The 115,343-nt window shown below is 46.6% G+C and carries 97 protein-coding genes and 2 pseudogenes (2 of these 99 running past the window's edge); 78 read left to right on the top strand and 21 right to left on the bottom strand.

Annotation, left to right across the window (positions count from 1 at the left end; translation table 11 throughout):
- From Q0V21_RS00975 to Q0V21_RS00920, 12 genes are all read left to right on the top strand, one after another.
- Positions 1 to 388 carry the 3' end of an ABC transporter permease gene (locus Q0V21_RS00975; RefSeq protein WP_024633298.1) on the top strand. It extends 437 nt beyond the left edge of the window, so the window shows 388 of its 825 coding nt (coding positions 438–825); its start codon lies beyond the left edge, outside the window; the stop codon is at positions 386 to 388.
- A gap of 42 nt (positions 389 to 430) precedes the next feature.
- Positions 431 to 1,471 (top strand): ABC transporter ATP-binding protein, encoded by a 1,041-nt coding sequence (locus Q0V21_RS00970; protein WP_301877148.1) that lies wholly within the window; start codon positions 431 to 433, stop codon positions 1,469 to 1,471.
- Between the two features lie 14 nt (positions 1,472 to 1,485).
- Positions 1,486 to 2,649, top strand: coding sequence for an extracellular solute-binding protein (locus Q0V21_RS00965; RefSeq protein ID WP_079349068.1), 1,164 nt, complete (start codon positions 1,486 to 1,488; stop codon positions 2,647 to 2,649).
- On the top strand, positions 2,646 to 3,485 hold the full coding sequence (locus tag Q0V21_RS00960; protein WP_024633301.1) for an ABC transporter permease: 840 nt from the start codon (positions 2,646 to 2,648) through the stop codon (positions 3,483 to 3,485). The genes Q0V21_RS00965 and Q0V21_RS00960 overlap by 4 nt, the downstream gene beginning before the upstream one ends.
- Before the next feature lie 248 nt (positions 3,486 to 3,733).
- Entirely contained in the window at positions 3,734 to 4,273 is a 540-nt protein-coding gene (locus tag Q0V21_RS00955) for a glycerol-3-phosphate responsive antiterminator (RefSeq protein ID WP_024633302.1), read from the top strand.
- Between the two features lie 140 nt (positions 4,274 to 4,413).
- Complete coding sequence (locus Q0V21_RS00950) at positions 4,414 to 5,127, top strand: glycerophosphodiester phosphodiesterase (RefSeq protein ID WP_079349067.1); 714 nt, start codon at positions 4,414 to 4,416, stop codon at positions 5,125 to 5,127.
- 18 nt (positions 5,128 to 5,145) lie between these two features.
- Complete coding sequence (locus tag Q0V21_RS00945) at positions 5,146 to 5,979, top strand: HAD-IIA family hydrolase (RefSeq protein WP_079349735.1); 834 nt, start codon at positions 5,146 to 5,148, stop codon at positions 5,977 to 5,979.
- Between the two features lie 37 nt (positions 5,980 to 6,016).
- Positions 6,017 to 6,853 (top strand): metallophosphoesterase family protein, encoded by an 837-nt coding sequence (locus Q0V21_RS00940; RefSeq protein ID WP_179132786.1) that lies wholly within the window; start codon positions 6,017 to 6,019, stop codon positions 6,851 to 6,853.
- 24 nt (positions 6,854 to 6,877) lie between these two features.
- A complete protein-coding gene (locus Q0V21_RS00935; RefSeq protein WP_079349065.1) occupies positions 6,878 to 7,966 on the top strand; it encodes an ABC transporter ATP-binding protein in 1,089 nt (362 codons plus the stop codon).
- A complete protein-coding gene (locus Q0V21_RS00930; protein ID WP_024633307.1) occupies positions 7,963 to 8,835 on the top strand; it encodes a carbohydrate ABC transporter permease in 873 nt (290 codons plus the stop codon). Before Q0V21_RS00935 ends, Q0V21_RS00930 begins: the two co-directional genes overlap by 4 nt.
- Positions 8,836 to 8,854: 19 nt before the next feature.
- On the top strand, positions 8,855 to 9,679 hold the full coding sequence (locus Q0V21_RS00925) for a carbohydrate ABC transporter permease (protein WP_053779416.1): 825 nt from the start codon (positions 8,855 to 8,857) through the stop codon (positions 9,677 to 9,679).
- Between the two features lie 24 nt (positions 9,680 to 9,703).
- On the top strand, positions 9,704 to 11,014 hold the full coding sequence (locus Q0V21_RS00920; protein ID WP_079349064.1) for an ABC transporter substrate-binding protein: 1,311 nt from the start codon (positions 9,704 to 9,706) through the stop codon (positions 11,012 to 11,014).
- Between the two features lie 84 nt (positions 11,015 to 11,098).
- Here the strand turns inward: Q0V21_RS00920 and Q0V21_RS00915 are convergent, their stop codons facing one another.
- Positions 11,099 to 11,956: an SDR family oxidoreductase gene (locus Q0V21_RS00915; RefSeq protein ID WP_079349063.1), complete on the bottom strand. Its 858-nt coding sequence runs from the start codon at positions 11,954 to 11,956 to the stop codon at positions 11,099 to 11,101.
- Positions 11,957 to 12,177: 221 nt separating this feature from the next.
- Between Q0V21_RS00915 and Q0V21_RS00910 the strand changes: the two genes are divergently transcribed.
- From Q0V21_RS00910 to Q0V21_RS00890, 5 genes are all read left to right on the top strand, one after another.
- Complete coding sequence (locus Q0V21_RS00910) at positions 12,178 to 12,771, top strand: TetR family transcriptional regulator (protein ID WP_079349062.1); 594 nt, start codon at positions 12,178 to 12,180, stop codon at positions 12,769 to 12,771.
- A gap of 132 nt (positions 12,772 to 12,903) precedes the next feature.
- Entirely contained in the window at positions 12,904 to 13,644 is a 741-nt protein-coding gene (gene map, locus Q0V21_RS00905; protein ID WP_024633312.1) for a type I methionyl aminopeptidase, read from the top strand.
- Positions 13,645 to 13,807: 163 nt separating this feature from the next.
- A complete protein-coding gene (locus tag Q0V21_RS00900; protein ID WP_285075407.1) occupies positions 13,808 to 15,007 on the top strand; it encodes a phosphoenolpyruvate hydrolase family protein in 1,200 nt (399 codons plus the stop codon).
- Between the two features lie 142 nt (positions 15,008 to 15,149).
- Positions 15,150 to 16,397 carry a Tm-1-like ATP-binding domain-containing protein gene (locus Q0V21_RS00895; RefSeq protein ID WP_079349060.1) on the top strand — a complete coding sequence of 416 codons (1,248 nt, stop codon included), beginning with the start codon at positions 15,150 to 15,152 and terminating at the stop codon, positions 16,395 to 16,397.
- Positions 16,390 to 17,220: a phosphoenolpyruvate hydrolase family protein gene (locus tag Q0V21_RS00890; protein WP_079349059.1), complete on the top strand. Its 831-nt coding sequence runs from the start codon at positions 16,390 to 16,392 to the stop codon at positions 17,218 to 17,220. Before Q0V21_RS00895 ends, Q0V21_RS00890 begins: the two co-directional genes overlap by 8 nt.
- Before the next feature lie 404 nt (positions 17,221 to 17,624).
- Here Q0V21_RS00890 and Q0V21_RS00885 read toward each other — a convergent pair whose 3' ends face one another.
- Complete coding sequence (locus Q0V21_RS00885; RefSeq protein ID WP_301877140.1) at positions 17,625 to 18,644, bottom strand: alpha/beta fold hydrolase; 1,020 nt, start codon at positions 18,642 to 18,644, stop codon at positions 17,625 to 17,627.
- 142 nt (positions 18,645 to 18,786) lie between these two features.
- Here Q0V21_RS00885 and Q0V21_RS00880 point away from each other — a divergent pair, with 142 nt between their 5' ends.
- The 9 genes from Q0V21_RS00880 (at position 18,787) to Q0V21_RS00840 (ending at position 26,069) form a co-directional block, all read left to right on the top strand.
- The gene (locus Q0V21_RS00880; RefSeq protein WP_301877139.1) at positions 18,787 to 19,677 is read left to right on the top strand and encodes a LysR family transcriptional regulator; all 891 of its coding nucleotides are present in this window, start codon (positions 18,787 to 18,789) and stop codon (positions 19,675 to 19,677) included.
- Positions 19,678 to 19,994: 317 nt separating this feature from the next.
- Entirely contained in the window at positions 19,995 to 20,435 is a 441-nt protein-coding gene (locus Q0V21_RS00875; RefSeq protein ID WP_301877138.1) for a DM13 domain-containing protein, read from the top strand.
- A 79-nt stretch (positions 20,436 to 20,514) separates the two neighbouring features.
- Positions 20,515 to 21,009 carry a DoxX family membrane protein gene (locus Q0V21_RS00870; protein ID WP_301877137.1) on the top strand — a complete coding sequence of 165 codons (495 nt, stop codon included), beginning with the start codon at positions 20,515 to 20,517 and terminating at the stop codon, positions 21,007 to 21,009.
- Positions 21,010 to 21,014: 5 nt separating this feature from the next.
- Entirely contained in the window at positions 21,015 to 21,701 is a 687-nt protein-coding gene (locus tag Q0V21_RS00865) for a response regulator transcription factor (RefSeq protein ID WP_367620512.1), read from the top strand.
- Between the two features lie 13 nt (positions 21,702 to 21,714).
- Positions 21,715 to 22,749, top strand: coding sequence for a sensor histidine kinase (locus Q0V21_RS00860; RefSeq protein ID WP_301877135.1), 1,035 nt, complete (start codon positions 21,715 to 21,717; stop codon positions 22,747 to 22,749).
- 48 nt (positions 22,750 to 22,797) lie between these two features.
- On the top strand, positions 22,798 to 23,484 hold the full coding sequence (locus Q0V21_RS00855; protein WP_301878386.1) for a cytochrome c biogenesis CcdA family protein: 687 nt from the start codon (positions 22,798 to 22,800) through the stop codon (positions 23,482 to 23,484).
- A gap of 37 nt (positions 23,485 to 23,521) precedes the next feature.
- On the top strand, positions 23,522 to 24,097 hold the full coding sequence (locus Q0V21_RS00850) for a TlpA family protein disulfide reductase (RefSeq protein WP_301877134.1): 576 nt from the start codon (positions 23,522 to 23,524) through the stop codon (positions 24,095 to 24,097).
- Between the two features lie 54 nt (positions 24,098 to 24,151).
- Positions 24,152 to 25,351 (top strand): peptide-methionine (R)-S-oxide reductase MsrB, encoded by a 1,200-nt coding sequence (msrB, locus tag Q0V21_RS00845; protein WP_301877133.1) that lies wholly within the window; start codon positions 24,152 to 24,154, stop codon positions 25,349 to 25,351.
- A 61-nt stretch (positions 25,352 to 25,412) separates the two neighbouring features.
- The gene (locus Q0V21_RS00840; protein WP_079349051.1) at positions 25,413 to 26,069 is read left to right on the top strand and encodes a peroxiredoxin-like family protein; all 657 of its coding nucleotides are present in this window, start codon (positions 25,413 to 25,415) and stop codon (positions 26,067 to 26,069) included.
- A 191-nt stretch (positions 26,070 to 26,260) separates the two neighbouring features.
- On the opposite strand, the gene Q0V21_RS00835 is transcribed toward Q0V21_RS00840, so the two are convergent.
- Positions 26,261 to 27,016 carry a class I SAM-dependent methyltransferase gene (locus Q0V21_RS00835; RefSeq protein WP_179132784.1) on the bottom strand — a complete coding sequence of 252 codons (756 nt, stop codon included), beginning with the start codon at positions 27,014 to 27,016 and terminating at the stop codon, positions 26,261 to 26,263.
- 150 nt (positions 27,017 to 27,166) lie between these two features.
- On the opposite strand from Q0V21_RS00835, the gene Q0V21_RS00830 reads away from it, so the two are divergent.
- The 5 genes from Q0V21_RS00830 to Q0V21_RS00810 are packed head-to-tail and all read left to right on the top strand — an operon-like array spanning position 27,167 to position 32,076.
- Positions 27,167 to 28,762, top strand: a complete 1,596-nt coding sequence (locus Q0V21_RS00830) for an ABC transporter substrate-binding protein (protein ID WP_079349049.1) — start codon at positions 27,167 to 27,169, stop codon at positions 28,760 to 28,762.
- Positions 28,732 to 29,709: an ABC transporter permease gene (locus tag Q0V21_RS00825; RefSeq protein WP_143805492.1), complete on the top strand. Its 978-nt coding sequence runs from the start codon at positions 28,732 to 28,734 to the stop codon at positions 29,707 to 29,709. Before Q0V21_RS00830 ends, Q0V21_RS00825 begins: the two co-directional genes overlap by 31 nt.
- Positions 29,706 to 30,509, top strand: a complete 804-nt coding sequence (locus Q0V21_RS00820; RefSeq protein ID WP_179132783.1) for an ABC transporter permease — start codon at positions 29,706 to 29,708, stop codon at positions 30,507 to 30,509. The genes Q0V21_RS00825 and Q0V21_RS00820 overlap by 4 nt, the downstream gene beginning before the upstream one ends.
- Entirely contained in the window at positions 30,510 to 31,313 is an 804-nt protein-coding gene (locus Q0V21_RS00815) for an ABC transporter ATP-binding protein (protein WP_301877127.1), read from the top strand.
- Positions 31,306 to 32,076: an ABC transporter ATP-binding protein gene (locus Q0V21_RS00810; protein WP_301877126.1), complete on the top strand. Its 771-nt coding sequence runs from the start codon at positions 31,306 to 31,308 to the stop codon at positions 32,074 to 32,076. Before Q0V21_RS00815 ends, Q0V21_RS00810 begins: the two co-directional genes overlap by 8 nt.
- An 83-nt stretch (positions 32,077 to 32,159) precedes the next feature.
- On the opposite strand, the gene Q0V21_RS00805 is transcribed toward Q0V21_RS00810, so the two are convergent.
- Together Q0V21_RS00805 and Q0V21_RS00800 are read right to left on the bottom strand one after the other, a co-directional pair.
- The gene (locus Q0V21_RS00805) at positions 32,160 to 32,783 is read right to left on the bottom strand and encodes a DUF2306 domain-containing protein (protein ID WP_301877125.1); all 624 of its coding nucleotides are present in this window, start codon (positions 32,781 to 32,783) and stop codon (positions 32,160 to 32,162) included.
- Positions 32,784 to 32,833: 50 nt separating this feature from the next.
- Positions 32,834 to 33,871: a DJ-1/PfpI family protein gene (locus Q0V21_RS00800; RefSeq protein ID WP_301877124.1), complete on the bottom strand. Its 1,038-nt coding sequence runs from the start codon at positions 33,869 to 33,871 to the stop codon at positions 32,834 to 32,836.
- 168 nt (positions 33,872 to 34,039) lie between these two features.
- On the opposite strand from Q0V21_RS00800, the gene Q0V21_RS00795 reads away from it, so the two are divergent.
- Entirely contained in the window at positions 34,040 to 34,726 is a 687-nt protein-coding gene (locus Q0V21_RS00795) for a response regulator transcription factor (RefSeq protein WP_079349042.1), read from the top strand.
- 1 nt (position 34,727) lies between these two features.
- Complete coding sequence (locus Q0V21_RS00790) at positions 34,728 to 36,059, top strand: sensor histidine kinase (protein WP_301877123.1); 1,332 nt, start codon at positions 34,728 to 34,730, stop codon at positions 36,057 to 36,059.
- Positions 36,060 to 36,236: 177 nt separating this feature from the next.
- On the opposite strand, the pseudogene Q0V21_RS00785 reads toward Q0V21_RS00790, so the two are convergent.
- A pseudogene (locus tag Q0V21_RS00785) lies at positions 36,237 to 36,386 on the bottom strand (ArsR/SmtB family transcription factor); the annotation flags it as partial.
- A 64-nt stretch (positions 36,387 to 36,450) separates the two neighbouring features.
- Here Q0V21_RS00785 and Q0V21_RS00780 point away from each other — a divergent pair.
- Positions 36,451 to 37,257: pseudogene (locus tag Q0V21_RS00780) on the top strand (NADP-dependent oxidoreductase); the annotation flags it as partial.
- Between the two features lie 263 nt (positions 37,258 to 37,520).
- On the opposite strand, the gene Q0V21_RS00775 reads toward Q0V21_RS00780, so the two are convergent.
- On the bottom strand, positions 37,521 to 38,396 hold the full coding sequence (locus tag Q0V21_RS00775; protein ID WP_024633337.1) for an AraC family transcriptional regulator: 876 nt from the start codon (positions 38,394 to 38,396) through the stop codon (positions 37,521 to 37,523).
- A 203-nt stretch (positions 38,397 to 38,599) separates the two neighbouring features.
- Here Q0V21_RS00775 and Q0V21_RS00770 point away from each other — a divergent pair, with 203 nt between their 5' ends.
- Positions 38,600 to 40,126 (top strand): glycoside hydrolase family 43 protein, encoded by a 1,527-nt coding sequence (locus Q0V21_RS00770; RefSeq protein WP_301877120.1) that lies wholly within the window; start codon positions 38,600 to 38,602, stop codon positions 40,124 to 40,126.
- Positions 40,127 to 40,199: 73 nt separating this feature from the next.
- On the opposite strand, the gene Q0V21_RS00765 is transcribed toward Q0V21_RS00770, so the two are convergent.
- Positions 40,200 to 40,973 carry a helix-turn-helix transcriptional regulator gene (locus Q0V21_RS00765; protein ID WP_079349039.1) on the bottom strand — a complete coding sequence of 258 codons (774 nt, stop codon included), beginning with the start codon at positions 40,971 to 40,973 and terminating at the stop codon, positions 40,200 to 40,202.
- A 181-nt stretch (positions 40,974 to 41,154) separates the two neighbouring features.
- Here Q0V21_RS00765 and Q0V21_RS00760 point away from each other — a divergent pair, with 181 nt between their 5' ends.
- From Q0V21_RS00760 to Q0V21_RS00745, 4 genes are all read left to right on the top strand, one after another.
- Complete coding sequence (locus Q0V21_RS00760; RefSeq protein WP_301877119.1) at positions 41,155 to 42,708, top strand: glycoside hydrolase family 43 protein; 1,554 nt, start codon at positions 41,155 to 41,157, stop codon at positions 42,706 to 42,708.
- 109 nt (positions 42,709 to 42,817) lie between these two features.
- Positions 42,818 to 44,497, top strand: a complete 1,680-nt coding sequence (locus tag Q0V21_RS00755; protein WP_301877118.1) for an extracellular solute-binding protein — start codon at positions 42,818 to 42,820, stop codon at positions 44,495 to 44,497.
- Positions 44,498 to 44,555: 58 nt separating this feature from the next.
- The gene (locus Q0V21_RS00750) at positions 44,556 to 46,313 is read left to right on the top strand and encodes a sensor histidine kinase (protein ID WP_301877117.1); all 1,758 of its coding nucleotides are present in this window, start codon (positions 44,556 to 44,558) and stop codon (positions 46,311 to 46,313) included.
- Positions 46,298 to 47,926 (top strand): response regulator, encoded by a 1,629-nt coding sequence (locus Q0V21_RS00745; protein ID WP_301877116.1) that lies wholly within the window; start codon positions 46,298 to 46,300, stop codon positions 47,924 to 47,926. Before Q0V21_RS00750 ends, Q0V21_RS00745 begins: the two co-directional genes overlap by 16 nt.
- A 90-nt stretch (positions 47,927 to 48,016) precedes the next feature.
- Here Q0V21_RS00745 and Q0V21_RS00740 read toward each other — a convergent pair whose 3' ends face one another.
- On the bottom strand, positions 48,017 to 48,784 hold the full coding sequence (locus tag Q0V21_RS00740; protein WP_301877115.1) for a helix-turn-helix domain-containing protein: 768 nt from the start codon (positions 48,782 to 48,784) through the stop codon (positions 48,017 to 48,019).
- A 304-nt stretch (positions 48,785 to 49,088) separates the two neighbouring features.
- On the opposite strand from Q0V21_RS00740, the gene Q0V21_RS00735 reads away from it, so the two are divergent.
- The 17 genes from Q0V21_RS00735 (at position 49,089) to Q0V21_RS00655 (ending at position 71,792) form a co-directional block, all read left to right on the top strand.
- On the top strand, positions 49,089 to 50,444 hold the full coding sequence (locus Q0V21_RS00735; RefSeq protein ID WP_079349034.1) for an extracellular solute-binding protein: 1,356 nt from the start codon (positions 49,089 to 49,091) through the stop codon (positions 50,442 to 50,444).
- Positions 50,445 to 50,503: 59 nt separating this feature from the next.
- Entirely contained in the window at positions 50,504 to 53,401 is a 2,898-nt protein-coding gene (locus tag Q0V21_RS00730; protein ID WP_301877112.1) for an extracellular solute-binding protein, read from the top strand.
- Positions 53,402 to 53,458: 57 nt separating this feature from the next.
- On the top strand, positions 53,459 to 54,376 hold the full coding sequence (locus Q0V21_RS00725; RefSeq protein ID WP_443146386.1) for a carbohydrate ABC transporter permease: 918 nt from the start codon (positions 53,459 to 53,461) through the stop codon (positions 54,374 to 54,376).
- A gap of 2 nt (positions 54,377 to 54,378) precedes the next feature.
- Positions 54,379 to 55,254, top strand: coding sequence for a carbohydrate ABC transporter permease (locus tag Q0V21_RS00720; protein WP_024633348.1), 876 nt, complete (start codon positions 54,379 to 54,381; stop codon positions 55,252 to 55,254).
- 15 nt (positions 55,255 to 55,269) lie between these two features.
- On the top strand, positions 55,270 to 56,733 hold the full coding sequence (locus tag Q0V21_RS00715) for a hypothetical protein (protein WP_079349031.1): 1,464 nt from the start codon (positions 55,270 to 55,272) through the stop codon (positions 56,731 to 56,733).
- On the top strand, positions 56,717 to 57,352 hold the full coding sequence (locus Q0V21_RS00710; RefSeq protein WP_079349030.1) for a Yip1 family protein: 636 nt from the start codon (positions 56,717 to 56,719) through the stop codon (positions 57,350 to 57,352). The genes Q0V21_RS00715 and Q0V21_RS00710 overlap by 17 nt, the downstream gene beginning before the upstream one ends.
- Positions 57,353 to 57,367: 15 nt before the next feature.
- Positions 57,368 to 59,938, top strand: a complete 2,571-nt coding sequence (locus Q0V21_RS00705) for a DUF5696 domain-containing protein (protein WP_301877110.1) — start codon at positions 57,368 to 57,370, stop codon at positions 59,936 to 59,938.
- Positions 59,935 to 60,837, top strand: coding sequence for a carbohydrate ABC transporter permease (locus Q0V21_RS00700; RefSeq protein ID WP_301878385.1), 903 nt, complete (start codon positions 59,935 to 59,937; stop codon positions 60,835 to 60,837). Before Q0V21_RS00705 ends, Q0V21_RS00700 begins: the two co-directional genes overlap by 4 nt.
- 17 nt (positions 60,838 to 60,854) lie before the next feature.
- On the top strand, positions 60,855 to 61,799 hold the full coding sequence (locus tag Q0V21_RS00695; protein WP_143805491.1) for a carbohydrate ABC transporter permease: 945 nt from the start codon (positions 60,855 to 60,857) through the stop codon (positions 61,797 to 61,799).
- Between the two features lie 104 nt (positions 61,800 to 61,903).
- Entirely contained in the window at positions 61,904 to 63,598 is a 1,695-nt protein-coding gene (locus Q0V21_RS00690) for an RICIN domain-containing protein (RefSeq protein ID WP_301877109.1), read from the top strand.
- 213 nt (positions 63,599 to 63,811) lie between these two features.
- Positions 63,812 to 64,336: a hypothetical protein gene (locus Q0V21_RS00685; protein ID WP_301877108.1), complete on the top strand. Its 525-nt coding sequence runs from the start codon at positions 63,812 to 63,814 to the stop codon at positions 64,334 to 64,336.
- Entirely contained in the window at positions 64,290 to 65,078 is a 789-nt protein-coding gene (locus tag Q0V21_RS00680; protein ID WP_301877107.1) for a hypothetical protein, read from the top strand. Before Q0V21_RS00685 ends, Q0V21_RS00680 begins: the two co-directional genes overlap by 47 nt.
- Positions 65,075 to 66,133 carry a helix-turn-helix domain-containing protein gene (locus tag Q0V21_RS00675; protein ID WP_301877106.1) on the top strand — a complete coding sequence of 353 codons (1,059 nt, stop codon included), beginning with the start codon at positions 65,075 to 65,077 and terminating at the stop codon, positions 66,131 to 66,133. Before Q0V21_RS00680 ends, Q0V21_RS00675 begins: the two co-directional genes overlap by 4 nt.
- A 152-nt stretch (positions 66,134 to 66,285) precedes the next feature.
- Positions 66,286 to 67,257 (top strand): ABC transporter permease, encoded by a 972-nt coding sequence (locus Q0V21_RS00670; protein WP_179132781.1) that lies wholly within the window; start codon positions 66,286 to 66,288, stop codon positions 67,255 to 67,257.
- 33 nt (positions 67,258 to 67,290) lie between these two features.
- On the top strand, positions 67,291 to 68,220 hold the full coding sequence (locus Q0V21_RS00665; protein ID WP_301877104.1) for a carbohydrate ABC transporter permease: 930 nt from the start codon (positions 67,291 to 67,293) through the stop codon (positions 68,218 to 68,220).
- 34 nt (positions 68,221 to 68,254) lie between these two features.
- Entirely contained in the window at positions 68,255 to 69,901 is a 1,647-nt protein-coding gene (locus tag Q0V21_RS00660; protein ID WP_301877103.1) for an ABC transporter substrate-binding protein, read from the top strand.
- A gap of 55 nt (positions 69,902 to 69,956) precedes the next feature.
- Positions 69,957 to 71,792 carry a beta-L-arabinofuranosidase domain-containing protein gene (locus Q0V21_RS00655; protein WP_301878383.1) on the top strand — a complete coding sequence of 612 codons (1,836 nt, stop codon included), beginning with the start codon at positions 69,957 to 69,959 and terminating at the stop codon, positions 71,790 to 71,792.
- Between the two features lie 140 nt (positions 71,793 to 71,932).
- On the opposite strand, the gene Q0V21_RS00650 is transcribed toward Q0V21_RS00655, so the two are convergent.
- Both Q0V21_RS00650 and Q0V21_RS00645 read right to left on the bottom strand, forming a co-directional pair.
- Positions 71,933 to 72,421: a phenolic acid decarboxylase gene (locus Q0V21_RS00650; protein WP_301878381.1), complete on the bottom strand. Its 489-nt coding sequence runs from the start codon at positions 72,419 to 72,421 to the stop codon at positions 71,933 to 71,935.
- Positions 72,422 to 72,478: 57 nt separating this feature from the next.
- A complete protein-coding gene (locus tag Q0V21_RS00645; protein WP_301877102.1) occupies positions 72,479 to 73,438 on the bottom strand; it encodes an NmrA family NAD(P)-binding protein in 960 nt (319 codons plus the stop codon).
- Between the two features lie 120 nt (positions 73,439 to 73,558).
- On the opposite strand from Q0V21_RS00645, the gene Q0V21_RS00640 reads away from it, so the two are divergent.
- Positions 73,559 to 74,440, top strand: a complete 882-nt coding sequence (locus Q0V21_RS00640; protein ID WP_301877101.1) for a LysR family transcriptional regulator — start codon at positions 73,559 to 73,561, stop codon at positions 74,438 to 74,440.
- Positions 74,441 to 74,612: 172 nt separating this feature from the next.
- On the opposite strand, the gene Q0V21_RS00635 is transcribed toward Q0V21_RS00640, so the two are convergent.
- Positions 74,613 to 75,707 carry a family 8 glycosyl hydrolase gene (locus Q0V21_RS00635; RefSeq protein WP_443146388.1) on the bottom strand — a complete coding sequence of 365 codons (1,095 nt, stop codon included), beginning with the start codon at positions 75,705 to 75,707 and terminating at the stop codon, positions 74,613 to 74,615.
- Positions 75,708 to 75,997: 290 nt separating this feature from the next.
- Here Q0V21_RS00635 and Q0V21_RS00630 point away from each other — a divergent pair, with 290 nt between their 5' ends.
- From Q0V21_RS00630 to xynC, 6 genes are all read left to right on the top strand, one after another.
- Positions 75,998 to 78,244: a glycoside hydrolase family 95 protein gene (locus Q0V21_RS00630; RefSeq protein ID WP_301877097.1), complete on the top strand. Its 2,247-nt coding sequence runs from the start codon at positions 75,998 to 76,000 to the stop codon at positions 78,242 to 78,244.
- Between the two features lie 191 nt (positions 78,245 to 78,435).
- A complete protein-coding gene (locus tag Q0V21_RS00625; RefSeq protein WP_301877096.1) occupies positions 78,436 to 79,650 on the top strand; it encodes an SGNH/GDSL hydrolase family protein in 1,215 nt (404 codons plus the stop codon).
- Between the two features lie 57 nt (positions 79,651 to 79,707).
- Positions 79,708 to 80,475 (top strand): alpha/beta hydrolase, encoded by a 768-nt coding sequence (locus Q0V21_RS00620; protein ID WP_367620500.1) that lies wholly within the window; start codon positions 79,708 to 79,710, stop codon positions 80,473 to 80,475.
- Positions 80,476 to 80,664: 189 nt separating this feature from the next.
- Positions 80,665 to 80,979 (top strand): ArsR/SmtB family transcription factor, encoded by a 315-nt coding sequence (locus tag Q0V21_RS00615; protein WP_024633364.1) that lies wholly within the window; start codon positions 80,665 to 80,667, stop codon positions 80,977 to 80,979.
- Positions 80,976 to 83,477 (top strand): FAD-dependent oxidoreductase, encoded by a 2,502-nt coding sequence (locus tag Q0V21_RS00610; protein ID WP_301877094.1) that lies wholly within the window; start codon positions 80,976 to 80,978, stop codon positions 83,475 to 83,477. The genes Q0V21_RS00615 and Q0V21_RS00610 overlap by 4 nt, the downstream gene beginning before the upstream one ends.
- A gap of 334 nt (positions 83,478 to 83,811) precedes the next feature.
- The gene (gene xynC, locus Q0V21_RS00605) at positions 83,812 to 85,158 is read left to right on the top strand and encodes a glucuronoarabinoxylan endo-1,4-beta-xylanase XynC (protein ID WP_301877093.1); all 1,347 of its coding nucleotides are present in this window, start codon (positions 83,812 to 83,814) and stop codon (positions 85,156 to 85,158) included.
- A 113-nt stretch (positions 85,159 to 85,271) separates the two neighbouring features.
- On the opposite strand, the gene Q0V21_RS00600 is transcribed toward xynC, so the two are convergent.
- The 8 genes from Q0V21_RS00600 to Q0V21_RS00565 form a co-directional block, all read right to left on the bottom strand.
- The gene (locus Q0V21_RS00600; RefSeq protein WP_301877092.1) at positions 85,272 to 86,156 is read right to left on the bottom strand and encodes an IS3 family transposase; all 885 of its coding nucleotides are present in this window, start codon (positions 86,154 to 86,156) and stop codon (positions 85,272 to 85,274) included.
- Complete coding sequence (locus Q0V21_RS00595) at positions 86,105 to 86,422, bottom strand: helix-turn-helix domain-containing protein (RefSeq protein ID WP_079350485.1); 318 nt, start codon at positions 86,420 to 86,422, stop codon at positions 86,105 to 86,107. Before Q0V21_RS00595 ends, Q0V21_RS00600 begins: the two co-directional genes overlap by 52 nt.
- A gap of 142 nt (positions 86,423 to 86,564) precedes the next feature.
- Positions 86,565 to 87,341 (bottom strand): Cof-type HAD-IIB family hydrolase, encoded by a 777-nt coding sequence (locus Q0V21_RS00590; protein WP_301878380.1) that lies wholly within the window; start codon positions 87,339 to 87,341, stop codon positions 86,565 to 86,567.
- A gap of 7 nt (positions 87,342 to 87,348) precedes the next feature.
- Positions 87,349 to 88,398, bottom strand: a complete 1,050-nt coding sequence (locus Q0V21_RS00585) for an ABC transporter ATP-binding protein (RefSeq protein ID WP_079349014.1) — start codon at positions 88,396 to 88,398, stop codon at positions 87,349 to 87,351.
- Entirely contained in the window at positions 88,395 to 90,149 is a 1,755-nt protein-coding gene (locus tag Q0V21_RS00580) for an ABC transporter permease (protein ID WP_301877091.1), read from the bottom strand. Before Q0V21_RS00580 ends, Q0V21_RS00585 begins: the two co-directional genes overlap by 4 nt.
- 17 nt (positions 90,150 to 90,166) lie before the next feature.
- On the bottom strand, positions 90,167 to 91,162 hold the full coding sequence (locus Q0V21_RS00575; RefSeq protein ID WP_443146390.1) for an ABC transporter substrate-binding protein: 996 nt from the start codon (positions 91,160 to 91,162) through the stop codon (positions 90,167 to 90,169).
- A 114-nt stretch (positions 91,163 to 91,276) separates the two neighbouring features.
- The gene (locus tag Q0V21_RS00570) at positions 91,277 to 92,134 is read right to left on the bottom strand and encodes an HAD family hydrolase (protein WP_301877089.1); all 858 of its coding nucleotides are present in this window, start codon (positions 92,132 to 92,134) and stop codon (positions 91,277 to 91,279) included.
- Positions 92,135 to 92,159: 25 nt separating this feature from the next.
- The gene (locus Q0V21_RS00565) at positions 92,160 to 92,894 is read right to left on the bottom strand and encodes an MBL fold metallo-hydrolase (RefSeq protein WP_301877088.1); all 735 of its coding nucleotides are present in this window, start codon (positions 92,892 to 92,894) and stop codon (positions 92,160 to 92,162) included.
- A 215-nt stretch (positions 92,895 to 93,109) separates the two neighbouring features.
- Here Q0V21_RS00565 and Q0V21_RS00560 point away from each other — a divergent pair, with 215 nt between their 5' ends.
- The 10 genes from Q0V21_RS00560 (at position 93,110) to Q0V21_RS00515 (ending at position 106,849) form a co-directional block, all read left to right on the top strand.
- Positions 93,110 to 94,066, top strand: coding sequence for a sugar-binding transcriptional regulator (locus Q0V21_RS00560; RefSeq protein WP_301247592.1), 957 nt, complete (start codon positions 93,110 to 93,112; stop codon positions 94,064 to 94,066).
- 297 nt (positions 94,067 to 94,363) lie between these two features.
- Positions 94,364 to 96,073, top strand: a complete 1,710-nt coding sequence (locus tag Q0V21_RS00555) for a cache domain-containing sensor histidine kinase (protein ID WP_301877085.1) — start codon at positions 94,364 to 94,366, stop codon at positions 96,071 to 96,073.
- Complete coding sequence (locus Q0V21_RS00550; RefSeq protein WP_079349009.1) at positions 96,051 to 96,818, top strand: response regulator transcription factor; 768 nt, start codon at positions 96,051 to 96,053, stop codon at positions 96,816 to 96,818. The genes Q0V21_RS00555 and Q0V21_RS00550 overlap by 23 nt, the downstream gene beginning before the upstream one ends.
- A 94-nt stretch (positions 96,819 to 96,912) precedes the next feature.
- The gene (locus tag Q0V21_RS00545) at positions 96,913 to 98,223 is read left to right on the top strand and encodes an ABC transporter substrate-binding protein (protein ID WP_301877083.1); all 1,311 of its coding nucleotides are present in this window, start codon (positions 96,913 to 96,915) and stop codon (positions 98,221 to 98,223) included.
- A gap of 106 nt (positions 98,224 to 98,329) precedes the next feature.
- Positions 98,330 to 99,214, top strand: a complete 885-nt coding sequence (locus Q0V21_RS00540; protein ID WP_301877081.1) for a carbohydrate ABC transporter permease — start codon at positions 98,330 to 98,332, stop codon at positions 99,212 to 99,214.
- Positions 99,215 to 99,229: 15 nt separating this feature from the next.
- Positions 99,230 to 100,057 carry a carbohydrate ABC transporter permease gene (locus Q0V21_RS00535; protein WP_285075471.1) on the top strand — a complete coding sequence of 276 codons (828 nt, stop codon included), beginning with the start codon at positions 99,230 to 99,232 and terminating at the stop codon, positions 100,055 to 100,057.
- A 19-nt stretch (positions 100,058 to 100,076) separates the two neighbouring features.
- Complete coding sequence (locus tag Q0V21_RS00530; RefSeq protein ID WP_301878379.1) at positions 100,077 to 102,338, top strand: FAD-dependent oxidoreductase; 2,262 nt, start codon at positions 100,077 to 100,079, stop codon at positions 102,336 to 102,338.
- A 388-nt stretch (positions 102,339 to 102,726) separates the two neighbouring features.
- Complete coding sequence (gene codB / locus Q0V21_RS00525) at positions 102,727 to 104,007, top strand: cytosine permease (RefSeq protein ID WP_079349005.1); 1,281 nt, start codon at positions 102,727 to 102,729, stop codon at positions 104,005 to 104,007.
- Positions 103,976 to 105,244 carry a cytosine deaminase gene (locus tag Q0V21_RS00520; protein WP_301877079.1) on the top strand — a complete coding sequence of 423 codons (1,269 nt, stop codon included), beginning with the start codon at positions 103,976 to 103,978 and terminating at the stop codon, positions 105,242 to 105,244. The genes codB and Q0V21_RS00520 overlap by 32 nt, the downstream gene beginning before the upstream one ends.
- 372 nt (positions 105,245 to 105,616) lie before the next feature.
- Positions 105,617 to 106,849, top strand: coding sequence for a multidrug effflux MFS transporter (locus tag Q0V21_RS00515; protein WP_301877077.1), 1,233 nt, complete (start codon positions 105,617 to 105,619; stop codon positions 106,847 to 106,849).
- Between the two features lie 106 nt (positions 106,850 to 106,955).
- Here Q0V21_RS00515 and Q0V21_RS00510 read toward each other — a convergent pair whose 3' ends face one another.
- Positions 106,956 to 107,852: an AraC family transcriptional regulator gene (locus Q0V21_RS00510; RefSeq protein WP_301877076.1), complete on the bottom strand. Its 897-nt coding sequence runs from the start codon at positions 107,850 to 107,852 to the stop codon at positions 106,956 to 106,958.
- A 127-nt stretch (positions 107,853 to 107,979) separates the two neighbouring features.
- Between Q0V21_RS00510 and Q0V21_RS00505 the strand changes: the two genes are divergently transcribed.
- The 5 genes from Q0V21_RS00505 to Q0V21_RS00485 form a co-directional block, all read left to right on the top strand.
- On the top strand, positions 107,980 to 111,369 hold the full coding sequence (locus Q0V21_RS00505) for a tetratricopeptide repeat protein (RefSeq protein ID WP_301877075.1): 3,390 nt from the start codon (positions 107,980 to 107,982) through the stop codon (positions 111,367 to 111,369).
- Positions 111,370 to 111,465: 96 nt separating this feature from the next.
- Entirely contained in the window at positions 111,466 to 112,752 is a 1,287-nt protein-coding gene (locus tag Q0V21_RS00500) for a cellulase-like family protein (RefSeq protein ID WP_301877074.1), read from the top strand.
- Between the two features lie 280 nt (positions 112,753 to 113,032).
- Positions 113,033 to 113,386, top strand: coding sequence for a VOC family protein (locus tag Q0V21_RS00495; RefSeq protein WP_079349000.1), 354 nt, complete (start codon positions 113,033 to 113,035; stop codon positions 113,384 to 113,386).
- A gap of 280 nt (positions 113,387 to 113,666) precedes the next feature.
- Complete coding sequence (locus Q0V21_RS00490) at positions 113,667 to 115,193, top strand: response regulator transcription factor (RefSeq protein ID WP_301877072.1); 1,527 nt, start codon at positions 113,667 to 113,669, stop codon at positions 115,191 to 115,193.
- Positions 115,194 to 115,235: 42 nt separating this feature from the next.
- Positions 115,236 to 115,343: the start of a sensor histidine kinase gene (locus Q0V21_RS00485; RefSeq protein ID WP_079348999.1), read on the top strand. Its footprint extends 1,716 nt past the window's final position; 108 of the gene's 1,824 nt are visible here — the first part of the coding sequence; it begins with the start codon at positions 115,236 to 115,238; its stop codon lies off the right edge, out of view.

Below are 115,343 nucleotides of genomic sequence, written 5' to 3'. Positions count from 1 at the left end.
GATCAATGTGTTGATGTTCATGACCTGGATTCCAACTTCCGCTTTTCGCAACGTGCACCGTGCACAGGAGGAATCGGCACGAGACGTTGGGGCCAGCCCGTTCAAAGTTTTTCGCAGCATCACACTGCCAATGGCAATGCCGGGCATCGTGGTCGCTTCGATCTTCACGTTCCTGAATTCGCTCGACGAAGCGCAGGGTACCTTCCTGGTCGGCATTCCCGATTACAAAACGATGCCAATCGTCATGTACTCCATCATTTCCGACTTTCCGAGCAGTGCCGGGGCCGTATTCTCGATCATCTTGACGCTACCAACCATTATCTTGCTGGTAGCAGCCCAGCGGCTGGTGAGCGCGGACGTGCTGGCGAGCGGTTTTCAAATGAAATAGAAATGCTTCGGTCACTATACCGGGGCAAAGGGAGGCAGAAGCATGCAGTTGTCTGTACAAGAGTTAGCCAAACGCTACAAAACCGGTGACGGGGTCAGCGGCATCAACATTGATATCGAAAAAGGCGAGCTGGTCACCCTTCTGGGTCCTTCGGGGTGCGGCAAAACCACCGTGCTACGGAGCATCGGGGGGTTTCTGGAACCGGACTCCGGAGACATCTTGATCGAGGGCAAGAGTGTCATTCAGCTTCCACCGGAGAAACGGCCAACCTCGATGGTGTTCCAGAGCTATAATCTGTGGTCGCATATGTCGGTATACGACAATCTGGCGTTCGGCCTGAAGATCCGCAAAATGCCGAAGGCAGAGATCCGCACCGCGGTCGAGGATGCGCTCAAGCTGGTCCGGCTGTCGGGCTTCGGGAAGAAGTATCCGGCCGAGCTTTCGGGCGGACAGCAGCAGCGGGTTGCGCTGGCTCGATCCCTGCTGCTCAACCCGGCGGTACTCCTGTTGGACGAGCCTTTCTCGGCACTGGACGCCAAGCTGCGGCACGAAATGCGCGAAGAACTGCGCGAGATCCAAATGAAGACGGGTCTCACGATGGTCTTTGTCACGCATGATCAGGAAGAAGCATTGTCGTTATCTGACCGCATTATCGTCATGAATCATGGGCACATCGAGCAGATTGCTCAGCCGCAGAAGATTTACGATGAGCCGGCTTCCTTGTATGTCGCCGGTTTTATCGGCAAAATGAATTTCTTGAAGGGGGTGGCGGAAGGGGAGAGCATACACATTGGAAGTCTTAGCCTACCGAACGAGAAGGGGCTAAGTGGACAGGTGACGGCGGCGGTCCGGCCAGAAGACGTTCAGGTGAGCAGTACCACGATGGGTGAAGGTATTTTGGCAGGCAAGGTCAAGCAGGTGATGATTCTGGGACATTACGCGGAAGTTACCGTGGAACTGATGGAATTCGGCATCATACGTGCTTTTCTGAACAAGGAATTCGTTGAGCAGCTGCAGGTAGGAAAAGACGTTGGGATCTCGATATCGAAAATGACCGGATTCCCGGTCGCTGAATCGAACTGAGGAGGATGAATGATATGCGTTTGAAGAAGCCATTTGTATCATTGTTGACTGTTGTGGGATTGTCCATGTCACTGCTGGCCGGGTGTGGAAGCGGAAGCGAGAATACAAGCAGCTCCACCGATGGAAATGCTGCGGCATCGGGTAATCCGGTATCTTTTAACTTCTATTTTACTGGCTCACAAAACGTCAAGGACCTGTGGGATTCACTGGAGCCGATGTTCGAGAAAGAGCATCCGGATATCGACGTGAATCTGGTCTACATCCCGTCTGGTACCGGCGCTGAGCCGACCTACGACCGGATCGTGGCCGCTAAGAAGGCGGGCAAGGGCTCAGGAGATATCGACCTGTACGAGGACGGCATCAACTACGTCGCGCAGGGCACAAAGGACGGGATTTGGACACAGCTGAACGAGAAAGACATTCCGAACCTGAACAAAGTCAACGCGGACACGATGAAGGATGTGGACAACTTCGCAGTGCCGTATCGCTCTTCAGCCGTAGTTCTGGCCTATGACAGCAGTAAAATCTCCAATCCGCCAACTACACTGGACGAGCTGCTGGAGTGGATCAAAGCCAATCCCGAGCAGTTCGCGTATAACGACCCGTCAACGGGCGGTTCAGGCAGCTCTTTCGTCCAGACGATCGTCTATAAAGACCTGCCAGAAGAAGACATTCACAACTCTGATCCGGCAATCATGGAGAAGTGGAACGGCGGCTTTGATACCCTCAAAGAGATCGGACCGTATGTTTACGGAAAGGGTATCTATCCGAAGAAAAACCAGGGCACACTGGATCTGTTGATGAATGGTGAAGTATCCTTAATTCCAGCTTGGTCAGACATGGTGCTGCAGCAGCTGAACGAAGGCTTGTTGCCAGATACGATCAAGATGCAGCAGATAACACCGGGATTCAACGGTGGGCCGACTTACCTGATGGTCAACCAGGAGTCAGACAAGAAGGAAGCAATCAACGAGTTCCTGAATTTCGTCCTGTCACCGGAAGCACAGGAGGTTATCGTGGACAAAATGAACGGTTTCCCGGGTATTGAGCTCTCCAACATGTCGCAGGAAATGCAAGATAAGTTCGACGGTGTGGCCGAAGGGTTCCGCACGTTCAACATCGGGGATCTGGGCACGGAGATTAACAAACGCTGGCAGAGCGACGTTGCCGCAAAATGAGTAAGGAAGCCAGACAGTCGATTACAGGCCTGGCGATGGTGCTCCCCTCCTTCGCCATCCTGCTGATCGTCGTTATTATCCCGATCGTACAATCCTTTATCATGAGCCTGAGTAACGGTTCGGGCGGATACGATCTGAGCCGCTATACGTATCTGTTCACGGATAAGGGGATGCGGAGCAATATCGTATTTACGCTTCGGGTGACCGCCATTACGTGTGTTGCCGTGATATTGGTAAGCTACACGCTGGCGATTTACATGCGCTTCAACCAGGGGCCAATTGTCAATCTGATTCGTAAAACGTACATGATCCCGCTGTTTATCCCTGGTGTCATCGCCACCTACGGCCTGATCAACCTGCTTGGTAACCACGGCTGGCTTGCCCGTATGCTTGAGGTGGTCGGGATTACGCTGCCGCGCATCATTTTTGACGAAAAAGGAATCATCATCGCAAACTTATGGTTCAACATTCCATTTACGACGATGCTGCTCAGTTCCGCGCTCTCGGGCATTCCTTCGTCGGTTATTGAGAGTGCTAAGGATGTGGGCGTAGGTAAACTGACGCTGTTTACACGGTTCATTTTCCCGCTGTCGTACAAGACATTTCTTGTCGCCCTGACCTTTGTCTTCATGGGAGTGATTGGCTCGTTCACCGCGCCCTACCTCATCGGAGCCAATTCTCCGCAGATGCTGGGTGTCTCCATGCAGCAGGTGTTTAGCGTCTTTCAGGAGCGTGAACAAGCCGCAGCGATCGCGTTCTTCTCATTCCTGCTCTGCTCGGTGCTGGGTGCTTTCTACATCCGGTCGATGGCAGAGGAGGAGAAGGCGAAGATATAGACGGGGGCAGAAGAGCATGATTACCCTATCACTTTGCAGAATCATTAATAAATATAAATCTGTAGATGAGCAAGTGTTCTGTTAGTAGAAAGCCGCTAAGTGCAAAGCATTTAGCGGCTTATTTTTTGAAACGATGATCGTTCCAATAGATAACCTGAAATTAACAACCCGTTTACATAAAGATGATACATCACGAATATTTACGCTTTAACATTTAAGATGACAAACGAGGGAATGAGGACAGACTCATGAAGAATTATCCGATCATAGCCTCCATTACGGTAGATGAACAGATTTCACAAGCTATAGCAAGCGATGTTAAACGAGTGATTTTGATGACAGGGAACATAACCAATCTTGGTTCGATCATAGACAGTCTGCATCAAAGCGGTAAACAGGTATATGTGCATACGGAGATGGTATCCGGGATTGGACGAGATGCCTCTGCCATTCAATATCTTGCTGATGTGTTCAAAGTAGACGGAATTGTAACGACGAAGAGCAACGCGGTTTCTGCCGCAAAGCAAGCAGGCATCTTAAGCATCCAGCGAATATTCGCCATTGATACGGCAGCAATAACGACTGCGGTTCGTATGATTATGAGCTACAAGCCGGATGAGGTTGAATTGATGCCAGGGCTTATGCCTCGAGTCATTCAAGAACTGAAAGAACGCATTACACAGCCTTTGATTGTGGGAGGCCTTATCCGGCACGAGGAAGAAATACAACAAGCATTAAAGAGCGGAGCAGATTTTGTTTCCGTAGGACACGAGAAATTCTGGAATTAATTTCATACATTTATCCTTGGGTGGAGACGACGAGAAAACCCGGTGGTAAGTAAATCAATACAACCTTGATGTTGAAGGAGGGTGATTTGCTGCTGGGTTTTTTGTGTTGTCCAAAAAATACAAACAGGAGGTAACAAAACATGATGATTCAAGGAGTTGCTCATCGCGGTTATCCAAAAAAGTATCCTGAAAATACGATTTCCTCCTTTTTAAAGGCGGTAGAGCTTGGGTTCACACATCTGGAACTCGATGTGCATCTCAGCAAGGATGGAATTCCGGTTGTCATTCATGACCATACACTTGACCGTATGACCAATGGAACGGGCAGGGTGGTCGATTACACAGCTTCGGAGCTGCAATCTTTAGAAATGGAGCAAGCGGAGCATATTCCAACCCTGGAAGAGGTACTGCGAGCTTTAAAGGGTAAGATTCAACTTAACATTGAGCTGAAGCAGATGGGAAACTATTACCCTCAGCTGGAAGAAAGGGTTCTTGAAGTAATTGAGGAATTCGACATGCTGAATCAGGTGGTCATTACGTCATTTGATTTTGATGCTCTGGAGAAAATCAGGCAACGTTCAGGCGATGTACGCATCGGTCTCATCACCTTTGGCTGTTCGAAGGCTATTCTTGACTGGTCTCAAGAAATGGGGGCGACATTCTTGTCCATACACCATGCCTTTGTGACCGAGCATTACATTCAACAATGTAAAGAATTAGGAATTCAACTGATGGCTTGGACAATTAATGAGACTTCCGTCATGAAGAAATTTCAGGAGTATCCGTCCGTATGGGTCTGTACAGACGAACTGGAATGCTTCATAGATGTATTGGAGTTGTCCAGCTCATTGTGAGCGGGCATGGGTACGGTTATGGAGGATTTATATGCTTACGATGCTTATTGCTTTGATTTGGACGGAACAATCTATATTGGCCAGATGAGACTGCCTGGTGTAAATCGCTTTATAAGCAGCCTGCGGTCACGAGGCAAACGTCTGTTGTTCCTTACCAATACTCCTGTTCTTACCAAGGAGGATTGCTACAAGCGGCTGCTGAGTTTGGGCATTTCGTGCCAGCCTGATGAAATTCTGACCGCAGGCTTTGTGTCAGGAATGTATTTTGCAGAGCATGCGCCGGACGCCAAGGTGCTGGTTGTAGGGGAAGAGGCTTTGCAAAGAGAACTTCGGGCAATCGGGATAGCAATTACGGAGGATCCCAATCAATCCACGCATGTGCTAGTCGGAATGGATCGGGAATTTCATTACGATAAGCTTCATCGGGCGGCAAAAGCAGTGCGCCATGGAGCAGCTTTGCTCGCAACTAATCCGGACAATTGCTGCCCCGTTCCAGGGGATATCATCCCGGACACCGGAGCCATTCTAAGCTCGATCGAGGCGGCTAGCCAGCAGAAAGCATCGGTCGTGATTGGCAAGCCCTCTCGCTATTATGCAGAGAAGGCGCTCCAGCTTTTGGATGTGGATAGCAGCAGATGCCTCATGATAGGCGATCGGCTGGAAACAGACATTTTATTTGGACAACAGAATGGGATGAAGACTGCGCTCGTGCTTACGGGTATCTCATCAAGAGAGGATATCGCAAAGACAGATATCGTTCCGGATTATATATGGCCTTCCCTCAACGAATGCATCATGGAGCAGCAGGTCCATTCAAAGTCTTCAAATGTGTTGCAGGTAGAGAAGGCCTAAGCGGCAAGGTGACCAAAAAAAGATGGAGGTGGCGTTTATGCGTCTGGCGTTACTTGGCGATCTTCACTATTCAAGCATGAGTCACGGGACAGAAGAAGTGAAGGCTGCAAGAGTCCGGGCATACGAGCATATGCTCAAGGCTTTTCTGAAGGAGGAGGCGGACTTTCATATCTCTATTGGGGATTTAACGCATGAAGGAACGGCTCAGGAACTCCGATCGATTTACTCTATTCTTGCGAAAAGTGAACGGAGCTTCATTCATGTTCTCGGCAATCATGATACGTATTCATTGCCAAAGCATGAAATTTCCACGCTTACAGGTCAGCCATGCTATCGAGCCATAGATACGCCTCACGCCAAACTGATTTTTTTGGATACAACCAAGGAAATGAACCGTTCGGATTGGGGAGGAGAGTTGAACGAAGAGCAGCTGATATGGCTTAAAGCTCAGCTTACCGATTCTCATCAGAAGCAAGTTCTGCTTTTTGGGCATCATCCGGTATTTGATACAACTGCGCGCTCGACGCTCGATAAGCTGTACATTCGTCCTCAGGATGAACTAAAAGACATGATCAATAGTCGGCCACAAGGAGGCATCTATTTTTGCGGGCATAATCACATGAACTCAATCGTGAAGCAAGGAAATTGGCATTATGTACAGACCGCAGCTTGTCTCGATGTGCCAGCATACCGCGTTATTGAAGTTCATGAGAACGAGGTAACCATAACTCACCGGCTTATACAGGATGCTGATCTTAATCATGATATTCAGAGCTTTTGTCTTGATACGCCTGGTTTTGGCCCTGTTGCGGATGCGCTGGGAGAAGAGAGCGACCTACTGTTGACCGTTCAGATAACGTCGGCTGCACACTAATATGAAGAAAAAGGAGGGATTGGCATGGCACAAATTGTACTGAAGCAGATTGAGAAAAGCTTCAAGCAGGATAAAGTCATCGAAGGTCTCAATCTGACCATTGAGGATGGGTCATTTACGGTATTGGTTGGCCCGTCCGGCTGTGGAAAATCGACGACACTCCGCATGATCGCAGGACTTGATAAGGAGTCGGGCGGTGAAATTTGGATCGGAGACCATTGTGTCAATGGAGTGGAGCCGGGCAAGCGAAATATTGCCATGGTATTTCAAAACTATGCACTATATCCAATGATGACGGTCAAGGAAAACATCGAATTCGGCTTAGTGAACCGCAAGGTGCCCCGAACGGAGCGGGAGCGTCTTGTTAAGGAGATCACCGAGGTTGTCGGTCTAGCCGAATATTTGCATAAGAAGCCGCAGGCTCTGTCCGGAGGTCAGCGGCAGCGGGTTGCCTTGGCTCGGGCCATGGTTAAAAATCCAGGGGTCTTCCTGATGGACGAGCCATTGTCCAATTTGGATGCCAAGCTTCGCCATCAGATGCGAACGGAGTTAATTCAGCTTCACAAACGGCTAGGTGCAACCTTTGTCTTTGTTACTCATGACCAGGTTGAGGCCATGTCGATGGGAGATCGTATCGTCATCATGAATAAAGGACGTATTCAACAAGCGGATAGTCCAATGAAAATCTACGATGATCCGGATAATGTTTTCACAGCCCAGTTTATCGGCACACCACCGATGAATGTGATTGATCGTGAATGTATCCTGCCTTTGCTACATGGGCAGCTGCATGACGAAATTGGGCAGCTTGGCTTCCGTCCCGAGAAGGCAACGATGACGACTGAAAGCAGGCCGCAGCCCGGCCAATTGCAGTTCCCGGCTCGCATCCTGACACGCGAGACACTGGGAGCAGAAATCATCTATCAACTGGAATCCGCGCTTGGTCTTGTCTCTGTAAAGAGCTTTTTGAAGCCGTTGGAGTCAGCCTCCGAGGTATACATCTCCGTGTCTATGCAGGATCTGTACTATTTTGACCGGGGCGGTATGCGCGCCCGCCAGCATGAGCGAGCCGAAGTTGAAGAGCTTATTGTTCTGGGAGGGAACTATTCATGACCGTTTGGTCCAGGCTTCGTCCCTATGCCATGGTGGCTCCCTCCATCGTAGTGTTCTCCATTTTTTTCATCTATCCGATCTTTTATATGATCTTCTTGAGCTTTTACAACTGGGATTTCATTAATCCAGTCAAGGAGTTTGTCGGCTTTAACAACTTTGTCGAGCTGTTTAAGGATAATGAGTTTCTTCAGGTGCTGAGCAACTCCTTGAACTATACGCTTCTTTCCGTATCCTTATCCATTGTAATTTCGCTTCTGCTTGCGATATGGCTGAATCGGGAAGGGGCATGGTACGGATTTGTTCAGGGAGCACTCTTTAGTCCACATATTGTTTCACTTGTATCTGTATCCCTGGTGTGGATGTGGCTAATGGATCCCAAATTCGGATTGCTTAACGCTTTGCTGGACATAGTTGGCTTGCCCAAGCAGACATGGCTGAGCAGCCCGGATAGTTCATTACTGTCGCTTGTGCTTGTTTCGGTCTGGAAGGGCGTGGGCTACAACGCTCTCATCTTCATCGCTGGTCTGCAAAGCATTCCTAAGGATGTGTATGAGGCTTCAGCTCTGGACGAGGCCAATTGGTGGCGGAAGTTCTACAAGATTACGCTGCCCATGCTTTCGCCAACCCTGTTTTTCTTAATTATCATTAATTTGATCAGTTCATTCCAGGTGTTTGAGACCATTGCCATTATGACTAATGGGGGTCCGATCAATTCAACGAACACACTTGTCTTTTACATCTACGAGTACGGATTCCGCTACTTCAAGATTGGTTACGCTTCGGCAGCGGGAGCGATCCTGCTCGTTGTCGTTGGTTTACTTACGCTAGTCTACTTCAAGTTGCTGAGCCGCAAGGTTCACTACCAATAGAGAGGGGAAGGGAAATGTCATGGCAAGGAAGTCTTTGCTGCGTATCCTGAATATTACTGCCACGATCGTTTTGGTTGCGATTTTTGCAATCCCTTTTCTATGGATGATTTCAACATCATTGAAGTCTTACCCGGAGACGGTGATCTTTCCGCCCAAGTGGATTCCCTCCAAGGTGATGTGGAGCAATTTCCAAGCGGCGTGGGAATCAGGGCCTTTTTTGAAATATCTACTGAATAGCGTTGTTGTATCGGTCAGTATACTCATTCTTCAATTCACGACCATTATATTGGCAGCCTATGCTTTTGCAAGATACTCCTTCAAAGGAGACAAGCTGTTATTCGGGATAACGATGGTGACCTTGATGATCCCGGGTCAACTCATTTTCCTGCCTGTGTATTTGTTGATGAGCAAATGGGGACTCATTAATAATTTGCTGGCACTCATCCTGCCCTTCTCTTCCAGCGCCTTCGGCATATTCATGCTCAGGCAGTCATTCAAGCAAGTACAGGAAGAACTTATTGAAGCGGCACGGCTTGACCAAACGCCGGAATGGAAAATCATTCTCAAAATTATGGTGCCGATGGCCCGTCCAACACTGGTCACCTTTGCATTGTTCAGCTTCATTGCACACTGGAATGATTACTTCTGGCCGCTCGTGATGACAACCTCCGATGCAGCAAGAACACTTCCGATTGGGATCTCTAAGCTACGCGAGGTGGACGGAGGAGCTGCCTGGCACATTCTAATGGCTGGAAACATGATTTTGGTCGTTCCGATTCTGATTGTTTTCTTATTTGGACAACGTCAAATTATTAAAGCATTTGTCTATTCGGGTGTAAAATAATTAATTTAATAGGAGGATTTATCCATGAAAAAATTTGCATCTATTTTGTTAGCGGCAACGTTTGCGCTTGCTGTAACTGCTTGCGGTGATTCCAACTCCGCTGGTTCAACCGATAATGCTGCTTCCGGTAGTTCGAATGGCACAGCCAACAAACCCATAGAGATTACATATTGGTACTCATGGGGAGACAAAATTGCCGAGAACAATGAGAACTTGGTCAAAATGTTTAACGAATCCCAAGATGAAGTGGTTGTGAAGGCTGAATATCAGGGGACGTACGCAGATCAGCATTCTAAAGCGCAGGCTGCATTCGCAGCGGGCAATGCTCCCGAAGTATGGCAAAATGAAATTTCTTCAGTTGGTGTGTTTGCCGAATCGGGCATGACGCAGGAGTTGACTTCTTTTGTTGAGAAGGATCAGCTGGATATGGATGATTTTATTCAAGGGCTCATGGGAAATTCCTATGTGAATGATAAACTGTATGCTCTCCCTTATTTACGCAGCACACCGATCCTGTACTTTAATCGTACGATGCTGAAGGAGGCAGGACTTGATCCAGCTGGACCCAAGAACTGGGCGGAATTTGAAGATTATGCGCGCAAGCTAACGATCAAGGATCAACGCTACGGCATTTCAATGCCTGTTGATATTTGGTTCTATGAGGCTTTTGTGAGACAGAGTGGAGGAACGATGATCAGTGAAGATGGGAAAAGCGCGGCGTTCAACAATGAAACCGGAATTGAGCCTGTGAAGCTGTGGCTGAAAATGAAGGATGAAGGCATTATGAACATTGGTACGACGGATGATGCCGGTACGCAAGCGAAGACGGATTTCCACAATCAGCGTTCAGCGATGCTGTTCTCCTCTACTGCGGACCTGACAAACAATATGAAGGTTGCAGAAGATCAAGGCTTTGAGTTGGGAACGACATATATGCCAGCGAATGATACGTATGGGGTGCCAACAGGCGGTGCCAATCTGGTTATGACTTCTGGCCTGTCTCCAGAAAAGCAGGAGGCAGCATGGAAGTTCATCAAGTGGATGACTGCCAAAGAGCAAACGATTTATGCAAGTTCCTTTACTGGATATTTGCCTAGCCGCATCAGTGCAGTGGAGAGCGATGAAATGAAGAAGCTTTATGAGGAAAAGCCGCTGTTCAAGGTGGCGGTTGATCAACTGGAATATGCCGGTCCACGTCCAATGCAGAAGGTGTATCCAGAGATTGGTGAGATGATCAAAAATGAGATTCTTCGTGCGGTTGTTGATTCTTCCGTTTCGGCAGAGGCAGCTGTAGCTGAAGCAGCGAAGAAGGCCGATGCCTTGCTGAGTAAGTAAAGTTATGATTTGAAATGACCAAAGAGCTAGGCGGCATATGTGCCGCTTGGCTCTTTAATTTTGGTCATAAAACGAGAAAACGTATTATTGAGAAATTGAACCTTTAAAGAAATCCGTAAAATTCACTGGGGATCTGCCAATCAGCTTTTCCAAAGCGGGATGGGTATGCGAGAAATCTCCCTGTCGACTTGCCTGAAACATTCCCGTAAGCATGCCGACCATTGCTTCCGGAAGTCCACGGGATATCAAATGGTTCCGATATTCATCATCCGACACGACAATTCGCCGAATCGGTCGATCCAAAACCTTGGAAGCAATCGAAGCGATTCTATCCATATCAATCGCTTCGGAAGCCGTAAGGTTAGGAGTTATACCTTCATATTTCTGTTCTGTCAGGATTACTGCTGTGGCTTCAGCCAAGTCGGAATGGGTTGTCCAGGCAACAGGACCATCTTCCGGAGCAATCAATTCTCCTGTTTTCAAGGCGTCACCCATCCACATTATCGCTGATGCGGCATAGAAGCCGTTTCGCAGCGACGTGAAAGCCATTCCTGAAGATTTTAGTAACTCTTCTGTAGCAGCATGAACGTTCATGGGAGAAAAATGCGACGTTGCAGATGAAAACATTTGACTAGTATACAGCAGTCGACGAACCCCGGCTTTCTTTGCCGAGTCAATTGCGGCTTGATGCTGACGAACAGCCACTTCTCCCAAGGAGTGGGAGGAGATGAGGAGAACTTGAGATGCTTCCTCAAAGGTGTGAATGAGACTTTCAGAATTATCGAAATGTCCTTGCCGAACACGTACTCCGCGTTCTTTTAGATCCTGAGCCGCGTTCACATCACGGACACTTACACCAATATCCCTGGCAGGAATACGCTTGAGAAGTTGCTCTACGATTTTCCGACCTAATTTTCCGTTCGCTCCTGTAACAACAATCATTTCTACACTCATCCTTTCGTTTGCAAATCAAAAAAAGTTAGTTGTTATACGATTTTGTTTGTGCAATCATAATCGTATAAGTGCGTGTTGAATAAGTCGCATAATCAAAAGATAAAAGGATTGAGTTGTGCGAACAACCTGCAAAAAGCTGTTTTTGTTGTGTTCCCAACATTTTTGTCCTTTTGTCTGTTAGTGTAGTTCCAAGAGAAAGGGGTCGTGAAATGTCGGTTAATCCTCAGGATCCGCGTGTTAAAAGAACCCGTCAATTGTTCGTCCAGGCTTTTAACGATCTGATTGGGAAAAAGAGAAACGTATATTCCATTTCTGTGCACGATATCACGAATCAAGCAATCGTAAATCGGACAACATTTTATGCGCACTTTCAGGATAAATATGACTTTCTAGAATATTGGATGACGGAAAAATTCCAAATGACGATAAGGGATAGACTGCCGGAAGAAGCAAGATGTAATGAGGGCAATTTGCGAATCCTTATGCAAACCATATTCGATTTTCTTTTGCAGTTTAAACAATGTAGTTCGCCAGGAGACAAGCAGTTTGAAGCCATGTTTGAAAATGCCATGCATCAGGATCTTCATCGACTCCTGCTTAAACGAATAAATGAAGTGCAGACAAAGGACTTTTCACAAGAAAAATGGGAAGCCATGGCACTCGTTATCAGTTGGGGCATATTCGGATCGGCATTGCAGTGGAGCCGGACCCCCCAGGATCGCTCATTCGAAACGATGTTTGAAGAAGTCATTGAGGTTTTATCATTCAATTTGGCCCCATATTGGGAGAACACAACCCGTTAGAGACAAGCATTTCATTAACGCACCGACGATTTAAAAAAAGTTGCGAAGCTTTGCCCCTTTAGATATGATTATCTAATGTGTGTTTCTGCTTATACAGTTAATTGACGATTAAAGATAGTGAGGTAGGAAAAAATGATTGCAAAAACAGAAGAAGACTTTAATGGTTTGAAGGAAATTGGCAGAATTGTTGCCTTAATTCGAGATGAGTTGGTGCAAAGAACCATTCCTGGCATAACAACGAAGGAGCTTGATGATATAGCTGGGGAGCTTTTTGAGAAAGAAGGCGCAGTTTCAGCTCCCAAAAGTGAATATAATTTTCCTGGCTTTACTTGTATTAGTGTTAATGAAGAAGTGGCACATGGTATTCCAGGGCAACGGGTTATTCATGAAGGAGATCTGGTAAATATAGATGTTTCTGGCTCCAAGAACAGCTATTTCGCAGATACAGGAATTTCGTTTGTAGTAGGCGAAGGAGAAGAAGTGTTAACGAAAATATGTGATGTCGTTAAAGAAGCATTTGAAGCCGGCCTTAAAAAAGCAAAACCCGGTTCCAAAAAAAGTGGAATTGGGAAAGCCGTATTCCAAACAGCTAGACAGCATGAATTAACGGTTATTAAAAACCTTACAGGACATGGTGTTGGACGTAACATACACGAAGCACCTAACCATATTTATAATTATAACGATACTTCGGATGATGAATTATTAAAAGAAGGCATGGTTATTGCCTTCGAACCATTTATCTCTACCCTAGAAGAAGAAGTATTCCAAAAAGAAGACAATTGGACCTTTGCTACAGAAAAAAGCTATGTAGCTCAAGTGGAGCATACGATTATCCTGACTAAAAATGGTCCGATTATTGTTACACTTTAATGAAATGAATTGAAAGAGAGCTTCTTTTTAGGTCGATTTCCCAACTGGGAGATCGGCTTTTTTGATTCCGCTTAATCAATTGCTTACATAACTTTAAGGTACAATAATAATATTGAGGGACAAAAGCTACAGTTGTTAAATTGGGATGAGGAGCGGATGGGGCTTGAACAGAAGAGTTATACTGGAACGTCTTCAATCAGAGCTGCGCGAAGGTAATCACATCATCGGAGTCTCGACAGGCACAGGCATTACAGCCAAGTATGCAGCTCAGAGCGGAGCGGACTTTATATTAATGCTGAACTCCGGCAGGTTTCGCCAGATGGGGAGAAGCTCTCTGGCGGGCTTTTTACCGTTTTGCAACAGTAATGAGATGGTGATGGATTTTGCGTCAAGAGAAATTGTGCCGCTGGTGAGGCATTCTCCCGTACTCTTTGGACTGAATGCGAATGATCCAACTATAGAAGTGGCTGAATACATGAAGGAAATCAAGGAAAGAGGCTTTTCGGGGGTCAACAACTACCCTACAGTCGGGTTGATAGACGGGTTGTTCCGAGAGGCTCTGGAGGAAGACGGGATCAGCTATGACATAGAGGTTGAGGCCATACGCCTGGCTCATCGACAGGAGTTGTTTACGGTGGCGTTTGTATTTGATGAACTTCAGGCGGCCCATATGATTGAGGCGGGGGCAGATGTAATCTGTGCTCACCTCGGTCTCACTGAAGGCGGATTATTGGGCGCACGGAAGGTTGTATCCTTAGAGGCGGCCAAATCAAAGGCACTGCGTATTTTTGATACCTGCAACCAGCTTAAGCCGGATGTGATCAAGATGATTTACGGGGGGCCGGTCAAGACGCCAGTCGATGTCCAGTACATGTATAGCAACAATACAGACATTATGGGCTATATTGGCGGGTCTGCTTTTGAACGAATTCCTTCGGAGAAGTCCATCACGTCAATTACTCGCGATTTTAAACGACTGGGTAATCTGGATGAGGACGATTTTATGGTTAAAATGCTGAAAGGCATCACCAAGCATTATGATTACGTTGAGTTTGTCAAAGAATATGTAGCACAAAACTACAACAGTGAAATTGTTTTTTCGGATCTGGCCAAGGTGGCTCATGTTTCCCGCAGCTATTTGAGCAGCTTGTTTAAAAAGGAAGTTGGCTGCAGCTTTCAGACTTATCTGGTGAGCTTCCGCATAAATAAAGCCGTTACGCTTCTTCATGCCCCGCAGCTTCAATTATCCGAGGTGGCCGGCATGGTAGGGTATCCTAATTATGCTCAATTCAGCAAAATGTTTAAAAAGCTTAAGGGCTGTTCTCCCAAGCAGTACAGATCTAACCTAAACACAAAAACATAGAACATAAAAGCGTTTTCATAACTAAACAGGACCAGTATGATGAAGCTATAGCGATCGTACTGGTTTTTCTGTTAGAGAAAAATCAGCCTGCTGCCTGCGATCGAGCTTTTGTTCTATATGAGTCATACGAGGAGGCCATGGAATGAAGACCGTCGCAATCATTGGTACGTTTGATACGAAGGGTGATGAATACCTTTACATTAAGAGCATTGCAGAGGAACTTGGGTTGGGAACCTTGATGATCCATACAGGTGTATTCCAGCCGTCCTTTGTTCCGGATGTGTCTAATCGGGAAGTCGCCCACGCCGCAGGCATGGTCATAGAGGAACTTGCGGCAAAGAAGGATCGGGCTTTGGCTACAGAGGTTTTGTCCATAGGATTAAAAAAGCTGGTACCTCAGTTATACAAGCAGGGTAAATTTGACGGAATCATTTCCTTTGGTGGCACTGGCGGAACCTCACTGGTCACACCAGCCATGAGAGCTCTGCCAATTGGTGTTCCGAAGGTGATGGTATCGACCGTTGCATCTGGCAACACAGCTCCATACGTAGGCACGAGTGATATTGTCATGATTCCATCCGTGGTGGATGTAGCAGGATTGAATTCGATTTCTACGAAAATATTTACAAATGCGTTATTTGCGATGGCGGGTATGCTCAAGTTTGAGCATACGCACAAACCGGATAAGAAACCGCTGGTTGCAGCCACGATGTTCGGAGTGACAACACCATGTGTTACAGCGGCAAGAAAATATTTGGAGGAGCGGGGCTACGAGGTGCTCGTGTTCCACGCCACGGGCATCGGAGGGCAGTCGATGGAGGCGTTGATTGAAGCGGGATTCATTGAAGGGGTATTGGACTTGACGACGACGGAGTGGGCGGATGAAATCATCGGCGGTGTTTTGAATGCGGGGCCGAATCGCTTGGAGGCTGCAGGACGCAATCGCATTCCGCAGGTGATCTCGGTGGGCGCCTTGGACATGTGCAATTTTGGGCCGACAGATACTGTGCCGGAGAAATTCAAGGATCATAAGTTTTATCAGCATAATCCGACGGTAACCCTGATGAGAACCACGGTGGAAGAGAATGAACAGATTGGCAGGAAGCTTGCGGAGAAGCTGAATCTGGCAAAAGAAAGCACCGTGCTCATGCTGCCGCTTAAAGGTATTTCCGCAATCGATGTGGAGGGGCAGCCTTTCTACGGACCGGAGGAAGACCGAATGTTGTTTGATACCCTGCGCCAGCATGTCGACCGCTCGATTGTTGAAGTAATTGAAATGGATTGCACCATCAACGATCCGGCCTTTGCAGAGGCCGCAGCACAAAAGCTGATCACTCTCATGCATGCAATTCCTAATGAATCCAATAAGGAGGATATACGAAATGAATAAGTTGAACAGATCAGAAATTATGGACAAATTCAGGAAAGAGGTAAAGCAGGGTAAAATTCTACTGGGTGTCGGGGCAGGTACAGGCATAACAGCCAAGAGCAGTGAAGCGGGCGGAGCAGATATGCTAATCGTATACAATTCCGGTCGGTACAGAATGGCGGGCCGCGGCTCACTGGCTGGCTTGCTCTCCTATGGAGATGCCAATCAAATAGTTGTTGAGATGGGAGCCGAGGTACTGCCCGTCGTCAAGCATACGCCTGTTCTGGCAGGGGTATGTGGCACCGACCCTTTTCGTATAATGGAGGTATATTTGAAGCAGCTGAAGGAGCAAGGCTTCAGCGGTGTTCAGAACTTTCCAACCGTTGGTTTAATTGACGGGGTGTTCAGACAAAACCTGGAGGAAACCGGTATGGGGTACGATCTGGAGGTAGAAATGATCCGCATCGCCCATGAATTGGATCTGTTGACCACTCCGTATGTTTTTGATCCTGCTCAGGCAAAGGCCATGGCGGAGGCAGGGGCTGACATTTTGGTTGCGCATATGGGCTTGACGACCAAGGGCTCCATTGGTGCAAAAACAGCGCTGACACTGGACGACTGTGTAGAACGAATCGAGGCAATTATTGAAGCCGGTCGGGCTGTGAACCCAGATATCATGATTATTTGCCACGGTGGACCCATTGCAGAGCCGGAGGATGCGGCTTATGTCATTGAGAGAACGAAGGGTATCGATGGATTCTTTGGCGCGTCCAGCATCGAACGCTTTGCGGCGGAGAAGGGCATTACACAGCAGACAGAGTCCTTCAAGTCGATTCGGAAATAGCTTCTCTCTGGCAGCAACCTGAATAATTAAAGTTTGTTTTAAATATTTAAAAGGCAGCCGAACAGAAATGTTGCGGCTGCCTTTTTTTGCGTACCCAAGTATTTGAGCTAAATAAACAAATAAAGTGAGCTTAACAGCAAAGAACCATATTTGTTTTATTGATATTCTTAATCCATAAGGTGCGTTTCCCCGAGGGGAAAATATAATTTTATAAAGGAAGAAGCTGATTATTTTGAAGCGTTGGATTAAAGAAATATTGATCTTAAGACTAATTACATTACTAGAGTTTGAAGAGTGTGAATCTATCCAACAAATATATCGTAATTCTATAGATAGAATCGCAGGTAAACGTTAAGGTACTGAACATGACCCATTGAAGTCGCTATTAGGAGACTCCTGATCGTCTATTCGCTTGCATGACGTTCCAACAATTGTCTCAGGTTGTCGTCAATGAATTGATTATCGACGCTGTTGATTCCGCGACCAGCAAAGTGTCCCCAGATCGAATGAATTGGACTAAATATCGCATTAGGCATTCGCTCTGCTTCGTATTGGTTATCATCGGGTGTGCAGAAGAGGTCAGTGCTCCCTGGCATGATGCAAGCTAAAGCTTTAATACTCCTTAGAGCTCCTTCAAAATCTCCGTTATACGTGGGGTTAGCGCTAATATCTGCAGACTGGCCTGTACTAAACATCGCTAAGACGTTGTGCGGATCCATCTGCATGAAGGCATCTTCCCAGAAACTAGTCACAAAATCGGCTACGGAGTCAAATCCAAACTCCCGATAGAGCTCTTCTCTATAAAAGGCCTGCGAAAATCCCCATCCCGCATAGGCACGCCCAACGGCGCGCAAATCAGCAGAAGTCAAATCATTCAGTTTGCTTGCATCGAAGTGGGCGGTAGCCAGAAGCGGAGCGCTTACCCCATTGAGGACGACAAACGTCTGCGGCCAAGTCTTGGCAACGCCGGCAATGGGTGCAATTCGTTCTACCATGTCTGGATAACTTGCCCCCCATTGGAATGCCTGAATACCTCCCATGGACCATCCAACGACAAGGGCAATCTTCTGAATGCCAAATTTTTCGATGACCAGCCGATGTTGAAATTGAACGTTGTCATAGATGCTGACCCGAGGAAATTGAGCTCGGTCGAATGGAGGTGGCGTGTTGCTGGGAGACGAAGATAATCCGTTGCCCAGTAGATTCGGAATGATAATAAAGTATTTTTGCGGATCTAGTGCCATGCCATTGCCAATTAGCCATTCATTCTGAACATGCTGGTCCCCAAAAGCTGTTGGATAGAGGATGACATTATCTTTCTTCTCATTCAATTCTCCATACGTTTTATAAGCGAGGAATGCATTGGGTAATGTTACCCCAGATTGTAAGACTACATCACCCAAATTAAAAATTTCATAATCCATCCTGTCTCTCTCCCTTCAAAATGAAACCACATATACGAGATGTAATTTCTTGTTGTCAGTATAAACTCGTGGTATCCTCAGTAAAAGTGAATAGAATTCAATGTAGCCTTCAATAAAATTGAAAGTAAAGGGAGATCGCAAAATGGAATTGCGCCAACTCAACACATTTTGCACAGTTGCTACCACGTTGAATTTTACACGGGCCGCGGAAGTGCTGAATTATGTTCCTTCAAACGTTACGATGCAAATCAAAGCATTGGAAGAAGAACTGGGTGTTCGTCTCTTTGATCGTCTTGGTAAACAACTCGTGCTTACAACCGCGGGTAAACGATTTTTAACTCATGCCCAAGCTGTACTTAACCGGTTGGACGAAGCCCGCAGCATGGTTCATGACGAAGAAAATCTAAGCGGGACCCTGACAATCAGTGCCAACGAGGTTCTCTGCGCCTATCGGCTTCCGGTTGTCTTTCATTTGTTTCGTTCTCGATTTCCGGGAGTACGACTCATTTTTCGCTCCGTTCCCAATCAGCAACTTAAGCAAACACTCTTTGAGGGCACTGCGGATGTCGTTTTTATGTTGGATGAATCCATTCGTTCAAGTGGATTGACCGTCGAACCATTGTTAGAAGAAACGTTTCGCTTTTATGTTGCTCCAGACCATCCGCTTACGAAACGCAGTTCACTACAGTTGAAAGATTTTCATGACGAAGTGTTCCTGACGAATGAAAAGGGCTGTACCTACCGAACGATGTTTGACCGGGGATTTGAGAAAGAGGGCATTGATAGCATTACGTATTTGGAGTTTCAAAATGCCGAGGCTATAAAACAATGTGCCATTACGGGAATCGGCATAGCCTTTCTTCCAGAAATGACAGTCAAAGCCGAAGTCGAACGGGGCGAACTTGTGGTACTTCCTTGGGAGATCCCGGACTTGCATGTGTATACTCAGATGCTGTGGCACAAAGACAAATGGATGTCACCCATCATCTCGTCGTTTATAGAGGCTGCTAGAGAGGTTATTGTCCATAACTGAAGTGGCACATATCTCCTAAGTATCACACATATCTCCGAAGTTCATGGTTCAAGCCATAGACTGTAAGGGACTGTAGACTCGTCCGGTATAGTATTGAGGGAGAACAGTGTCCGACTATAAGTCGCTAATATAGCGACTTTTTGCTTTAAGTGGGCAAGTTTTGTCCAAATTTCGAGGAGCCCAACGGATGTACTCCACCATAAATTTAATGCTTACTTAATAAAGTCCTTATAGATGCTTAATTTCAATTCCGTTAAGGGCAATCTATACTTTATACATAGGCAAAGCAATAACACATATATGGATGGAGCGATTATATGAAAAAGTTTTTATCCACAGGAATTTCATTGATGGTGGCTACAGTAGTCATGGCAGGGTGCGTGATGCAAGATAAACCAGCAGAGTCAAATAAACAAGCTTCGACTGCAACAGAAATGCCGCAATCCAAAACAACAGAGATGCCCGTAATGAAAACGGGAATGTTAAGCGGAGACGGAAAAGAAATCTCCGAAGGCAAGGTGGAGATCAAAGATGGAAAGATAATGCTCAGTGACTTTAAAACGTCAAAAGGGCCGGATCTGCACATCTACCTGACAAAAGGGAAAGATGTAACAATGGGCAAAAGCTTGGGCAAAATCGACCTGAAGCAAACAGAGCAAAGTTTTGATCTTACAGGAGTAGACCCGGCAGAGTATGATACAGTTTTGATTTATTGTGACAAGGCTCATGTAATCTTTGGAAGTGCTTCGCTAAGTTGACCTGTACAGGGCAGTCTCTCTTTTATCCGAATTCGGGTCGAAAGAGACTGCCTCCTTATCGTCAGAGAGAAGGTGCTTCATGCTATGGTTTCACAGAATCATGGGTTGGATTTTTAGTGGGACTCGCGTCTTTATGGGCTGGTTATGGATCAGTTCCGGGTATTACAAATTAAGCGGGGGATTCGGAGTTGAAAGTCTGGTACCGGTTGTTGCAGCAAATACGGACTCGCCAGAGTGGTATAAAGTTTTTTTTCAGAATATCGTTCATCCATTGTCCCCTGTCTTTGACATACTCATTCCAGTTGGAGAGATTATGATAGGGGCAGGGCTTATCATTGGATTGTTAACCTTGCCAGCTCTGCTGTTTTCCGTATTTGTCCATGTTAATTATATCTTAGCGGATATGGTCTTTACTTATCCCGTAGAGATTATGATATCGGTTATCCTGCTCTCCAGACTGGGGTGGACTACAAATTGTAGTCTTGAACGTTTGTTATACCCGCAATTGAGGCGCAAGTTCGGATGGAAACAAGCATCTGCTAAACCTGAGCAAAGGGATGTGACTATTCATTGACATCAGTGCTGATTGTAGATGATGAACTGCCGATCGTTGAGATCTGTCAGTTATACCTGCTGAATGAAGGCTACACCGTTTTCACGGCTACGAATGGAGAAGAAGCTGAAAAAATTGTGAAGAGTAATGCGATTGATTTCATGGTTGTAGATATTATGATGCCTAAAAAAAATGGATATGAGTACGTGGAGCAGTTGCAGGCAGAGGGGTATGATATTCCGTTTCTCTACTTGACGGCTCTCAATCAGGAGAAGGACACCTTGTATGGACTTGCTCTGGGCGCGGACGATTATATGACCAAGCCGTTTAGTCCAAGAGAGCTATTGTTTCGCATTCGCAATATTTTGAAACGCGCAAATAAATTCAAGCTTCATGAACCAGCTGTACTTCAAGAACAAGGCTTGCGCCTGAATAAGGACGAACGTGCTGCGTATATGAATGAACAGATGCTTGACCTCACCAACAAAGAATTTGATCTGCTCTGGACCCTTGTGGAAGAAAAGCATCGGGTACTCTCCAAGTCTGAGCTGTTAAAAAAAGTATGGGGTTATGACTATTATGAGGACTCCAGTACTGTGAATGTGCATGTGCATCATTTGCGTGAAAAGCTGGCTACGCTTGATCAGGACAAAACGGTAGTCATCAAAACGGTATGGGGAATTGGTTATCAGTTCAAAAGTAGCGAAGGATGAAGGTGAGAACGGAATGAAATTGCGCACAAGTCTGATTCTTTCATATCTGGTTAGCTTGCTGCTGGTGACTGTTGTGCTGTTTGTTGCTTACAAGCATATGTTTTTGGATTACGAACGTTTACAGATGGCTATGCTGATCACCGTCGCATCCAGTATCCTTTCTTTGGTTATTAATGCTTTTTTTATTTTTCCGATGGCCAAGGGAATTTCACGTCTGAGTGAACAAAGTCATGCGATTGCTCAAGGCAACTATGACTTTCCGGTTTCATCCAGCAAAACAAAAGAATTGCAGGAATTGAGCGAATCACTTCACCACATGTCCCAGGATATAAAGAGTAAAATTGAAGCTTTGCAGCTTGAGGAAAATCGCCGGAGTGAACTGATTGCCAATCTATCTCATGACATCAAAACACCGCTTGCTTCCATTCGGTCTTATTCAGAAGCTTTAATCGATGGAATTGTTCAGGATCCTGACAAAATGAAAACATATTTATTGGGGATTGGGGAGCAGACAGAACGTGTTGTCTCATTTGCCAATGAATTATTTGCGGTAACCGCCATTGACCAAAGAGCTATTGCTTTTAAAGTAGAGCAGCTGTGGATAGATCATCTTCTGGTAGATGTGTTGCAGTCTTTTGAGCCTCAGATTACTTTGGAGAACCGGATGATTGATATTAACTTGAATGCGGAGAATCTTTGGCTATATTCGGATAAAACGTGCATGGAACGTATTTTGTGCAATTTACTGAGCAATGCGTTGAAATTCTCGCAGCCTGGAACAAGGATACAAATTAATGTAATCTCTCAAGGGGATCGTATTCGTTTTGAAATTCAAGACGAGGGAATCGGGATCGCAGAAGATAAGTTACAGCGAATATTTGAAAGATTCTACCGTGTGGAAGAGTCACGCAATCCCAACTATGGAGGCTCTGGGATCGGACTTTCCATAGCGATGGAGCTCACGGAAATGCTGGGCGGGCAGATTCAAGTCACATCTCAATATGGAGTGGGGAGTCAGTTTACACTCATTTTCCCTAAGAAAATATAGACTGGGGGTAGGCGTAATTTGTTTACAGAAAATGTATACCTGTGGAGTGTGTTGACTGCGGGGATTCTCTCCTTCTTCTCTCCCTGTATTCTCCCGATGCTTCCCGTTTATTTTTCCTTTCTTGGGAGCTCGGAGGCTGGACGTTTGTCAGAGCCATCGGATTCTGCAAGTTTCCGTCCAAATCTCAGGTTGATTCGACACACCCTGCTATTTATTTTAGGTTTATCAGTCGTTTTCTTGCTTCTTGGTTTTGGAGCAGGAGCACTTGGCAGTGTGATTAACAGTTCCTGGTTTATGATCACCTGCGGTGCAATTGTAATCGGGTTTGGCATTCAACAGACCGGATTCATTCAATTGGCTTTTATGGAAAAGGAGAAACGCTTGCAGCTAGGATCGGGAAAGCAAAGGGGTGCCTGGGGAGCATTTCTGCTGGGCTTAACATTCAGTTTTGGCTGGACTCCATGCATTGGTCCCGTACTAGCTGCTATCCTGGGTCTGTCTGCCAGCGGTGGATCAGCAGCCTATGGTGTCTGGATGATGTTCATTTACACAGTAGGAATGGCCATTCCATTTCTGGTTCTGGCAGTGTTCTCAGATATATTACTGCGTCATTTGCGGAAATTGTATCGGTATACGCCAGTAATCAAAGTCGTATCTGGTGTTATCCTCATCGTGATGGGGGTTTTGCTGATGACCAATAATCTTGCCATCATTACAGCTGCTTTTAATTTTTAGTTGTAGATTCTCAAGCGAATATAAGGAGAGGATTTTTGTGCATCCCAAACCAACTACAGCCAAAGTCAAAATAACAGGATTGCTGTTGTCCTTCCTGGGGGCAGTTCTGTTGCTATCTGCTTGCACTCCTTCTTCAACAGCTGCACGTAATGCTGGTGACGATCGTTCTTTATCGGTGAAGGAGAGCGATGCTGCATCTGTCGCTCCAGATTTTAACTTAAAGAACCTGGAAGGCGAGGCGGTTCAACTTCATGATTTCAAGGGGGAAAAGGTCTACATTAAATATTGGGCATCCTGGTGCTCCATCTGCTTGGCCGGACTGGATGAATTGAATCAACTGGCAGGTGAAGACCCGGATTTTAAAGTAATTAGTATTGTATCTCCTGACTTCAAGGGTGAGAAATCTGCTGAAGATTTTTCCAAATGGTATAAGAGCATGGATGAGAAGAATCTCACTGTCTTGCTTGATCCTGATGGTACTTATGCGCAGCAGTTTGGTGTGAGAGCATATCCGACGTCTCTCTATATTGATACGAAGGGTAAGCTTGCCAAAACGGTTTTGGGTCATAACAGTAATGATTTGATTCGGGAAACGGTTGCCCAGATTCAATAATGCCTGTTCAGCTTCGTTCTGCATAACAAAGACGATCTTCAAAGGAGGAAAATCATGATGTCCGTTCGCTTCCGCACTGCTATCAAATCATCACTCTCCCGCAGATCAGGATTCTGGCTCATCACCAGCCTGCTGCTTTTGCTTCCTGCTTTGGCAGGTTGTTCTCCAATAGGCTCGGGATTGGTCACTGCAAGCTCCGGTCATACCCGAGCAGTGGATGTACCCAACCCGAATGAAAGCCTCGATTTTACAGGGGCAGACCTGCATAAGATTTATCTGGCAGGGGGGTGTTTCTGGGGTGTTGAAGCATATATGAGCCGTATCTATGGCGTGAAAGATGTGGTATCCGGCTACGCAAATGGTAGTGGAGAGCAGCCTTCCTACGAGGATGTTTTGAAGGGGGATCGCGGTTTCGCTGAAACAGTCGAAGTCACTTATGACAAGAATCGCGTCTCTTTGGAGGAACTGCTGCAATCTTTTTTAAAGGTAATTGATCCGACATCACTGAACCGTCAAGGGAATGATCAGGGTGTCCAATACCGCACAGGAATGTACTACGTAGAGGAGGCAGAAAAGGGGATCATCCAGCGTGTACTGGGTAAGGAACAGGATCGCTACAATTCGCCAATCGTCACCGAAGTACTGCCACTGCAAAATTTCTATGAAGCTGAGGAGTATCATCAGGATTATCTGGAGAAAAATCCTCAAGGATACTGTCATATTGACATGGGGGTGCTTCAGGAGCAGTCTGGTTCGACAAGTGACTCTGCCGACAACACAAATGCTATTGGGGAATTCAGTATTGACCCTGCGGATTATCCAAAACACAGTCAAGCTGAGCTGAAGCAGATTTTGACGGATGCCCAGTACAAAGTTGCCGTAGAGGAGGACACAGAGCGGGCGTATTCGAATGAGTACTGGGATACGTATGATCCGGGAATCTATGTGGATGTGAGCACCGGAGAGCCTCTTTTTGCCAGTGAGGATAAATATGATTCCGGTTGTGGCTGGCCAAGCTTTACCCGTCCAATCTTAGCAGAGGTTGTGACCTATCGAGAAGATACTTCCTATCATATGATTCGGACAGAAGTCCGGAGTCGCTCAGGGGATATTCACCTTGGTCATGTTTTTGATGATGGGCCCGCAGATCAAGGAGGCAAGCGTTACTGCATTAACAGCGCTTCGATTCACTTCATTCCTTTGGCGGAGATGCAAGCAAAAGGCTACGGGAATCTAATTTCGGTGGCCAAGTAACATTGACTAGGAGAATAGAAAACATATTAATTTAAAATTCTCGAAAAAGGGAGCGTTTCTAATGAGTAAAGAGATTTTAGGACTGAATCAGCAGCTTGATCGTATGAAGCAGGAATTTGTCGCGAACAGTCCCGCGGAAGTGCATATGGAAATGTTTCGAATGATTCGTGAAATTCAGCAGGAAGGAATCGCAACGGGCTTGCCAGCAGGTGCCAAAGCCAAAGACTTCTTATTGCCGGATTCCTTGGGGGAACAGATTTCATTATATGAAGAGCTGGCTAAAGGACCTGTCGTTCTTACTTTTTATAGGGGGGGATGGTGCCCATACTGTAATCTGCAGCTGAGAAGCTATGAAATGATTCTACCCGAAATTAAAGCGTTGGGTGGTCAGTTGATTGCTGTTAGCCCGCAAACTCCTGATAACTCACTGAGCCAAGTAGAGAAAGAGCAGCTTACCTTTCGAGTGCTCAGTGATAACGCCGGTTTAGCAGCAGCTAGCTACGATCTTCTTTTTGACGTTCCAGACTATATCCAGAAGCTGTATCAAAACTTTGGCATAAACCTTGCAGAGTACAACGCTGATACCAATTGGAAGTTACCTGTGCCGGCCACCTTCATGATTGACGAGCATGCCATCATTCGATCGGCCTATGTGAATTCGGACTTCATGAAGCGGATGGAGCCCAACGAAATTCTCGCCGAATTGGCCAAACTCTGATTTCTTGAACAGGAAATCCTGGGTAGATGGCATACTGCAATTATATACTCATGGTTAAACAAAGCTATCGCATAAGCGATAGCTTGTTTTTTTGAATACAGAGAGAATCCAGCAATAGGAGCTTTATTACGATGTAGGATTATAAAGTTGACATATCCTTACCCATGCTGGTCAGATCTTTCCCAGAAATGCTATTTTTCAGCAACGATCGCAAACATCGGTCTGTGTCGATTCAGAGTTTGTTCACCTGTATGATACAATTCCGCATCGAATCCTTGATGAATTTGGATTTGGGCAAAGCCGATTGAACGGAGCATTTCACTGTCCCATTCAGGTCTTCTTACATAGCTTAATGGCAACGTAAGTGCCAGTTGGTCTCCTTCTTCGACATCCTTCTCTGGGCGGTACGGCACGTACCCTTTTGCGGCAGCCTCCTCCTTGTCTTTTTGAAAAAGCTCTGCCTCCTTTGGATCCGTTAAAAATAAATTCCAATTCGCATCAAAAATAATAACCTGGCCTCCGTCATTAAGCATTCCATGCCAATTTTGATATGCAGCCACAGGATTGTACAGGAACCAGGTCACATTTCGTGAAATGATGATATCATATTTTTCTTCTGTCTTATATTCCATAATATCTGTCTCAATAACCTCGATACTGCAATTATATTTATGGGCGTTTTGATTAGCTCTAGCCACCATCTCCGGGGAAGAATCAATAGCAGTAACCTGATGCCCCAGCTGGCTGAGCAGAACCGCGAAGAAACCAGGGCCCGTACCTACATCAAGCACTTTTAAATTACTTTTCCCGGAAAAAAAATGACTCAGAATTTCCTTCCATTGATCATATCGGTTGGACGTAAATTCGGTATCGACAATTTCATCATAGACAGCTGCTCCTTTGTCCCAATAATCCCGATATTGTTGTACAAGTTTATGCTCACTCACTAACATCGTCTCCTTGTTATATAAAAAATCCCTTGCTAAACGTAATGATTACGATTAATAATATACAAAGATTGTTCATCTAGCAAGTATTCATGAGAATAACAGCTATGCAATCATAAACAGCTTAGAAGAGGAATAGGAGGAGTAGGGATGTTTGGAAGATCTGGATTTGGAGTAATTGCTGTTGTCTTATTGTTGTTCATTATGGGGTGTTCACAACATGTGAGCTCACCCTCTGCAGCAGAGGAGGACAAGAACATTGTGGTCGCAGTCACGCAGGATACTGAAGCAGACAAGCTTGATGCGTCGACTTACAATGGTTCCAGACATACGCATGCGGCTATATATGATGCCCTTGTAGACTATAAAGGAAAAGGTGAATTTACGCCCAGCCTGGCGGAATCCTGGGAGATATCCGATGATGGCAGGACTTACATTTTACATCTGCAAAATCAGGTCCTTTTCTCGGATGGCAGTCCACTGAATTCAGCAGCCGTGAAGTTTTCTTTGGAAAGAGCGGTAAGCAGGGAAGAGAATGCTTCGCTTGAAATATCCCGTTTACTGCAAAAAGTGGAAGCACCTGATGATCAAACGGTCGTACTTTCCTTTAAGGAGACAGCAACGCAAGTGTTGTACGAGCTTAGTCAGGCAAGACCATTTCGAATTATGAGTCCAAACTCGGTAACCCCTGAGGGAGATGTGAATGGTACTTTTCAAAAAGCGATTGGAACGGGTGCCTGGAAAATAGGAGAGTATCAACAGGGGATTCAGACTGTTCTAATCCCGAATGATCATTATTGGTTAGAACAACCATCCGACTATTCACTTGTTTTCAAAGTCATTACAGATCCTCAGGCAAGGGTATTGGCATTGCAATCTGGAGAGGTGGATCTTGCGGGCGGGGAACTTGGGAATATTCCCATGGAAAGTCTCCCGGTATTTCAGAACAACGACAACTACGTAATCGAAACCGGAAGCAGTACAATGTCCTACTTTATGGTCATCAACCAACACAATACTTCTCTAGCTGATAAGAATATCCGCCAAGCTATCAATTATGGCAATGATACGAGCAAGTATGCGGGTGGTAGCGGGGACCCTGTCAGAGGATTGTTCCAGGAAAAGGTTGCATTTATATCCGACAGTAATCAGCCTTCCTATCCGTATAATCCCGAAAAAGCCAAACAGCTGATTGAAGCCTCGGGCTACCAATGGAATAACAACAAGCAGCTCTATGAAAAAGATGGACAAGTTCTGCAGCTTCGTCTGGTCATCCAAACGGAAGAATATCCGGAATGGAAAGAAATGGCTGAGATTTTTCAAGACAACATGAAGCAGATCGGCATTCAAATCCATATTGTGAATCAGGAGCGGGCAGCTTACTACGATACCCTGTGGAGCACAAAGGAATATGATCTGCTTATGTATCGGACATACACTGATGCTCAATTACCTTATCGATTCCTGTCGTCCTTATTCTATGATTCGCCATCCTCACCGGGAGTTGCGTATCAGGACAAGCCTTTATCCGATTTGCTGGATCAAATCGCGGCTACGGTTTCCACTGAGCAGCAGCAAAAGCTGTTCAATCAGGTGTTCCTCCGCATGCATGAGGAAGCCATGTCTGTTCCGATATACTACGCGAAGCAAACCTTTGTTCATTCAAGCCAAGTGGTTGATTTTAGGTTCAATGCTATTGAGGACGATCCGTTGAAGTGGCATTACCTGAAGAAAGAAGCGAAGTAATGCTCCGCTCCATGATTCGTCGTCTGTTCATGTTGATAGTCACGTTTGTTTTATTTTCCTTGTTTGTTTTTACATTAATGCGTTTGGCGCCGGGTGATCCGGCGTCGATGCTGCTGCTGGAAATCGGAGCCGTACCGGAACAATCCATCGTAACTGATTTACAGAAGCAATGGGGATTGGATCAATCGTTCATTCAGCAATATTTAACATGGGCCCATCATGTATTTCAAGGAGAGCTCGGACATTCCTTTTCATCTGGAGAACCCGTATTAAGTGAAATGATGGAGCGTTTAGGCTCAACGGCGAAACTCATTGCAAGCTCTTTTTTATTAACCCTCTTCATATCCATACCGATTGGAATCTGGATGGGATTGAATGAAGGCACAATGGCAGATCGAGTGGTTTATTCAATGACCATTTTGGGGTTGTCGATCCCTTTATATTGGCTTGCTATTCTTCTAATGTATGCCTTTGGCGTGATATGGCCCGTCCTGCCTGTTGTAGGCAGCTCGACCACACGGCATTATATTTTGCCGGTAACTGCCATGACGCTGGTGCAAAGTGTTTACTTTATTCGGATGGTTCGATCCTATACGATTCAGTACAGCAAGTTCTCGTATATTGAGGCTGCAAAAGCCAGGGGATTGCGGCCGAGCATCTTTTATCCGTCTTACTTACTGCGTTCCATGTTCATCCCGATTCTGACATTGATCACAACGAGTCTACCCGGCTTTTTTGGGGCTTCGATTATCACCGAGACGATTTTCAGTTTTCCGGGATTCAGCAAATACATGCTTGAAGCTATTTTTCGCCGTGATTTTCCAGTCATTCAAGGGAGCGCACTATTCGTGGCAGCATTTATTTTTGTTTTTAATTTTATGACCGACCTGTTGTACTTCCTTGCGGACCCGCGTGTTCATCTTGACAAACAGAGGTGGGAAGGTTGATCAGTATCATCCGAGCGAATAAACTGCCAACGGCAGCGTTGTTATATATCATCCTACTTATTATTACAGGGCTTGCGGCCCCGTGGATTTCACCTTATGATCCATTCCATACCAACCATCAACAGAAGCTCCTTCCTCCCAGCATTGCTCATCCATTCGGAACGGATTATTTAGGAAGAGACCTGTTAAGCCGGGTCATACACGGGATTAGTGAATCGGTATTTCCTGTATTTATTGTACTTAGTGTTGTGATGTTGATTGGTCTTCTGGTGGGGACATGGAGTGCCTTTTTGGGGAACAAGCTGGACATGCTCATGATGAGCTTAACCGACATTTTCACAGCATTACCGAGTATGCTGCTTACCATTGTGGTCGTTGGCTTCCTTGGCTTTGGCATGGAAAATGTATATTTTGCGGTGATTCTCTCCTGGTGGGCCAAGTATGTACGAATTATTAGAGGACTAATTCATGATGTGAAAAAGGAACCTTATATTACCGCCAGCAGGGTAAGCGGAGCATTTGGAATTAGAATAATAACCAAACATATGATTCCGAATATTACACCTCAGATTGGAACGATGCTCATTCTGGACGTGAGTAAGGTGATTCTGACTTTATCCGGTTTATCCTTTTTGGGTATTGGTGCACAGCCTCCTTCTCCCGAATGGGGTGTCATGCTATTGGACGGAAAAAATTATTTGCAGGTCGCCCCATGGATGGGCTTCTTTCCAGGCTTTATGATATTTCTGACTGCAGCCTCGTTCCAAATTATAGGCGAGCGACTGAGGAGGGAACGCTAAATGACGACCTTGCTCGAAGTTAAAAATCTAAATATCAGAAACGCGGAAGGTCAATCGCTTGTGCATGATAGCAGCTTTTCTCTGGAGTCAGGGAAAACATATAGCTTGATTGGTGAAAGCGGCAGCGGTAAAACGCTGACAAGTAAGGCTATCTTGGATATGCTGCCTGCTCATCTGCACATGTCAGGTGACATCGTATTACAGGGTGAACATCTGCAGCAATTATCCAGGAAGCGCTGGCGCAGCATCAGAGGGAGCCAGATCGGCGCCATCTTCCAGCATCCGGAACAGGCCTTGCATCCGTCGATTCCGATTGGCCGGCAATTCGTTGATCTGATGCGCAGTCACTTGCCTGTTTCAAGATATGAGGCTGAGAAGCAGGCCAAAAAAATGTTATCCCAAGTTCTCTTAAAGGACACGTCCCGTGTGATGAGCAGTTATGCCCATGAGTTAAGCGGTGGAATGAATCAACGTGTCATGATTGCGATGGCGCTTCTGTTAAAGCCGAAAATTCTGATAGCCGACGAGCCAACGAGTGCACTGGATGTCAGTACACAGGCTGAGATCATATTCCTTCTGAAAGAGCTCATTCTGGACACGGACATGAGCATGTTGTTTATTACCCACGACTTACTTATATCCAGCTATCTTGCGGACACGATTGGTGTGATGCGTGAGGGGAGAATAATAGAGCAGGGCAGTAAGGACAACATTTTAAGCGCACCGGAACATGAATATACCCAACAATTGTGCAGGCATTGCTCTCAAAGATTTCTTGGCAAAGGAGAGAGAGCTTATGCTTGAAATTCAGCGGCTGTATAAGGAAATAAACGGAAGACCCATTCTGGAAGATATTCATTTTGGAATAGAAGATGGAGAAGCACTGGCTATTGTAGGGGAGAGTGGCAGTGGTAAATCCACGCTTGCCCAGCTTATCATGGCCTTAAAACAACCAACCTCAGGCCATATTCTTTTTGACGGACGGCCCTTGCCTAGCAAAGGAATATCATCGTTTAAGGATTGGTATCGCGATATCCAGATTGTTTTTCAGAACACGGGCTCTACATTAAATCCCGCCATGAGCTTGTTTCAGTGCCTGGAAGAGCCTTTAATAAATTTCACCCGTTACAACAGAGCCGAGCGCAAGCACAGAGTCCTTGAATATTGGGGAAAGGTGGGCCTGAATGAGAAGCTTCTTCGAAATCGCCCCGGAAAACTGAGCGGAGGTCAGTATCAAAGAGCTTGTCTCGCCAAAGCTTTGTTAACGCGTCCCAAACTGTTAATCTGTGACGAAATGGTCTCCAATCTCGACGTCGTATTACAACAGCAGATGATTGAACTGCTCATGTCCATTCAGAAGGAACAGGGCTTGTCTCTTCTGTTTATTACGCATGACCTCACGCTGTTACCGGGTCTATGTTCAAAAATTATGGTTTTGAAAGAGGGAAAACAGGTTGAGCTTTTCAGTACTTCTGCCCTCTATGACGAAGCTGAGAGGGATCCCTATACCATTACATTACTGCACTCAAGTAAGATGTTTGAAACAGCATGGAAACCATTTTTGTAGGTTGTAACGAAATGCATAAGGAATAACAACATGTAAAGACCTTGCATCCGCATAAACAACGGTGAGCTAAGGTCTTTTACAGATTATATGCTCTTCATTCGGATAAACCATTCAGGAATAACTAGCAGTAATGCAATAGATCCATATATGCCTATCGTGTAGCTGGTAGCATAAATCATTCCGAATCCCTGATGAAGGAGGGAAGTGATGAGATGAATCAACATGTTCGTGAAGCAGAAGGCATAACTTCGGACCATCCAGTTCCGGTGCTGAATCATACGTTTTTGTTTAATCTGAATGAGAGCCGTAATAGTAATGAACAGCCAGATGATATTAAGGACATTGAAGCCCATACTGCTTATTTTCCCGCCAGTGGCGTAAGGAGCCATAAAACCAGAAGTCAGTACAACAAGCACTACGGACACAATATATACATAACCGTTTATACGGTGGAACCTGCGGCTCTTTTCAAAGATCCGATTAGAGAAATTCACCAGTCCGGACGCCATGGCCAAACATGCAAATGCAACATGAACGTACATGACATTTAACCAAATTGGAAGATGAAGCTCACGCTTCAAACCCGTCTTGTGGCTTAAAAAGCTTGAGGCTTCTGGGTCTATCCAATAGTTCTTCACCAACGCATATACAATAACTAAACTACTGACACAGACCAGCCAGCCGTATAATGTTCCTCGTTTCTTCATATCTGCTGCAATCCCCCCGAAACTCCTTTTTGTTCATATAGATAACCAGGCTAGTTTATTCGTCTTCCTGATAATTTGGAAGCAGGGAGAAGACCTGCTTTAGCGATCCCGTTCATCTGATCTCCGTCCACAGTAACTTCGAATTTCAGATTCAGACGCATGGGTTTGGTAATCGGCAGGGACCAGGTTAACTTGTTGTCGTGGCATACGGGATTTAAAAATCGGATTGTTTCACCACCTTGTACTGCTGTCCCCTGGATCCCATCGAAACTTGTCGTTATGTAGAGCTTAACTTCCAGCTTACCGACAGGTGTAACGATTGTGGTATCCCAATTCCCGTCGAAGACGGATGTCTTTGTTTTCTCGTTCTGTAACATGACAGAGGTTACGGCCGTTTGATTCATTACATTAGGACTCTGTTCGTTATTCGTTAACGACTTGTGAGTGCTGGGTGCAATGCCTGTCTCTTTCCAAACGGTTCCTCTTCGTTCATATTCGAACAACTGCTCTATCTTGTGTGCGATACGCGGTCCCAGTTCACGTTCGACCAGATACAGCGCTACATCAAGTCCCGAGGTCACACCGCCCCCGGTAACCAGGTTACCATCATCCACTACGCGAGCCGGAACTGGAATCGCTCCGGTTGCACCAAGTAAATCCATCCCCAAGCGATGTGTTACCGCATGTCTGCCTTCCATGAGACCTCCCATGGCTAATAACAAGGAACCGCCGCAGACCGTGGCAACAACGATGTCCTTATGGTCGAGAGCTTCCCTGATCATAGGGGTCAATTCCGTATTCATGGCCCTGCCGAGAATAGCCGGGATTGAATCTGGACCATCTCCTTCAACATCACCGGACGCGCCAGGCACTACGATAATGCCCTCTTGTTTCGGATCAAGTCTGCCGCTCGCTTCCATTTTTAATCCATTGGTACCACTGGCCACTGATCTCGGCCCTTCAGCCGTAACGAGCTCTACTTCTAACACATGATCAGCATACATGGCAGCGGCGTGAAAAACTTCATAAGGTGCAATGGCATCCATTAGGTCGAAGCCATCGAATAACACGATTTGAACAGTTAACATGAATAAATCCCCCTCACTTTAAGTTCCTCGGGAAGAATCATAACAAACGAATATCTCAAAGGAGGTTTTATAAAGGTCACAAAACGATAAACAAATCATCACAAAGTATAACCTCGTCTTGGTAATAGAGGAATAAATGATAAACTAGATGACAGAGGTGGGATAAGCATGAGTAAATATCATACGATACTTGTTGTAGATGATGATTTGAGTATCGTCGAGCTGTTAAGAGATTTTCTGGAGAATGACCAATTTCACGTTAAAACGGCTTGTGATGCGGAACAAGCATGGACCATACTTCAACAAAACTCCATTGATTGCATTGTTCTCGACATCATGATGCCTGGACAAGGCGGATTTGAATTATGTCGCCGGATTCGAGGGGAAAGTGATGTTCCAATCCTTTTTTTGAGTGCACGCAGTGATGATGTGGATAAGATTCGGGGGCTGACGCTCGGCGGCGATGATTATATCGTCAAAACGGCTTCGCCTGGTGAAATTGTGGCCCGAGTGAAAGCTGTTTTGCGGCGCACCGCTTCCAGACAGCCCGTGCAGGGGAAAGTCTTGGATTACGGACGCATCCGCTTGAATCTGTCTGCAAGAGAAGTCCTGATCGAAGGGATAAAAGTCGAGCTTACGCCTAAGGAATATGAGTTATTCCGATTATTTGCGGAACATCCGCGACATGTTTTTACCTATGAGCAATTGCTTGCAAAGTTTTGGGATGGTGTGGGTGACAGGCATACTATACGAGTCCATCTGAGCCGGCTTCGCGAAAAAATTGAAACCGATCCAAACGATCCACAATTCCTGGTCAACGTATGGGGAGTCGGATACCGATTTGAGGGAGCATAACATGAGAAAACTTCGCATTCGTACATTCACATTGCTTTGCTTATTCGTCTTGCTGACGTTGCCGTGGCTCTTTTTTGTCACGGCTCACTTTATGTACACACAAACATTTCATATCTCTAAAAGCCAACAGCAAAATGAAACATTGCAAAGACATCTCAGTAAGGTGATTCACACGATAGAAGTGGGTACAGATCATTGGACCGATCCAAGCTGGCAACATCTGTTGTACACCGAGTTGAGTAGAGCAAAGATGGACGTGGTCATTGAATCTGCGACCCATTCGGAAATTTATCGTTCCAGTTCAAAGCGCCACAGTTCATTAGCGTCGACTGAACAATTCTCTGTCATTGAAGACGGACAACTCCTGGGGAGGGTTGTGCTATATCTGCCTAAATCCAATGGAGTTCCGCTGATTGCGGCCTTTTTCGGACTGCTGCTTGCTTTCTTTGTGGTTGGAGTTGAAATGAGGAGGTTCCTTCTTAAGCCCCTGGAGAAAATGAGCAGTGCAGCTAGGCAAATGGCGTCAGGGCAGTGGGAAGTGCATTTGCCTGATTCCAGAATCACGGAAATCGCCGAAGTTCGCGATGGATTCGAGGTTATGGTGAAAGGGCTTGAGGAATCCTACAGGAAACAAGTCGAGCTGGAGGAAGAACGAAGATTTGTCATCGCTGCCGTCGCGCATGATTTACGTACACCATTATTTGCCTTGCGGGGGTATTTGGACGGATTGGAGCAAGGAGTAGCGCAGTCACCAGAGAAAATAACCCGATATATAGCCGTATGCAAAGAGAAATCCGCCCAATTGGATCGATTGGTGGAGGACCTGTTCACTTTTACAAAAATGGAGTACTTGGAAAGTGAACTTAACACCAAAACTTTGGATTTATCGCAAATCCTCCGAAAGTCAATTGAGAGTTTGAGTCCTCAGGCTGAGCAAAAACATATTTCTATCTTAGCCCATTTAGCAGAAGGTTGTTTCATTAACGGAGATTCGCATGTACTAGAGCGCGCAATGAACAATGTGTTGGAAAATGCCGTTAGATACACGCCCTCAGGTGGCAAAATAACCGTTCAATGCTGCAACGACGGAAAGAAAATTAAGTTTACGATACACGATTCCGGGTCTGGTTTCTCTTCAGAAGAACTGGAACGTGTTTTTGAACCCCTCTATCGTGGCGAAGCCTCACGGAGTCGTGCAACTGGGGGGAGTGGATTAGGATTAACAATCTCACAACGTATGATGAAGCAGCACGGGGGAGAACTTGCTGTAAGCAATCACCCTGAGGGTGGGGCGGTGCTAACAGGATGGATACCTCTAGCAGACTCGAATTAAAAAGAAAGATTCAATCGGTCCTCTGACCCCGAATGTAAATGTTAAATTTTTCCTTGTGATCTCCATTTTCTTTCTCATCGTTGTCAAGCACGATAACTCATGACATACTCACAATAAAATGCTTCACCTATTTGAATGTATAACAAAACAAATGAGGTGTATTTTGAACTTGAATAACTGCCTCATCATAATGATCTCAGCTTCTCTTAAAATTCTAAGATGATGGGACACTGCGGGGCGTGATAAATGAGTTTTTTCTGCAATCTCGCCTACACGCATTCCTTTTATACACGTTGTCTCCATAAGTACAGTGATAATCGATTGTCGGTGAAGGGTCCAAAAATTATTATTTTATAGATCTTAGAACAAAATTAGGGGATATGAAAAATATGATTTTTCAGGAGTGATTGTACAAGTTGGAAAGAAGGTTAACCAATTTAAGCAGGGAGATGAGATTTACGGCCGACCAAGAAAGAGCCGAATCGGAACCTTTGCTGAATTTATATCCGTACATGAGGACGATATAGCCCTAAAGCCTAAAAATCTCTCCTTTGAAGAAGCAGCGTCCATACCATTAGTTGGACTTACCTCATTTCAGGCATTACATGATGTATTACAACTTTCGGCTGGGCAGAAGGTATTGATCCAAGCTGGTTCTGGCGGCGTGGGAACCTTTGCGATCCAACTCGCCAAAGCAATGGGGATATACGTTGCAACAACGACAAGTGAAGCGGGAATTGCCTTGGTCCAGTCGCTTGGAGCCGATCAGATCATCAATTACAGAAAAGAGGAATTTGATCAGGTGCTGCATCATTATGATGGCGTATACGATACTATTGGGGGGGAGACTTTAGAAAAAGCCTTTAAGATCGTCAAGCCGGGGGGACAAATTGTCTCGGTGACAGGCTGGCCCAATGCACGCTTTGGAAAAGCGTACGGAGCTGGCTTTATCAAAACCACTATTTTTCGATTGATCTCTCGTAAGCTTACAAAATTAGAGGAAAAGCATAATGTGAAATATAATTTCTTGTTCATGAAGCCTAGCGGCAAACAATTAGAGATTATTTCTGAACTGATTGAATCAGGGAAAATCAAACCTGTTATTGATAAAATATTTTCGTTTGAAGACACTCAAAAGGCGATAGAATACGCTGAAAAGGGAAGAGCCAAAGGGAAAGTAATCGTAAAAATGAAGTGAAACAATACATTGTATTAAGACGGATATGAAATACAAAGAAATCGCACAGGAATTCAAAGATTACATGAAACAAATCCAATAGTATAAAAAGGAAACCACGGTACCGAACTCGGTATCGTGGTTTCTTTGTTTTGTGATTCAATCGTAACAGATTCCTTAACCCAGGCATCGAAAAATGAGGCAGGTTCCAATGCGGAGTTAACTCGAAAATCTCGATTAACTATAATTTTGTATTTTGCGATAAACGGTACTGGATCGGTTTTTCACTGGGGAATCTTATGGTAACTGTAGTCTGTATTGTTTCGCTCCTGTTTCACAAACTTGCCGGGAGACATGCCAACAATTCGGGTAAAACTGCGAATGAAGTTCGCATAATCCCTGAAACCGGACTGAAAGCAAGCTTCCGTTATGCTCAAACCGTCAGACAAGCAGTATTTTGCCAATTCAATACGACGACCCAAAATGTATGAGCGTAGGGTCAGTCCCGTATGTTTTTTGAATTGGCGACTAATATGTGTGCTGTTGATATAAAACATCTCTGCAAGTTTGCTAAGCGTGATCTCCTGGGCTAGATGTTCTTCGATATAGTCCATTGTTTTACATACCAGTTCGGGCATGATATCAGTTGGAATGGATGTTGTTTCATGATACGAATCGTTTATTGCAACCATGAGCTGTGCAACGACTGCATTGATTTTAACATCCGTTCCATACGCATCTGAAGCCAGCAAATTCTCCAGTTCGGCAGCCAATCGAAGAATCTGTTTCAACTGCTCCTGTTCCAGATGAACGATATTACCTTTGCCCTTAGGACGATAATCAAAACAAGCGGATAGACTGGTTGACGGAGTAGACATTCTCCGGAGATACGTTTTTTGGAGATTGATCGTAATTCGTTCGTATTCGGAATCATCCATAATATAAGAGCGGTGCATTTCCTCTGGAGAAATGACAAGCAAATCACCGGGTTCCAAATGGTAGCAGTGATTTTCGATATAAAAATTGACGTTACCACGAAGGAAAAGGTACACCTCATAGGCATCATGTCGATGATAAGAGCTTTCCAATGGATAGGTTGTCACCCGGTGCAGATATAAGAGTTCAGGTAGGATGGGATCATACAAATAGGAACCATTCACAAGGCACCTCATCCTTTCACGCAATAAATAGACCGTTACACGCAATGAAAAATTGGTTGGTTTACCTTAAAATGTAATCATCCTATCATGGCGTGCTTATTATTGCAAACGTTTTCTTTTTTTAGTATACCATATTCAGAATTGGGGACAGCTTAGCGTGATCATGGAATATCCAAAATATTTGAAATGGAGGGAACCTGCCCATGAAATTCAATTCTTCTTCAAATGCCAGTGAACAAACGGAATTGCGACCACAAGTTGCCTTAACGTCAAGTATCCAATCAGCGATTGGAAAAACACCTCAGAACGGAAATCCGCTGATTGCCCACAAATTTGGAGCCGATCCCTACGGTCTGGTATTCCGTAATCGTGTCTATATGTATATGACAAGTGATACGCTGGAGTATGATATGGAGGGTCTTCTCCAGAAAAACAGCTACAAATCAATCAACCGCATAACCATCATCTCTTCAGACGATTTGCTCAACTGGACGGATCATGGTGAGGTTCTGGTTGCCGGACCACAAGGTGCAGCACCATGGGCCACCCAATCCTGGGCGCCTGCAGCTGCGCATCAGATAATCGAGGGAAAGGATCGGTTTTTCCTATATTTCGCTAACAATGCAAGCGGCATTGGGGTATTAACTGCCCCCACTCCGGTCGGACCCTGGACAGATCCGATCGGAGAAGCTCTTATCACGAGGGAGACTCCAGGAGTTGAAGAGGTGACATGGCTGTTCGATCCGGCAGTGCTGGTAGATGAAGATCACAGGGCTTATATCTATTTCGGGGGTGGAATTCCGGAAGGAAAAGCACAGAGGCCCGACACGGCAAGAGTGATGCGATTGGGAGAGGATATGACCAGTGTAATAGGCCGTGCCAAGGTTATTCCTGCACCATACATGTTTGAGGATGCAGGCATACATAAATTTAACAATACCTACTACTTTACGTACTGCTCAAACTTCTATGAGGGTGACCGACCAGAGAGCAGTCCTCCGCCAGGAGAGATTGCTTATATGACAAGCAGCCAGCCGATGGGACCCTGGACGTACAGAGGATGCATTCTCAAAAATCCGGGGCACTTCTTTGGTGTTGGCGGTAACAATCATCATGCCATATTTCAATTTGCGGATTACTGGTACATTGCCTATCACGCACAGACGTTATCCCAAGCCATGGATGCTCCCGAAGGCTATCGTTCCACACATCTGAATCGAATTAACTTCGACACGGTTGATGGGCACATTCATGAGGTATGCGCAGATGTTCAGGGGGTTGATCAGGTGAAATTCTTCTATCCTTATGAGGGAGTAACTGCGGCGACCATGGGATGGAGTGCAGGAGTGAAGACCGAGAAATTAAACTTGCATGACTCTGTATCTTCCACTGAATCGGAAGTTGTAATTACAGCAAATATGGGAAGTGGCAGCTGGATCGCTTTATCGAAGGTTGATTTTGGTCATGAAGGGGCAGCAAGCTTTTCAGCAACGATATCCAATGGCGGGGGTGATGGGGTGATCGAACTTCGTCTGGATCAACCTGACGGACAATTCATCGGACAGCTTCTCGTCGAGGGATCCGATGTAAACCATCCGTGGCTGGATTATACGACCTCCGTTTCAGATGCCCAGGGTGTTCATGATTTATATTTTGTAGTTCATGGAAGTGAGAGCGGAAAGCCGGACATCAGCATCAGACAATGGAAATTTGAAACAGGTAAACCTTAGCATGTCCCTACTGCGCCGGAGAAGAGCCCCTGCGCAGTAATTTTGTTGCCAAATGGTGAATTTTGCAAGTGTATTATGATGGAGAAGTGATGGACTTACGATAAGCACGTGGTGTACAACCGACCATTTGCCTGAATTGCCTGGAGAAATGCTCCACATTCCGATAACCACAAAGCTCACTGATGTCTGAGATTCTGGATTGACCATGGATAAGTCTTTCTTTGGCAAGGCGAATTCTGGATTGGATTACATCTTCCATACATGAGATGCCAAATGTAGTTTTGTATAACGATTGCAGATAGCCTGGACTAAGATGAACACAATCAGCCATGACAGTAACGCTCCATTCTTGGCCCGGATTATGGTTAATGCTCTTGCGAAGATCTAGAAGATCCTGATAATGCGGCGTGTTAACGGCGGTCTGAGAGGCTTCGAGAAGCTTGTTAAACATAATTCGAAACAAATAATCAATAGAGAGCTCACGGTAATCACACGAAAGAAAATTTTCGGTAGCCAGCAATTGAAATAATTGATGACAATAGCCGGGGTCCGGAAGAGGGATGGGTGTGCCCAGCGGAAGAGCAGTCTCCAGTACATACGATTCATCCGAGAGAAATCGTACCCAATCATTTATGTATTGATCCGAGCACGCACGATACATGATTTTCTGATGAGGAGGATAAAGGACGGCACAATTGGCAGGATACGCTTTTATCTCGCCATTCACCCAGAATTCCGCCGGAGTCTGTGTGAGAATGAGGAGCCAGAAATCATGCCCATCCGGTATGTCATAAATGAAGTCTCCCGGGTGAGCGGCATCGTAACCGACATAGAAAATCGTATTCATATCATTCTCCAATCTTAGAATAGATCAATTTTGCGGTAGCATATATCATTCTTTGTGATGCACTTCTATTTTATAATTTTAAGGGAAAACCGTTGGAAAATCATTAATTAACAAACGAATTGCTAAGGATCGAAATCGTTGGTTAAGTCTTTGAAATGATCAATAAAAGGGGAGAAAGAACATGATGTATGCTAACCCGATTATTTGGGCTGATTATCCGGATCTGGATGTGATTCGTGTTGATGACACCTATTATATGGTCAGTACAACAATGCACATGATGCCAGGCTGTGTCATTCTGCGCTCCTATGACTTGGTCCATTGGGAAACCGCTGCTTATGTGTACGATAGACTGGATGATACACCTGCCCAGTGTTTGGAGGAAGGCAAACAGATATACGGCAAAGGCATGTGGGCTGCCTCGCTTCGACATCACCAGGACACGTTCTACGTCATTTTTGTTGCCAATGATACCTATAAGACTTACCTGTACACTGCCAAATCCATATCCGGTCCCTGGAAGAAGCATAATGTTGAAGGCTTTTATCATGATTGCTCTTTGTTTTTCGATGACGATAGTCGAATCTACCTGGTTCATGGTAATGCCGAGATTTATTTGACAGAGCTAAGCTCTGATCTGTCCGGGCCCGAACCCGGCGGAGTACAGCGCATGATTGTTAAAGACAGACAGCCTTATTTCCTCGGCTATGAAGGTGCCCATTTCTACAAAATCAACGGGAAATATTATGTGTTTTTAATCCATATTTCCAAAGCTTTGGGGAGAAGAACGCAGGCGTACTATATGGCCGATTCGCTGGAGAGTGAGTTTATTGGCGGTGAAGTATTTAATGATGATATGGGTTATTTTAATGCTGGGGTAGCCCAGGGAGGAATCGTGGATACACCGGATGGTGACTGGTATGCCATGCTTTTCCAGGATCATGGTGCCATCGGACGCATTCCTGTTCTGGTTCCGCTGCATTTCGAAAATGATATTCCGGTGTTTGCCAAGCAAGCCCCGAATCCAATCCTGATCCCGAGCACGAGACCGGATTATACATATAAACCCCTGGTTGGGAGCGACTCTTTTTATTATGAACCGGACGAAGACGGAAGGGTACGCCTGAACGATTTTTGGCAATGGAACCATACCCCCAACGATGACCTCTGGTCTGTTACCGACAAACCGGGAGTTTATCGCATGCAATCCGGGGATATTCGTCCAAACCTGACGTTTGCCGTTAATACACTGACGCAGCGTGCAATGGGTCCCGCCTGTGAAATGATCGTTACACTGGATGGAAGCAGACTGAAGGACGGCGATTACGCAGGCTTGTGTTTTCTGATTGGCACCTATGGTATGATCGCGCTCACGAAAAATGAAGGACAGTTTTACCTGGTCATGCTGGCAAGAACCAGTGAAGATGCATCCATTTTTGGTAATCTGGTTGATGCAGAGCCAGCTACCGAATATGCGAGAATACCGATAGAAGAATCAGTGGTTACGCTTAAGGCCATCGGGAATTTCGTGGACAATCAGGACGAGTGTTCATTCTTTTATCTGGAGGGAGCGAGGTGGAAGCCGCTTGGGATCACCCACAAAATGTTTTATAAATTGGATCACTTTATGGGCTGCCGGATCGGATTGTTCTTATATTCAACGAAAATGATCGGGGGGACAGCTAATTTTTCGAATTTTAAATATCAGGTGATGCTCACGGATGAACAGGATTGAATAGATTGAACAGGATTGTTTGAATGGATTCGTAGCGTAGAGTATGGAAAGGAGTCGCCCAATCGGCGGCTTCTTTCATAATATTTTCAACCGAATCGGGGTGAATCATATGCGCATCACTGTGTTAACCAAAACAAAATTAATCGTGATTCTACTGCTCAGCGCATGTATACCAACAGGGCATACTCGCGGATATTCGGAACAAGATATGGTGGAGATGAAGGTGCAGGCAGCAGACAACCATCCGAACTTTGGGGAATACAGCTCTCCGGTGCAAGTCTCTTTTGTCAGAGAAGCAGGTGACGATCTGGATCAAATGATCAGCGAGCTTCCCGGGGAGACGTTGTTGGACAATCGCTGGACCCGACTGTACGAACAGAAGCTGGGGATTCAGCTGCACTATGATTGGATCGCCAAAGGAGATGTATTCGGGCAGAAGCTGGGTGTCTCCCTTGCTGCCGGTCGTATTCCTGACATCGTAAGAGTAAATCCGTATCAGCTAAGACAGTTGAGCAATGCAGGATTGATTCAGGATCTGTCCGATGTATACCAAACCTATGCCTCTCCGTTAACGAAGAGCATATTGGAGGCAGAAGGAAATGGTCCGTTTGAAGCGGCAACCATTGATGGCAAACTGATGGCGATACCTGAAACGGCATCCTCCATCGAAACAGCCCAGTACTTGTGGATCAGAACGGATTGGCTTGAACGCCTGCAACTTCATCCGCCTGTAACAATGGAAGACGTGCTTGAAATTTCGAGAGCGTTTACAGAGAGAGATCCCGACGGTAACGGTCAACGGGATACGTATGGACTTGCCCTAACGAATCATTTGTGGGACCCGGTCATGGGAACTGCCGGCCTGATGGCCGGGTATGACGCATATCCGAATATTTGGATTAAGGGTGCGGATGGCAAGCTGGTATACGGAGGCATACAGCCCGAAGTTCGCAAAGCGCTGCAAGTTTTGCAAAACATGTACCTGGAGGGCCAGATTGACCCCGATTTCAGCTATAAAAAAGGAACAAATGAAGCACGCCTGATCCAGAACGGAAAAATCGGCCTGCTTTATGGCGAACAATGGACTCCTTTTATGATCCAGTCAAGTCGGGAGAACGATCCAAAAGCCGAATGGCAGGCTTTTCCCATCACAGCAGCATCCGGCAGATTGGCCAAGGTACCCCTTCGCACCAATACCTGGCAGTACTTCGCCGTTAGAAAAGACTATCCTCATCCTGAGGTCATTATGAAGCTCATGAATCTGCATTTGGAGACGAACTGGGGCGAGCAGGCTCAGTACGAAACATACTACAATGACGATTCCAAGGCAGTGTGGATGCTCTCGCCGGTCACTCCTTTTCCGGGAACCAAAAATCTGGATGCCTATCGCCAAATTCAGGAAGCAAGCCGTTCCGGAGATCTGTCCGTACTTCAGGAGGAAGCATCGGCAATTCAGAAGAGAATTGAAGCTTATATCAAGGAGGGCGTGGAAAGCGGTTGGGGCTGGAATCAGACCTATGGACCGTCTGGAGCGTTCAGCATAGCGGATGGTTATGAAAGGAATAGACAGCTTCTGTACGATCAATTCACGGGTGGCATTACCGAAACGATGGTCGACCGGCAGATGATACTGAATGATCTCCAGCTTGAAGCCTACCTGAATATTATTCTTGGCAGACCCATTGAAGAGTTCGATCAGTTTGTGAAGGATTGGCGAAAATTAGGCGGAGATCAGATCACAACGGAGGTTAATGCGTGGTTTATTTCAAAAACGGCACTGGAGCAATGAATCGTTTCTCTAGGGCGCATGTAACCCCGAAAGCATCTCAAATGCTGGAGGGGATCAATTGATTAAATTCCCGGCCCAATCCTGGCGCAGCAGCATCTTCGCCCGGCTGATCGTGACTTATCTGATTTTTGTTCTTCCATTAATTCTGCTGGGAATATATTTGTACAACTGGAGTTATGACAATGCCAGACAGGAGATATCGTCGTCAACAGAAAGGCGGCTTGTCGGTTATCTCGATGAGTTGAATCGGGAAATGGAATGGATGGAGCTGCAGCAGTTTGACATTGTGGAAGACAGGAAGCTCAACAGGCTTGCCATTCTATGGGAGATGATGGATCAGGTGGATCGCCGAGATACACTCCATTATCTGTCCGAACGGCTTGCCACGTTCAAGAATAGCAGTGTTTACATCAAAAATGTTCATGTGCATATTCGCACGATTGGTAAAAGCATTTCCGCCACTCATGGGATTGATGATTACAACAGTGATTCCTATAACTATTTCAGTTCAGGTGTGCAGGGAAAAGGAAATCGTTTTGTGGTGAAAAAGGATGAAATGAACCTGAGTGCCGTAAGGTTGAGCGGTAAAAAAGGAGAGGCTCCGCTATTTGTAGTGCAGGTCGAGCTAGATACGGAACAATTTCAAAATGCACTGACCCAGCTTAACCTGTATCCTGACAGCGGTTCGTTTCTGATGGAAGAGCAAACGGGCCATATCATTACAGACCTTTCGCAGCGTGATTTTATTCTTCAGGCTTATCGGGATCACATCATTAAAGGTGACCATGGTGCATTTCAGGTAAAGGTGGATGGCACACGCTATTATGTCAGTCAGAGCCGGTTGGAATCACTGGGTTTGTCTGTAGCGATGTATTTGCCGGAAAAGAGTGTGAAAAGACCACTAAGCAAGTTCTACCACTGGGCATGGCTGTTTGCAATGACATCGTTTGTGGCAATAACGGCCTTTCTCTATTCAGGCTATAGGCTCATCCACATTCCTCTGCTTCTGCTCGTGAAGAGATTTAAGAAAATGGAGACCGGGGTACTGGACATCCCCATTGTGCATAAGCAAAAGGATGAGTTTGGCTTCCTGTATAGTCGATTTAATCAGATGCTTGAAAGGCTTCAGCTGCTAATTGATCGGGATTTCAAAAAAACAATGATGATGCAGCGTGCCGAATTGAAGCAGCTCCAGTCCCAGATTAATCCCCATTTTTTATATAACAGCTTTTTTATTCTCAATTCACTTGCAAGAACAGGGGATACGGAGCGCATTGAACAATTCACCCACATGCTTGGCGAATATTTCAGATTTATTACCCGTAACGAAACTGATCAGGTCAGGCTGGAAGAGGAGGCAGCTCATTCACGTATTTATACCGAAATTCAGAAGCTGCGGTTTTCCAGACGCATACAGGCAGACTTCGGTGATATGCCCGCGGCGATGGAGCGCATTTGTGTTCCCCGATTGATCATACAGCCCATTATCGAGAATGCGTATGAGCACAGTCTGGAAAAAATGACCGATCAGGGTATGCTGCGAGTGCGGTTTGGCATCAAGGATAATGTCGCAGAGATTAGTGTGGAAGACAATGGCCATGAATTGGAGGATCATCATATTGAAGCACTTCAACACAGTTTGCTTGAAAAAAGTGACTCGCATGAAATGACGGGTATGATGAATATTCATCGACGTCTGGTACTGACATATGGGGAAAAAAGCGGCCTGTTTTTGACGAGAAGTGAACTGTCGGGGTTAAAGGTCACAATCCGAATTCATTTGGAAGGAAGGGAAGACGGATGTATCGACTTTTGATTGTGGATGATGAGGAAATTATTACGGACGCTCTTTATGAAACCTTTGCAAGATATATGCCTGATTGCCTTGACGTATGCAGAGCTTACTCAGCGAGTGAGGCATTAGCCTGGATGGAACGCTCAAGAATTGATATCGTGTTAACTGACATTCGCATGCCTGGCATGAACGGTCTTGAGCTAACAGAGCAGGTTCAGGCTTATTGGGCGCATTGTCGTGTTATTTTCCTAACGGGTTACAGCGACTTTAACTATGCTTACCAGGCTTTTCAGATGCAAAATGTCCGTTATTTGCTCAAAACGGAAGGGTACGACAAGATTTTGGCTGTGGTGGGAGAAGTAGTGGAAGAGATTCGACAGAGTCAGCACATGCACAAGCTGCTGGAGAAAACATACGAGGTTACCTGTCAGCTGGCAGTGTTACAGCAGGAGGAGTATCTGCGAAATCTATTGCAGAACGGGACTGCATATGCAGGTTCTGAGATCGACATCCAGAATCAGTTGGATCAATGGGGCATTGGACTGCGTGCTTCTTCTCCCGTTTATGTTGTGCTTGGCCGAATGACTTACAGGGAGAAGCTCTCCCATTCGGAACGCGCTCAGCTTCAGAAATCTGCCCGAATGATCGGTTCTGCTGTAATGGAGGAGCAGACTATTCCTAGTAGCGTGCTGGACCATTATGGGGATATGGTGTGGCTTATTCAGCCTAAGCAGTTGGAATTGGAACCAGACAGTTCCCTTGTTCGGTATCTGGAGGGTACATTGGAATGGGTGCAGGAGGCATGCATGACTTCACTTGACATATCCGTGGTCTTTGCATTGGCTGGGAAAAGCTGTCACTGGTCCGAAATTCCCCGGCAATACGAGAGGTTGAGGCAACTGCACTGGATGAAAATTGGCGATGGCATATCCATGGTACTTCGGGATTACGATGAGGTGCTTCCGAATCAGGGACAGAGGGAGTTTACACGTATCAGCAACCGAATCGAAGTGATGTCAGGGTATTTGGAGACAGGGAAAATCCAGCAATTTTACGAAGTGTTTGAGGCTTTGGCCAATGAACTGATTCATGAGGATGTGACTATGGAGAGGGCCATGGAAACCTACTATAATCTGGCGCTTCATCTGTATTCGACCATCAATCGATGGGGTCTGCATCAGGATATACCCGATCAGCGCAGGCTTTTACATCTCCACGAGTATACTTGCATGAAGGATGCGGTGCAGTTTCTGTATCAGGCAGCCGACCAATTGGTGCGCTTCAAGAGCTCGAATGAACAGGAACGGGCAAATGCCGTGATTCATTCCCTGTGCACTTACGTCACGGAGCATCTGGAAGAAGATCTTTCGCTTGTAAGATTGGCCGAGCTTTATCATTTCAATCCATCGTATCTGTCCCGTTTCTTCAAGCAGGAAATGGGAATCAACCTCTCCGAATTCATTGACGAGCTGAGAATCAGGCGGGCAAAAGAGCTGCTTCGAAATGCCGATCTGATGGTTCGGGAGGTTGCACTGCAGGTCGGGTATGAGTCAGCCCATTCATTCACTCGTTTTTTCAAAAAGGCGACAGGTATGACACCTCAGGAATTCAGAGAATCTCTATTGGTTCGTTAAAGCGAAAATGAAGAGAAGCAAGGCTGCAGGAGCGAGTGCCCTATGGCCTTGCTTCTCTTTTGCCTTAACGGATACTGAAGTGCTTCTAAACTAAGCAGTGAATGCTTTTTGTTTTCGATAAGCATTGGGACTTACGCCTGCGTATGCCCTGAATTTTTTATAAAACCAGTCCGTATCCATATATCCTATCTCCACTGAAATTTCATAGATCCGCAAATCGGTGGTCGTCAGCAGTAGTTTGGCTTTTTCCATTCGCTGCTGAAGCAGGTAATCATTGAAGGAGATTTTCTCTTCCATTTTAAATTTCTGTCCAAGGTATGCGTAGTTAAAATGAACCATATCGGAAATTTTCTTCAACGTGATGTCACTGCTGAGATGATCGAGGACATAAGCTTTGATCATCTGGATGACCTGGGCGGAATGCACCTGTTTACCCTCAAGCTGAATGATCGACCTTAAGGAGTACAGATTCCGCTTGGGTTGTTCAGGTTCCAGCTTGGTCTGGAGCCTGTCAAGACTATGGAGGAGCGCAGATGCGTTGAGTCTTCCAGGCAGATAATCACTTACTTGATAAGCTAAAGCTTTGCGGACAAGCTGGAACTGATCATTGCCTCCCATAATAAGAATCGGAATCTGGCTTATTTTTCGAATATAGTGACAAACCCATAAACCTGCAGCCGCATATCCTCCGGTACTTACGAGCACCACAGCAAATTGCTGCTCGGACAATGCCGATAACGCGGTACGGGTGCAAACAACTCGTTCTCCTATGGCATAATCGGAGTTGCTGCGACGCAGCAGCTGGTGCAATTCCCCGAACACGTAACGACTGAAATCCACAAGCAGAATGTTATGCATGAGCAATCCCTCGCTTTCAATTGTTATAAACCGAATCCCACAGCACATCGAGAGCTGAATGACAGATGTCTACATTCCATTAATTCCATTATGAGAAACAAAGAAAGCGCATACAATGTGCATTTGTTTGCTGAGGGAGCATTTATTTACCAATTACATAGGAAAATGCTTCAATTTGGATTCGAATGGCCCAAACCTATAGTTTGACCGGGTAAATACCTTTATTTTCACAGGTTGTTTGCGCTTTCATTCGAAGGCTACACTTTGATGGCAAACCGAAAAACCACATTCAGGGGGGACAACAATGAGAAAAAACATGTTCATGCTGATGAGTCTGGTCCTTGCAGTCATGCTGTTGCTGAGTGCTTGCAGCTCTGGCTCCAGCGCTCAGACAGAGCCGGAAACGAAGGCACCGCAGGAGGAGCAGGCTGCAAATGAAACAGAACCAAAGAATGAGAACTCTACACCAGAAATGGATTTTGACATGGGGGGAAGAACGATCAAGGTCGTTGCCTGGTGGGATATGGAAATGACCGATAGCAATCCGGACAACATTCAGCGAATCGAGAACCTGGAGGCGCTGAAGAAAAAGCATAACTTTGACATCGAATATATTTCAATTGATTTTGGTGAGTACCAGGAAAAGGTCGTAGCCTCCCTGATGGCAGGAGAACCGCTTGGTGATATTGTACGGCTGGGCAAAAGCTACGCTATCCCCGCACTCACCAAGCAAGATTTGTTATGGCCAGTGGATGAGTATACCAAAAACGATAAAGTGTTTAACCAGAAAACAACGAACCAATACATGCAGTATGAAGGTCGGGGATATGGCTTCACAGAGGACCAATCTTCATTCATAAGCGGTATTTTCTATAATCGCACACTCATGCAGGAACTGGGTATGAAGCCGTTACAGGAATACGTGGACGAAGATCAATGGAGCTGGGATACGTTCATTGAAGTTGCCAAAAAGGCGAACAAGGATCGCAATAACGATGGCAAACTCGATACCTGGGGTTTGGCACAAAGAGGGCTGCTTGAACCTGTGCTGTACTCCAACGAGGCCTCGCTGACCAAGGGTGACAAGCAAAACCTGGATGATCCAAAAACAAAAGAAGCGCTGAAATTCGTGTCCAGAATGGCTACGGAGAAAGTGGGAAGAGCTTCGGAAGGCGGCGACTGGACCGAACCGGCTACCTTCTTTCGGCAAGGCAATACGTTGATGTATTCCGGCGCCATGTACGAGATTGAAGGAATTAAGACAGATATGCAGGATTATGATATCGGCTTCCTTCCGTTCCCGAAAGGACCAAGTGCGACCGCCTACCACTCCGGTGAATCGCAATATCAGGCACTTACCATTCCGAAAGCTGTCGAAAATCCGGAACAACTGATGTACATCTGGGAAAAAATCAACGAGATTGACTCCATCTACGATTACCCTAGTCAGTCTACCCTGGAGACTCACCTGACGGACGAAGCCGATATTGAAAATGCAAAAACGGTTGCCGAGGGCATGCTGGTGCTGGACCATAATACGTTCCCATCTCTGCCGTTCTGGGATTTTAACGGTGAGCTGGTCGATGGTGTTTCCGTTTCCACCGTTATCGAAAAATATAAAGCACCCTTCCAGGCAGCCATCAGTGAGGTATACAAATGAGTCATTTGCTACATCCAATGGATGCAAAATGCTGAAATAAAAGGGGGACATATGGGAACATGCGGTCACGAAAGAAAAAGGGACTAATTGTGCTGCTCGCCTTTGCCATGATCTTCTCCTTATTGAGTCTGTACCCTACGCGAGATCGCGGTCCGGGCATTGCACAGGCGTACGAGGACTTTGAAGCGGTGTCGGGTACAGCTGATTCCCGCAGCTATGAGCACTACATCTCCACTCTCTCAAACACAGATACACCTGATCAGATTATACGAATTGAAGGGGAAGCTTTCCTGCAGGCTGCGGACGGGGAGTTTGAGGTTATTGATGGCTACGCAGGGCTGGACGGAAAGGCGGTAGTCACACCTGAGTCTGGCACCATTAGTTGGAATGTTCCTGTGCAGGCCAGTGGTTTATACCAACTACGCATTCATTATTATCCAGTGGCAGGCAAAAGCTCCGCGATTGAACGGAAGCTGGAGCTGAATGGAGAGGTTCCTTTCAGAGGAGCGGATGTGCTGCTTTTTGACCGGGTATGGGGGAATCGCGAGGACACGATACGAAGGGACGATCGCGGTAATGATCTCAGACCCCGGCAGGTCGAAACACCAGCTTGGCAGCTTGCCTCCTTCAAGGACAGCGCAGGTTATTTCGAAGAGCCCTATCAGTTTTATTTTGAAAAGGGCAACCAGCAGCTGTCGCTAACCTCGCTGCGCGAAAGTATGGCGATCGATTATATCGAGCTATATCAGGAAGAGAGTATCCCTGCTTACGAAGAGCTTCAGGCTGCTTATGAATCGGCGGGCTTGAAGCCGGCTGAGCCCGTCATGCTCAAGCTGCAGGGAGAACAGGCAGTGAGCAAATCCTCACCAACCCTAGCTCCCATCTCGGATCGCTCAAGCCCGTCTCTTGAACCATATGACGTCTCAAAGATCCGTATCAACGCCATTGGAGGCCTCAACTGGAAGCTTCCTGGGGAATGGATCGAATGGGATGTGGATGTACCGGCTGATGGCCTGTACCAAATTGCACTCAAAGTGAAGCAGGATCAGCTTCGCGGCGTGTATGCCACACGGAGTCTGATGATCGACGGTAAAGTTCCATTCAAGGAAATGGAGCGTATTCGCTTCAACTACAGCCCTGATTGGCAGACGCGGGTGCTGGGCACAAGTGAAAGTGAACCTTATCTGTTTCACTTGAAAAAAGGAACGCACCGTTTGCGAATGACCGTTACGCTGGGGGATATTGCCCCACTACTGCGAACGGTGGAATCCAGCGTGCTGGAGCTAAATGAAATGTATCGCAAAATTTTGATGATTACATCCAACAAGCCTGATCCGCTCAGGGATTATCAGTTGGAGCAGCGCATTCCTGAGATGACGGAAGTATTCAAGCGGCAGGCTGACATTCTCCGTTCTGTTGCGGATTATTTGGAGAAGGCAACTGGTGAACAGAGTGACAAGGTAGCCGTATTACACGCCATGGTTGTTCAACTGGAGGATATGGCGGCAAGGCCGGAGACGGTTCCGAAACGTCTGGATACCTTCAAGATCAATGTGGGCGGGCTGGGAACATGGATTTTGTCTGTCCGTGAACAGCCTATAGCACTGGATTATCTGCTGGTGTCCTCGCCTAATCATGAGCTGCCCAATGCTGAGGCTAACCTTTTACAGCAGATGAAGCACGAAGTGGGAGCCTACGTCGCTTCCTATACAGAGGATTACGACAGTATTGGCAATATGAAGCAGACTACGAATTCCATTACCGTGTGGATTACTACCGGACGCGACCAGGCTCAGGTTTTGAAAAGCCTGATTGATGATTCCTTTACTCCTGAAACTGATATTTCAGTCCAGCTGCGTCTCGTTCCGCCCAATATTTTGCTGCCTGCTACACTCGCTGGAGAAGGGCCGGATGTAGCCATGCAGATGGGCGAAGATATTCCCGTCAATTACGCCATGCGGAATGCGGCGGCTGATCTGAGCGGCTTCCTGGACTTTGATAAGGTTGCGGAGAGGTTCCGCGAGAGTGGACTGACGCCGTACCGATTCAACAACGGCGTGTATGCCCTGCCGGAGCAGCAGCATTTTCCAATGCTGTTTTATCGGAAAGATATTTTGAATGAACTTGGTCTGGAGCCACCTCAAACATGGCAGGACGTTTATAATGCCATCTCGGTATTGCAAAAACATAATATGGAGTTTTACCTGCCTATCGAGGATGCGACGAACAATGCCAACATGATACCGAACGCAACGTTTGCTATGTTGCTTTATCAGAACAATGGCGAATTTTACGCGGAAGATCAGAAGGCAAGTGAGCTGAATTCAGAGATTTCCATGGATGCGTTCAAGCGGTGGACCCAATTCTATACCAATTACAAATTCCCGCTTAAAGCCGATTTTCCCAACCGCTTCCGCACCGGAGAGATGCCAATTGGAATTGCGGACTACACAACCTACAACATGCTAACCGTCATGGCGCCGGAAATTCGCAATCTGTGGGATTTTACAATCGTACCTGGCACGGAGCTGGAAGACGGGTCCGTAAGGCATGAGGTGGCAAGTGCCACAAGTGCGGTCATGATGCTGGAAAATGCCAAAAACAAGGATGCTGCCTGGATGTTCATGAAATGGTGGACTGACAAGCAGACCCAGATTGAATACGGCAGGGAAATGGAAGGCCTGATGGGCGCTGCGGCTCGTTATCCGACCGCCAATATCGAAGCACTGGAGCAGCTGCCTTGGCCTGTTAAGGATTACCAAAACCTGGAGAAGCAATGGGAGTGGGTGCAAGGCATTCCACAAGTTCCCGGTGGATATTTTACAGGCCGACACCTGGACAACGCGTTCCGCAAAGTGGTCAACGCGAATGAGAACCCGCGCGAGGCCTTGTCAGACTATGTTCTGTATATCAACGATGAGATCGAACTCAAGCGAAAGGAATTCAATCTGAAGTAGAGGAAGGGAGGGTAACGGTTGCACGCAGAAACCACCAAGGCATCGACTGCTCCTGCCATTCACGCAAGACAGGACAGTCGGTGGTCCCTTATGAAACGGGATTTGTATCAAAGCAGACACTATTACGTTCTAATGGCACCGTTTATGCTGATCTTTTTCATGTTTACTGTCATTCCGGTAGGTATCTCGCTGGGACTCAGTTTTTTCCACTTCAATATGCTGGAGCTCCCTCGATTTATTGGCTGGCAAAATTACTCGCGCCTGTTTCTGAATGACGATGTTTTTTTGATTGCGCTTAAAAATACGCTGCTGTTTGCCGTTATTACGGGGCCTGTCAGCTATATTGCCTGCTTTTTATTTGCATGGATTATCAATGAGCTGTCCCCGAAGATCCGTGCAGTCATGACACTGGTATTCTATGCGCCTTCCATTTCAGGAAACGTTTTTTTCATCTGGTTAATCGTGTTCTCCGGAGACAGCTATGGGTATATGAACGGCTTTCTCATGCGCCTTGGCGTTATTCTGGAACCGATCCAGTGGCTTTCGAATGAGAAGTACGTGCTGGCAATTGTCATCCTCGTACAGTTGTGGCTCAGTCTCGGCACGAGCTTCCTGGCTTTCATTGCGGGTCTGCAAACGATTGACCGTTCTCTGGTCGAAGCGGGTACGGTGGACGGTATCAAAAACCGTTGGCAGGAGCTTTGGTATATTACGCTGCCTTCGATGAGACCACAGCTCATGTTTGGGGCGGTCATGCAAATTACAGCCTCGTTCGCTGTGGCCGAAATCTCCATCGCACTGGCCGGTTTTCCGAGCGTTAACTATGCAGCGCATACCGTTGTAACCCACTTGATGGACTTCGGCACCATTCGGTTTGAGATGGGCTATGCGTCCGCGATCGCAACTGTTTTGTTCGCCCTGATGCTGGGAACGAACATACTGACGCAAAAAATGCTGAGAAAGATAGGTGAATGACAATGACCAGCAAGGTACGTGCCGTTTTTGGCATGCCGAGAAGACTCAACCGGTCATTTTCCGTCAGCCTGATGCTGTTTGCGCTGCTGGCGCTGTTCGGGTCATTCATGGTATTGCCGCTGATCTACACGGTTAACAATGCCTTCAAACCGCTTGATGAGCTGTTTATATTTCCGCCACGCTTTTGGGTAAACAATCCGACGATGGAAAATTTCTCGGATCTGATCAATCTGATGGGTAATTCCTGGGTTCCTTTATCCCGGTATATTGCCAATACACTGTTGATTACGCTGCTCGGAACGGCGGGCCATATCCTGTTGGCCTCCGCGGCGGCATACCCGCTGGCTAAATATCGGTTTCCCGGCTCGAATGTGCTGTTTACCATCGTCATCCTGTCGCTGATGTTCTCACCACACGTCACGGCGATTCCAAACTACATGGTGATGTCCTGGCTTGGATGGATCAACACACATGCATCCATCATTGTGCCTTCTCTCGCATTTTCCCTTGGGCTCTTCCTGATGAAGCAGTTTATGGAACAGATCCCCGATGCGCTGCTGGAGGCCGCCAAAATCGACGGGGCAAATGAATATCGTATATTTTGGAGCATCGTGATGCCTAACGTGAAGCCAGCCTGGCTGACGCTTATGATTTTACAATTTCCGGCCCTATGGGGAACAGACGGCGGAAGCTTCATTTACAGTGAAAATCTGAAAACGCTGCATTATGCGCTTAGTCAGATTATCCAGGGGGGGATTGCCCGAGCAGGTGTCGGTGCTGCAGTGGCACTGCTGCTTATGATCGTGCCAATCACGCTGTTTATCATCTCCCAGAGCAGTGTCATGCAGACGATGGCAACTTCCGGTATGAAAGAGTAGAAGGGGGGCAGCAACATATTGAAAAGCATGTGGAAAAGATGCGGATGGCTCACCATGGCTCTTGCCTGCCTCCTGTACTTGGGGAATGCGGCGTCAATAGCTTACGCCGACGGACAGACGAATGCGTACAATTATTCGTACTGGGGAGAGGCGGTTCGTTCTCCTGCCGCATATGAGGCGACAACAATCATTACAGGCACGGGGCTGAAGATTGACGCATTCAAAGAACCGACTGACATGCACGTTACGGCTGATGAGCGAATTTACGTGCTGGATTCGGGCAACAGCCGAATCGTTGAGCTGGATCGGGATTTTAATCTGACACGAATTATCGATTCATTTGATCATGATGGACAGAAGGATCACTTCAAACATCCGCAAGGATTATACGTTTCGGACAACGGCCAACTGCTCATCGCCGATTCGGATAATCAACGGATTGTTCATCTGAATGAGCAGGGGCAATTGATTAAAATGGTAGACCTGCCTCAATCCGACCTCCTGAAGGAAGATTTCCAATTCAGACCCATACGGGTTGTTATGGATAAAGGAGAGCGGATCTATGTCATGGCGGAAGGTGTCTTCGACGGTTTCATGGAGTTTAATTCCGACGGTTCATTTGCCTCGTTTATCGGCGCTAACAGAGTTTCGGTTGATCCGGTGGAATATCTATGGAAAAGATTCGCCACTCGTCAGCAGCGCAGTCAGATGGTCATGTTCACACCAACCGAGTTTACGAATATGGACATTGACGAGGAGGGCTTCATTTATGCAACCAGTGGTGACCAGACCGGACTCCCGATCAAGAAACTGAATGCACAGGGCGTGGATATTCTAAGAAGGGAAGGATACTATCCGCCCCAGGGTGACTTGTTGTACAGCAATGAGAAAGGGCCTTCACGGATGATTGATGTCGATGTCGGGGACAGCGATATGTATTCCGTGCTTGATGCCAATATGGGTCGGATTTTCACCTATAACGGGGACGGATATTTGCTTCACATGTTTGGAGGTATCGGCAATCGGCTGGGGCAATTTAATACGCCTGTTTCTCTGGAGCATGCCGGGGATCGGATGCTGGTGTTGGACAAAGCACTTGGAGAAATCACCGTATTTCAAACCACTGAATACGGGCGTACGCTTCATGAGGCAGTACGCAGTTATTTCAATGGGGACGAGGAAGGATCTGCGAAGCAATTTGCCAAAGCTGCAGACATGAATGCGAATCTGGAATATGCCTACGCAGGTATCGGAAAAGCGCTGTTGCGGCAGAAGGATTATGCCGAATCTACGCAATACTTTAAGCGAAGCATGGAACGAGAAGGGTATTCCAAAGCGTTTCTTCTGTATCGAAAAGACCTGCTCCGCGAGCATTTCTCATGGATAATGACCGGGCTGATTCTGGTTGCTGCCGGGCTGGTAGCCATAACCATCGTTCGCAGACAGAGAAAGGGGACAACGAATGCAGGTATCAAGTAGACAATGGGTTCGATATCCGCTGCATCTTATTTTTCACCCGTTTGACGGCTATTGGGAGCTGAAATACGAGCGGAATCAGAGAACAACGCTGATGATTGCGTTGGTCATACTGGGATTGCTGGCGATCACGACGATCCTTCAGGCACAATATAGCGGGTTCCTGGTCAATTATAACAATCCGAAACGGTTGAACAGTCTGCTGGAAATGGTCTATGTCATTGTTCCGGTATTGTTCTGGTGTACAGCGAATTGGTCTTTAACCACACTCATGGACGGTGAAGGCAAATTCTCGGAAATCTTCATGTCCACCTGTTTCGCATTGGTTCCACTAATTCTGATTCAGTTTCCGTGGATTTGGCTCAGCCTAATGATTTCGGGGCAGGAAACGGCCTTTTATTATTTTTTCAACCTGGCTGCAACAGCTTGGACGGTATATCTGTTATTTGTGGGCAATATGACTGTGCATCAGTATTCGCCGGGCAAAACGGTGCTTACCATGCTTTTGACGCTGGTTGCCATGGCCTTCATGGCATTTCTCTGCCTACTGTTCTTCAGTCTGGTGCAGCAGATTGTGTCCTTTGCAGCCACCATCTATCAGGAACTTGTACTCCGGGGCTAAGGAAGGAGAATGGAGATGATTTTGTACGTGGCCAAAAAAATGATCGTGATCCTGCTCGTATTCATCCTGTTTCTTGGCGGCTGTCAGTCAGACTCTACGCCTGTAACTACGTTGTCGGCAAATGCGGATGAACAAGCAGAAGTGCCTGTGCTGCCGCCTGGTCAGAAGCTGGCCTCATCCTTCAGTGATGCCCGTCTGCCAGACATGCTCGGGCTTGCCCAGAATAATGAGCTGCAGCTACTCATCCAGGAGGATACAGCCGAGATTGCGGTGATTCACAAGCAAAGCGGGCAGATCTGGCGCAGCAATCCGGAAGATCGGAAGATCGATTCGCTTGCGTCGGGAATCAATAAGGATCTGCTGTCTGCGCAGTCCAAGCTGAGCTTCTATAACAGTCTGGGTCAGAGCAGCTCGGTCAATTCCTATACGGATAGCGTAGCTCACCAGCAGATAAGCTACGAAGCATTGCCGAATGGGGTTCGGGTGAACTACCAGTTTGGAACCAATGAGAGTTCTGTGGAAGATCTGCCTGTAAAAATCAGCAAAGAGCGCTTCGAACAGAAGCTGCTTGCTTTGCTCGACAAGGCAGGACAACGTGCCTTGAAGATTGGGTATGCGGAGGAGAAGGACGGGGGGGTATACGTTCGGAACGACAAAGCGCTGCAGGGTCTTCAGTTGACGCGTGCTCTGAAGGCTTTTGAGACAGCCGGCTATACATCCGAGGACCTTGAACTGGACAATGCCGAGCATGGCATCGAGCAGGAAAAAAGCGGCCCCCGATTGTTTATGCTATCCATTGAATATGAGCTGGATCAGGAATCATTGGTTGTACGTGTACCTGCCTCCGGCATCCATTTTCCGGAGCAATACCCGATCAACAGCATATCCGTGCTGGATTATTTCGGGGCTGGCGCTGCGGATCAGGAGGGTTCCATGTTTGTACCTGACGGGTCGGGAGCACTCATTCATTTTAATAATGGAAAGATACAATACCCTGCCTATCAGCAGGATGTATACGGACCGGATCTGACGATGAAGCTTCGTGAAGCGGACTCCTCCGAGGAAAGAGCAAGGCTGCCGGTATTCGGTCTCATTCGTGAGGGCGGCGCATTTCTTGGCATCATAGAGGAAGGAGCAGCGGTGGCGGTTGTAAATGCAGATATCAGCGGAAAGCTGAATAGCTACAACAATGTGTATCCGAGCTTCTACGTTGTAAACAAAAGTGATGTAACACTCCAGGCCAGCGACATGGTACGGACACTTCCCAAGTTTCAGAAGAAGCCGACCGCATCGGATTTTGTCGTCCGTTATGCCTTTGCCGGGGCAGAGAATGCCTCTTACTCCGGTCTGGCTTCCTTATATCGTGACTACTTAATCCAGACGAATGGTCTTCCTGCGAACCAAACAGCTGGGGGAGAAATGGATATTCCGTTTTACCTCAAGCTTATCGGCGGAATGACGACCAGAAAACATATCTTGGGCATACCTTACGATTCTACTGAAGCGTTGACCACCTTTGATGAAGCCCGCCAGATTCTGTCGATCCTTAAGAAAAAACAAGTATCCAACATTCAGGTTCGGTATGCGGGATGGTTTAATGGAGGGCTTCAACATCAGATACCGGATTCCATCAAAGTGGATGGAGCGATTGGAGGACGAAAAGGCATGCAAGAATTCAGCGACTATGCTCGTAAGGAGGGAATTGGATTTTACCCCGATGTCGCTGTACTAAATGTACATTCCAAGACAGGATTCAGTCCTTCCAAGGAAGCTTCACGCACACTGACGCAGGAGCCTGCACTTCTATATCCGATGGACCCGGCAAGACAGCGGCGTGACCGGGATCGACTTCCGTCCTATATCCTGTCTCCGCATTTGCTGGAGGATGTGACTCAAGCCCTGCTGAAAGCACTCCAGCCCTATGAGCAAGGGGGATTGTCGGTGCGTGATCTGGCTGATCAAGTGAACAGTGACATGAATCCGAAGAAACTGCTGGATCGCACAGGAGCACAAGCAACCGTCACCGAGAGCTTGAAGCAGATTACGCAGCAAGGGATATCTGTTGTTGCCGAAGGCGGGAATGCGTATGCTCTGCCCTATGTGACAGGTCTCACGGATGCTCCAATGTCCAGCAGCCGCTTCAAGCTGGAGGATGAGGAGATTCCGTTCTTCCAATTGGTTGTACATGGTGGCATCAGCTATACGGGAGCTGCTTACAACCTGTCAACCTATACGGATGCGAGACAGTATGTACTAAAGCTCGTGGAGTATGGGGCAAGCCCCTATTTTACTTGGTTTAACGCACCGAATCATGTTGTTAAGGAAACGGATTACGACAATCTGTATGCTGCGCACTATGGACAATGGATTGATCTCGCAGCGGAGATGTATGAAGAGGTCAATCAGGCCAATCGTCCTTTCGCAGGGCTTCACATGGTGGCACACGAGAAGCTGGCTGAAGGGGTGTATCAAACGACATATGAAAACGGAAGCTTCGCTCTGGTGAATTATAACGACTTCCCGGTGCAGGCAGGCGGTCATAACGTGGAAGCCAAAAGTTACGTGACAGGTGGTGAGCAGCTCTGAAAGCGCTACTAAAAGGGAAGTGGGGACGCCGAACCTACGCTCAGCAGAAAGCGGTCTGGGGAGTCATCTATGTGCTTCCCTGGCTCGTCGGTTTTGTCCTGTTCTTCCTGGTTCCGCTGCTGGCTTCCTTGCGCTACAGCCTGAGTTCAATTCAGGCGAATGCACAGGGGATATCCATCCAGTTCACAGGTCTCGCCAACTATATCCAGGCAATGACGGTAAATACCAGCTTCAACCGGGCACTGATCGAATCCATCACAGATGTGCTCGTTAATGTGCCTCTGATCGTAATATTCAGCCTGTTCCTTGCAGTCATTCTGAATCAGAGGTTTCCGGGGCGAGCAGTAGCGAGATCCATATTTTTTCTGCCGGTGATTCTGGCATCCGGCGTCATCATGACGCTGGAAAGCACCAGTCTGATCGAGGCTGTGAACCAGAGCAATACAGGTGGCAGCGCCTTGGGAACCTTTGAGATTGAAAAGCTGATGCTGGATGCGGGGTTGAGCGAATGGCTCGTGACATATCTGAGCGGTGCGGTAGACCGGATATATCAGATTGTCAGTCAATCCGGTGTACAGATTCTCATATTTTTGGCAGGTATCCAAACGATATCGCCCCAGCTATATGAAGCATCCAAAATGGAAGGGGCCACTGGATATGAAGCGTTCTGGAAAATCACGTTTCCGATGGTCAGCCCGCTCATTTTTGTGAACGTCATCTATACCATCGTTGATTCTTTTGCAAACAACGCCATGACCAAGCTTATTCGCGATACAGGCTTCGTTAAATTTGATTTTGGGTTAAGCTCAGCCATGGCATGGGTGTATTTCCTGGCTATTGCCGTCATTTTGGTGATCGTTTCACTTATTTTCTCCAAACGTGTCTTCTATCAAGATTAGAAAAGGGGGTGTGTGCGTTGATGATATCAAGACTGTTGTCGCTGGAGCAGTGGAAAAGCTGGCTGTGGTCTGTTGTGAGATTCACACTCATTGCAGGACTATCCTTCGTTATTTTGTTTCCTATCTTTCAGAAGATATCAACGTCCATCAAGGATAAAAGTGATTTGTATTCAGCGGTTGTCGTCTGGATTCCACAGAATTTCTCTATTGACAATTTTCGAGAGGCTATTCGTGTCATGGATTACTGGGCAACGCTGTTCAATACATTTGCGTTGTCTGCAACAACGACTATTTTGACCACGCTTTCCTGTGCACTTGCCGGATACGGGTTTGCACGCTTGAAGTTTAAGGGAAGTAATCTGTTATTTGCCGGAGTCATTCTAACTATACTGGTGCCGCCTACCACGATCCTGATCCCGGTGTATCTAAATCTGAAGAGCTTCGATCTGATGGGACTGATGACGCTGATTGCAGGCAAACCTGTCAATCTGCTGAATACGTACTGGCCGTTTATTCTGACTGCCATAACAGCCAATTCGCTCAAAGCAGGCTTGTATATTTTTATCTTTCGCCAATTTTTTAGAGGCATTCCCAAAGAGGTGGAGGAAGCCGCTTACGTTGATGGTGCAGGCATCAGCCGAACCTTTGCACGTATCATGCTCCCAAATGCAATTCCATCAATCGTTACTGTACTGCTGTTTTCTTTCGTTTGGCAATGGAATGACAGCTTCTACACGACAACCTATCTGACGTCCAGCAAGGTGATGTCAACGCAGCTGTCCTCTCTTCCATATAATCTGGCACAGCAGGTTAGTGATGGCGCATCCAAAGCCGATCCATTCTATCTGAGCATGATTCAGGATACAGGCATTCTGCTGGCGATCCTGCCTTTAATCATCATTTATCTGTTTGTGCAGCGTTATTTCGTTGAAAGTGTTGAACGTACAGGCATCGTTGGATAATGATTCTCTCTTGGATGGGGGCTGGAAGGTCTAGCCCCTTCATAATAAAGGAGGTGTTGCCGTCCGTTTTAACGTTTTACACTTTAAGCTCAGGAGGGATTATATTGAAGAGATGGTTGGTATCTTGTAAATTTATGATCATTCTCGGTTTGCTGTTGTCTATTATGCCGTTCGGAACCGAACGTGCGGAAGCGTGGGTCGGCATGCCGATGGGCAAGCTTCACGTTAGTGGCAAAAACTTGGTGAACAGTAGTAACCAGCCCGTCGTGCTAAGTGGCTGGCATCAGCCTTCAGGCGCCTACTGGACATATCAGAACAGCAATTATTATCTGAATCTTCATGGCAACAACCGTCATGCTGCCACATTGGCTTATTTGAAGGATATTACGGATACATTCACAAGTACGAGCCCGAAATACGGAAGCAGCCACGGCTGGAATATGAATCAGATTCGGCTGTTCATCGACCGTGAGGACATGGGGGATGTGGCGGCAGGCACCTACAATTTTGCAGGTGTACAAGCCGTGACACTGAACGTCATTATTCCTTATATTCAATATGCCAAAACCAAAGGCGTCTATGTTACGCTTGGACTCGACTTCACACTGAAGGACGACCAGGCCACCACCTCGGCCAATCTGCAAAAGTTCAATCAGATCTGGGGTTATCTCGCTGCTCGTCCAGAGATAAAAAGTGCCGATAATGTACATTTCGAGCTGATCAACGAGCCGGTAAAATCCTATGCGAACGGACATTGGGGTGGTTATAACGGCGAGAACGACTTTGTGGACCACTGGAACGACTTGCGCAATTTCCAGAATTCCATCATCTCGACCATTCGGAGCCAAGGCGCGGATAATGTCATCTGGGCCGCTGGTTTGGGATATAACCAATTCTACAGTCTGACAGCAAGCCATCCGTTGACAGACCCGCTGAACAATTACGGTTATGCCGTTCACTGGTATCCGGGTTACGGAGCATATGACAACATGTCCATTCTGCAAGATCAATGGAATACCAATGTAAAGGCAGCGGCCGATAAATATCCGATCAACATTACCGAAGTCACATGGTTCAAAAAGAAAGCCGGCGATTCCGAATACTGGAATCTGTTCAATGGCAGCAATGAAGGCTTTGGTAACAATACGAAGACCATTTTCAACGCGGCAGGCAATGTCAGTATTGCAGCTCACATGAACGGTTTTATTCTGGATGCTGGACAGCGAAGCTCCTTTGCCGACCCTACGGCAGGATTGAAATGGGACGGGGATGCTTCAAGAAGCGCAATGGGACGATTCCTCTTCGAATGGTTCTATGAACGTGCTCAGACCTATCCGAACGGTGGCACTCCATCAAGCGGATTGATCTCGGGTGCGACCTACAAGATTGTAGCCAGACATTCGAACAAGGTTATTGATGTACCGGGTGGGGTAAACGAGAACAACTTGCAGCTTCAGCAATGGTCTGATCTGGGGGGCAATCCTCAAAAGTGGGTCCTGAATCAAATAGCTAGCGGAATTTACAGTTTGACGAGTGTGAATTCGCCTGATAAGGTGATCGACATCCGAAATGGCACCAGTACCAACGGAGAGGCAGTACAGCTTATGAGCAATTTAAACACCACTGCGCAGCATTTCAAAATCAATGATCTGGGCAATGGGTACTGGAGTATTATTAACGTGAATAGCAATAAAGCCATTGAGGTAACCGGTTCTGCGACGACAGACGGTGCAAAATTGCAGCAAAACGATTACACAGGCGCAACCAACCAGCAATGGAAGTTTGTAGCCGTCAATTAAACAAAATGTACAAAAGGAGCCTTCCAGCTATTGCGGCTGGGAAGGTTTCTTTTTGGTGTTCAGAAGTAGTCCTCTATTAACTGCTAGTGGTTTAGTACAAAAATTTTAAGTATTTGTACCAAAAAGATTAAGGTGTACCTTCACCACACACAAATGAAAGGTGTATTATGAAACAAATCAATTTTGTAAACGCTTACCAAAAAGGAGGTACAAATGCAGCGTCTATGGTTCAAATTCACGCCGTTATTCCGCAGATTCATGGTTTCTTATCTCATTATTCTGATGATTCCTCAAATTGCCGGATATGCCTCCTATAGGGCATCCATTGAAGCAGCGAGGACAAGCTCCATTGAAAACAGTCTGAAATCGCTCAACCTGGGCAAGGAAATTATTGAACGAAATCTCATGCAGGTCGAGGATTTCACAAGGCAGTTAGCGATTAACCAGGAGTTGTACCGTTTAATTGCTGATCCCAAGCCGCTCGATGCTAATAATGTTTATGGTTTGGGCCGTATGCAGCGCAGCCTGTCTATGTACAGCAGCACCAATGATTATTTGTCTCATTTCTTCATATATATTCCGAATTATAATGTCATCATCACGCCTACCACTGTTTACTACCGACCTGAGCATTATTACGCCACCAATGCGCTTGAAGGCATGACGTTCGAAGAATGGAAAGAGAACATTTTTGAAAAAGCCACATTTAAACGAGATTATTCCCCTACAAAACTATAAGAAGGAGATTCGCAGTAATGTGCTTGTGGACGCTCCTGCCATTACGTTTCTTCAATCGCTTCCATTAAATAGCTTCAACAAACCTCAGGCTACCATCGGTGTCATGATTGATGAGAATCAGATGGCGAGCCTGACTCAACATATTGTGGAGCAATATGGAGGGTGGACACTGGTAACAGACGCCAATGGGAACATCATTTTTTCGCGTGGCATGAGTACAAGTGAAGCAAAGCAATTAAAGGATATACATGCTGCCAAGGATCGTGAAGTGCAGCCTATGGGAGACGGTCGTCTGCTGATTTCCATTCGCTCGGATCAAAATGGCTGGAATTATATGGCTGGCATTCCCGAACGTGCGTTAATGATAAAAGCAGACCAGATCAAGCAGGTTACCTTTACCTTCACGTTAGCCACACTTGGTTTCGGACTAATCATTGGACTTTTACTGGCTTACCGCAACAGTGCGCCGATTCATAAGCTTTTGTTCGTGTTTCGGGATCAGAATATCGGACTACCGGGAAAAATAAGTAATGAGTACGATTTCTTGGCCAGCAATATTACGAGTCTTATTACGAACAACCATCTTCTCAAAAATGCATTGAATAGGCAGCTCCCGATGCTGCGAGACGGGTTCATCAAGCGTTTGTTGACCGGTGAGTTTTATACAACCCGAGAGTTGGAGGCGATCTTCTCCCAGACAGACATTTCGCTTCATACCAGTCGGGGGTTGTGGGGATTATGAGAGTAGATGGCTATGGCAGCCCGGATAGCGAAGAAATTATTCAAGAATTAAGTGTTGCGAGGCTAATCGTGCGTGAAGCGCTGACGACATGGAATGCGGATGTTTTGATAACGGAGTGGGGAACGGATCAGATTGCTTTTGTGCTACCGCTGAGGGATGAAGCTTTGGATCAAACCTTGCTCACATGTGAAGCCCAATTGATGAAACTGATGGATTCTGTGTATCAGGATTACCGGGTATCGACGACCATCGGTATGGGTTCTTCGTATGATGTATGGAATGACGTAGGCCGTTCGTTCAACGAGGCCAGACAAGCGCTCGAATATGCCATTCACATCGGGGCGGACCAATTAGTAAAATTCGAAAACGCTGTAAAGGAAACCGAATTGTACTACTATCCGATGGAGTCCGAACAGCGGTTGATAAATACGCTTAAGGCGGGAGAGACGGAAGAATCCAAGCGTAACTTGGATCAACTGTTTAGCCGAAACTTCGCAGAGCAAGAGCTGTCGTACGATATGACACATCAATTTATTATGGAATTAAGGGGAACATTTCTAAAGCTGGAACCTAAGATTATGCTGGATGAAGCGCTTGTCGAGGAGTTTAAGAATCGCATCGCAGGGATTCAGGTCACGGACAGTGTTGCCGAACTAAGGGACAAGTTCCATCAGCTCGCGGAAGAGGTCTGCCAGAACGTGAAACGTAAAAAATCCAACATGCATGCGGAAATTGTCAATGAAACAATGGCTTACATCCAGAAGCATTATGCCGATGCGAACCTGACGGTATACCGGATTGCGGAGCAAATGGGCAAACCGGAAAAATATATCTCCCAATTATTCAAGGAGCATACCGGAGAGAACCTTTCCGACTATGTAGAGGTGGTGCGAATCAGCAAAGCGGCTGAGTTGCTGCTTGAGAGCCAGCAGACAATTGATGAGATTGCACAGACAACTGGATATAATAGCGCACATTCGTTCCGAAGAGCCTTCAAACGTGTTAGGGGCATCTTGCCAAGTGCATTTCGGCAGATGGAAGATCAAATGAAATGAAGTCGTACGTGATTCGTACCTCATTCGATAAAGTGTACCTTTACGCAATCGGGGAAGCGCTCTTATGATTACCAACAAGAAAGCGCTATCAAAAATGCGCTAACCAAAAAAAGCGGTCTGCCAAAAAGTCTTACTGGCCACCGCATGGGGGGATGAATCTGAGAACGACAATATCTAATGCGGCTTCGGCAACAAGGCAGAGCAGACGCTCGGCTGTCAAGCGAGCCGTATCCAGAAGTCTGCGGAGGCATTGGCAGCTCTATCTGCTAATCCTTCCACCCGTCGCTTACTTCATCATTTTCAAGTATGTTCCGATGGCTAATGCGGTCCTGGCATTCAAGGATTACAACGTTATCAAGGGGGTATGGGGCAGCCCGTGGGTTGGCACCAAGTATTTTGAATTGCTTTTCCAAAATCCAGCCTTCGCCACCCTGATCAAAAACACGCTGTATATTTCCTTCTATCAGTTAATTGTCGGCTTTCCGGTGCCCATTTTGCTGGCGCTGGCACTGAACGAGGTCAAGAGCGCAACGTTCAAGAAAACCGTTCAGATGGTTACCTATGCTCCCTACTTTATTTCGACCGTGGTTATGGTATCCATTATCATGTTATTTCTTTCTCCCCGGCTTGGCATCGTTAATACGATTCTGGGCGCTCTGGGGTTGGAAGCGGTGAATTTCCTGGGAGAGCCGGGATTGTTCCGGTCTTTATATGTGTTTTCCGACGTGTGGCAAAGCATGGGTTACTCCGCAGTGATTTATTTGGCAGCGTTGGCTGGCATCGACCCTTCGCTGTACGAAGCGGCCAAAGTCGACGGCGCAAGCCGGTTCCAAAAAATATTGAACGTTGATCTGCCTGGCATACTGCCTGCGGCAGTGATCATTCTGATCCTGAGTGTCGGCAACATCATGGCGGTTGGATTTGAGAAAATTTATTTGCTCCAAAATCCGTTGAATTTGTCGGCTTCTGAAATAATTTCTACCTACGTGTACAAAATGGGGCTGCTGAACGCCAATTACAGCTTTGCAACCGCGGTTGGCCTGTTTAATTCCCTGATTAACCTGATCCTGCTGCTGACGGTGAACGCAGCCGCGAAGCGATTGTCCAATACAAGCCTGTGGTAGTGCACTAGGCCCAGAAGGGAGGAAGTTCATCTGATGAGCGAGTTACAGACATACTCACGCCGTTCGATGAATAAAGGGAAACCCACGATCAGGGAGTCCTTTGGGGACCGAATATTCATGACGGTCATCTACATCGCTTTGATTGTCATTTTAATTGCCGTGCTCTACCCGCTAATCTATATCGTAAGCTCTTCCCTAAGCAGTCCAGCCGCTGTCTCTTCCGGGAAAGTCTGGCTGTGGCCGGTTGACTTGACGCTGGATGGATACAAAGCGGTATTGCAGAACGATCAGGTCATTACCGGATATGCCAATTCCTTGTTTTACACCGTAAGCGGCACGCTGATCAGCGTAGCGCTGACGATCATGATCGCTTACCCGCTCTCCAAAAAAACCTTTGTCGGACGCAGTCCGCTGATGATGTTCATCACGTTCACCATGCTCTTCTCCGGTGGATTGATTCCAACTTATCTCGTAGTCAAAACACTGGGATTGATCGATACCCGCTGGGCGCTGCTGATCCCCAATGCCATCTGGGTGTGGCAGGTCATCATAGCGCGCACGTTCTTTCAAAATTCCATTCCAGAGGAACTGTCCGAAGCAGCCGACATTGACGGATGCAGTGATATCCGTTTTATTTTCAGCGTCATTTTGCCTCTGGCGAAGCCAATCGTTGCGGTGTTATCGCTGATGTATGCAGTCGGGCAGTGGAATGCGTACTTCGATGCATTGATCTACTTAAAATCGCAATCGCTTTATCCGTTGCAGCTAATTTTGCGGAGCATCCTCATTCTGAACAATGGTACCGGAAACATGGACGCGGGGGAAATGTTGAAGCAGCAGCAAATGGCGGAATTAATGAAATTCTCGTTAATCGTCATGGCCAGCTTGCCGGTGCTGGTTATCTATCCCTTCGTTCAGCGCTATTTTGTGCAGGGCATGCTGATTGGCTCGGTCAAAGGCTGACTTTATACAATCATCAGTAAGGGAGAGGATTTTTTTGAGAAAATCAGGGTCCATCATATTTGCCTGCCTGCTTCTTCTTGGCGTGGCGCTCACGGGATGTTCATCCACCGAACAAGGCAGCGGATTGAATGGGGAGGGCACCTCTGGCAATAAAGTCTCTATTAATGTATTTGCACATCAAGGTTCGGATACGAATCTTCAAACCAATAAATTCACCAAAAAGATGGAAGAGAAGTTCAACATTCATTTTAATTGGACGACAGTTCCGTTTGACGGAGCATCGGAGAAGAGACAAATTTCGTTGGCTTCGGGAGACTATCCCGATCTGTACCTGCTCATTCCGTGGGTAGATCGATTTTCGCAAACGGACTTGTTGAAATTCGGCCAGCAAGGTGTCATCGTGCCACTCAACGATCTGATCGACAAATATGCTCCAAATATTAAAAAGGTGCTGGACAGCAACGAATATTATAAAGCGATTAACACGGCTCCTGATGGCAATATCTATGGCCTGACGGGCTTGAATGAATGCTTCCACTGCTCCTATCCAAACAAGATGTGGCTCAATACAAAATGGCTGAAGCAGCTCGGATTAGCTGAGCCCAAAACCTTGGAGGACTTCAAAGGAGTGCTTGAGGCGTTCAAAACAAAGGACCCCAACGGGAATGGCAAGGCGGACGAAGTACCGCTTAGCGGCTCCATTGAAAATTTTGGCGTGCACATTATTCCGTATCTGATGAATGCCTTCATTTATGACGACGACAGAACGTATCTTCTCGTTAAGGATGGCAAGATAGACACTGCTGCCAATAAATCGGAATGGAAAGAGGGACTTGCCTATATCCGATCCCTCTACGAAGCAGGTCTGATTGATCCAGGGGCCTTTACACAGAATTCGGGCGCATTCAAGAAAATCGGTGATAATGCTGATGCGCAACTGTTAGGAGCAGGCGCAGCCATGCACCCGGCCCTTTTTGTGAATACCGATGAGGGCTCGCCTTATGGCAAGGACTATAACGCGATTCCTCCGCTGCAAGGACCGCATGCCAGCTATGCTACCTACAACTATCCGATTGATCCCGGGGCGTCGTTTGTGCTGACGAACAAGGCAAGCGAAGAAACGCAGATTGCAGCCATTCAAATGCTGGATTATCTCTACACAGAAGAAGGAGCCATGAGTGCATATCTTGGTGAGGAGGGCACAAGCTGGCGCAAGCCGCAAGAAGGGGAAGTGGCCCTGAATGATCAAGTGCAGCCACTCTACAAAGCAATTCCGCTCCCAACAGGAGCAGAGCCGCGCAATGACAGCTGGGCTGCGCTGAGTCAGTACAATCACCACAGGGCATACCGTGATGCCGAAGTACAGGGCAAGGACTTCTACGCAGGAGACGGACAGGAACGCAGGTTATACGAGGCGACGCTGCTGATGGAAGGCAAGGAGCCTGAGAACGTATTCCCGCATTGGGCGCTATGGGTGGATCCTGCAAGCGCCGATGAAACAAGCATGATGCAGACAAATCTCAAGGATTATATTGACCAGAATGCGCTGCAATTCATTACAGGAGCGAAGAGTCTGGATAAGGATTGGGATGATTACGTGAAAGGGCTGGAGGGCCTGAACATCAAGCGTTATCTGGAAATCATGCAGTCTTCGTATGATTCTTCATCCATTTCGAAATAAAGAACACTGGTCTGAATGTGGTTATAATTCCTCATATGTATCATCGGGAATGGAGGTGCCGATATTGTTTGCCAATTTTGGCTTGAATGAAGTGAGGTTAAATACAAATGAATTTGCTACCCGCCGGCAATACATCAAAGCGTACCTTGCTTCATTTAATGTTAACCGGCTTATGCATACGTTTAAGTATAATGCGGGAATAGCTTCTCATACCGAGCCGCTTGGAGGTTGGGAAGCCGAGGATTGCGGCCTTAGGGGACATTTCGCTGGACATTTCCTTTCGGCTTGTGCCAAATACGCCTTTGCCGATCAGGATCAGGTGCTTCACAGCAAAGCCAGCGAGATTGTGGACATCATGGAATCCTGTGCTCAGCCCAACGGATATGTGAGTGCATTTGGGGAGGATCAGCTCGATCTGCTGGAAAGCGAGGAGAACCGGAAAGTATGGGCCCCATATTATACTCTGCACAAAATTATGCAGGGACTTATCGATTGCCATGTATACCTGGGCAACTCAAAGGCACTGAAGGTTGCTGTGAATCTGGCCCTCTATATTCATGGGCGGTTCACAAAGCTCTCCTTTTGGAAAATCGATGGTATTCTCCGCTGCACACGGCTGAACCCGGCTAACGAGTTCGGAGGTATGGGAGATGCGCTGTACTCCCTCTATGATCTCACAGGAAATGCCGAAATACTGAAGCTTGCCCTTCTGTTCGACAGAGACTATTTTGTAGGTCGCCTTGCCAAGGGTCAGGATGTGCTTGCAGATTTGCACGCCAACACTCATCTCCCCATGATCATAGCGGCCATGCACCGTCATGATATTACCGGCGAGGAGCAATACAGAGCGGCAGCCTTACATTTTTACGAATGCTTGAAGGGGAGAACATTTGCAAACGGCAATAGCAGTTCAAAGGCTGCAGCTCCTGTTGAGGGTGGAGTTTCCGAAAAGTCGGAACACTGGGGAAGGTTCGGAAGACTGGAGGATGCCTTGACAGGTGGAGAGAGCGAGAGCTGCTGCGCGCACAACACAGAGCGAATACTGGAGAGAATGTTGTCATGGTCAGGAGCAGTTGAATATCTGGATCATATGGAATCATTGAAATATAACGCGGTTCTGAATAGCGCCAGCAGCCAAACGGGGCTATCCCAATATCATCAGCCAATGGGGAGCGGTGCAACCAAAGCCTTCAGTAGCGCGCATGATTCCTTCTGGTGCTGTACGGCTTCCGGAATCGAGGCGATGAGCGAACTGCAGAAAAATATCTGGTTCAAAAGCGAAAACATGCTGCTGTTGAATGCATTCATATCGTCAACGGTCGAATGGAGCGAGCACACCAGCATTGTGCAGCATACCCGTTTTCCTGATGGGCTTGCGTCCACCCTGGTGATTGAGACGCTCATACCCGTGACATTAGTATTGCTCCTGAAAGCGAAGTCTGTCAAAGCGGTGAAGATCAACTCGGTGCCGGTGGAACTGGAATATTACAACGGGTACATCGTCATTCAGCGCGAATTTCATGATCGGGATATAATCGAGATCGAAATCGCTGCCGAGCTGCATCTGGTCCCACTGCAAGGCTCGGACCGCATGGCAGCGGTAATGTATGGCAGTATTCTGCTTGCACAACTGGGGGAATACACAATATTGAAGGGAATTACCGAGGACAATCTGCATGAAAAAATCGTCAGACTTCCCCAGGAACAACTGGCATTCGCCGTAGAGAGTGAGCAGGGGGATCAAGTGAAATTCATCCCGCTGTTTCGAGTGGAGGAAGAACAGTACTCGGTCTATCTGGATTTGCAAAATGATTCTTCTGGTGTTCAACGATTCTCAATGGCCGAGGTGGGTAGCGCGGCTTATGAGCAAGAAGGGGCACCCAGTCCTTGAAGAGCATAGGGTGAGGGCAGAGAAGTGACATTTGTTGCCTGGATTTGCATACCCCAAAACGTCCCGGTTCGCAGGAATACGATGCGAGCCGGGAACGTTTTGGGTTAGATATATTGAAATTTTATGTTGCAATGAAGCGTCTATTTCAGTTTTCCGGCACGAATATCGTCGGTCATACCGGGATAAGGCGCGATGGAAATAAGCTTCTGATTGTCGATCCCGGCATTTTCCATAAATGTGATATCGGCAAATTCGGGAACGACGTATTTAGGATATGTTTCATACTTTTCGCGTGACTCGATCATGAGATCGATATAGTCGTTCTGGTAGCAGACGGTAATTTCCGGATGCTCATGAACCCATTTCGGGAAAAAAATAATCCCGTGCATCCGCTTCTCGCGCGGCATAAAATTAAGGGAAACATCTGTCCCAGTCGGCTCGGTCCATGATACTTTGTAGACACCCTCGATTAATTTCACAATGTTGACTTCCTGATCCCGCACCCAACGTCCTGCAACCATCCCGCTGTGAATGCGATAATCAATGGTATGATCGTTTTTGATGTAGATTTCGTATTCCCAGCCGTTTTCGTAAGTATAAATCATATGGCTCCCTGTAAAGCCTTGCAATGCATCCTTGGTTTCCATCATAAAATGCTCCCTTCCTGATCAAGTAAGGCTAAATTTCTATTTCATATCCCGCCAGCTACGAATATTGTTTTCCCATATATATTTATACTTTCCGATGATATCTCTTGCCGTTTTGGGCTGTTGTCCCGTCAGAATTTCAATGGCGTTGGATTGCACGTCGAGCAGCCCCTCCTTAATGCTGGCATCAGTCGTCATGAGATCCTCTCCGCAGAAGGGAACGGGGGAGCGTGAGAAGTCTCCTGTAATTTCCCTCGGAATATTCAAGCGCTCCAGGTATTCGTAATACTGCTCTGCATCGACTGGTACATACTCCAGTGAGATGCCGGAAACCTCCTGAATCAAGCTGCACAGGTCCCTTACGGAAACGGACTCCGATCCGACAATGTTATAGGCTTGATTGTTCTCGCCTTTGCCAAGCAGGACAGTCGCAGCGGCTCTTGCGCAATCGTCTTTGTGAACCAGAGTGGCCCGTCCTTCTCCAGCGGTGCTCAACCACTTATCGTCTGACATGAGTGCGAGCATCGTGTACATCGTTAAGTAGTTTTCCAGATACAAATTGTTTCTCATCGCATTATACGCAATTCCCGTCGACTTCAAATATTGTTCGGTCGCGGTATGGTCCGGGGTGACATAGACATGAGCGTAATCCGGGTCTGTTGCACCGATGAAGGAACTGTAGGTGATGTGAGAGGCTCCGGCCTGGATCGCCGTATCAATCGCGTTTCGGTGCTGCTGCACCCTTTTGCCGACTTCAAGGCCAGAAACGATATAGATCCGGTCTCCGCCCCGGAAAGCTCGCTCCATGGATGGAATATCGTCGTAATTAATTTCGAAGATTTGCACGCCAGCTTGCTCCCACCGCCGCAGCGTTTCTTGAGGGATTCTCTCTTTGTTCATACATGTAAAAGTAAGATTGCTGCCCTCGATTTCTGCAAGTACCGTTTCTGCTACACGACTGGCCAGCTGCCCGTCCACACCCGTGACGATATAACGCATAGGTATTCCTTCTTTCTTGTGATAAGATTCACTTGAAGGTTACCACAGGTTGACGTCCACGTGAAATTACCTTATTTTATCAATAATAAACAAATTTTATATGGGAAAAGGATGTTGTGGATGAACATTCAACAGCTAAAATGCTTTGTTTCCCTTGCCGAGACGCTTAATTTTTCGACAACCGCGGACAAGCTGAACTTGACTCAGCCCGCTGTAAGCCACAATATCAAAAGTCTGGAGCAGGAGCTGGACATCCCATTGTTTGTGCGAAACAAAAGAACGGTTAAACTAACGTTGGCTGGCAACAGCTTTTACGAGGATATCGGAGGACTTCTGTTTCGACTGGACCAATCTGTTATAAAGGCCAAGCGGCTCTCGGCAAAAGTTGAAAGCACGTTGATCATCGGTTACACCGAGACGGTCTTTGAGAAACAAGTGCTGCCGGATGTGATTAAACGATTCAGGGAAAACGATCCGGAAATTCAAATTCAATTGAAGAAATCCAATCTGACTCGGGAGAAGGAAGATTTATTGAACCAAAAGTTCGATATCATTTTTACGACAGAGGATAACCTGGGAGAGGATAGCGTGTTCAGCTTTCATCCAATATTTAAAGGCTCGTATATTTGCATATCGCCTAAAGATCATCCGCTTGTATGTGAAAAAGAGCTGACGATCGAACATTTGAATAACCAATCGCTTATTTTTTTTGACGAGCATCAGGCACCTCCAACACTCAAGCGAATACAAAGGAAAATCGCCGAAGGCTGCCCGGATTCCATGTACACTTATGCCGATACCGTAAGTACGATCCATACGATGATCAAAAGCGGTCTTGGGGTTTCCGTGCTGCCGAACTTCGTAATTGTCGAGGATGGGGAGATCGCTTTTGTTCCCTTGTGTTTTACGGAAGAAGTTGTATACGGCATTGCTTGTCTTAGAAGTGAACAACGTGTGGAAGTAAAACGATGGATTTCAATATTGAAGCAATTATTCGTGTAATCAGACCTGAACCCGGCAAAAATTTTATTTTGCTTAGGGCTTCAGGTTTTTTTGTATTGATATCTCTGCTTATAGTTTGAGGGGAGTGATCCACCTATCTCAATTCTGTAGACAGTTTACGTATACGGCTTGAGATAGGCGGAAAAATGCCCTGAAATCTATGTTAATAGATTTAATAGATACGATAGTTGCCGCTCAAAGCCAGCAGACTAAAGAAATAAAGACAGTTGTCATAGTATCGGCGCACACCTTTGCGCAGCGGCGTGTTCCAAAACTGGTGCACGAACTGGCTCGCATGTGGACCGTCCGCTGCCAGAGAAGCCATAGCATTGGTAGCGAGGAGCCCAACCGGATGCAGCGATGGCTCGTCGAAAGGCTCACCTTCAATGGTATAGCGACGATAATCAGACATTTCAATTTCACTGAAAAAAGCCTGTATGCGATTGGACTGCTCCACTTGCCAGCGATCCTTACGGAACCATTCCCAGTCGAGGGCTATATTGGCCGCAACCCGGTAAGCATCGCTGTAAAAGTGTCTGAAATCTCCATGACGTTGTGGCGGTGCAGGTGTGCCGTCAAAATTGGCGTACTCGGGTGAGAGTCCGGTCACCGGATGACATGCTTTGTGCAGATACACCCGGCTGGTTGCCGCAGCCTCTTTCCAAAAAGCTTGATCCCCTTCATTCGCATGTTTCGCGAACAGTTCATAAAAATGGGGCAGATGATAGGACGGGTCGCTAAACGGTGATTCCGGTATGAATTTGATTAATTTCGTTTCCGGGTCCCACATCGGATCGCCTTCGCCATGTTCTCCTTGATGCAGGCATGCATGTAATATTGTTCTCGCTTGCTCTGCATAATCATATGGCGCAGGTCCATCTCCCCAGCGGTTGGAGGCAAAGAAAAGGGCCATCGCAAAAAATTCTTCACCGTCCGGTGCTGGGCCTTGCGATATTCGCGTGCCATCAGGTTTGCAATGCCATGCAAAATAATCCTTGTATCGACCTTCCGCATGCTGCATGAATGTTTTCGAGAAATTCCAGAGTCGATCGAACTCTTCTTTTTTGTTCATTTGCACAGCCATCATCATGCCGTAAGACATGCCCTCGGAACGCACATCCAGATTGCCAGTGTCAAGGATGTATCCTTTGTCCTCACCCATGGGGTGATAGATGCGCGTATCCGGGTCACCGTAGAACAGCTCGGTCCAAGTGTCCTCGATTCTTGCATTGATTTCCTCATCCGTATAACCGAGTTCCAAAAACATATTTCTGTATTCGGAAGAAGTGTAAGCGCCTTCAATAGTGTGAGTCAAATTCGTTGCCTCCTTTTAGTCAATCATACTTGCTAAAGTATATCATGCGGGCTACTTATCAAATTAAAGCATTCACTTATAAAATTACAGTATTTTGGCCCGAGCTATTGGCATGAAGAAAAATATACATATCATGAAAGAGTACTGATTGGTCGGATTACGTCATTTTCTTTCCATATTTGAATGTTAAAATGAATTATAGCCCTAAAAGTTGTATCGAATATGAATATGGGAGGAACACAATGACAGAAGCAAATCAGAATCATCAACGCATGTGGTACAGCAAACCTGCCAAGGTGTGGAACGAGGCTCTGCCAATTGGAAATGGTCGCCTTGGTGCAATGATATTTGGAGGCGTTGCCGAGGAACGCTTGCAGTTGAATGAGGATTCCATGTGGTACGGTGGAGCTCGTGATCGTAACAATGAAGATGCACTCCCTAATCTGCCTCGTATCCGCAAGTTCATTATGGAAGGAAAACTTCGGGAGGCTGAAGAGATTGCTTCCATGACGATGGCGGGACTTCCAGAGGCGCAGCGACATTATGTGCCACTTGGGGAACTGCAGTTATCGTTAAGCCATCATGATGGTCCTGTCGAGGATTATGTACGGGAGCTTGATTTGGACCGGGGCGTTTCAAGGGTAAGCTATCAGGTCAACAACATCCGTTATTCACGTGAGCTGTTTGCCAGCCACCCGGATCAGGCCATCATACTTCGAATCTCCTCAGATACAAAGAATGCAGTATCGATAAAAGCCCGATTCAACCGACAGAATTGGAGGTACATGGAAAAAACAAAGAAGTGGGACCAGGGCGGTCTGATCATGCTTGGTGAATGCGGTGGTAAAGAGGGTAGTTCTTTTGCCGCAGTTATGAAAGCGGTACCAAACGAGGGTTCCTGCCGCCTTCTGGGCGAGTACCTGCTGGTGGAGGGCGCGACCTCGGTCACACTGATGCTTGCTGCGGGAACGACTTTCCGTCAGGAAGATCCGGAGTCACACTGTAAACTTCTCCTGGAAGAGCTTGGTCGGATTCCTTATGAAACGCTGCTTGCAAGGCACACAACGGATTATGGTGAACTCTATAACAGAGTAGCATTGGATCTGACAAAGAGCTCTGATCGTAATGAACTTCCAACTGACAAAAGATTAGAAGAATTCCAAAAGGGATCAGAGGACCCGGGATTGATCGAGACCTATTTTCAGTATGGCCGTTATCTGCTCATTTCCTCCAGCCGGCCAGGCTCTTTGCCTGCAAATCTTCAAGGGATATGGAATGACAGTTTTACACCGCCGTGGGATAGTAAATTTACGATCAACATTAACGCACAAATGAATTACTGGCTGGCCGAAAACTGCAATCTCGCAGAGTGTCACGAGCCATTGTTCGATCTGATTGAGAGAATGCGGGAGCCGGGCCGAATAACGGCACGGGTTATGTATGATTGCCGGGGGTTTACGGCACATCACAATACGGATATTTGGGCAGACACAGCGCCTCAGGATACCTATCTTCCAGCTTCGTTCTGGCCGATGGGTGCTGCTTGGTTATGCTTGCATTTGTGGGAGCATTATCGCTATAGTCAGAATCGCATTTTTTTGGAACAGGCCTATGAAACCATGAAGGAATCGGCTGAATTTCTCCTGGACTATCTGATCGAGGATGCAGAAGGCCGTCTGATTACTTGTCCATCCGTCTCTCCTGAGAACAGCTATAAGCTGCCTAGTGGCGAGATTGGGGTGCTTTGCGCTGGGGCTTCAATGGACTTTCAGATCATCGAAGCACTATTCAACGCTTGTATTCGCAGTGCCGAGTTGATTGGAAGAGACCTTTCATTCAGGAAAGAACTCGCTGATGCCCTGAAGCGAATCCCGAAGCCGCAGATCGGCAAGAACGGCCAAATTCAGGAGTGGATGGAGGATTATGAAGAAGTGGAACCAGGCCATCGGCACATCTCGCATCTATTCGGGCTGTATCCTGGAGAATGTTTCACTCCAGCACATACGCCGGAATTGGCGAAGGCTGCACGAATCTCGCTGGAGCGCAGGTTGGAAAATGGCGGTGGACACACGGGCTGGAGCCGGGCCTGGATCATTCATTTCTGGGCACGCCTTGAGGATGGGGAGATGGCTTACGAAAATGTCAGGGCTCTGTTGGAGCACTCAACGTTGCCTAATCTTTTTGACAATCACCCGCCATTTCAGATTGACGGCAACTTTGGTGGAGCATCGGGAATTGCCGAGATGTTACTGCAGAGTCACACTGACGTGATTCGGCTTCTGCCTGCTGTACCTGTCCAGTGGCATGAAGGGAGTATTAGAGGCCTCAGAGCCCGAGGTGGATATACACTCGATTTCTCATGGAAGATGGGGGCGGTGACTACAGTTACCGTAAAAAGTACAAACACCGGTGTTTGTCAGTTGCAAGGCCCTGGTCTCAAGCCCATTTCCTTCAATACAGAGGCTGGACAATCCTATACTTTCACCTGACGGATTGACATTCAAAATGGCTGGCAGAAGGCTGAGTATTGGAAAAAAACTATACTTTGTCAGGTAAAGACATAGCATTTAACAGGTTGTCTGCTTTATGTGCGAGCGTTAGACTTTAAGTTAATAAAGTATAAAAGACATCTGTTAGCATACGATGTTACTCTCATTTATCCGGGAAGGGATGATTTTTCATGCAGGACATGAGTGGGACATCCTTGAACTTCGAGTCGCAAGCTTATCGTGATCTGATTGCAAAATCACTGCTGCATAAAGGTCATAATGCCAGACTGAAGAAGGCTATCGAGAAAACAAAACGAGGTGAGCCTGTAACGATTGCATACATCGGTGGCTCGATTACTCAAGGTGCCGGGGCGGAACCAATTCATATGAATTGTTATGCATATCAATCTTTTCACCTTTTCAAGAAAATGTTCGCTCCAACAAGTAACAACTCACTACGTTTTATAAAGGCCGGGTTAGGCGGAACGCCTTCCCAGCTTGGTGTAATCCGCTATCATCGTGATGTACTTAGAGAAGGGGAAGTCAAGCCAGATATAGTCATTGTGGAGTTCGCCGTGAACGATGCCGATGATGAAACCGAAGGAACCTGTTATGAAAGCCTTGTGCTGCAAGCGTTAAGAGCTGACAATGACCCTGCTGTCATTCTGCTATTCAGCGTATTTAAGAACGACTGGAATCTGCAGGATCGGCTGGCTCCTGTAGGTTGGCACTACAACCTCCCGATGGTAAGTGTGAAAGATGCTGTTGTAGAACAGTTTCAACTTCCCCCTGAGGAAGGAAGACTCATCTCCAAAGAGCAATACTTCCATGACATCTATCATCCGACCAATGCCGGGCATCTCATCATGGCCGACTGTCTGGGCTGGCTGTTTGAGGTAACGGATCGTTCTGATCTGGATCAAGGAAAGGATATGATTAATAAACCACCACTAATCGGAAATGCATTTGTGGATGTGAAGCTGCTGGACCGACTGAATGGCGAGAGCGTCGCCCGCATCGATGTGGGAGGTTTTGGAGAAACGGATACGGATCTGCAAATGGCTGAGATGGATGATGATCCATACGGCACGCCTCATTTTCCTAATAACTGGATGTATACCAGAGAGAGCGGGAGTCAAGCTGGCAGCTTCAAGATGATTCTGCGGAGCAAGCGGCTCATTCTGATTTTCAAGGATTCTGCAAGTGATGAGTTTGGTACCGCAAATATATGTGTGGACGGGGAGCTGGTCCATAAAGCTGACCCGCATCAAATCAATTGGACGCATTGTCATGTGCTGCTCCTGTTCGATGAGAAGCAGTCCAGCGAGCACATCATTGAGATTGGAATGGCCGAAGGTCATGAAGACAAATCGTTTACGATATTGGGGTTTGGTTATGTCGATTAACAATGGCATCTGGCTCAATAGAAGCTTGAGATGCAAGTGTAGGAGAGGAGAATGAGGATGATCGCAGCACCAAAAGGATACGACCAGTATAGGGAGGGCATACCGCGCGGGATCATTGAGACGGTGGAATATCCCTCGACCACGGTGGGGAATTCGCGCAAAGCAATGGTGTATACGCCGCCAGGTTATTCATCAGAACATCAATATAACACGTTATATCTTTTACATGGCATAGGCGGGGATGAAACCGAGTGGTACAATCATGGCACTCCTCAGGTCATTCTCGATAATCTGTACGACGAGGGCAAGCTTGAGCCGATGATTGTCGTTTTCCCCAATGGCCGCGCGATGCCGAATGATCGAGCAGAGGGGGATCTGTTTGCTCCGGATAAAATTCAAGCGTTCGAGAGATTTGAATCTGACCTGCTTGACGATTTAATTCCTTATATTGAAGAGAATTATCCGGTGTGGATCGATCGGGAAAACCGCGCGATTGCCGGTTTATCGATGGGCGGTGGTCAATCCTTAAATATCGGATGGGGTAATCTCGATCGATTTGCATGGATTGGAGCCTTTTCCGCTGCCCCAAACACACGTGCTCCGGAAGTGCTCATTCCTAATCCGAGTGAGATTACCGGGCTTGTGAGAAAGCTTTGGCTGTCCTGTGGTGATCAGGATAACCTCAAACATATCAGTGATCAAATGCATACTTATTTGGCACAACACGGCATTTCTCATATTTGGAATGAGGAACAAGGTGGGCATGATTGGCCAGTATGGAAGAATGGACTGTATCAATTTTCCCAATTGCTTTTTAAAATTTGATTTGGATCCCTTGGATCACTTAACTTAGTGAAACCTGATTTAAACGGTTAGACTCTGTCCTGTCAAACCGTTTTTTTTGTTGTCTGATCATTCGGGAATCAGGTGATCCGAATTTTAATTAGGTTTGCCATTTGACATCTACATCACTATATCGTAATATTACAATATAACGTTTTAGGAGGAATGAGTTTGAATACACCTGCCTTTGATAGTAGTGATCTTAAGCAGTTCGACGAACCTGCTAATCTGCTGAAAGCTTTATCTCATCCCATTCGTTTGTGCATTGTACGTGGGCTGATGCGCAAAAAGAAATGTAACGTTTCATATATGCAGGAGTGTCTTGATCTGCCGCAATCAACCGTATCTCAGCATTTGCAGAAGCTGCGCAGTGCAGGTATTGTCGCCACTGAGCGCAATGGCCTTGAAGTGAATTACGTGCTTGCGGATCAACGGATTGAACAGATTATACCTATTCTTTTTGGAGAGGACGATTGTGAATCATGAGCAAAAAAGTATTGATTGTTGGTGGCGTAGCAGGGGGAGCATCTGCTGCTGCTCGCCTGCGCCGCCTGGATGAACACGCCGAAATCATTATATTTGAGAAAGGACCCTATATTTCATTTGCCAATTGTGGGTTACCTTATTATATTGGAGGCACGATCGCTGACCGCGATCGTCTGCTGGTACAAACACCTAAAGGAATGGCGGATCGTTTTCGAATCGATGTACGTACGAAGAGTGAAGTCATCGCGATTAATCCGCACAATCGAACGGTTCAGGTACAGAGCCATGAGCGCGGACAATATGAAGAAAGCTACGACGAGCTAATTTTGTCACCAGGTGCACGGCCTATTATTCCTGATCTGCCGGGGAAGGACAACCCGCTTATTTTCACCGTTCGCAGCATACCGGATATTGACCGCATCAAAGAGCAGGTTAATTCAGATAACAACGCTTCTGCAATAGTTATTGGTGGTGGATTCATCGGTGTGGAAATGGCGGAAAATTTAAAAGAAGCAGGACTGGACGTCACACTGGTCGAGGGTAACGGACAGCTGCTCACCCCATTTGATACCGAGCTGGCAGCGGCACTGGCACAGGAAATGGAGCAGCATGGCGTTAAGCTGCTATTTTCACAGCGTGTCCAGGGTTTCCAATCACGTGAACAAGGGATTGGTGTGGAGCTTGCCGATGGTCAGATTCTGTCCGCAGATCTGGTCATTCTGGCGATAGGCGTAGCTCCGGATACTTCTTTTCTGCAACATAGCGGTGTTTCCCTGGGTGCACGTGGACATATTATGGTCAACGAAGCGCTGGAGAGCAGTGTGCCGCATATCTATGCAGTCGGTGATGCCATTGAAGTAAATGATTATATTCATGGAACGAAGACTGCGATTCCGCTGGCTGGACCTGCCAATAAGCAGGGGCGCATTGTTGCCGATCGGATTGCGGGATTACATTCAACGTACAAAGGAACACAAGGGACGTCCATTATTAAAGTATTTGGAATGACCGGTGCCTCAACCGGCAGTAATGAAAAAACACTAAAACGTCTCGGAATTGATTATCGCACGGTTATCGTACACCCTGGCTCTCACGCCTCGTATTATCCAGGTTCCAGCGCGATCACTCTCAAGCTGCTGTTTGCACCGGATGGTAAAATTCTTGGCGCTCAGGCCGTCGGCTATGACGGAGTGGATAAACGAATAGATGACATTGCGGTAGCCATACATTTTGGCGGTCACATCAGCGATCTGGCTGAGCTTGAGCTGAGTTATGCACCGCCATATTCCTCTGCGAAAGATCCGGTAAACATGGCTGGATATGCAGCAGAAAATATCATGACTGGGCGGGTAGACACGTTCACCTATGATCAGTTGTCTGCACGCGAACCCGAACAGTCTATATTGCTCGATGTGCGCAGCGAACTGGAGTATCGTAATGGGAACATTCCGGGTTCATTAAATATTTCAGTGGATGAGCTTCGTCAGCGTATCCATGAATTGGATTCCTCCAAAGAAATCTGGGTCTACTGCCAGGTCGGCTTGCGCGGATATACAGCTTCGCAAATTTTACGACAGCATGGCTTTAAAGTGAAAAACCTGAGTGGAGGCTATAAAACATACCGTCAAGCGCAATTTATGCCCACTCCATTTTTTACAGAAAGTCATGATAATACAAACGGTCAGCGTTCTGTCGAACAACTGCCAGCTACCAAAGAAACTGCATTGGAGCCGACCCAGCCGTCGTTAATGCAACCTTTGCATATTGATAACGAACTGAACGTATGCGGCTTAAGTTGTCCCGGTCCGCTAATCCAGGTCAAGCAAAAAATGGATCAACTGACAGACGGACAGACCCTGCGCGTAAAAGCTTCCGATCCGGGATTTTATGAAGACGTCAAGGCATGGGCAACCATGTCAGGCTCCACACTTCTACAGTTGGAACGTGGGAAGGGGAGCATTATTGAGGCGGTACTTGCCAAGAACACAGCCCAACCCGTATCCTCAGCTAAGCAAACTCCTGAAGCTGAGCCTGCCAGTACGTTGGTTGTTTTCAGCGGCGATCTGGATAAAGCCATTGCGTCATTTATTATTGCGAATGGGGCAGCGGCAAGCGGACGAAAAGTAACGATGTTTTTTACCTTCTGGGGATTGAATATCATCCGCAAGCATGAGCCACAACCTGTATCCAAAACAGGGATAGGCCGAATGTTTAACATGATGCTGCCAAGCAGTAGCCGCAAGCTGGGGATGTCCAAAATGAACATGCTGGGAATCGGGCCAAAAATGATCCGCGGTCTGATGAAAAATAACAATGTTGCTTCTCTGGAGGAACTGATACAGACCGCAGCTGAGCAAGGCGTTGAGATGGTGGCTTGCCAGATGTCCATGGATCTAATGGGCATTCAACGTGAAGAAATAATGGATCAGGTTACCATTGGTGGTGTGGGTTATTATTTGGGACAAGCAGCTCAGGCAAATCATAACCTGTTTATATAAAATTCGATATTAATCGGATCTCTGTTACAACCTGAACATCTTAATCTTATAAAAAATCATCTATTTGAGTCTGTACGTTTTCCGATGAAAGCCACTAATGTAGTGGCTTTTTCTTTATATACTTTTTCTTTACGAACCAAACTTCGCTCTTGTTGTTCATGAATGAACCTTCTTGTCCTTTCACGCAATAAATGGAACGGAATATGCAATGAAAATGTTCCTTAATTACCTTATTATGTAATAAACCTGCCATGATTCAGTGCATATAGTAAGCGCTTTCCTATGGATTGGTACATTTTAAAGGATTCTTTATTTGAAGAGGAGGGTGAGGTTAATGAGTGTACGTTTCAAAAAAACGATTAGCGTAATACTTGCCTGCTTGACTGCTCTGCCCGTTATGATCACGGCACAAATGCCAGCGAAGGTGTCTGCAGCGAGTGATGTAACAATTAACCTGTCGGCAGAAAAACAGATTATACGGGGCTTTGGAGGGATTAATCATCCTGCCTGGATCGGAGACCTTACAGCGGCGCAACGGGAAACCGCTTTTGGTAACGGTCAGAATCAACTCGGCTTCTCTATACTGCGAATTTATGTCGACCCGGATCGGAATAACTGGTATCGCGAAGTCCCCACAGCCAAACGTGCCATTGAGCAGGGCGCTCTCGTATTTGCTTCACCATGGAATCCGCCCAGTGACATGATTGAAACCTTTAATCGCAACGGGGATACAAATGCCAAACGACTCAAATACGACAAATATGCCGCATATGCGCAGCACCTGAATGATTTTGTAACCTATATGAAAAATAATGGTGTAAATCTGTATGCGATTTCCGTACAAAACGAGCCGGATTATGCACATGATTGGACTTGGTGGACGCCTGAGGAGATGCTTCGGTTTATGAAAGAAAATGCCGGATCAATCAACAACACCAAGGTGATGGCACCCGAATCGTTCCAATATTTAAAAAACATGTCTGATCCGATATTGAATGACCCGCAGGCTCTTGCCAATATGGATATTCTCGGTGCCCATACGTATGGAACACAGTTCAGCAACTTCCCTTATCCATTGTTCAAACAGAAAGGCGCAGGGAAAGAACTTTGGATGACTGAAGTTTATTATCCAAACAGCAACAATAATTCGGCTGACCTCTGGCCAGAAGCGCTCGACGTCTCTTATCATATGCACCATGCTATGGTAGAAGCAGATTTTCAGGCTTATGTCTGGTGGTATATCCGCAGGCAGTACGGTCCGATGAAAGAGGACGGCACGATTAGCAAGCGCGGTTACAATATGGCTCATTTCTCCAAATTCATTCGTCCAGGTTATGTCAGGGTTGACGCAACCAAAAATCCGGATACGAACACATATACCTCAGCTTACAAAGGAGATAACAAGGTCGTTATCGTTGCAATCAACAGAGGTACCTCGTCAGCAAGTCAAAGGTTTGTTTTGCAAAACGGCAATGCTTCGACAGTTTCCTCCTGGGTCACGGACGTCAGCAGAAACCTGCAGGCAGGATCACCCATTAGTGTATCCAGTGGTGCTTTTACAGCTACGCTGCCACCACAGAGTGTTACAACCTTCGTTGCCAGTCTGACAGGTGTTTCGAGTGTTTCCAACGATAGTACCTATGAAGTCGAGTCGGTTCCTAATCAGTCAGCAGGCAATTGAAATCATTCAACGTTAAAGGAACAGCCTGTTGCATTTAAAGCCGACTTATTCAAGAAAAAAAGACGTTCCTGGATTTGGTCAAGACCCCATTTAGTAGACATTATAAAAAGACCCTAGGCTGCAAACTGGCGTCGGTACTCTACCGGCGTCAGTTTTTTTAGTTTCCGTTGTGGCCGTTTTCGGTTGTAAAAACGGATATATTTTTCGATTTTGCTTTGTGCTTCGCTAAGCGTTCGGATATGATAAGGATAGAGTCCTTCCGTTTTGAGATGCGAGAAGAAACTCTCCATCGAGGCATTGTCATAACAATTTCCTCGGCGAGACATGCTGATTCGGGCGCCAACCTTTGGCAGCATGTCGTGGTAAGCATGAGACGTGTACTGGAATCCTTGGTCGCTATGAACGACCAGTCCGGTCACGTCTTTTTGCTTCGCAAACGCCTTGCTGAATGTGCGAAGCACCAGTTCATTGTCGTTGCGTTCGCCTATTTCGTAAGCCACAATTTCGTTATTAAACAGATCCTTTATGGCTGAAAGATATATCCAGCGCTCTCCTACACGATACTGGGTAATGTCCGTTACCCATTTCTGATTCGGTTTTTCTGCACTGAAATCTCGCTTCAAGAGGTCCTCTGCTACACGCTGCGCAGGTGTATACGAGCTGCTGGAGCGCCGTTTACGACGGATTCGAGATTGAATACCGAGCATTTGCATCAGGCGGAGCACCTTTTTGTGGTTCATCCAAATCCCCTGATCTTGCCAAAGGAACAACTGGAGCTGCCGATAACCATATTTGCCTTCATATCGTTGATACGTTTGAAGCACTTGTTTCTTCGCCTTTGCGTCGCGATCGAATCGTTTACGTTTTACATAGGCATAAAATCCACTCCGTGACACGCCAAACACATTACAAAGTTTCTGGATATCACCGTATGCCGCTACTTTTTCTATGATCTGAAATCTTTCTTGTTTGCTTCCTCCTTCCAGATGACCAAGCACTTTTTTAGCAACTCATTCTCCCGTTTCAGTTTTTGTACAAAGCGGTCTTGATCCAAGTATTCTTTACGTCGACCTCGCTGATCCATCAGTCCAAACTCACCTTGTTCCCGATATTTTCGCATCCAGCGCTTCATTCGTCCTGGATCATGAATCCCCAGATGTTCATTAATCTTTCGATAAGTCCACCCCTCAACCGTATGCAAACGAATAGCCTCATTTTTTATCTTCTCCGAATACGTTTTAAACTTTTGTCCCTTAATCGCCATAAAAAAATACACCCCCTAGAATTTCATCGGCTAAACCCAGGGGTTTTTCCAATGTCTATTCTAAGGGGTGCACTTCAATTACCGGGAGCGTCTTTTTTTCGTATGACTGGTGTAACTTATAACGGGGAGGGGACTGTTCCTTCTATAATAATCCAGCCCATTTCAGACCATGCCAAATCCCGTCTTGCTCTGCATGGGTCGTCACATGGGAAGCTAATTGTTGCAGAGGATACGGGGCGTTGCCCATGGCAATGCTACAGCCTGCATAGCGAAACATCTCCATATCATTGAAGTTGTCACCGAAGGCATACACATTTTCAGGGGAAAATCCGATTCGGGCAGCAAGTTTGGAAACACCTTCCGCTTTGGAGCCCCCCGCAGGCAGAACATCCATGGAGAACGGATGCCAGCGGACAAAGTGGAGATCACGAAACCTTTCGCGATAGGATGATTCCTCTTCTGGTGAACAGAACAGCATCGTCTGATAGATAAGTCTGTTTTTGCAGAATTGCTGATTAACCCCAGGGTGGGTCACTCCAAGCGAAGTTAGGCAAAGGTCTACATGGGGGTGATAATCCTGACTGCAGCTCATTTGCGAATGATCAAGATAGACGAGTGGATGTCCGTATAAGCCAGCGAATGCAGACAGTTGATTCAAAGCATCCGAGCGGATGGGATTGCTGTGAATGAGTTCCCCTTGATGAATCACATATTGTCCATTGAAGCTAACATAAGACGACAGTCCAAGTTCAAGGCGAACCTGTTCCAACATGAACGGAGATCGTCCTGAGGCCAAAGCTACCGTATGACCGGCTTCTTTTAACGTCTGAACGGCTTGCTTCGCGGAAGCGGGAATCCGATTATGACGATCCAGAAGAGTACCATCGATGTCAAAGAAAATCAGTTTCTTGGTTTGAATCAAAACGTCACACTCCTTCGCCGCTGACGGAAGAAAGACTCAGACTCACTTGGTCGTTCAGGGAGAATGGAAGGGGAGAGATGACTTCCCAACGTGTGTCATCACTGCGGATGTCATAATGAAATTCTTTCCCTTGAAACTGGACATTGACAATCTCACCCGATATCCCCGCTTTACCTGAAGGCTGCAGCTGGAACTGATCCGGCCTGACGGGATATAAGCCGTGTGATTTGAAATAGTTCGCAACCTGCTTGCCAGGCCAGGAAATATTCGTACCGCCCTTAGGCATGAAGACATCTGCATCCCAGTGACCTGTGACCAAGTTGGATTTTGAAACGAATCTCGCTACGAATTCGGTCTCCGGCCGCAAATAAATTTCCTGCGGCGTTCCAGCCTGCTCAATCCGTCCATCTTTCATAACGATGATGCGGTCAGCCATAGCAAGGGCTTCGCCTTGATCATGCGTAACGTAGACTACAGCCGATTCGGTATTTCGGTGTACCTGTTGAATCTCACGTCGCATATCCATGCGAAGCATGGCATCCAGACTGCTGAGAGGTTCATCCATCAGCAGCAGTGAAGGCTGGGGAGCGATGGCCCGTGCGATAGCGACGCGTTGTTTTTGTCCCCCGGACAGCTCATGCGGCATGCGGTCTGCCAGATGTGAAAGTCCCGACATATTCAGAACTTCATGGATCCGGTTCTGTTCGTTATTTTTAATATGAGAAGGTGTTGATTTGTGTGTACGTATGGGGAAGCGGATGTGCTCAGCCACATTCATATGCGGCCACAGCGCAAAGGACTGGAAGACCATGCCGATTCTTCGTTTTTCCGGGGGAAGCAATGTCCCTGAGCCTGCAACCACCAGGTCATCCATGAGAACCTCGCCGCTGCTCGGCTGCTCGAATCCGGCAAGAATGCGCAGCAATGTTGTTTTCCCACAACCTGACGGTCCAAGAATCGCTACGAATTCTCCATCCTTAATCGTTAAGTCAATGGAATGAAGTGCCTGGAAACTGCCGAAGGACTTGCTAACCTGTTTGATCTGGATACTCATGACTTCACTCCCTTACGTGCAGCCCATCGCTGAGCGATGAGCAATATTACTCCTCCTGCCGCAATAAGTGCGACAATCAGACTGGACAATGCGGTTGAATAGAGGGTATCCCCTGCCTGCTCAAAACTAAATATGGTGACACCAATAGTCTGTGAACCCGAAGAATATAACAGTGCCGATACGGTAAGCTCGGTCAGGGCAGTCAGGAAGACCAACATGCCTCCTGTCAGAATACCCGGCAGCAATAATGGCAGCAAAACTGAGGTCCACTTGCGCCAGAAACCTGCCCCGGAGATCCGTGCAGCCTCCTCCATCGATGAATCCAGTTGCATGAATGAAGTGACACTTGAACGAATCTGAAGAATAAGAAATCGACAGATATATGCGATAAACAAAATGGTCATCGTCCCATAGATGCCAGGGTTCCAGCCAGGGATCGGCTCCATCCATACCAGAATCATGGACAGGGCGAACACGATACCAGGTAAGGTGTAAGGAACAGCAGTGGCCAGCTCGGCCATTTTATTGAATCGATTAGGCTTACGTACCCGTATATATGCAAATCCTGAGCCTATAATCAGACAAGCGAGCATCGTGACGAGGGCGAGGACAAGACTGTTCTGGATCGCCTGCCACACACGCTCATTTTCAAAGAGAATATATCTGTAATTGTCTAATGTCATATTGGCACGTGTAAGACCGAGCCCATAGGCTCTTTTGAAAGACATCGAGAACATGGAAGACAATGGAACAATAGTAATCAGCAAGAGACCCGACCATATAGCCAATGTTAATGGCTTCCGCATGCGACCCAAAGCATATCTGGGGGCCAGATCGGGCTGCATCGTGTCGGAAGTATGATTTTTGCGCAAAAGCATCCATTGCAATAGACTTCCGACTACCGCAGCTGCACCGAGCAGCACAGATAAGGATGCACCACGGGCGAATGCCGAAGGTCCAAACCCGATAATTTCTTCATATATAAGCGTGCTGAGAACTGAAATGTTTACAGGTGTGCCGAGAAAGGCCGGTATGCCGAAATTGTCCAGCGAAGCCAGAAATACAAGCAATCCTCCAGCCGTCAGGCCAGGCAGGGCAAGTGGCAATGTAATGCGACGGAAAACTTCCATCCTTCCGGCACCTCCAGCTCTTGCCGCCCATTCCAGATCACGCGGGATTTTGCGCAGTACATCCAGTGTGAACATGTACACCAGCGGGAAATGATGAATACCCATAACAAATACAATTCCACCTAAACTGTACATACTCCATGGGGCGAGCCCGGGATGAATCCATTGCAGTACCCCCGCAAGCCATCCCTGTGATCCGGTAAAAGAAGACCAGGACAACGTAAGAACATAGGAGGGTAGAATAAAACAAAGTAAAATCCCCATATGCAGGGCGGACTTATTCCGGATATCCGTGTAGGCAACGATCCAGGCCAGTGCTGTTCCGAGCACCAGAGAGAGCACCGTAGAACCGGTAACGATAAATACGGTATTGCGTAATGTGGACCAAAAACGGTCCTGTTGCAGTAATTCGCTATAGTGAGATAGCGTTAAACCTTGCTCGCCTTGAAAACTGAGAAGAACCAGCTTCAGGATGGGGTATACAAAAAATATCAGTACGGCTGCTGCACCCAACAGGGCTGCAAGTCGATTCCAACGTAACAGGTCGGAGAGGGAGGAAAAGGGCTTGCGCCCTTTTCCTTGTCCCCGCAGAACCATTCTATTTGTTTTCACTTTCTCCATAAGAACAGCTCCAATCCTTACTCGCCAAACACATTAATGAATTGCTGTTTGTCTGTTTCGCGATCAACTGCAAGTTTGGCTGCATCGCCAGGCAAAATCTTCATTTCCGATACACCTTTAAGTCCTTCAGGTGGAGCAACGCCTTCACGAATAGGGGAGTATCCGATCTCGGCTGACAGCTTCTGGCCATCTTCAGAGAGAACAAAATCCACAAAAGCCTGGGCAGCAGGAACATTGGCAGCTTCTTTCATGATCCCAATCGGTTCAGTGATGATCGGAACACCTTCTTCTGGATAGATCAGTTCAACCGGAGAACCTTTTGCTTTTTCTCGGGCCACGAGGTAATCAACAACGACCCCATACGATTTTTCACCACTGGCTACAGCTTTTATTACGGCACCGTTACCTTTAATGACGGACATGCCATTCATCTTGGACTCCTGCAAAAAATCCCATCCGAATCCATCTGTACGGCTGAAGACACCAATGTTGTAAGCTGCCGCACCAGAGTATAGAGGACTCGGCATGATACTTGCATTATTGCTCTCAGGCATGGTCAGCACTTGCCAGGAAGTTGGTTGTGCTGTGACTTTTTGGGTATTGGTAGCCAGTACCGTTGCCATCACCTTCGTACCAGCGTACATGCCATCCGGATCAACAAGATCTGTCGGAATCTGACTTAATTCTGGTGACTTGTAAGCGAGCAGAAGATCATCGCTTTTCAGATTTTCAAAGGTAACTGCATCCGCCAGCAGGAGTACATCCGCTTGAGTTTTGCCGGCCTGGCGCTCTGCCTGAATTTTGGCTGTGACTTCCTCCGTTCCAGAACGGAAGATGCTAACCTGAACATCGGGATATTTTTGGTTAAAAGCATTGACCAGTTTGCCTGCATCCTCTTCAGGCTGGGAGGTATAGAAGGATAGCTTGCCCGATACCGAATTTGAAGCTGCGCCTGAATTGCCTTGATCTGGTGTGGCTTGTCCTTGAGCGGAACAACCACTGAACACAATCATGCCTGCCAGCAGGGGCAGTAGTAACGTCTTTTTAAATGGAATCACAGATAATCTCTCCTTTGGGTGCCTATCTTATCGTTCAGTAAGTCATACTATTTCAGAAATGAGAATCGATTAGAGCAAGTAATTGTGGATGGCCTGTGCCACCCCGTCTTCAATGTTGCTGCCCGTAACTATATCCGCTACTTCCTTCACATGAGACTCGGCATTGCCCATGGCAATACCGATTCCTGCCCATTGCAACATATCCAGATCATTATCATAATCCCCGGCAGCCGCAACCTGCTGAGGTTCGATATCGTGTGCACGGCATAATCTCTCTAGAGCTTCACGTTTACTAATTCCAGCGGAGTTGACATCGAATCGCAAACTTCCAGTTCGCGTGCATTCAAACAATCCTAACCCGCCAAGGGTATGAAACAGTTTCTCGCGTGAGGCATGGTCCTTACAGATGACAGCTGCTTTGTAGAGCATGTTCGGCATATTGCGTACAAAGGCTCTGAAATCCTGTCCGACCTCGACCAATTGAATAAGATCAGCCTGATCCTTGTACCGTTCTTCCGATCCTTCTAATTCGGGTCGGATGACGACATTGTTCAAGGCCCAATTCCTGTTGATATCATTGATTTCCTGAACATAGAGCACATTGTATCCATAGAAATGAATGTAGGCTCCTTCTTGCTGGATAACATCCAACATAAGCAGAATATCTTCCGTTTTCAGTGGAACACCCTCAAGCATTTCACCTGTCACCGGATCTACGGTCACCGCTCCGTTAAGTGCAACCAGTGGGAAAGTCATGGAGACTTCCCGGGCATGAAGCCATACGGAAGCGGGAAATCGGCCGGATGCAATGGTGACATTCACATTCCCTGACATGAGTTGCTTGATGGAGCTTCGTGTCATGGGGGTTATTATTTTGTCCGGATTCAGCATCGTGCCGTCCAGATCAAGGGCCAACAATTTGTACATGAGAAGATCCCCCCGATTAAATAGCTTACACGGTATACATTCGCAGTGGCTCGGGTATATCCACAAGTCCCCCATAGGAACGACTTGCTTCATGGCGCATCAACTCGAGATTGCCATCCCCGGGAAGATGAACCAGGACGAGCTGTTTTACATTGGCTTGTCCAGCAATCATGCCTGCCTGAAGTGCATCCATATGTCCCTGGCCGGTGGTATGCACACTGCCTTCACAGATGGTAGCCTCGCATAAAAAAATGTCAGCATCCCGTGCAAGTTCGATAAGAGAATCACAATAGGAGGTATCGCCGGAATACACCAGCACCTTGCCTTTATATGTGATCTTGACGGCATAACACGTAATGGTATGCTGCACCTGTACAAATTCAATCTCTGCACCTGCTAGTCGAATCGTGGTTGAAGGATCAATGGTAATGACCTCGGTATGCTCACCACGAAGACCACTCAGAAGCTCAACGGGATTATCCGGAGCATACAGCTTCAGTTTATGCGACATACGTCCATTGCGAATGGCGCCGGCAGCAGCATATTGGAGCACACCAAGATCTGCGATATGATCATGATGTAAGTGAGACAGAATAACACCAGATAGTGCCTCTACAACTGTCTCGGAGGGGAGCTTGCTCATGACGCCACTGCCACAATCCAGCAAAATTTGTCCTTCATCTGTGGTTACAAGGTAACCCGCAGTAGCTCCTCCTGCGGCGGGATATCCCCCCCAGTAACCTAAAATTTTCACATTCATCTTTTGCACCTCAGTCTGTCTTGTTCTGCATCCTTTACAAATGTTCCGTACAGTTACAATTGTAAGAAGGCTTTATTACTTACGTGTCAAACGAATGTCAATCTTGTGTAAAATGCCATTGGGCATATCTTCCTTGCTTGACTCGACTGTGAGTGCCATTCTATAGTGGGACATATGTACGGATGGAACTATAAAATCAAAAGGCGGACTTGTATGTGAACATAGACGAACGCAAAAATATGGTAAGAGTCTGTAAAATGTATTACTACGAATCCTGGACACAGGAGAAGATTGCCGAGAAGTTGGGTGTATCCAGGCCAGTCATATCCAAGATGCTCCAGCGTGCCCGGGAAGAAGGAATTATTGAAATTGTCATTCACGATGATGATCATGAAGTCTCCAAATTGGAGAACGAGCTGGAAGGTCTGTTCAATCTGAAGCAAGCGTTAGTTGTTCCAACCAAGGATCTCAACAAAGAATTGTTATCGAGTGCCGTGGGTAAGGCAGCAGCACAATTTGTTCTGAAATTAATCAAAAACGGAGATCGTGTAGGTGTTTCCTGGGGCAATACGCTGTATCATATGGTTCGGGAATTTCCTCTGGAGAAAAAAGAGAATGTCAAAATCATTCCACTCGTTGGCGGAACAGGAAATTATCGAAATGAAATGCATTCAAACCAAATAGCCTATGAGTTGTCCAAAAAGTTGGGCGTGACCTGTGATACATTGTATGCTCCTGCAGTCGTTGAAACAGAAGAGCTGCGAGAGCAAATTATCGGCATGCCCAATATCTCGGCCGTGCTTCAAGAGGGAGAGAATATCGACCTCGCACTTGTAGGGATCGGGAATCCGTATTCGATGTCAACAATGGAACGCTCAGGTTATCTCAACGAGCAAGTATTAGCTGAGTTAGAAGAATTGAATACGGTTGCGGATATTAATTCTGTTTTTATCACCCGTGAAGGCACGGTTACGGAACACCCCATCAATCACAAAGTGATTGGTCTTGGACTTGAGCAGTTAAAGAAGACAAAAACAGTGGTGGGTATGGCATTTGGTCTTCACAAAATTGATTGCATCCTGGCAGCTGTACGCGGAGAGTACATCAATATGCTGATTACGGATGAATCTACAGCAAGTCATATTATTAAGCTCACCAATGCAAAAAAATGAGTGCAGAAAGAACCTAACGACAGTCAATGATTTGGCTGTCGTTTTTTTACTCAAAAGAAAGAGGAGAACACCGCCAACTCCTCATCTAGCGCTTATAATTTACTATTGCGATCAGGCGTAACCTTCAGTAAATTGGGAGGTATACACCGATGGAAGGGCTGAGCAATAATCATGTGGACCCGATGGCTGCAACGAATAACCCCTGGCACCTTTAAACACCGGATTTTATTTTCCTTCCTGTTATTTCTCCTCGCGCCCATAGCCATATTATTCCTCTACAACTTCCGAGAAACAGAAATGATGCTTCAGCGGGACGCTTCGGACAGTAACGTCAAGCAGCTCGAAGGAATCAAAGCCGATCTTATCGATTTGATGAGTCTTGTGATGAAGACTGGGATGCTGCTGGATCAGGATTCTGTCCTTCGCGAAGTGATGCAGAAGCCGGAATTATACGATGCCATCCATCGAAAGCGGATTGTGGAAAATAAATTCGCTAGTATTGAAAACAGTTTTTTCCTTACAGGTGCTACGGTATTCTACACATTGATCGATTTAAAAGGAAACGCTTACACATCGTATACGCCGGAGAATTCTCTGAACTATGCCCACATCAGCACCGAGCCTTGGGTACAGGAGCTAAAGAGGGCTGAGGGACAGCGGTACGTATGGAAATCCAATGATCTGACGACCGGCGTTCGTGAGAGAAATGGTAATCGGATGCTGAGCCTTTATGAAGTGCTGCGGGACGACGGATTACAACCATTCGCCTACGGACGTTTTAGTATCGATTATGAAGAATGGTTTCAGGAGAAAACGAAAAAAAATCCATTCGGCAGCGATAGGGAAGGAGCCTATTTTCTGCTGGATGGACATGGAAATACGATGCTTCAATCAAAGTTAGGGGAGGACGTGCCCTCTACCGTGTCATCTGCCATAGCGACAGCAAGTCAGAGCCAAGGCCAGGAACAGGGACAGGATTCCTCTTCCCAATCCATTGTGAACAATCACATGCTGTATACCTATAGCAAAATTCAAGAGCTTGATGGTTATCTTGTGAAAAAGATACCTCTTTCCTTGTTATTTGAAGAGGTGAACAAACAGAAGCTGAGGTTTTATACCGTATACGGTGCCATCCTGCTGCTGTTTGTGCTGTTAACTTACCTCATTTCTTCAACCGTTACCGGTTCATTAAAGCAACTTCAACGCAAGATGGAGACCACAGTGAAATTGAACTTGAAGACAAAGCTGCCGGAACAGGGAAGAGGTGAATTGCTGGCGCTAACCCGAAGCTTCAATTTCATGATCGCAGACATCAATAATTTGTTGGAGCAGTTAAAGCTTGAGGAGCGGCAAAAGCAGTTTGTCCGATTTCAGGTGTTGCTGGGTCAGATGAATCCACATTTTTTGCTCAATACGCTGAATACAATTAAGAGCATTGCACTGGATAAGGACGAAGATGAGATTTACGAGATTTGTGTATCACTAGGAAAAATATTAGAAACAACGCTGAATTTGGAGGTTGACCTTATTCTGCTGAAGGAGGAAATTGTACTCATTGAATCCTATATGGATATCCAACGGAAACGATTTGGACATGGTATTGAGCTCCACTATGAAGTGTCCAGGGATCTGGAGTATGCGCTGATTCCGAAATTTTGCCTGCAGCCGCTGGTAGAAAATTCGTTGATTCACGGGTTTGGTCAAACACAGCTTGAGGGGCGGATCGACATTCGTGCATCATGCGACCATTCGCTGCTTATCTTGGAAGTTGTGGATAATGGCATGGGGATTAAGAAATCGCAGGCGAATCAGTTCTACCGGAAACGAAAAAGCATTGGCGTACAAAACCTTCGAGAAAGCTTGGAGCTTATGTTTAAGAACCAGCCAACAGGACTTCAATTGGAGTCGACGGACGAAGGAACGAAAGTTATCATGCATTTCCCATTATTGTTATCCAAACCATATTTGAAGGAGGCGAACACCATTGTGGCGCACATTGATCGTTGAAGATGAACAGTACGCGAGAGCAAGCTTACGCAAATTGTTTGCGAAGGCGAATGTCCCGTTTGAAATTATAGGCGAGGCGGTAAACGGCGAGGAGGGGTTGCAGTTGATCCGTGAACTGCAACCTGATGTGGTCATTTCGGATATTTTCATGCCGTTAATGGATGGCGTCCGGTTACTCCAGCTGACGAGAAAGGAAGGCTGCGAATGTCGGTTCGTTATGTTGACGGCAGTAAGTGAATTCGAATATGCCAGACAAGCGTTGGAATACGGTGCCTCGGGTTATTTGATGAAACTTTCTCTGGATTTGAAGGAACTCACGCAAACCATGGACAAAGTAGCCGGAGAACTGACAAGAATGGATAAGCTTCGCCTGGCAGATAAGTGGTTCCCAGATAAGACTGCCCAAGAACCAACGGATCATCCGGAGCTGAATCGAATGATCACCTACATTGAGGAGCATTTCGCCGAGGATGTGACATTAAAGAGATTGGCTGAATATGTTCGCATGGATGCCAGTTATGTTAGTGACTTATTCAAGAAAAAGACGGGGATTACGATGACGCATTTTATTCAAAACCGCCGTGTTCAAGCAGCAAAAATGCTGCTGACAGAGACGGAGAAAACAGTTAGTGAAATTGGCCGGTTGGTAGGCTTCGAGAACGACAATTATTTTATTAAAATATTCAAACGGTGGTGCGGATTAACTCCGAACGAATACCGGAAAGAACAAAAAATCGTTCTATGAATATCCAAACACCGTTCATACCCCCAATGGCAGACTGGTGATAAAGTTAAAGACGTAGCAAGCAGCTTATCAACTCGATAAGGGGGGACTGTACATGAAACGTAGAAATTGGTTAAAGGCAGCTTTGATCACGACCTTGGCAGCTTCGATGCTCAGCGCGTGCGGAAACGCTAACAGCAACGAGGGAGCAAATGCAGGATCGGCAAAAGAAAATTCCGGTGAGACTATCAACCTCACGCTTTGGGGAGCTGTTCCTGCCGAGGCTGGACCTCAAGAAGTGATTGACAGCTGGAATAAGGAAAATCCAGATATTCAGGTTGAGTACTTCCGTTATGTAAATGATGACCCCGGCAACCTGAAGCTGGATACAGCGCTCATGACGGGTCAGGATGCGGATTTATTTATCAACTACACGATTAACCGCTTACAGAAGCGTGTTGATGCAGGAGTCGCTTTGGATCTGAGCAGCAGAACAGATTACCACATCGACGAGCAAATGGGAGTGGATGCCGCTCAATGGAAAATAGGAGATAAATATTATGGCATCCCGACAAAGAAAAATATGTTGTTCATCTGGCTAAACAAAAGCATGCTGGATGAAGCCGGTTTACCGATTCCTCCCGTCGATTGGACCTGGGACGACTTGAGAGAATATGCGAAAGCGCTAACAAAATCGAATGTTTACGGTCTTATGCAGCATGATGCTGCCTTTACCGCTGCAATTGATGGTACCATCGCGGGTCTTGGCGTAACCACACCGGAAGGAACATCTAACTTCAATAATGACCTTTGGAAAAAGCAACTTCAAATCGTGCATGACATGATGTTTGTGGACAAATCGACACCGGAATATGGAGAACAAGTAACAAGCAAGATGCCGGTAGATACCATGTTCTTGAAAGGCGAAGCAGCCATGTTAGCCGCAGGAGAATTTATTTTCCGCAACGCAAATAACCTGAAGGAATTTCCGCATGACTTCAAGATCGCATTCGCAACGATTCCCAAAGTATCCGCCGATCAAAAGGATTATAAATATGCAGGCGGTTTAGGTGACATGCTCTCGGTTAATGCAAAATCCAAACATCAGGATGCGGCATGGAAATTCGCAAAGTGGTATGCCGACGGCGGAATGCTGCCGATGGCAAGCGGGGGACGTCTTCCATCCTCAAAGAGTGTTGATAACAAGCAGGCAATGGACTTACTGCTCAAGGGTGTTGAAGACAAATACGATACAGAGTCCATGAATAGCGTAGTGTTCGGTCAGTTCCCATCGTTCCAGCTGAATGTACCGCAGCAAGCGCTGGATGCCCGCAAGGAAGAATACGAGAAATACTTCCTGAATGAGCAGGATATCGATACAACGCTTAAGAATATGGCCAAACGCCATCAGGATTATATCAAATAATCGAATATCGATAATATCCTTAAGAGAGAAGAAGGATCTTCCGCTTCCTTCTTCTCTCTTTGTTGTATCTACAAAGTTCCATACGAGAAGAAAGGCAGTGTTTTCTGTGAAAAGGAACAGCTGGATTCGGAAACAAGGCTGGGTTGGCTACGCATTTATTTTGCCTAATATGCTGGGTATCCTGGCATTTTTTATTCTGCCTGCCTTGTACTCTTTCTTTATGATGTTCACGGACTATCAATTCGCTAATCCGAATTGGACGTTCACCGGATTAGATAATATCAAACGCCTTTTTGGTGATGATCAGTTCTATGCTTCAATCAAATATACGCTCATATTCCTGTTGTCCGTTCCAGTTTCATTAGCCATTGCGTTTCTTGTTGCCCTTGTGCTCAACCGGAACGTGTATTTGAAGGGATTGCTTAGAGGAATGTTCTTCCTGCCATACATCTCAAGCGGGGTTGCCGTTGCTTTTGTATGGATGCTGCTGTTCCAGCCGTCCCAGGGGCCAATAAATCAAACCCTTCGTTTTATCGGAATTGAATCACCTCCAGGATGGTTCGCCGATTCAAGCTCGGCGATGTATGCAATCGACGTTGTGCAAATCTGGTTTATGTTAGGCTACAACATGATTATCTATTTGGCGGCCCTGCAGGAGATTTCGACCGAGCAGCTTGAAGCGGCACGTATCGATGGGGCAGGGAAAGCAACTATTACATGGAGAATTGTATGGCCGCTTGTGAGTCCAACCACATTTATGCTTTTGATTACGGGGCTGATTATGACCATTAAATCCTTCTCTCTCATCCAGGCGATTACAGGTGGCGGGCCAAGCGGAAGCACCACGATTCTGTCGCTGTTCGTCTACAAAACGGCATTTAGTTATTATGAGATGGGTTATGCGTCAACCATTTCCTGGTTCCTGTTTGCGGTTATTCTCATCATTACCATTATGCAATGGGTCGGCCAAAAACGCTGGGTCCATTACTAGAGAGGAGATGGCTCTATGTTTAGAACAACTAAGATACGCTCGGTTAAGCTTTCCGTCACAATCCTTATGCTGATTGCAGGGTTGTTTATGATCGTCCCTTTTTTATGGATGCTCAGTACTTCCTTTCAGACCCCAAGTGAAGTATTCCGCCAATGGCTCCCTTCGAAGCTGGACTGGACCAGTCATAAGCGGATCTGGACAGGAAACTATAGTTTTTTCCCTTACTATTTGAACTCCCTTAAGATTGCCGTGATTGGTACAGCGGGTGCCGTTTTTATGTCTGCTTTTGCGGCTTATGGCTTTGCACGTACGGAATTTAAGGGACGCAATACACTCTTCTTGGTGTATCTATCCATGATGATGATTCCTCCTCAAGTCGTTTTTGTTCCGAAGTTTATCCTGTTTAACTGGCTTCATATTTATAACACGCATTGGGCATTAATTCTGCCTGCCATGTTCTCGATCTTTGGCGTATTTATGCTGCGCCAATTCTTTCTCAGTATTCCGAAGGAGATTACAGAATCTGCGTTTCTCGATGGTGCCGGTCATTTTCGAATTTTCTTCAAACTGGTGTTGCCGTTAGCCAAACCCGCGCTTGCAACGTTTGCCATTATCGATTTTTCCTGGCAATGGAATGATTATGAGAATGCGCTGGTATTCTTACAGAGTCCTAAGCTTTATACAATTCCTCTAGGTCTACAAAATTTCGTGCTGGAAAACAACGTAGACTATAACGGCATGATGGCAGCTTCTTCGGCAGCAATCATCCCTATGATTTTGATCTTTCTGCTTGGTCAGAAATATATCATTCAAGGCGTATCCAGTTCGGCTGTAAAAGGCTAATCCAAAGGAGGCTTATATGATGAAACGCGAAACGATATCATTCGATGTTACGGTCATTGGCGGAGGACTTTCCGGGATTTGTGCTGCTATTGCAGCGGCAAGATTAGGACAAAAGGTTGCGCTCGTGCATAATCGTCCTGTACTTGGCGGCAACTCCAGCTCGGAGGTGCGTGTATGGGTATGCGGTGCAACTGGGCATGGCGTGAACCGTTATGCCCGGGAGACCGGCATTATGGGTGAATTGTTCATTCAGAATCAATACCGGAATCCGGAAGGAAATCCGTATTTGTGGGACATTACGCTGCTGGAGGCGGTAAGAGCCGAACCTAATCTGACGCTGTTTATGAATACGGATGTTAGAGAAGTAGAAGCAGACGGTGAGAAGAATGCAAGGATCATTCGCAGCGTGAAGGGCTGGATGATGGGCTCCGAGCGTGAGATTACGTTTGAAAGCGAGAGGTTCCTAGATTGTACCGGTGACGGACTCATCGGATTTCTCGCTGGAGCAGCATACCGGATTGGTCGTGAAGCTCGACATGAGTTCGGTGAAGAATGGGCACCGGATGTTGCTGATGATATTACGCTAGGCAGTACAATGTTGTTCTATACGAAAGATACCGGAAAACCGGTACGATTTGTTGCTCCATCGTTTGCTAAAGACATTACGACAACCTCTATTCCGATAAAGCGTGTGATCCGCAGCGGAGATTCCGGCTGCCATTACTGGTGGATTGAATGGGGCGGTGAGCTGGATACGGTACATGAGAACGAGCAGATCCGGGATGAGTTATGGTCTGTTATTTATGGCATTTGGGATTATATTAAGAACTCCGGCAAGTTTCAAGCCGAGAATATGACGCTGGAATGGGTAGGCTCGATTCCAGGTAAACGCGAGTATCGCCGCTTCCTTGGTGATACGATCCTGACGCAAAATGATGTCATCTCTCAGCGCCCATTTGAAGACCGGGTCGCCTTTGGCGGTTGGTCCATCGACCTGCATCCTCCACAAGGGATGTACGCAACCGAGAGTGGATCCAAGCATCTGCATGCCGATGGCATTTATCATATTCCGTTTGGATGTCTGTACTCCCGGAATGTCAGCAATCTGCTGTTTGCGGGACGTAATATCAGTGCATCGCATGTTGCATTCGGAACAACCCGTGTCATGGCAACTTGTGCGGTAATGGGGGAAGCGGCAGGTGTAGGCGCTGCCTTGTCGGTAATCAAGGGCATCACGCCTCGTGAACTGCGTGAGCAGCATTTGACCGAATTGCAGCAAACGATGCTGCGGACCGACGCCTCGATTATAGGTTTGCGCAATGTTGATTCTGCTGATCTTGCGAGAAAGGGAACCATCACGGCTTCAAGCACGATGACCCGAATTTGGCTCAATGAACCTTCCGAGGAGTACCGTCTGGTCGCTGACGTTGGATGGCTGTTTCCGGCCGATGCTGGGTTTGAAGGATTGACTCTCTTGGTCTCCGCCCGGGAGGCGACAAGTCTGACTATAGAACTGTGGGATACGGGGCGCCCTGAGAATTATGTACCGGCAAACTTCAAACAAGCTTTGCAGATCCAGGTCGATATAGGTGAACAGCAATGGCTGGATGTGCCTGCAGATTGTTCAATGTTTGGAGGCGATCCTTGCAATGTATTTATCATTGTTCGTGCGAATGAGGCAGTCAGTCTCTTTACATCAGCTGTTCCGGTTAGCGGCGTCCTCGCATTCGAGCGGGGAGTCAAACCCATAGTCAGCTCGGATCTGGAGGAGCATCAGCCGGATCAGCCCGTTATCGAATGGTCAATGAAGGGCCTTGTCCGAAAACCATTCTGTTTTGCAGTTGAGACCGGCGCTTATTCACCTGATAAAGTCATCAACGGCTACGTTCGTCCGTTTGGAGGTCCGCAGCTGTGGGTATCGGAGCCAATCGCAAACGACCGTGAAGAATGGATTGAAGTCAAGCTTCCAGAACCAGTGGATATCCGGGAAATCCACCTTACCTTTAATGACGATGTTAATGAGGATTTGATTAATTTGCATCATCACGAAACTCCGTTTTTGATTATTCCGGAGATGGTTAAGACATATGAGGTGCAGGCATATATAAATGGGGAGTGGGTAAGGCTTGCTGGTGATAACCATAACCGTGCTCGCAAAAAGATCCATCGACTTGAGAATCCGATACAGTCAGACCGGATTAGAGTTGTCATCAATGAAACGCACGGCGGAGATCGGGCAGAAGTGATTGAAATTCGATTATATGATGTTCATAGAAAATAAAAAAAATACTTTTAGACGGATAACATGGAGGACTGATGCCGATCAGCATCAAACCAACATTTACAGCGTTTCATAGTAAAGTAGACGATGCTGGTTAATGAGGGTTTTTAATTATTTTGGATAATAATGACATTGACAACGATAGGTTTTTCGAAAATAATGGGATGTAATTGAATACTGGTACCTTTAATTCAGTCCAGAGAGGCTGGCAAGGGCAGCGGATTTTTGTAATCACGCGTGAATCAGGGCATATCCCGTCAGGGATGCTCTGTGTCTTCGCGCGGGTTATGATGTGAAAAAGAGGCTACTTGTCAGTTTGAGACTTGACGAGTAGCCTCTTTTTTCTGCTTTTTTTGGTATCAGGACACTTTAAGTTGGAGGTATTCTGATGAGCAAACAAGATCAAGAGTTTTCGTGGCAAGAGGTGCCGAAAGCACAGAGAAACCATTTTTGGAAGACGTTAGCCGTGATGATGGGATTCACTTTCTTCTCGGCAAGCATGCTGGCTGGGGGGACGCTTGGAGTCAGCTTAACGTTCATGGAGTTCATCGGCATCGTGCTTGCGGGCAATCTGGTGCTCGGTATCTATACGGGAGCGCTGGCACATATCGCCGCCAAAATGGGGCTGTCCACACACTTGCTGGCTAAATACGCGTTCGGTGAGAAAGGATCTTACCTGCCTTCGTTCCTGCTCGGCTTCACACAGGTCGGATGGTTCGGGGTAGGTGTGGCCATGTTCGCGATTCCGGTCGCCAAAGCGATGGACTGGAACGTGTACCTGTTGATCTTACTGTTTGGTCTAGCCATGACGGCATCAGCCATCTTCGGCATGAAGTCACTCGTCATCCTGGGTTATATCGCAGTTCCGGCGATTGCCATTCTCGGCGGTTACTCCATGTTTGAAGGTGCAGGTACATTGGGCGGTCTGGAAGGCATGCTCGATTACACCCCGTCACAGTCGCTCACTGCGGCAGCAGCATTAACCATTTGTATCGGCTCATTCATTAGTGGCGGAACGCTGACGCCCGATTTTGCCCGATTCTCCCGGACGTCCCGGCAGGCGGTTACAGCAACTGTCATTGCATTCTTTCTGGGGAACTCCCTTATGTTCCTGTTCGGTGCAGTCGGTGCAATGGCTTATAACCTGGCAGATATCTCGGAGGTCATGTTCCTGCAAGGCTTGCTCATTCCCGCGATCATCGTACTTGGACTCAATATCTGGACGACCAACGATAATGCCTTATACGCTTCCGGTTTGGGCTTTGCCAATATCACTAAAATTTCGAAAAAATTCTTCGTTATCGTCAATGGCATCGTGGGTACCGTATTTGCCATGTGGATGTACAACAATTTCGTGAGTTTCCTGAATGTGCTGGGCGCGGCAATACCGTCGATCGGCGCCATTATCATCGCGGACTATTTCTTCGTGAAGCGCAGAAACTATAAACCGTTTGCTGACATGACTTTTAAAACGGTAAACTGGGTAGCGATGGCAGCTTGGGCCATCGGTGTTGCATTTGCCCAGCTGGCACCAGGAGTAACACCTTTAAATGCACTGATCGGTACGGCGGTGGCCTACATCGTGCTGATGCTGATCGTTCCTTCGAAAGAATCCAACAAAGAAAAGGGGAAAATGAATGATTATACAGAACGCAAAATTGCGGGGTAAAGAAGGTCTATGGAATATCGTCGTGAAGGACGGAAAGTTCGTACAAATTACGCAGGAGCTGATAGCAACGGCAAATGAGGAAGTGCTTGACGTCAACGGTTCACTTGTACTGCCGCCGTTCATTGAACCTCATATTCATCTGGATACTACGTTAACGGCAGGCGAACCGGAATGGAATTTGAGTGGAACGCTGTTCGAAGGCATCCAGCGCTGGTCGGAACGCAAGGCTTCCCTGACGCATGAAGACGTCAAAATACGTTCCAAAACGGCACTTAAATGGCAAATGGCCCAGGGCATCCAGCACGTACGGACGCATGTGGATGTCACCGATCCAAGCCTTACCGCTGTTAAAGCGATGCTTGAAGTAAAAGAAGAAATGGCGCCCTACATGGATATCCAGCTTGTTGCTTTCCCTCAAGAAGGCATTCACTCTTATCCGAACGGTGTGGAGTTGCTGGAAGAGTCGCTGAAAATGGGCGTTGACGTGGTCGGCGGTATTCCACACTTCGAATTTACAAGGGAATATGGCGTCGATTCGATGAAGGTCGCGTTTGATCTCGCCGAAAAATACGACCGTCTTATCGACATCCATTGCGACGAAATTGATGACGAGCAATCCCGTTTCGTGGAAGTCGTTGCCAAAGAAGCCTATGAACGCGGACTGGGCTCCCGCACGACGGCAAGCCATACAACGGCGATGGGGTCATACAATGATGCCTATACGTACAAATTGTTCAGATTGCTGAAGATGGCTGACCTGAATTTCGTCTCCAATCCGCTCGTCAACATCCACCTGCAGGGAAGGTTCGACACGTATCCGAAAAGAAGAGGGCTGACTCGTGTCAAAGAATTGCAGGAAGCCGGCCTTAACGTGTGCTTCGGTCACGATGACATCTTCGATCCATGGTATCCGCTAGGTACGGGCAACATGCTTCAGGTGCTGCACATGGGGATCCATGCTTCACAGCTGCTCGGTTACGACCAAATCGTGAACTCGATTGATCTTATTACAAAAAATAGCGCAAGAACGCTCCATATCGAAGATGTGTACGGCATTGAAGAAGGTAAGCCTGCCAATTTCATCGTTCTTGAAGCGGAGAACGAATATGAGGCTATTCGCAAACAGGCCGGCGTACTTTATTCGTACAGAGGTGGCCGTAAAATCGCGGAAACGAAGCCGCGGGACACGTCTATTATTCTTGAGGGCGGTTCGGAGAATGTCACGTTCAATAAATAATTCAATGTTTTGATTGAGACAAATCCAAATCAAAGCACCTTCAAGAAAATGAAACCTTGTCGACAGATAGGGAGATCTTCTTGGAGGTGTTTTTGCTTAATCTGCTTTAAAATTATGATTTGACTTACAGTTAACTCTATGTCTTATACTCCGAATATGAAAGAAAAAATAAGTGGCTTTTCTGGGGTAGGGCAGTTACAATTTGTTAGGATCAAACTAAATCTATGAAAAACCGTAGATAGATCAAACTCATTTGAATTCTTCGCCTTTAAACTAATGGGGGTGTGAACAGGAAAAGGAATGAACGCAAATGTATTGCAACGGGGATTCAAATAAAATAAATGAAGTAATGAATTGGAGATTTATAGAATAATGACAAAGAGTAATAATTGGAATGTATATGGCCTGGCCTTGTTGTTGGGTTTATTTTCAACCTTAGGTCCATTTACGATTGATATGTATTTACCGGCATTTCCTGAGATTGCAAAAAACTTCAATACAAACGCATCACTCGTACAGTTTAGTCTTACAGCTTGTTTATTAGGGCTAGGTATGGGACAACTCGTTATGGGTCCTTTGAGTGATGCTCACGGGAGACGTAAACCGCTGTTAATCTCCATGGCAGCCTATATTATTTGTTCCTTGGCGTGCGCTTTTGCTCCTAATATCGGACTATTGATTTTGTTCCGTTTCACTCAAGGATTTGCGGCTTCAGCAGGGATTGTCATCTCTCGTGCGATAGCTAGAGACCTTTACAGTGGACATGAACTCACTAAATTCTTCTCTCTACTTTTGCTTGTAGGGAATTTGGGGCCTTTGGCAGCACCGATCGCTGGAAGTGGCATTCTTTCATTCACGACATGGATTGGTGTGTTTATCTCACTCTCAGTTTTGGGCATTTTCTTATTAATCATGACAAAATGGGGTTTGAAGGAATCAAACCCACCTGAACGACGTATGGCCCCTGACTTCAAACAACAGTTGGGGAACTACAAAACGCTTCTACGTGACCGCAAGTTTGTTGGTTACATGCTGGCACAGGGAATCATGACGGCTGGGGTCTTTGCATATGTAGCAGGAACACCGTTTATTTACCAAAATATTTATGGAGTCACACCTACTGTATTCGCTATATTGTTTGCTTCAAACGGAATCAGCTTGATCATCGGTTCCCAAATCGTAGGTCGATTGGCACAGCGTATACCTGAGCAGACTCTTCTATTATCTGGACTGTGGCTTGCTTTAGTGGCAAGCGTTGCTGCTCTGGTGGTAACTATAGCTCATGGCCCGCTTTTCGCTTTGGTCATTCCATTGTTCTTCTTTGTTTGTTCCATAGGTATTACGTCTACTGCGGCATTCCCACTTGCCATGGAGAGCCAAGCCAAGATGGCCGGAAGTGCAGCAGCATTGCTCGGCGTTGTTCCCTTTCTTCTAGGCGCGTTGGTGGCTCCTCTGGTAGGTATTGCAGGAGAAGACACTGCGGTCCCATTAGGACTCACTTTATTAATGACCAGTCTCGTTGCGATTCTCACGTACTTCCTATTAGTTAAAAAAGTCTCGCATCACACGTCTCAACATACGCAGTCTGATCCTGATTTTAATTGAGAATATGTTGATCCTAGTTGAATTTAAAACCGTTGAACTTTAATTCAAAGATTCAACGGTTTTTTTATTGTGTGTAATCAAGGAAAGAAGGGGGGATTTCTGCGGACTAACCTTTTGGAATCTTCCGATAGCTGGAAGGGGAGAATCCCGATATCTTCTTGAAAAGCCGAGAGAAATAATAGGGATCACTAATGCCTACTGCCGAACTGACTTCCTTGATGCTCAGCTCGGTAAGATCGAGAAGATGACCAGCCCGCTGAATTTTGAGCCGCAGGAAATATTCAATGGGAGCGATGCCAGTTTCAGAATTAAATAGAAAGATCAGATGCTGTTTCGATACCCCGACATGATTAGCCAATTCCGTAAGAGAAATAGAATCACTCATATGTACATTCATGTATTGAATCGCCTGTTCCAAATAAGTTTCACGTTTCTTCTCTTGTGCCGATTTGATGGCATTCAAACCAATCCCGGAGAGCAGCTGTCTTGTAGTTTGGGCCACATGTACATGGGTAGTCAGGGCGTATGTCCGCTCGGCCAGCATTTCATAGGTAGGTACGAACCATTCCATTAAACGGGCTTTGCCGCTTGGTGATAAAGAGAGTGAAGCGTTAGACAAACCAAACATCTTTACCAATCTATTCGCATGACTTCCTTTGAAATGAAACCAGTATATACTCCATGGATCTTCCTGCATTGCCCCGTAACGGTGTGCAGTTTCGGGTGGGATTATCACCATATCGCCTTGCTGCATGATTAATCGTTCTCCATGATTCAGCTCGACCCATCCTTCTCCCGCTTCGCAAAAGATGAAAATATGTGACGAGCTGCCTTCCAGACGCTCCCTGAAATGATATTGAGCATTAGCAAAATAACCGATATCCGTAATAAATAAGGTGGAAGTCAGTTCCTCCTGTTCCAGTTCTCTCATCCAATATTCCGGAAGTACATATAACTTCTCCTCTACAAATCCTTCAGGCTTGCGTATATGATCAGGACTCATTCCAGTTACCCCCGTAATTAATAATCAGAATAAGAATATAATCCATCACTTCCCGCATTTCGTCAATTGGAACCTTTCTTGCCAGAAGATACAGTATAACTATCAAGATAAGGGAGGCCGTTCTAACATGAAGCATGAGGCTGTGGATCGTACACTGGAGGAGAAATCAACCGGATCCAGTCAGGTTCAAGTGTGGGAAACAAACGTGTTGATACCTACATATGAGGCGGGTGAAGCTGACCCCAACCCTATGTTTCTGGAGAAAAGAGTCTATCAGGGAAGTTCCGGCCGTGTGTATCCGCATCCAGTGATTGAGAGTATCTCGGACGTGAAGCATCATAAAAATTACAAATTGGTTATTCTGGAAAATCAATATATCCGTATTGAGATCATGCCGGATATCGGGGGCAGAATCTACCGCGCGCTTGATAAGACGAACAATTATGACTTCGTCTATTATAACCGCGTCATTAAGCCTGCGTTGGTGGGCCTTGCCGGTCCTTGGATCTCCGGGGGAATTGAATTTAACTGGCCCCAGCATCACCGCCCCAATACGTTCGGTCCGGTTGAATACAAATACGAAGCAACGGAAGATGGCAGTGCTACAGTATGGGTAAGTGAGATTGACCGGATGTACGGCACGAAAGTTACAGTGGCCTTCAAGCTCTATCCGGACAAGGCTTACTTGGAGATCAATGCTCAATTATACAACCGGACATCTGAGCCGCAGACCTTCCTGTGGTGGGCAAATCCGGCTGTAGCGGTTAATGAATATACGCAATCCGTGTTTCCTCCAGACGTAACGGCTGTATTTGATCATGGCAAAAGGGATGTCTCGCGTTTCCCTATCGCTACCGGAACCTATTACAAACAGGATTATTCGGAAGGCGTAGATATTTCCCGGTATAAGAACATCCCGGTTCCGACTTCGTATATGGCTTACAAATCCGATTATAATTTCGTCGGTGCATATGATCACAGTGCAGAGGCAGGATTGCTGCATGTGGCGAATCATCATATTTCTCCCGGCAAGAAACAGTGGACCTGGGGGAACGGAGAGTTCGGTCAGGCGTGGGACCGTCAATTGACGGATGAGGATGGCCCGTACATTGAACTCATGACTGGAGTGTACACAGACAATCAGCCAGACTTCACTTGGCTTCAACCTTACGAGGAGAAGACCTTCAGCCAGTATTTCATGCCTTACAAAAACATAGGTGTCGTAAAAAATGCCTCCATTGAAGCAGCCGTCTATCTGGAGGTTGACGTTAAAGCCGGAGAGGCAGTGATTAGGGTATATGCAACCTCTGCACTTGAACATGCCATTGTGGAGTTGCGTGGAGCAGCAACCCGGTATGTACAAGAGACCGTTAAATTATCCCCGGTAGATGCATATCTGAAGGTCGTACCGCTGGAAAGCGGGGAGAAGGAGCATGATTTGAAGCTTTCCGTCCGAAATAGGGAAGGCAGATTACTGATTTCTTATCAACCGAAACGTCCGGATATTGAGCGGGTCCCCGAAGCTGCGAGACCACTGACAGCACCAGAACAACTGCGTTCGACCGAAGAGCTGTATTTGGCGGGCCAGCATTTGGAGCAATACCGGCATGCTACGTTTGAGCCCGAAGCCTACTATCTGGAAGGCTTGAATCGGGATAGCGGTGATATCCGATTAAATGTAGCTTATGGAACCCTACTGCTTCGCCGTGGATTATATGTAGACAGCGAGCAATATTTCCGCAAAGCAATCGAGCGTTTGACCTGGCGCAATCCGAACCCATATGACAGCGAGGCCTACTATCAGCTGGGAGTAGCCCTTCGTGGCCAAGGCCGTTTGGATGAAGCTTTTACTGCTTTTCACAAATCGGTATGGTCGGCAGCGTGGCAGGATGCAGGGTACTTCTCTCTAGCTCAGATTTCCAGCATGAAAGGCCAGTACGCCGAGGCACTGGAGCAGATTGAGCGTGCACTCATCCGTAATTCACGAAACTACAAAGCACGTAATCTGAAAGCCGCTTTGCTGCGCAAGCTTGAGCTGATTGATAAAGCAAAAGGATATGCGCTTGAGACCATTGAACTGGATGTCGCGGATTTTGGAGCATATAATGAGTTGGCCTTGGCTCTTACGACTTTAGGGGATAACGCTGCTGCACAAAGTATTCTCTCTGAATTGCAGCGATTGATGAGAAATGATGCTCACAACTATTTGCATGTCATCGCAGACTATATGAACAGCGGTTTCTATGAAGAAGCCATTTCCGTAGGGGAAAGAATTGTGAACCTGGAAAAATCCGTCTATCCCATGCTGTATTATGCACTAGGTGAATTATATGAACGTACCGGACAACATGAACATGCTCATGAAGCTCGCCGTAAGGGACATTCGGCCAATCCAACCTATTGTTTCCCGAACACGTTGTTTGAACTTGAGCTACTGGAAAGTGCTGTTCATGCTAATCCGAAGGACGACAGGGCTCATTACTATCTCGGAAACTTCTATTATGATAAGAAACGGCCTATCGAGGCGATTGCGAGCTGGGAGCGTTCACGTGAACTGCGAGATGATTATCCAACTGTACACCGCAATTTGGGGTTGGCCTATTACAACAAACAGAACAATCCGCAAGCAGCTCTGACTTCGCTTGAACAGGCCTTTGCCTGTGCACCGGATGATGGTCGTATTTTCTTTGAACTGGATCAGCTTCGTAAGAAGCTCGCGTGGTCAGCAGACGAACGTCTCCATATCCTTGAAGAGAGGCAAGATCTGGTCGAGAAACGGGATGATCTGTATGTGGAATACGTAACCCTGCTAAACAATGCTGAATGTTATCAAGAAGCACTTGCTGCCTTGTCTCAGCGCAATTTCCATCCTTGGGAAGGTGGAGAGGGGAAAGTGACAGGGCAATATAAGTTGGCTCATACCGAGCTTGGTAAACAAGCGCTGCAAAACGGTCATTATGAAGCAGCAGCTCAGCATTTAAAACAAGCATTAGTTTATCCGTTGAATTTGGGTGAAGGAAAGCTGGAAGGAACTCAGGAGAATCATATTTATTATTATCTCGGCATGGTCTACGAAGGTCTGCAGCGGGAAACAGAAGCCATCTCCAGTTACACCACAGCTTCACAGGGCCTTGCTGAGCCGACAAGTGCGTTGTTCTACAACGATCAGCCGCCAGAGATGATCTTCTATCAGGGGTTGGCTTGGTTGAAGCTTCATAACGCGAAGGAAGCCAAGCGCTGTTTCAATAAACTGATTGATTATGCTGAAAAGCATATGTTTGATGACATCAAAATGGATTACTTTGCCGTATCCTTGCCAGACTTTCTGGTATTTGAAGATGACCTGAACCGTCGCAATGTAATCCATTGCCGGTACATGAGAGGCTTGGGACTTCTGGGGCTTGGCCGTGATGAAGAAGCCGAAACCGAACTTGAGTTGGTTCTCGAAATGGAGCCTAATCATCAAGGGGCGATGGTCCATAGAAGGTATCCTCGGCAATTGCGCGAAGGAGTTTAACCTTGATAGTCCATTATCAATGAGATATTGTCCATTGGTTGGCTTATAGAGAAAGAAAACGGTATTGCTAAAAACAAAAAAGAAGGTGTGATGATAATGGATGTCGTGCCTGGCAGGTTGCCGCGCAAACTGACCATCACCATGTGGGATTTCTCCTGGTACACCATGACCCTACCGGGAGAGCCGTACAGCGATCTTGAGGCAAGATTTAAGGAAGCGGTGGAGAGAGGCTACAATACGATCCGAATCTGTGCGATGCCTTTCTTACTGTTCACGGCGGAAGGCAAGCGGCCAGGCCCGCTACACTTTGGCAGCCTTGGAGAGATCGGGCAGCGAACACGCTGGTACAACTGCCGGGGCGGCGCCGTGCTGGACGGGCATGCTCATTTGCTAGAATTGTTCAGACAGGCCAAGGCCCATGGTTGTTATATCATGTTATCTTCGTGGGAATATCAACAGAGCCCCAGCTTCCTGACCTTTCCCGCACTGCGTGACGAGCTGGCTGCCATCGCTCCGGAGAACCGGTTTATGGCTATTGCCAAATCCCTGGATCAGCTTATCCGCTATTTAAAAGCGGAAGGATACGAGGAACAGATCATCTATGCGGAGCTGCATAATGAGGTGGAGTTCGGGCAATTGACCGCCATAGGAATCACTCAAGGTATTGTCCCATCCAATATACCAGCACTTGTGGAAGCCATGCAGCCGTATATTGAAGAGGCTGTCAGATATCTCAGAAGGGTCCATCCGGATATCCTGATGACAGCAAGCTATACATTAAACGAAGCATATCCCAAATGCTATGTAGCGGGAAATTTACAGGTTGCACATTTCCATCTGTATATCAAAGGGGTATTGAATGAATTAACCGAAGCAGCCGGACTGGATGATGAGCAGGCGCCTTTTCCGGGCATGCTCGTCCAATCGATCCTGCGGGAGGATGCGCCTCCATTCGAAGAGTATACGCTGCCGCGCGGCCAGGAATGGAGGATGGAAGGCAATCCGGTAGGGCTAAGACTGCTCTATCTGCATGACTGGGTGGAGCCGGATAAATGGGATCTTTTTTTATACGACCATTATGGTAAACATAAGCTGGCTATGCTGCAAAAGGCAGATATGCGCTTGGAGGAAGCTCACGAATGGGCCGTTCATTCCGGGTTACCAGTCGTTATTGGAGAAGGTTATGTCGGTTATACGCCGCTGTTAGCCGGATTTGAGGAAGGGCCTGTCGGGAAATTTATTGCAGAGTACGCAATACGAAAAGGTATGACTCTTGGCTTCTGGGGAATGACTCTGTGCTCAAACTGTGCGCCGCATCATCCCTTCTGGGACGATATAGCCTGGCAGCAGAAATGGAATCGATACATTCTTGAATCGAAATAGCTGAGAATTAGATGTATCATTTTTAACTAAATATGTAATTAATAACAAATTTAAAAGACCTTGGCGCCCGTAAAAATTACAGCGAGCTAAGGTCTTTTGCGTTTCTATTCGACACATCAGATTCTAACCAGGTATCATACAATCATTTAGGGATCACAAAACCTATTCAAAACCGATTTCTTGGTTTCCAATTGAATAACGTGGTACTAGATGATAATGTAAAATAAGGATTTGGCTTTGGGCTTGCGAAGAATATACGATTTGAATCGAGGTTCTGAAAATGAGGGTAAAACGAATTGTCGCTAATATTAATACGCAGAACATTTCAGCAGCAAAAAGCTTTTACCAAGACGTGCTTGAACTTGATTTATTGATGAATCATGGTTGGATTGAAACATACGGATTACTCGGAAAGGAGAACGTTCAAATAAGTATCGCCACTCAAGGGGGCTCCAATACACCTACACCTGATCTTTCGATTGAAGTCGATGATGTTGATGTAGTGTATGAACGCATGAAAAGTGCTGGTTACACAATAGAATATGATCTTACGGATGAGCCCTGGGGCGTTCGTCGATTCTATGTCCGAGATCCATTTGGTAAGCTGATCAACATCCTTGCTCATAGACATTAGATCAGTTGTCAGGGCGTGCATACAAGCTGGGTTACTCTTCAAATTAAAGCATTTTCTTTAAAAATTATGGTGAATTGGTTTGAAGTATTGGTTTTCTTTTCGCGGATGTTATGCTTATATAAAAGTCGCTAATTGAGGTGTACAATGACTGAACTGAACCTGAATAATCTTCGAATGGGTACATAAAGCTACAGATAAACATTTTCCAGTGTGCAATGATCCATGTTTGTGTCCAAGGTAAAAGCAGATTATTCATCACTATTAACGGGGGGAAACAAGAATGATGAATGTTGTGTTGGTGGATGATGAGCCATGGGTACTGGAAGGTCTGCGAACAATGGTAGATTGGAACAAATACGGTTTTCAAATTTGTGGAGAAGCCGAGAACGGAAACGCTGCTTGGGCCATTATTGAGGATCTTCAGCCAGACCTGGTGTTTACAGATATTCATATGCCTTCGGTGAGCGGACTTGAACTGATTGATCGTTCTATACAAAAATTAGCCAAACCGCCGCGATTTGTCATATTAAGCGGATACGAACGCTTCGATTATGCGAAAACAGCGCTGGAACAGCGTGTAGAGGATTATTTGCTCAAACCCATTGATGAGGTTGAGATTGAAAACGTATTAGAACAGATGAGTCGTAAAATTCAGAACGAGCTTGCCTCAGAGAAATTGCATCAACACGAGCGCACTTTATATGTAAACTGTTTGTTCAACCGCCTGTTTCGGGGTGAGGAGAGCAGTGAACTGCAAGCTGAAGTGAAAAGTATTATGCAAATGGAAGGTCATGAGAACATGGCCTGCCTTTTAATTGAAACAGATGCTTGCCATGAGGACATCAAGTCACAGATACAGCGTATTGCTAGCGTTCAGCACTACGAACTTTATATGGATGTTGAAGGAAGAATTGGGGTCTTTGCTGCTGAAATGGATGATTCTCTGAGTTGGCTTGAGAGGTTAGGGAGCACCCTGTTTGAGATGTACTCCAGTCAAGCAACAATTATTGTGGCATTTGCATATCATTCAGGTGGAGTAGTTGCTATGCGGACGGCCTATGAAAAAGCATTTTCTGCGCTAAAATGGAAGCGTTATCAGATAGGGAGCGGCATTATTTGCGATCAAGATCTGCCAAGGGATGGCAGCATGGCGACTGTGAACCAAAAAGCATTGACTAACCTGTTTAGAATCATTTTAACGGGTCAGGAGGATGGACTGGAGAAAGAGGTACATGAACTGCTGGTGAATCCAGACTCAGGGCTTCCTGCGTCGGATATAGAATATGTTCGGGTGCAATTGCTTGCCCTTGAAATGGGAGTTCTCAAGCAACTGAAGGAGCTGGATGGAGATGTGGAGAGGTTTGTGTTGCAGTTACAACATACGTTGGGCGTCTTAACCGACATTGAATCCTTTCCTGCATTTCGGGAATATGCACTTTTATTAAGTCTCAACGCTTTGAGAGCTTTGCAGGAGCAGCGGAAAGAAAAGGAATGCAGCACCATTTTTCGTGTGGTGCAGTATGTTAACCATGAGTTTCGGGAGAAGCTTCAGCTTCAAGAACTTGCACAGAAATTTCATATGAATGCCAATTATTTGGGGCAAGCCTTCAAACAGCAGACTGGCAAGTCTTTTCGGGAATATCTGAATGATAAACGGATCGAGGAGGCCAAGAGACTGCTGCGTCAGAGCTGTTCCAGCATAGCCGAAGTTGCGGTCAACTCAGGGTACCCCAATGCTGACTATTTTGTAAGTCAGTTCAAGCGCATGACGGGCATGGCTCCTTCTGCATATCGGAAACAACCATAGATCCACTCGACAAGTAACGAATGAAGGATGGCGATTGAAGACATGTTTAAGAAATTCCGATTGCGCGGCATCGTGAACGATATTCCTTTGAACTACAAGTTTACGCTGATATATGTTATCGGTATTTTGCTTCCGATTATTGCAAGCAAT

Source organism: Paenibacillus sp. 11B (assembly GCF_030487755.1).
Taxonomy (GTDB): Bacteria; Bacillota; Bacilli; order Paenibacillales; family Paenibacillaceae; genus Paenibacillus; species Paenibacillus vandeheii.
This window is presented reverse-complemented; position numbering and strand designations above follow the sequence as displayed.

What these genes read in the sequence shown, in the direction of transcription:
- Q0V21_RS00685 (WP_301877108.1), top strand. Translation starts at nt 63,812, where the DNA reads ATGCAGCGTCTATGGTTCAAATTCACGCCGTTATTCCGCAGATTCATG.
- Q0V21_RS00710 (WP_079349030.1), top strand. Translation starts at nt 56,717, where the DNA reads ATGCAGGTATCAAGTAGACAATGGGTTCGATATCCGCTGCATCTTATT.
- Q0V21_RS00585 (WP_079349014.1), bottom strand. Translation starts at nt 88,398, where the DNA reads ATGAGTATCCAGATCAAACAGGTTAGCAAGTCCTTCGGCAGTTTCCAG.
- Q0V21_RS00765 (WP_079349039.1), bottom strand. Translation starts at nt 40,973, where the DNA reads ATGAATACGATTTTCTATGTCGGTTACGATGCCGCTCACCCGGGAGAC.
- Q0V21_RS00670 (WP_179132781.1), top strand. Translation starts at nt 66,286, where the DNA reads ATGAATCTGAGAACGACAATATCTAATGCGGCTTCGGCAACAAGGCAG.
- msrB (WP_301877133.1), top strand. Translation starts at nt 24,152, where the DNA reads ATGATGTCCGTTCGCTTCCGCACTGCTATCAAATCATCACTCTCCCGC.
- map (WP_024633312.1), top strand. Translation starts at nt 12,904, where the DNA reads ATGATTGCAAAAACAGAAGAAGACTTTAATGGTTTGAAGGAAATTGGC.
- Q0V21_RS00935 (WP_079349065.1), top strand. Translation starts at nt 6,878, where the DNA reads ATGGCACAAATTGTACTGAAGCAGATTGAGAAAAGCTTCAAGCAGGAT.
- Q0V21_RS00805 (WP_301877125.1), bottom strand. Translation starts at nt 32,783, where the DNA reads ATGAAGAAACGAGGAACATTATACGGCTGGCTGGTCTGTGTCAGTAGT.
- Q0V21_RS00630 (WP_301877097.1), top strand. Translation starts at nt 75,998, where the DNA reads ATGACAGAAGCAAATCAGAATCATCAACGCATGTGGTACAGCAAACCT.
- Q0V21_RS00770 (WP_301877120.1), top strand. Translation starts at nt 38,600, where the DNA reads ATGAAATTCAATTCTTCTTCAAATGCCAGTGAACAAACGGAATTGCGA.
- Q0V21_RS00890 (WP_079349059.1), top strand. Translation starts at nt 16,390, where the DNA reads ATGAATAAGTTGAACAGATCAGAAATTATGGACAAATTCAGGAAAGAG.
- Q0V21_RS00645 (WP_301877102.1), bottom strand. Translation starts at nt 73,438, where the DNA reads ATGCGTTATATCGTCACGGGTGTGGACGGGCAGCTGGCCAGTCGTGTA.
- Q0V21_RS00730 (WP_301877112.1), top strand. Translation starts at nt 50,504, where the DNA reads ATGCGGTCACGAAAGAAAAAGGGACTAATTGTGCTGCTCGCCTTTGCC.
- Q0V21_RS00555 (WP_301877085.1), top strand. Translation starts at nt 94,364, where the DNA reads ATGATGCTTCAGCGGGACGCTTCGGACAGTAACGTCAAGCAGCTCGAA.
- Q0V21_RS00925 (WP_053779416.1), top strand. Translation starts at nt 8,855, where the DNA reads ATGGCAAGGAAGTCTTTGCTGCGTATCCTGAATATTACTGCCACGATC.
- Q0V21_RS00515 (WP_301877077.1), top strand. Translation starts at nt 105,617, where the DNA reads ATGACAAAGAGTAATAATTGGAATGTATATGGCCTGGCCTTGTTGTTG.
- Q0V21_RS00545 (WP_301877083.1), top strand. Translation starts at nt 96,913, where the DNA reads ATGAAACGTAGAAATTGGTTAAAGGCAGCTTTGATCACGACCTTGGCA.
- Q0V21_RS00665 (WP_301877104.1), top strand. Translation starts at nt 67,291, where the DNA reads ATGAGCGAGTTACAGACATACTCACGCCGTTCGATGAATAAAGGGAAA.
- Q0V21_RS00745 (WP_301877116.1), top strand. Translation starts at nt 46,298, where the DNA reads ATGTATCGACTTTTGATTGTGGATGATGAGGAAATTATTACGGACGCT.
- Q0V21_RS00870 (WP_301877137.1), top strand. Translation starts at nt 20,515, where the DNA reads ATGCTATGGTTTCACAGAATCATGGGTTGGATTTTTAGTGGGACTCGC.
- Q0V21_RS00875 (WP_301877138.1), top strand. Translation starts at nt 19,995, where the DNA reads ATGAAAAAGTTTTTATCCACAGGAATTTCATTGATGGTGGCTACAGTA.
- Q0V21_RS00920 (WP_079349064.1), top strand. Translation starts at nt 9,704, where the DNA reads ATGAAAAAATTTGCATCTATTTTGTTAGCGGCAACGTTTGCGCTTGCT.
- Q0V21_RS00945 (WP_079349735.1), top strand. Translation starts at nt 5,146, where the DNA reads ATGGAGGATTTATATGCTTACGATGCTTATTGCTTTGATTTGGACGGA.
- Q0V21_RS00950 (WP_079349067.1), top strand. Translation starts at nt 4,414, where the DNA reads ATGATGATTCAAGGAGTTGCTCATCGCGGTTATCCAAAAAAGTATCCT.
- Q0V21_RS00790 (WP_301877123.1), top strand. Translation starts at nt 34,728, where the DNA reads ATGAGAAAACTTCGCATTCGTACATTCACATTGCTTTGCTTATTCGTC.
- codB (WP_079349005.1), top strand. Translation starts at nt 102,727, where the DNA reads ATGAGCAAACAAGATCAAGAGTTTTCGTGGCAAGAGGTGCCGAAAGCA.
- Q0V21_RS00940 (WP_179132786.1), top strand. Translation starts at nt 6,017, where the DNA reads ATGCGTCTGGCGTTACTTGGCGATCTTCACTATTCAAGCATGAGTCAC.
- Q0V21_RS00795 (WP_079349042.1), top strand. Translation starts at nt 34,040, where the DNA reads ATGAGTAAATATCATACGATACTTGTTGTAGATGATGATTTGAGTATC.
- Q0V21_RS00705 (WP_301877110.1), top strand. Translation starts at nt 57,368, where the DNA reads ATGATTTTGTACGTGGCCAAAAAAATGATCGTGATCCTGCTCGTATTC.
- Q0V21_RS00625 (WP_301877096.1), top strand. Translation starts at nt 78,436, where the DNA reads ATGCAGGACATGAGTGGGACATCCTTGAACTTCGAGTCGCAAGCTTAT.
- Q0V21_RS00910 (WP_079349062.1), top strand. Translation starts at nt 12,178, where the DNA reads ATGTCGGTTAATCCTCAGGATCCGCGTGTTAAAAGAACCCGTCAATTG.
- Q0V21_RS00520 (WP_301877079.1), top strand. Translation starts at nt 103,976, where the DNA reads ATGATTATACAGAACGCAAAATTGCGGGGTAAAGAAGGTCTATGGAAT.
- Q0V21_RS00970 (WP_301877148.1), top strand. Translation starts at nt 431, where the DNA reads ATGCAGTTGTCTGTACAAGAGTTAGCCAAACGCTACAAAACCGGTGAC.
- Q0V21_RS00840 (WP_079349051.1), top strand. Translation starts at nt 25,413, where the DNA reads ATGAGTAAAGAGATTTTAGGACTGAATCAGCAGCTTGATCGTATGAAG.
- Q0V21_RS00760 (WP_301877119.1), top strand. Translation starts at nt 41,155, where the DNA reads ATGATGTATGCTAACCCGATTATTTGGGCTGATTATCCGGATCTGGAT.
- Q0V21_RS00755 (WP_301877118.1), top strand. Translation starts at nt 42,818, where the DNA reads ATGCGCATCACTGTGTTAACCAAAACAAAATTAATCGTGATTCTACTG.
- Q0V21_RS00955 (WP_024633302.1), top strand. Translation starts at nt 3,734, where the DNA reads ATGAAGAATTATCCGATCATAGCCTCCATTACGGTAGATGAACAGATT.
- Q0V21_RS00675 (WP_301877106.1), top strand. Translation starts at nt 65,075, where the DNA reads ATGAGAGTAGATGGCTATGGCAGCCCGGATAGCGAAGAAATTATTCAA.
- Q0V21_RS00570 (WP_301877089.1), bottom strand. Translation starts at nt 92,134, where the DNA reads ATGTACAAATTGTTGGCCCTTGATCTGGACGGCACGATGCTGAATCCG.
- Q0V21_RS00500 (WP_301877074.1), top strand. Translation starts at nt 111,466, where the DNA reads ATGGATGTCGTGCCTGGCAGGTTGCCGCGCAAACTGACCATCACCATG.
- Q0V21_RS00490 (WP_301877072.1), top strand. Translation starts at nt 113,667, where the DNA reads ATGATGAATGTTGTGTTGGTGGATGATGAGCCATGGGTACTGGAAGGT.
- xynC (WP_301877093.1), top strand. Translation starts at nt 83,812, where the DNA reads ATGAGTGTACGTTTCAAAAAAACGATTAGCGTAATACTTGCCTGCTTG.
- Q0V21_RS00800 (WP_301877124.1), bottom strand. Translation starts at nt 33,871, where the DNA reads ATGTTAACTGTTCAAATCGTGTTATTCGATGGCTTCGACCTAATGGAT.
- Q0V21_RS00915 (WP_079349063.1), bottom strand. Translation starts at nt 11,956, where the DNA reads ATGATTGTTGTTACAGGAGCGAACGGAAAATTAGGTCGGAAAATCGTA.
- Q0V21_RS00505 (WP_301877075.1), top strand. Translation starts at nt 107,980, where the DNA reads ATGAAGCATGAGGCTGTGGATCGTACACTGGAGGAGAAATCAACCGGA.
- Q0V21_RS00860 (WP_301877135.1), top strand. Translation starts at nt 21,715, where the DNA reads ATGAAATTGCGCACAAGTCTGATTCTTTCATATCTGGTTAGCTTGCTG.
- Q0V21_RS00510 (WP_301877076.1), bottom strand. Translation starts at nt 107,852, where the DNA reads ATGAGTCCTGATCATATACGCAAGCCTGAAGGATTTGTAGAGGAGAAG.
- Q0V21_RS00810 (WP_301877126.1), top strand. Translation starts at nt 31,306, where the DNA reads ATGCTTGAAATTCAGCGGCTGTATAAGGAAATAAACGGAAGACCCATT.
- Q0V21_RS00535 (WP_285075471.1), top strand. Translation starts at nt 99,230, where the DNA reads ATGTTTAGAACAACTAAGATACGCTCGGTTAAGCTTTCCGTCACAATC.
- Q0V21_RS00895 (WP_079349060.1), top strand. Translation starts at nt 15,150, where the DNA reads ATGAAGACCGTCGCAATCATTGGTACGTTTGATACGAAGGGTGATGAA.
- Q0V21_RS00885 (WP_301877140.1), bottom strand. Translation starts at nt 18,644, where the DNA reads ATGGATTATGAAATTTTTAATTTGGGTGATGTAGTCTTACAATCTGGG.
- Q0V21_RS00495 (WP_079349000.1), top strand. Translation starts at nt 113,033, where the DNA reads ATGAGGGTAAAACGAATTGTCGCTAATATTAATACGCAGAACATTTCA.
- Q0V21_RS00930 (WP_024633307.1), top strand. Translation starts at nt 7,963, where the DNA reads ATGACCGTTTGGTCCAGGCTTCGTCCCTATGCCATGGTGGCTCCCTCC.
- Q0V21_RS00565 (WP_301877088.1), bottom strand. Translation starts at nt 92,894, where the DNA reads ATGAATGTGAAAATTTTAGGTTACTGGGGGGGATATCCCGCCGCAGGA.
- Q0V21_RS00640 (WP_301877101.1), top strand. Translation starts at nt 73,559, where the DNA reads ATGAACATTCAACAGCTAAAATGCTTTGTTTCCCTTGCCGAGACGCTT.
- Q0V21_RS00880 (WP_301877139.1), top strand. Translation starts at nt 18,787, where the DNA reads ATGGAATTGCGCCAACTCAACACATTTTGCACAGTTGCTACCACGTTG.
- Q0V21_RS00610 (WP_301877094.1), top strand. Translation starts at nt 80,976, where the DNA reads ATGAGCAAAAAAGTATTGATTGTTGGTGGCGTAGCAGGGGGAGCATCT.
- Q0V21_RS00960 (WP_024633301.1), top strand. Translation starts at nt 2,646, where the DNA reads ATGAGTAAGGAAGCCAGACAGTCGATTACAGGCCTGGCGATGGTGCTC.
- Q0V21_RS00620 (WP_367620500.1), top strand. Translation starts at nt 79,708, where the DNA reads ATGATCGCAGCACCAAAAGGATACGACCAGTATAGGGAGGGCATACCG.
- Q0V21_RS00740 (WP_301877115.1), bottom strand. Translation starts at nt 48,784, where the DNA reads ATGCATAACATTCTGCTTGTGGATTTCAGTCGTTACGTGTTCGGGGAA.
- Q0V21_RS00580 (WP_301877091.1), bottom strand. Translation starts at nt 90,149, where the DNA reads ATGGAGAAAGTGAAAACAAATAGAATGGTTCTGCGGGGACAAGGAAAA.
- Q0V21_RS00530 (WP_301878379.1), top strand. Translation starts at nt 100,077, where the DNA reads ATGAAACGCGAAACGATATCATTCGATGTTACGGTCATTGGCGGAGGA.
- Q0V21_RS00595 (WP_079350485.1), bottom strand. Translation starts at nt 86,422, where the DNA reads ATGGCGATTAAGGGACAAAAGTTTAAAACGTATTCGGAGAAGATAAAA.
- Q0V21_RS00575 (WP_443146390.1), bottom strand. Translation starts at nt 91,162, where the DNA reads ATGATTGTGTTCAGTGGTTGTTCCGCTCAAGGACAAGCCACACCAGAT.
- Q0V21_RS00720 (WP_024633348.1), top strand. Translation starts at nt 54,379, where the DNA reads ATGACCAGCAAGGTACGTGCCGTTTTTGGCATGCCGAGAAGACTCAAC.
- Q0V21_RS00965 (WP_079349068.1), top strand. Translation starts at nt 1,486, where the DNA reads ATGCGTTTGAAGAAGCCATTTGTATCATTGTTGACTGTTGTGGGATTG.
- Q0V21_RS00830 (WP_079349049.1), top strand. Translation starts at nt 27,167, where the DNA reads ATGTTTGGAAGATCTGGATTTGGAGTAATTGCTGTTGTCTTATTGTTG.
- Q0V21_RS00635 (WP_443146388.1), bottom strand. Translation starts at nt 75,707, where the DNA reads ATGTTTTTGGAACTCGGTTATACGGATGAGGAAATCAATGCAAGAATC.
- Q0V21_RS00815 (WP_301877127.1), top strand. Translation starts at nt 30,510, where the DNA reads ATGACGACCTTGCTCGAAGTTAAAAATCTAAATATCAGAAACGCGGAA.
- Q0V21_RS00735 (WP_079349034.1), top strand. Translation starts at nt 49,089, where the DNA reads ATGAGAAAAAACATGTTCATGCTGATGAGTCTGGTCCTTGCAGTCATG.